The following is a 93396-nucleotide window of genomic DNA, read 5'->3' as shown; positions in this document are numbered from 1 at the left end:
CTATCTGTCGAACTACCTGGGATGGCGCTGGATACTCGACGCCAGGCGCATTCGCTCCCCTGAAACGTTATTGAAGGCAACGCTGGGCACCTTCCCACATCTAATGGTGACATAGCCTTATTTTTCCTGTGCGGCAAGCTGCCCCAACGCATTCCCCCGCACCTGAAACGCCACCTTCGCCACCGTCTTGCCCGCATCATCGACCAGCGCCAGCGCATGCTTGCCCGGCACGGGGCGCCAGCTGATGCTGTCAAGCGCCGCACCCAGGTCCTTGCCGTCGAGCACCCAGCGCAAGGCGTGGCTGCCCTGGGCCTGGAAGAACACGCGCTGCAAGGCTGGCGGGATATCGGGGTCGATGGCGAGGATGCTGTCTTCGGCCGGATACACGATGGCGGGCGGCTTTACGGTGTCGCCCAAGACGGCGATGACGGGGCTTTCCGTGCCGGCGATAAACCATTCACGGCGCGGCGCTTCGAGCGCGGGCTGGTACGCCACCATCTGCTGCAATACGCCGGGCGGCGCTTTTGGGGCATGGCTGGGCACGTTCTTGTGCAGGTAATCCATGACGTCGCGCCACACGGGCGCGGCACCCGTTACGCCCGACACGTCCCACATGGGCTTGCCGTCGAAGTTACCCACCCATACACCCACCGTGTAGCGCGCCGAGTAACCCATGCACCAGTTGTCACGCATGTCCTTGCTCGTGCCCGTCTTGACGGCGCTCCAGAAATTCGTCCCCAGCTCGTTGCGCAAGCCAAACGTCATACTGCGCGCGGCGCGGTCGGCCAGGATGTCGCCGACGATGAAGGCGGCGCCCGGCTCCATCACACGGCGCCGGTCCTTGCCAGCTTGCCCCGGCTGCAGGCTGGCCGTGCTGTACAAGCCGCCATTGGCCAGCGCGCGGTAGGCGTTGGCCAGTTCCAGCAAGGTCACTTCGGACGAGCCCAGCGCCAGTGACGGGCCGTAGTATTCGGCCGGTTCCGTCAGGCTGGACAGGCCCACTTCCTTGAGGCGGTTATAGAAGCCGTCCTGCCCCGTCAGCAGCACCGTGCGCACGGCGGGAATGTTCAGGGAACTGGCCAGGCTGGTGCGGGCGCTGACGTACCCCTTGAAATTGCGGTCGTAGTTTTGCGGCGCATACATGCCCGACGCCGTGGCGACGTCGAGCGGCGAGTCGTCCATGACGGACGCGGCCGTCATCAGCCGGCGCTCGATGGCCAGTTCATATAAAAACGGTTTTAATGTGGAACCGGCCTGGCGCCGGGCCGCCACGCCATCGACATGGCTGCCGCCCGCATTGCCGACATAGGCGAGGATCTCGCCGCTGCGGTTGTCGAGCACGATGATGGCGCCGTCGTTGACATTGCGCTCGCGCAAGGACGCCAGCTGCTGGCGCAGGTTTTCCTGCGCGAAGCGCTGCAAAGGACCATCGAGCGTGCTGGCGACCTGCGCACCGGGCTGTTTCAGTAACTGCTGCGCCACTTGCGGCGCCGGCGCCAGCTCCACGGCCAGCGCGTTGCGCTGCAGGGCCGTCTGCACGCGCTGGCCGATCAGCTGGCAGCTGCTGTCCATGCGCCACTCTTTCGCCAGCGCGCAGGCACGCCGCGTAACGGCGGCCGGCGGCGCGTTCGGTGCGCGCACGAGGCTGGCCAGGATGATGGCGTCCGTCTGGTTCAGGCCGGACGGCGCCTTGCCGAACAGGCTGTATGAGGCGGACGCGATGCCCTGCAATTCGCCGCGGAACGACACGAGGTTCAAATAGGCTTCAAAAATCTGCGCCTTGCTCCAGCTATCCTCGATGGCTTGCGCTGCGCGCATCTGGTCCCACTTCTGGCGCAGGCTACGCCCGCCCGAGGACGCCTGCAAGTCCGCATCGAGCTGGCCCGCCAGCTGCATGGTGATGGTCGAGGCGCCCCGAGGTTTCTTGGAAAACAGATTATCCCAGGCAGCCGTGGCCAGCGCGGACACATCCACGCCGCCATGCTGCATGAAACGCTGGTCTTCCGCCAGCAGCACGGCCTGCTGCACGGCGGGCGAGATGTCGGCCAGCGGCACCCACGGCAGCCGCCGCACCTTCATGTCCACGCGCAACGATTGCAGCGGCGCGCCGCTACGGTCTAGCAACTGCGCTTCCGAACTGCGGTAGGCGGCCTGCACCTGGGCCGGCGTCAGCATTGCCTCGGCGAAGACCGGGCCGGCCAGCAGGCAGCCCATCAGTAAAACCTTGCCTTTCACTGCCCCACCTTCACATTCGCATTCGGCGACTCGCCAAACATCTCGGGCGAATACATGGCCTCGATGCGCGTGGCCGGCAGACTGAAATCCCCGGCATTGTTCAGACGCACCGTGTATTCCACGCTCCAGTTACCCTTCGGCACGAAAGCGTAATAGGCGCGGAAGGCGTCGAACGCGCGTTCCTCGAACGTGGGCCAGACCCAGCCCGTGGATTTTTCGCCGGCCGTCATCAGCTGCGAATCACGGCCCAGGCCATTGCCCAGCACGGTGGCGCTGGCGGGGATCGGGTCGTCGACCACCACCCAGCTCATGTCCGCCTGCGCCGACAACTCCAGGCGCACGCGGTAGACGTCGCCGCGCGACCATGCACCCGCCGTCTTCTGTTCCACCGGCGTAACGGTTTTCTTGATCGTGTAACCGCTGGACACGGGCGCCTTGAGCGGGATCGCCGCCAAGCTTTGCACGGTGGCCCACGGTTTGCCCGTGCCGCTGTGCGCCAGGCCCAGGGTATCCGTGCCCTTTGGCCACGCCTGCAGCACGGGGCCCACTTTCGCCGCGCCGTTCCACACGAGCGCTTGCGTATCGCCGCCCAGCTTGACGGCACTGGCACCCGTCACGGGGGTGGATTCGAACTTGGCCGAGAACTTGTTAATGGCCAGGGTGCCCCAGGCGTTGGCTACCGTCGTGTCCCAGCGGCCCTTCTTCTGGCGGCCCATGCTGCCGCGCACGAGGCGGCCGATGTCATCCTTCCACGCCGGGTTGTCCATCACGGCCAGCAGCAGACGATTGGCGTTGACATCGCCCGAAACCATCAGCCACCACCAGTTATCCTTGCGCTCGGTGGAAAAGCCCATGGTCGTGCCCTGGAAATTCAGGCGCGAACGCAGGATCTGCTGCGCCTCGGCCAGCAGCGCGTCGCGGCGCGCCAGGCCTGGCGTGCGTTGCAACAACAGGTTCCAGTCGATGACGGCGGAAGTCGGCCACAGGTTCGGGTTGATGCTGATGCTTTCCAGCGCATCAGGCGGCACCTTGTTCGAACGCGACAGCGCTTCCAGTGCGGCGAGCTTGCGCACGGCCAGGTCCGTCGTGTCCAGCGCGGAACGGCGCACGATGCGGCCCTGCACGAAGGCCGTCAAGGCTGCTTCCATGCGGTTTTTCGTCTGTTCGGGAATCGCATAGCCCGCTTCCCGGGTTGCCGACAACACATACGCCGTCAAGCTGTCGCTGCCTTGTTCCATGATGGGGAAGTATTTCAGCATGCCGTCACTGTCCAGGTAGGCGGGCAGGCTGGCGGCCAGCTTGTTCCACGCCTCCTGGTCTTGCAGGGCAATGGCCTTCGACGTGTTTTGCTCGAAGCACGTGTACGGATATGCGGCCATGTACTCGCGCACGCCAGGCAGTTCGCCGCCGAGCTTGGCGACAAAGCTGGTCTGGATGCCGCCCCGGCCCGGCAAGGCGCCGGCCGGCATTTGCACGGACATATTGATGGGCTTGTCGACTTGCTGCAAGGTGGCCTGGTACGTGCGTACGGGCGTGGCCTGGCCCACCTTTTGCGTGATTTTCAGTTTATCCGAGGTGTTGCCAAGCCCGTTGCCCGCTTTCGCAGCCACCTCCCACACGACCGTTTGCGCGCCGAGCGGCACCTGGTAATCCCAGCCCGTTTCGCGCGCTTCGCCTGCCGCCAACGTCAAGCTCTGGCGCGGCAAGGCCTTGCCGGCCGCGCTGGCGTTCAATTCCACATTCAGCGAGGCGGCCGAGGTGTTGCGTACGGTGAAGCCTGCGCGCAACTGATCGCCTTCGCGCACGAGGGTCGGCAAGCCCGACATCAGGATCAAGTCTTGCGAGCTGCGGATGTCCGTGCTGCCCGTGCCGAACAGTTCCTTGCCGGCGCTGGCGATGGCGACGATGCGGAACGCCGTCAATGAATCGTTGAGCGGCACTTCCACGGTCGCTTCGCCCTTGGCGTCGAGCTTGACGGTGCCCTTCCAGAACAGCAGGGTGTCGAACAGTTCGCGGCTGGCGCCCTTGCCGCCGCCACCGCCGGCCGGGAAGGCCTTGCGGCCGAAGTGGCGCTTGCCGATCACCTGCATCTGCGCCGTCGCCGTTTCCACCTGCAGGCTGCGCTGCGCCATCATGGTGTCGAGCAATTTCCAGCTATCGTTGGGCATCAGTTCCAGCAGCCCCGTATCGACGGCCGCCAGCGCCACTTCGGCGCCGGCCGGCAACGGTTTACCGTCGGCGCGACGTACGCGCACGGACACCTCCGCCTTGTCACGCGTCTTGTACACCTCCTTGTCGGACACGACCATGACGTTCAGTTCATGCGCCTGCCACCCCACGTTCAGCGGTGCGATGCCCATCTTGTAGGCCGGCTTGCCCAAGTCCACCAAGGCCGTCGGCTGCACGCCATCGACCCTGCCCCGCACGACAAACACGGACACATACACATTTGGTGCATAGTTCGGTTTGACCGGGATATTTACCACCGGTTCCCGGCCATTGAGCTGGCGCACATAGGTGTCGAGGATGCCTTCGCGCTCGACCGTGATCAGCGCAGTGCCCGAACGGAACGGCATGCGTACTTGCAAGCTCGCTTCCTGGCCCGGTTCATAGCGTTTCTTTTCAGGCAGCACGTCGATGCGGTCATTGTCGCTGGCGTTGAACCACCAGTCGCCGCTGCCGGCCACCCAGGTTTCGCGGTTGGCGACAGCCGCGTTGCCGGCACTGTCCTGCGTGCTGGCGCGCAGAATCAGATTGCCGCTGGCGGGCGCCTTCACGTCGCACATCAACAGGCCCTTGCCATCCGTCTTACCCGCGCATGCCGGGCCCAGCTTGACCACTTCGCTGCTGTTTTCATACGCATAGAAGCCGCCGATCAGCCGCCGGCGGTGCGAATAGCTGTTGCGCTGGAAGAAATCGACGGCGACCGGGGCATTTGCCACGGGCTTGCCATTGGTGCCTAGCACGGCCACGGTGAACTTGAAGGCATCCTTGCTCAAGGCCCAGGCGTCGGGCTTGATGCCGATCAGATAGTTTGATGGCCACAGCGGGACGCGCGTGGCAACGGACGCCGTCTCGCCATTTGCATCCTGGAAGGCCATTTCCGCCACCAGGTCGCGCGGCGTGGACAGCTGCGGCAACTGGTCGATGACGATGCGCGCGCCGCCCGCCTTGTCCAGGGTCAAACTTTGCGTGCGCGCGGCAGCCGCACCGGCGCCGGCACCGGCACGCCCGCCATTGCCTTCGTCCTGCCACCCGCCCTCATCGTCGTCGTAGCCGGTGCCCTGTTTCACAAGACCTTCCTTCACGTCGCCATTGCTGAAGCTGTACTCGGGATAATCGGCAAACGTCACGCTCTTGTCTTGCAGCACCGTGCGCAGCTTGACGGGCGCGTTAGTGGCCGCGCCGCCGGCCAGATACGTGATTTGCGCATCGAGGGCCAGTTGCCTGGCCTGCACGGCGGGCGCTTTCGGGCCCTGCAGCACGGCTTTCATGGTCGGCACGCGGAACGCTTCCACGCGGAAACTGCCCGAGGGACGGCCCGCCATCGTCACGCTGTATTCGCCCTGCTTGGCGTCGGCGGGAATGACCCAGTCGCTTTCCGCCGTGCCGCTGGCCGACCAGCGCAGCGGCAATTGATAGTTCTGGTCGCTGCCCTGGTGCGTGATGACGACAGAGGTGGCGCTGCCGGGACCGTTGTTCTTGTCGACCAGGCTCATGCCCTCGCCCGTGTGCTTGCGTATGAAATGCTTCATGTGCACGGTTTCGCCGGCGCGCAGCAAGGTGCGGTCAAAAACCGTCGCCAGCAGGGTGTTGTCGGCGCGCGTGTCGTCCGTGGGCAAATTGAAACGCCACGCTTCGATGCCGCCCACCCAGTCCGACAGGGTGAACGTCATGTCGCCGCCGCTGCGCGCACTGATAAAGTAGCGGCCATTGTTCTTGCAGCTGGAATTGGCCAGCTCGCCGGGGATGGGCGCCACGCCGTCCGCGTCCGTGGCGCCTTGCCACAGCAGCTTGCCGGCGCAGTCGCGCACGGCCACTTGCGCTTTCGCAACAGGCGCGCCCTTGTCGAGCGACGTCACCCACACGAGCGACGATTGCGCGCCATGCTTGAAGTGGGCCGCCAGATTCGTCACCAGCGCGGCCGTGCGGATATAGGCCGTCGTCGGTTTGCCCAGCAGCACTTTGCCGAGGATGGGGCTGGCCAGTTCGACCACATAAAAGCCCGGCTTTTGCAGCGGAATGCCGATCACTTCAAAGGTTTTCCTGCCATCGGGCCGCGGCAGGCTGATGGGACGCGTGCCGGCCGCGCCCGCCAGCACGGATTTGCTCATGTTGCCCGCATATTGCGCGTACGGCTGCCAGTATTCGCCGCCGTCGCCGTTGCTGGCCAGGCGCTGCATCCACTCGATGATGAACTTGTCGTCATTGTCGGGCACGCGCAAGGTGGCGCCCGTGGCGGCTGCGGATGGCTGGGCGATTTCCTTGCCCGTCAGCACGGGTTCGATATTGCGCACCGTCACGGGCAGCAAACCGTCGCCCTTGGCTTCGATGATGCCGAACGGGGCCGGGAATTTGAGCAGCGGCGGCTGTTCGCCCGTGCGCACCGTCATGGGGAAACGCGCGCGATTGAGCAAGGCGCGGCCCGCGTCATCCGTCAGCTTCGGCGGCAGGCTCAGCACGAAACTCGCTTGCACGGGGAATGGGCCGTTGAAGGCGGCGCTGTACAGGAATTCCGCCTTTTCTTCCTCTTTTGAAATCGTCGGCACATACGTCTTGCCGGCGCCCTTCAGGGTCATGGCGCGCACCAGCGATGCTTTCACGGGCGCGGAAAACTGCACGCGCATGGGCAGGAAGGGTATGCATTGCTCTTTCGGGTTGCTGCGCTCGCAGCTGAACTTGGCCGTGAAATCGGGCCGCGTCTTGAACTGCAAGGTTTGCGCCTTCTCCGTGGCGATGCCGCTGGCGCTGGCGATGCCCTCGCCCCACACGAGCGACACCTTGGCGTTGGCGGGGAAGCTGCGCTTGCATTGCAGCACGGTGACGGGCAACGGCGGCGCGCCCTTGCTGGCGACGGGCATGCCCGCTTTCCACACGACGCCCCGCTGTTTGAAGTACACGGTCAGATAGCGGTCGAGAAAACTCTTGCGCAGGGTCAATACCTGCTCCAGCTCCTTGCCTTTGAACACGCGCACGGGAATCTTTTCATTGATGCCATCGGCGCGGCAATACGCATTGGCGGCCACGCTGGCCTCGTTCGGCGTGGCGTCCAGGCCCAGCACGAAGATCTGGTTTTCATCGATGTAGGGTTGGCCGTCATACGGTACGGCCTCGACGATGGCCGGGCCGCCCGTGGTGAAACGGTAGGACGTCGTCCCCTGCAAAGCCTGGCCCGCCAGGTCTTTCAGCCCCGGCTTCAAGGTGAAGCTGCAGGCCACGCCGGCCGGCAAGTCACGCTCGAAATCGAAGTTCCAGTTGCGCTCGTCGGCCCAGCGCCCCGCGCCCGCCACGACGGCAGGCTCGGCCTTGCCGCAATCGACGGCGAACGGTGCGGGCAAGCCCATGTCGCCGAACGGCACCATCGGCGTGGCGAACTGGGCCCGTATCTGGCGCACGGCCTTGACCGTGCCGCTCGGTGAAAACACGGACACGCCGCTATCGGCCCAGGCCGGCGCCGCCAGGCCCAGCGACAGCAGCAGGCACAAGGAGCCCAGTTTGCCAGGCAGCGGGGAAGAAAAAACACGGGGCAGGTCAGGCACGAGTGACTCCTTGATGAAAAGTGGCGGAGCTGGCTGCGGCGCGCAAAAGTTGCCTGGCGGAAGCCCGGAAAAGCAACAGAACGCGGCAGGAATACAACATCAATGTAATATTAGTTATCAAGCTCATCATTGTTGCTAATATACAGTGGCATGCAGGTGACAAGCCGTACGATTGCCTCTTGCCGCGGCGCCAGGAAGTGGCCGTGCTTGTAAAAGTTTCACTTAGCAAATTAGTTTTTTTCAACACCAAAGCCCTTGTCGTGAATCCGCAACACCATTGATATACCGCAATGCTTTGTGCGCCAGCGCACCGACCACGCGAACCTGCAATCGTATTCTCTAGTCTAACAGCAGTGCATTTATCGCAAGAAAGCGCACCTGGAAATGTGGTCTATCTCTAGCAATAGCACGTGTAGCAAGATGTCGTTTTGATGCCGTAGAGAAAATCTCTTATCAACGTTGGGAGTTACTTGTGAATAATCTAAAAAAAATCGCCGTTGCCGCCGCAGTCCTGTGCTCTGCCCTCGGCGCACAGGCCCAGGAAATCAATCCCTCCTGGTATATTCAACCTAGCATCAACGCACTCAAGCCAGATTCCGACTTCGCCACGGATAAAACCGGCTATGGCGCAGGCTTGCGCTTCGGTAAGCCTGTTTCCCAGGATTGGGATATCCAGTTGGGCACCACGTATGCCCGTTCCAAGGATGGCGGCCAGCGCTACCAGCAAAATACGCTGGGCGTAGACGGCCTGTACATGTTCTCGCGCAAAGCCTTCCGTCCCTTCCTGCTGGTCGGTGCCGGTATGCAACGCGATAAAGACACCAGCTTCGCCTTCGGTGAACGCAGCAAGAGCTCGCCATACGCCAGCGTGGGCCTGGGTTTCCAGTCCACGATCAACGATCAATTGTCGTTCCAGGCTGACGTGCGCAATGTGCACGGCTTCCTGCGCGGCAATACCTTCGACCCGAGCAGCAAGTCCAACAACTACTACGTCACCGTGGGTCTGAACTTCGCGTTCGACAAACCGCCTGCACCGCCGCCACCGCCGCCACCACCGCCAGTGCGTGAAGAAGTCGTCGTCGTGCCGCCACCTCCGCCGCCACCGCCGCCAGCACGCTTTGAAAAAGTGACGATGTCGGCAACAGAACTGTTCGCGTTCGACAGCGCCAAGCTGGGTCCGACACAGACCAAGCTCGACGAAATCGCCCGCGTGCTGACCGCAGCGCCGGATGTCAATAACGTCGTCATCAGTGGTTATGCCGACCGCATCGGTTCGCCCAAGTACAACCTGAAACTGTCGCAGCAGCGCGCTGATGCAGTCAAGGAATACCTGGTCGCCCATGGTGTTGCCGCCAACCGCCTGACGGCCGAAGGCAAGGGCTCCACGAATCCTGTCGTCACCTGCGACAACAAGAAACGTGCCGACCTGATCAAGTGCCTGGAACCAAACCGCCGCGTTGAAGTGGAGCAAATCACCATCGAACGCCGCGTGCAATAAGCTGAACAGTGGTACGCCACTTGTGAATTAAAAAAAAGGGGCTCGCGCCCCTTTTTGCATTGAAAGCCACCATGAATTTCTCTACCCGCTATCCCAAACTGGCCGGTCTGGCGCCGTTCAGCAAGCAGATGCGCAGTGTCCTCGTCTGTTCCGTCACCGAATGGCTGGAACACCGCGCCTCGAGCAAGGGCGCCGCCCTCGCCTATTACACCCTGTTTTCCATCGCCCCCATCCTCGTGCTGGTGATCGCCATCGCCGGCTTTTTCTATGGCCCGGCCGCCGCGCGCGGCGAGCTGATGGGGCAACTGCAGGGCTTGCTGGGCACGCAGGGCGCGGAAGCCATTCAGCTCGTGCTGGCCGGCGCGAAAAACCATGAACAGGGCCGCATCGCCACCCTCATCGCCAGCGCCCTGCTGCTGTTTGGCGCCACCAGCGTGTTTGCCGAACTGAAAGCGAGTCTCGATGAAATCTGGCAAGTGCCGCCGCTGAAGGAAGCGGGCGCCTGGGACATGCTGCGCACGCGCCTGCTGTCGTTCGGCCTGGTACTGGTGCTGGCCTTCCTGCTGATGGTGTCGCTGGTGGTCAACGCCGCCATGGCCATCCTCGCCAACTTCTGGGAAGGCGTGTGGAAAGACACGGCCGTGCTGTTTACCATCCTGTCGAACCTGATCGGCTTTGCCGTCATCGCCAGCCTGTTTGCCGTCATCTATAAAATGCTGCCGCGCGTACGCCTGTCCTGGCGCGACGTGCTGATCGGCGCCATCGGCACGGCTTTCATGTTTTCACTGGGGAAATATGCGATTGGCGTGTATATCGGCAACAGCGGCGTGGCCAGCAGCTATGGCGCGGCCGGTTCGCTGGTGGCGCTGCTGCTGTGGGTGTATTACTCGGCGCAAATATTCTTCCTGGGCGCCGAATTCACGCGCCAGTTCACCCTGCAGCTGGGCAGCATGAAGGATATGCCGAAGACGGAAGACGGCGACCTGCAAGTGAAGATATTGAAACGCCACCAGTCGTAAGCAGTCTGCACGCAACAACGGCGCCCGCAGGCGCCGTTTTCCATTCTGGAGCCACTACTCGCCCAGCAATTCCGCCACCACTTCCATGCCCTGCACGCGCTCGGCCACGACCTTCACGATGACGATGATGGGCACGCCCAGCAGCAAGCCCCAGACGCCCCACAGCCAGCCCCAGAACAACAGGCTGATGAACACGGCCGTGGGGTTCATGCGGGCGATGCGCCCCGTCATCCAGGTGGTGACAAAAGTGCCGACCAGGGTGGCGATGGCCATCGACGTGCCCGTCACCAGCAAGACCATTTCCAGCGATTCGAACTGCAGGAAGGCGACGAGGCCCGTGGCAATGGTGATGAGCAAGGGGCCGAAATACGGCATGATGTGCAGCAAGCCGGCCACGATGGCCCAGGCGCCCGCGTTTTCCAGGCCGATCACGCGCAGGGCGATCCACATCAGGACGGCCAGCAAGCCATTCGTGACGAGCAGCATGAACATATAGTTCTGGATCGAGGTATTGATGTCTTCCAGGATGTGCACGGTGACCTTCTTGCGGCTCAGCGACGGCCCCGTCAGCTTGACGAGCTTGCGCTTGAAGGTGTCGCCCGACAGCAGCAGGAAAAACACGAGGAAGATGACCATGGTGGCCTGGCTGACAAAGCCCACCAGACCCAGCGAGCCGGCCCAGACCCAGTCCATGATCTTGAAATTGGGACCTTCGGACGCTGCCGCGGCGCGGCGGTTGTTGCGGCGCGCTTCGGCGCCGGCGGCCACTTGCTCGATCTCATTGGCCACGGCCTGCATCTTCTGGAAGGTGCTGTTCTTACCACCCGTATTGGCGGCGATCAGGCGCGACAGTTTATGCGTGGCGGCTGGCAACTCTTCAACGATGGATTCGAATTCGCCCTGCACGCGCTCGACCACGACGATGGAGCCGAACAGGATCAGGGCCGTGACGACCGTGGTGCCGATGGCGCGCGGCAGGCGCAGCTTTTCCAGCCAGGCGACGACGGGATTGAGGGTGTAGGCAATGAAAATGCCGAAGATGACGGGAATGAGGAATTTCTGTGCCCACTGCAGCGCATAAATGAAGCTGACGGTGGCGATGATGCCCAGCGCCATGCCACGCGCATTGACATGCAGCGGCAAACGCAAGGATGCGTCCAGGTGCTCCACGGGCGTGCCGGGAGGTGGCCCGGCAGGCTCGGTGGAGGCAGCCGCCACCGGCTCGGGCGGGGTATCTGAAGGCTGGATATGCATGCGATTCCCGCGACGGTCGGTGGTGGGCCGCAGCACCAGCCGTGGGGCTGGCCGCTGCGGCAGGTCAGGCCATTACTTGACGCGGATGTCGTTTTTCACCGACTTCACGCCCTTGACGCCACGGGCAACTTCACCCGCTTTGGCGGCATCGCCAGGCTGGGCAACGAAGCCGCTCAGCTGAACCACGCCCTTGAAGGTTTCCACGTTGATTTCCGTCGATTTCAGGGTAGGCTCGTTGAAGATGCTGGCTTTCACTTTGGTGGTGATGGCCGCGTCGTCGATGTACTCGCCCGTGCCTTCCTTGGTTGGGGTCGAAGCGCAGCCTGCAACGGCGAACAGGGAAGCGACGAAAAGGCCAGTAGCGATAGATTTAGTGAATTTCATGGTTTTTTCCTTAGGAGTGGTCAATCAACGTGCTCACAATGAGCTTCTTATACCAGTGTGGTGACTGCGCGCCGGATGGAGCTCAGTAGCCAAACTGGGTTTTTGCAGCCTTGATACAGTCATCCTTGGCTGCGCCGGCTAATGCATCGCATTTTTCTGTCGCGACCTTGTACTCGGCTTTTCTTTTTGCTTCACGCGCATCGCTGCGCGCTTCGATGACTTTCTTGTCCGCCTTGGCGTCGGCCAGAGCCGCCACCTTGGTGGACTTGGCCAGCTTGACGCAGACATCCTTGTCGTTGCCCGTCACCGCATTGCAGCGCGCCAGGTCGACGTCGTAATTGGCATCGGCAATCTTGATGCGCGCCTTGGTGTAGGCGCGCAGGGTATTTGTGTATTGCGCCTGGGCCACGGCTTCATCGTAGGTACGCACGGCCTTCGCTTCGGCGATGCAGACATCCTTCGGATTGCCCGTGATTTTTTCGCACTCGGCATGCGCCAGCTTGTAGTTCAGGGCCGCCTGTTCATTGGCCGCCTTGTAGGCTGCTTTTGCTTCCGGCGTGGCGGCCATTGCCTGGCCGCCCCAGGCGGCGCATGCCAGGCTGACGACGATGGCGGTGAAAAGCTTATTCTTGTTCATATTGTATTTCTCCCTGGTGGTGCCAAACATGTCTGCTTGGCATGACTACCGTTTTACGTGGATTGCCGCCACTCTTCTGTACGCTGCCGTACACAAGTAATTTATTTTGAAAGCAAAAGGGAGACAGGGAGAAATAACAACGTTTTGGTGAATCGCCACGGTAAAAAATACCATTTTTGGCAGCAAATATGTACGTGCGGCAGCGTACAGACCCGGGACGGGGGCATGACTAAGATGGCACTACACCTTCACCTCGTCAGGAGACTAAAATGAAAACCAACGCCACCTTGGCCGCACTGATGCTCGCCGCCACCGCCGTACTCAGCGGTTGCGCCACCGGCCCGTCCCAATCACAACAATATTACCCGGCCAACCAGCCTGAGTCCGCCATGTACGGCACCGTCGACTCCATCCAGATCGTGCAGGGTGGCGGCCAAACCAGCGGCGCCGGCGCCGTGGTCGGCGGCATCGCCGGCGCCCTGCTGGGCAATACCATCGGTTCGGGCAGCGGACGCACGGCCGCCACCGTGGCGGGCGCCGTCGCCGGCGGCGTCGTGGGCAACCAGGTCGAAGGCCGCAAGCAGCAGGCCCAGGCTTACCAGATCAGCGTGCGTCTCGACAACGGCGAATACCGTACCGTGGTGCAGGACAACGCCAATGATTTGCGCCCGGGCAACCGCGTGCGCATCGTTGACGGCCGCGTCTACCGCTATTAATCCGCTGGCCAGGCTTGCCAGCAAGCCTGCGCCGGACCATGCACCAACAAGGAGATACCATGGGCACCATCATTCTGATCATCTTGATCCTGGCCCTGGTCGGCGTCCTGCCCACCTGGCCGCATAGCCGCAACTGGGGTTACGGCCCCAGCGGCATCGCCGGCCTGGTCGTAGTGATACTGATCCTGCTATTACTGACAGGCAGGTTGTAAAAAAAGGCGCTACGGCGCCTTTTTTATTTCAAGGAGGAAATATCATGACTATCCACAACACACTATTGGCCACCCTGTTCGCCTGCAGCCTGGCGCCGCTGGCACTGGCCCAGACAGCCACGCCGCAGCCAGGCGACCCGCAACGCTGGTACCAGGAAGACAGTACGGCGCAAGCCCAGCTGCGCACCCTGCGCAAGGAAATCGCCGCCGCCCTGGCCGAGGCAAAAAAAGCCTGCCGTTTGGACCCGTCCGCCGCGCGCGCCACCTGCCTGAAGGATGCACAAGACACGTACCGGCAAGACATGGCGAACGCGGAAAAACTGCGCGAGGCGGCGCATCCGCAGTGATGCAGCAATGCGCCGTACTCTTGCTCTGTACTCTTGCAACGCCTGGCAAAACCGTCGCGAGCGGAAGGGAGAGGTGGCCAGGAAGCGCAACCGTACTTCTAGTATGGTGAGCATCGCAGGCCGCCTGTACCGACGCGCAGCAGGTTTTGACAGGCGTCACTAAGCAGCGTCGCGTTCATAGGGTGGCAGTTCGTGCACCACGAGCGGCGTGTCTTCCGTGACAAAAGCCAGCCAGCCGGCCGCCTTGATCGCGCGCAAGCCATCCTGGTAGCCCTGCTCCCAGCGCCACTCGATCGAGCCCTTGGAAAAATTGATATCCTTGGCCGCCATATGCCAGTCACGCCCCGCATACGGCAGGCGCACAATGTGCATGGTGCTGTCGCAACCGAGCGCCACCAGTTCTTCCGTCTGCTGGCGGTTGTGCTTGGTGTCGGGCAGGCCGGCATACAATTCGCGCAATTTGCGCTGCAAGGTGTGCGTGTTGACATAATCGGCGATATGCCGCTTCGAGCGCGACGCGAAGGTGACGTCCTTTTGCCGCGTCTGCACTTCATCGAGGGTGGTCGGCTCCGGCCCTTCCGAGCTCCACAGGTCCACCATGAAGACCAGGGTGTCGACGTGGGGCGTGTCGTCGAGCACGGTTTCCAGCGGCGTGTTCGAGTACAGGCCGCCATCCCAGTATAAATCGCCATCGACGCGCACGCCGGCAAAGCCGGGCGGCAAGGCGCCGCTGGCGCGGATATGGTCGGCCGTCAGAGCCTGCTGCTGGCTGTCGAAACTGGTGAGGCTGCCGCATTTGACGCGCAGGGCATTGACCGTCAGGCGCATGCCGCCGGGCTCGTTCAGGTAATCGAAGTCGACCAGTTCCTCGAGGGTGCTGGCCAGCTCGCTGGTGTCATAAAAACTGGCCTCTTCCGGCTTGACGGCGACTCCCGCGGGAAACAGGCTGAAGGTGCGCGGCTTGAAAAAGCCGGGCACGCCGCGCAGCACCGTATCGAGCGTGGCCAGCCAGATGTTCGAGCGGCGCTGCTGGTCGGAGACCAAATTCATGTCGATGCTGTCGCGGTGCGCCACGCGCTGCCAGAACTGTTTCAGACGTACGAGCCGGTCTTCGTGCTTGTTGCCGGCCAGAATGGCGGCATTGATGGCGCCGATCGAGGTGCCCACCACCCAGTCGGGCGCCAGGCCATGTTCGTGCAGCGCGTGATAGACGCCGGCCTGGTAGGCGCCCAGTGCGCCGCCGCCCTGCAGCACCAGCACGATGCGCAGGCGCGAGGGATTTAACTGATTGATCGGTGTCTTCGAATGCGTCATCAAGATGGCCCCTCTGTCCGCCGCGCGAAATACGGCGTGAATCATTGTAAGGGATTGCGTGTATGCGCGCCGGACCTTGGGTGCAGGCGAAAAAAAACGCCGTCAATGACGGCGTTCCTGTGCAACACGGCTGGCGTTCAGCGCTTGCGGCGCAGCCAACTGGCGGCAACGGCGGCCACGGCCACGAGGACCAGGGCCGGTTTGACCAGCTTCTTGCGTCCGATAAACGATAACGCCGTCAGCACGTAGGGCATGGCGCCTTGCAAACGCATGCCGCCCGGCGCCAGCAGCGCCTCGACGCGATGGCCGGCAAAGCCGACCGCCGTCTCGACCACGCCCTGCAGCATCGACTCGGGACGCAATGCATAGCCCACGTTGGCGCGCGCATGCACGATGCCCACGCGGTACATTTCGCCCTGGGCGATCAGCAGGCGCTTGCGGGCGGCTTGCGCCGCCAGTTTGTCGGTTTCCGACATGAATTCTCCTCGTGAGGCAGCTTACATCAGCATGTCGCGGTCGGCCTTCAATTCCGCCATGGTGGCCGGCATCGACAGCTTTCCTTGACGCAGCATGGCGCGCGCATACATGACCAGCGCGATGGCCAGCAGTACGAACACGACCGTCATGATCGCCAGGATCTTCCAGCCCAGGCTATCCCAGGCGAGGAAAACGATCAGCACGCTGCCGTAAGCGATGGCAAACAAGCCCGCCACCGTCGCCAGCGCGAAAATGACAACCAGCTGCAGCATGTGATTGCGCACTTCCGACAGTTCGATGGTGGCCAGTTCCAGCCGCGACAACATCAGTCCGACGGCGTTCTTGGCCAGGCCGGCGACCGAGCCGATCAATCCCGGCCCCTGGTGAGACGAAGCAGACTTGTCCATATCGCTCCTGACAGTGGATTACTTGCGGCCCAGGATGAAGCCGACCAGCACGCCGACGCCAGCGGCAACGGCCACCGTACGCCATGGGTTTTCCTTGACATAGCCGTCTGCCTGGGCAGCCATCTGCTTGGTGGCAACGATGGCCGACGCTTGCGCTTCATGCGCCTTGGCCAGGGCGGCGTCCAGGGTTTTCATGCCCTTGATGCGCACTTCATCGGCTTTTTCGCCGGTCAGGGCAGCAGCGGCGCTGAACAGGGCTTGCGCATCCTTGACGAGGGTTTTGACATCGTTATTAACGGTGGTGATATTGTTTTCCAACATGGTTTAGCTCCTTAGCTGTGGATGAATGTAGTTACTATACCTACTTTACTCAAAAACACTATTCCATTAGATCGCGCATATCATCGGCGTGCTCTTCTTCAACAGCCATGATTTTGATCAACAAATGGCGTGTGGTCGGGTCTTTGTCGCCGATTTTCACAATCATCTGGCGATACGACTCGATCGCTACCCGTTCCGCGATCAGATTGGCACGCACCATGCTCTGCACGTCTTCGGAGTCATCATACTCGGCATGGCTACGCGCAAGCAATGTTGCAGGATTAAAATCTGGCTTGCCATTCAATTGCACGATGCGTTCGGCCAGCCAATCGGCGTGCTCCTGCTCCTGCTGCGCATGTTCGAGAAACTCGGCCTTGATGCTGCCATTGTCGCGTCCGCTCACGGTGTAGTAATGGCGCTTGTAGCGCGCGATACACACCAGTTCGGTGGCCAGCGCCCCATTCAACAGAGTGATCAACTCCTCGCGGTCGGCCTGGTAGCCGGCCGTCACGGCGCCGTCGTCCAGGTTTTTCGCGGCAGCGCGGATGGCCGCCGTATCGATGCCAGCTGGAATCTCAACAGATGTTGGTGTCATGATGCTTCCTTTCAATACTTGCGTGGGTATCCACCGGCCAAGTTGCGGCCGGTGCTGCCTTTGGCTTACAACGCCCCAAGGCGTTTAACGGCGGGCGGGAATCGCCGTGTTGTCCTCGGACAAGACGATTTCCACCCGGCGATTCAGTTGGCGGTTTGCCGCCGTATCGTTGCCGGCGGCCGGATAGGCGGCGCCATAGCCTTTCGTGGCGATGCGGTCGCGGCTGATGCCTTGTTCCAGCAGCGCATTGCGCACGGATTCGGCGCGGCGTTGCGACAATTCCAGGTTGTGCGCGGAGCCGCCCGTGCTATCCGTAAAGCCTTCGATCAGCACGGTGCGTTGCGGGTTGTTTTTCAGCACGTCAGCCAGCTTGCGCGCCGTATTCGCGCCATCGGCCGTCAGGTTCGCCTTGTCCGTGCCAAACAGCACATCGCCCAGGGTGATCACCATGCCGCGCTCGGTTTTCTTGGCGGCCAGGTCGGCCAGCTGCGCCTCGAGTCCGGCGGCGCGGGCTTGCGCATCGCGGGCCGACGCTTCGGCCGCTTGCGCCTGGGCCTTGGCCGCTTCCGCATCCGCCTGCGCCGACTGGGCGCGCGCCGTGGCCTGGTCAGCCTGCTGCGTGCGCGCATCGAGGCGCAATTGATCGCGCTGCTTGCCGGCGTTGGCGATATCGGCTTCCGCAGCTTTCTGCTTGGCGACTTCTTGTGCCGTGGCTATCTTTTGCTTGGCCAGGTAGGCCAGCTTGTCGACTTTTTCGCTATCTTCCTGGCGCGTGGCGGCCGCGTTTGCCGCTTCCAGGGCAGCGCTCGCTTCGCGGAATTCGCGTGGCGCATAGGTCGACACGATCGGGTTCGATTGCGCCGCCATGTAGTCGCCGCGGGTCTGGTCGAGCAGGCTGGTGGTGGTCGGCGCGGAGCTGCAAGCGGCAACGAGAGCGGCCATGGCCAGCAGGCCGGGAATGGTGGTGTAGGTAGCTTTTTTCATGATGGGGTCCTAGTTATTGTTATTAGTTATTGTTTTGGGGCTTGTTGATTGGCGCGGTCGAGCTCTTCGCGCATGACGCGGATATTCTCGTTGATCTCGTCGGCGGCGCTGGTGGCCTTGGCCGAGTTGGCCTTGCTTTGCGCCAGTTTGGCATCGGCTTGCGCCTGGTCGGCCAGGTCGCGCGCCGTCTTGTAGTCGCGGTCTTTCAGGGCCTGGTTGGCCATGCGCATTTTTTCGCGGGCCGAACGCATTTCATCGGGCGCCAGGTCGGCGGCGCCGGCGCTGGCCGCGTTATCGACGGCGGCGCGCGACACGGCAACGTCGGCCGTGGCTGGCGTTTTCAGACTGGAACAGCCCGTCATCAGGACAACGGCGGTGGCGCAAGCGGCCAAGGCGGTCAACGGGGACATCTTGAAATCTCGGTTTGTCATTTTTCTTCTCCTGGAGAATGTAAGCAGTAAGGTTCATACGTCGGTGCATCTGGAATCAGGAACGGCGTTTGATGTAGACGTTATAGGCTCCGGCTCCCCGCATATCCGTTCGGTGCCGCACATAGGGTAGGAAATCGACAATACTTGCATGGGCAACGTGCGCTAGCGCACGTGCCCGCCAGTAAAACCTGAAACAGCCCCGGCTTCAGGACGATTCCTGTAGCATCATGACTACTTGTACAGAAAGAATCCGCTCATGCCGCTCTCCCGCCGTCAGAAAATCGCCCTCGCCAGCACCGCCGTACTCATCGCCGTGCCCGTCACGGCTTCCATCGTCCTGCTGAACATGGACTGGAACCGCGCCAAGCCCTGGCTCAACGCGCGCGCCAGCGAAGCGCTGGGACGGCCATTTGCCATCGAGGGCGACCTGGCGCTGACGTGGCAGCAACCGACGGCTGGAGGGAAACAAAGCTGGCGCGACTATTTGCCGTGGCCGCACCTGCAGGCCAAGGATGTGCGTCTGGGCAACCCGAGCGCCATGGCAGGGACGGACGACGAGGCGCAGCTGGCCACCGTCAGCCAGCTGGCGTTCTCGCTCAATCCCCTGGCCCTGCTGGACAAGAAAATCATCATCCCGCAATTGCGCTTCGACACGCCGCAGGTGCGCTTGCTGCGCAACAAGGACGGCAAGAACAACTGGACCTTCGACAAGCAGGAACAGCCGTCGCCGTGGCAGCTGGAATTGCAAAGCGTGGTCTTCAGCAAGGGCACCGTGACCCTGGACGATGGCGTCAGCAAAACGGCGATGCGCGCCGATGTCGACACCATCGCGGGCGACGCGCGCTACGGCATCGCCTGGACGCTGTCGGGCAAATACCGCGGCGAAGCCATCAAGGGCGGCGGCAAGGCGGGCGGCGTGCTGTCGCTGCAGCAGCAAGGCACGCCCTTCCCCATCCAGGCCGACATGCGCGCGGGCGGCAACAGCATGGCCATCGAAGGGACTCTGACGCGTCCGACGAATCTGGCCGCGCTCGACGTGCGCCTGAAGCTGTCCGGACCCAGCATGGCGCGCCTGTATCCATTGACGGGCGTGCTGCTGCCGGAAACGCCGCACTTCAGCACGGAAGGCCATTTGACGGGCACCCTGGCGCCGCGCGGCGGCGAGTGGGTATACGACAAGTTCAGCGGCAAGGTAGGGTCGAGCGACATCAGTGGCAAGCTGGCTTTTTCCGCCAGCACGCCGCGCAAGCGCCTGACGGGCGAAGTTCACTCGCGCCTGCTGCAATTTTCCGACCTGGGTCCGCTGGTAGGTGCCGATTCCAGCGCCAGCAAGAAGGAACGGGGCGTGCCGTCGACGCAGCCGGCCGGCCGCGTGCTGCCGGTGGAGACGTTCAAGACGGAGCGCTGGACCAGCCTGGACGCCGACGTGCGCTACACGGCCGACAAGATCACGCGCGACGCCGAGCTGCCGATCAGCAAGCTCGACACGCATCTGGTATTGACGGATGGCGTGCTGTCCTTGACGCCGCTCAACTTCAACGTGGCGGGCGGCACCCTGACGTCGCAAATCAAGCTCGACGGCAGCGGCAAGGTCATCGCCAACGGCATCGCGGCCGAACTCAAGGCCAGCGCGCGCCATCTGCACATCCAGCAACTGTTCCCCCGCCTGCCTGCCCTGCAGGCCAGCGTGGGGGAAATCAATGGCGACGCTTCGCTGTCGGCCACGGGCAATTCCGTCGCCACCCTGCTGGGCAGCTCGAACGGCGAAGTGCGCGCGCTGATCAACCGGGGCAGCATCAGCAAGCTGCTGCTGGAAGAAATGGGCTTGAATATCGGCAGCGTCGTGCTGGCCAAACTGGCTGGCGACAAGCAGGTCAAGCTGAACTGCATGGCCGCCGATTTCGCCGTCACCAAGGGGCTGATGCGCACGCGCCAGTTCATCGTCGACACGGATGACGCCGTCCTCAATATCGATGGCACGGTGAACCTGGCCGATGAACGGCTGGACCTGACCCTGCGGCCGGACAGCAAGGGCTTGCGCGTCTTTTCGCTGCGCTCGCCCCTGTATGTGCATGGCACTTTCAGCAAGCCCGACGTGAGCGTCGACAAGGGCGTGCTGGCCCTGCGCGCCGGTGGCGCACTGGCGCTGGCCGTGGTGGCGCCCGTGGCGGCGCTGCTGCCGCTGGTCAATGCCGGCCCCGTCGAGGATAGCGAATGCGCGGCACTGCTGGCCCAGGCGCGCGTCAAGCCGGTGGCGCCCAAGCCTGGGAAAGCCGTACGCAAGGTGCGCTGAACGCGGGGTGGGCGCCTTTACAATTGTTACACGCCTATGTGCGTTGCCGAACAGACCCTGCCTTGCCACAATTCTATTCTGTGATCGTGCCTGAAACACACGGCGTCACGAAGTCATCCGGCCCATACCATGCCGGCGCCACGAGGTCCGAATTCATAGGAGAACTATCATGCAAATCATTAAAAAAATCGCCGCTACCACTTCCGTTGCCGCCCTGCTGCTGAGCTTAACGGCTTGTGCCAACATGTCCGGCCAGGATAAAAATACGGCCATCGGCGCCGGTGTCGGCGCCGTTGCCGGCTCCGTGCTGACAGGCGGCAGCGCCATCGGCGCAGTCGGCGGCGCCGCTGTCGGCGGCGTGATCGGCAATCAGGTCAAGCCGAAGTAATCGTGATCTAAAAAGCGGGGTGGGTGCGCAGGCGCCCGCCCCGCTTTTTTGCGTCTGCGGCACCTGGGATGAAGGCCAACCTGAGAGGGCAAGCGAGAAAAATCAGACGAAGACGTTGGCCATGCCGATGGAGCCGCTGTCCTTGACCAGCTCGTAGCAGCGGCAGGAAACGGCTTCCAGGCCAGCCGAATCGAGGATCTCGATATTGCCGCGGCTGTAAGTGATGAGTTTTTGCTGTTGCAGCGCGCTGGCCGCCTTGGTCACGCCGACCCGCCGCACACCGAGGGTATGGGCGAGGAATTCATGCGTGAGGTGGAATTTTTCGGACTGCAGGCGGTCGCGCGTGATCAGCAGCGAACGGGCCAGGCGCGCTTCGAGCACGTGGAAGCGGCTGCACACGGCAATCTGGATGGCTTGCGCCAGCAGGGTGTCCGTGTAGCGGTACAGCAAACGCTGCAGGGACTCGAGCTGGGCGAACTCGGCGCAGAAATCGGCCCGCGCGATGCGGCTGGCCGTGCCGGAACGTTGCACGACTGCACGTACTTGCGCCAGTTCATGACCGAGCGCGACGGAAGCGCCCAGGACGCCTTCGCGGCCGACGGAGCCCACTTCCAGGGTCATGCGCCCTTCCGCCACGGCCAGCAGCGAGATCAGGCAGTCGCCGGGAAAATAGATGTGGCCGATAGGCTGGCCAGGTTCGTACAGCACCTCGCCCACCTCGACCGTGACGGTATCGAACAGCGCCGTCAGGTGCCGCAAGTCGTGCTCGGGCAGGCTGGCCAGCAAGCGGTTGCCGGTGTCCTGCGCGCCCACGGGCGACCCCAGGCCGGTTCGGCGTGTATCGCGGGACAGGGTCGTGCTGGCGTTCGTTAGTGGCATTGCTTTTCCTTGGTGTCGTTACAACTCGACATAATTTTTACCTAGCCTACGGTGCTGTACCGTCCCTGTATGTACGGTGACGCACGGAAGCGGGGCAAGCGGTACAGCACACTGGCCGCATGCACGGATAACACGCACTACCCATTTCATTATTTTAAAAACAAGGAGCCTTCCATGACCACCACCACCAAATCCCTCCATCCGCTGGTGCTTGCCGCCGCCGTCGCCGTCCTGCTGTTTTGCGGCGTCGGCACGGCGGCCCTGATGGGCTGGCTGCCTTCGTCCCAAGGCGATAGCCAGCCGCTGGCAGCCAGCACCTCGGCCGAGCAGATGGCCAGCCTGCAGGCGAACCAGCCGCCAGCGAACCTGCAGCCTGCCGGCGCGCAGCCGCTTGCCGCCCTGCCGCCACAGCAGCAGCAGCAACAGCAGCAGCAACCCGTGCGCCAGCCGCAGCCACAACCACAGCAACAATACGCGGCAGCCCCGGCGCCGCAAGTGTGCAGCAATTGCGGCGTGATCGAAGCCATCCATGAAGTCAATACGCGCGCCGAAGGCAGCGGCGTGGGCGCGGCCGGCGGCGCCGTCGTCGGCGGCTTGCTGGGCAACCAGGTAGGCGGCGGTCATGGCAAGCAACTGGCTACCGTGCTGGGTGCCGTTGGCGGCGCCGTGGCCGGTAACCAGATCGAAGGCAGCGTGCGCGCCACGCGCAGCTACAACATCGTCGTGCGCCTCGATAACGGCAAGACGCGCACCGTGCACCAGAGCGCCGCGCCGAACTGGCGCCAGGGCGACCGCGTGCGCATCGTCAACGGCGGCTTGCGCGCCATGGGCTAAGCGAACCGCGGCGGCGCCGCTGCCGCGATTAGTTGCAAATTCGACACACGCCCGGCCCGTCCGGGCGTTTTCTTTTTGATAATGTTCGTTGGCGTACAGATGAGCTTGCCGTCCCGCGAGATGATGCATTCAAGAAAGTTCAACGAATGTCTTCAAGGAGATGCGATGGAAAACGACAAGACAGGCAGGCGCCGGATATGGCTCGGCTTTATCGGCGGCGGCGCATTGGCCACCGCGCTGGGCTTCTGCGCGCTGGACCTGGCGCCCGTGCAAGCGAGCGCGCCCGTGTTTGGCGTGATGCTGTTGCTGACGGGCGGCATGGTCAGCTGCCTGGCCGGCGCCATCGGCCTGGCCGGCATGCTGGCCTGGATACCGGGCATGGATGGCGAACAGGAACGGCCGCCGCTGCGCGAGCGGAATTTGGCCAAATAAGCTGGCTAAAATAAGGAATAAGTTGGGTAAATCGGGCTTGTGTACGGCACCGTACAGAAAATTTCAGAAACAAAGTAGACAATAAGTCATGGCATCAGCGTTCAGCGACCCAGTCGCCGCGCAATGACAAAAACCGATGACAGCGCAAGGCCAAGGCAGACGCCGTCATCCACACATTACTCTCGGAGGACACATCATGCTGTATACAATCGCCGTCGTACTCATTATTCTTTGGCTGCTCGGCCTGGTAACTTCCTATACCATTGGCGGCTTCATTCACATTCTGCTGGTGGTCGCCGTGATCATGGTGCTGCTGCGTTTGATCAGCGGGCGCGGTTTATAGAGGCTGGCGCACTGGCTGGACAGGGCGGCGCGCGTGCAAACGGGCGCCGCCTTTTTGTCGCCTTTGCATACAGTGTGTGCGCACTGGCACGCCGCGGCATTTTGCAGTAACGTGTGCAGGTAATTCCTGGGTATGTCCCAATAACAAAACAAGGAGAAAATCCATGAAAGAAACATTCAAAAAAGGCCCTGGCGCCAAATCCCTGATCGGCATGCTGGTGATCGCATTGGCCGCCAGCGGCTGCGCGGACATGTCCGCAACGCAACGTGGCACGGCCACGGGCGCCGGCGTCGGCGCAGGCCTGGGCGCCTTGATCGGCGGTACGACCGGTGGCGGCAGCAGCGGCCGCACGGCTGGCGGCGCCCTGATCGGCGCGGCAGCGGGCGCCGTCATCGGCAATATCTGGTCGAACCGCATGGAAAACCAGAAGCGCGCGATGGAACAAGCGACACAGGGTACTGGTGTGCAAGTCTCGCAAACGGCCGATAACCGCCTGAAAATGGAAATCCCGAGCGACATTTCCTTCGACACCAACCGCGCCGACATCAAGGGCAACTTCCGCCCCATCCTCGACCGCTTCGCCGCCACCCTGAATGAAAACCCGAACACGACGGTCAGCATCATCGGCCACACGGACAGCACGGGCAGCGATTCCATCAACGAACCGCTGTCGGTGGAACGCGCAGCGCACACGCGCGACTACCTGTCCATGCGCGGCGTCTCGCCGACCCGCGTCGTGACGGAAGGCCGCGGCGCCCGCGAGCCGATCGCCTCGAATGCCGATGCATCGGGACGCGCTCGCAATCGCCGCGTGGAAATTTACGTCGCGGAGTTAGCTCCGCGCTAAGTTGACATGCTTCAATAAAAAACCCGCCGGCAAGGTCACTTGCCGGCGGGTTTTTTTAATTGAAACAGCTTATTTCGACGTCGTTGCCTTGGCGCCGCTTTCCCCCTCTTTCGCCACCTTGGCAAAGTCGCCTGCCGTCACGACCGAAACAGCCGATGGCTTCAGGTATTCGCGCAGGCCCTGGTTCACTTGCGCCAGGGTCAATGCTGCCACCTTCGTTTCCAGGTCCTTGTCGTAGGCCATGGTGCGGTCTTCGGCAAGGTAGCCGGCCAGTTCGCGCGCTAGGCCGCTGTCCTGCGTGCGGCCCACTTCCTGCGATTGCAGCCAGCCTTTCTTCGCTTCGGCCAATTCCTCTTGCGTGAAGCCGTCGGCCAGTACCTTGGCGATTTCCTCGCGCAGGGCCGCTTCCACCTTGACCGTGTTTTGCGGCGCGCTGATGGCATACGCCATCCAGTAACCGGCCGGTTCGCGCGACGGGATGCTCACTTGCGAACCGACGCCGTACGACAGGCCTTCCTTCTGGCGGATGCGGTCGGCCAGGCGGCTGCGCAAGGCGCCGCCACCGAGCATGTGATTGGCCATCAGCAAGGCCGGATAGCTGGCGGCGTCATCCTTGAGGGGAATCGGCTGGATGGCGAACAGCACGCTGTTGGCCTTGTCCGGCGTTTCCAGCGTGACTTTTTCACCGCTGACAGGCTTGACGGCATCAAGAATGCGCACATATGGCTGCTGCGCCTTCCAGCTGCCGTACAGGCTGGCCACTTGCGCCTTCAGCGCGGCCGGATCGAAGTCGCCCACGGCGGCAAAGGTGGCGTTCGACGCGCCATAGTAGGCGCCATGGAAGGCTTTTACATCGGCAACCTTGATGGCTTTCCATTGCGCCAGTTCCGCTGGCAAGGTCGCCACGTGACGCACATGGCCCTCCGGCGTGGCGTCGAGCAGGCGGCGGAAGGCATTCACGGCCAGCGGCTGCGGTTCAGGCAGTTCCTGCTCCGCGCGGCCGACGCGCTCGCGCTGCAATTCCAGGAATTCCGTTTCGCTCAAGGCCGGCTTTTGCAACACTTGCGCCAGCAAGTCCATGGCGGCAGGCAAGTTCTCGCGCTTGCCCATCAGCATGGCGGTCACGCCCTCGGCGCCGCCCGAAATCGCCACTTGCGTGCCCAGCTGGTCGAACTTGTCCTTCACTTCCTGGCGCGACAGTTTATCCGTGCCGCGCGACAACAGATTGGCCGTGTAGACACCCACTTGCGCCTTGCCGCGCAAGTTCTCTTCGCTGCCGATCTGTAATTTCAACACGACGCTGACGGTGCTGCCCTTGGTTTTCTTCGGCAGCAAGGCGCCCTTCAAGCCGTTCGGCAAGGTGAAGCGCGTGGTGCGCGCTTCGATGTTGTCGGGACTCGGGTCGAATGCTTCGCCTTGCGCCACGACAGCGCGGCCCGTGTAGCCAGCCAGTTGCGGCGCCACGTCGGCGTAGGCCGGCACGACCGTGCGGTCCGGCGCATCGGTGGGGATGAAGCGGCCCAGGGTGCGGTTCGAGCTCTTCAGGTATTTCTCGGCCGCCGCCTGCACCTGCGCCGTCGTCAGCTTGTCGAGCTGGTCGCGCTGCAGGAAAAACAAGCGCCAGTCGCCGGCCGCCAGGGATTCCGTCAGGGCAATCGTCATGCGCGCCGTGTTCGACGTGATCAGCTCGACCTGCTTGTTCAACTGCTGTTTCACGCGTGCCACTTCCGCATCCGTGACCGGCTGCGATTTCAAGTCTTCCAGCACTTTCAGCATGGCCGCTTGCGCCGCGTCGAGGTTGCCATCGACGGGCACCAGCGCGCCGAACAGGTTGTAGCCCGGCTCCAGGTTGCTCACGGAGTTGTATTCGATCTTGCTGGCCAGCTTGGTTTCCACCAGCGCCTTGTGCAGGCGGCCAGCGGGCGCATCCGTCAGCACGTGACCGAGCACCTCGATGGCGACGGCGTCCGGGTTGCCGGACGGCGCCACGTGGTAGCCGGCGCCGACGAATTGCGTGCCGCCGCTGCGGCGCACCGTCACGGCGCGCTCGCCATCCTGCACGGGCTCGGCCGTGTAGGTCGGTTCGATCACGCGCGTCGGTTTCGGGATCTTGCCGAACAGCTCATTGATCTGCTTCAAGACCTTCGCTTCATCGAAGCGACCCGCCACCATCAGTACGGCGTTATCGGGCTGATAATATTTATGATAAAACGCGCGCAGGCGGGGGATGTTCACCTGCTCGATGTCGGAACGGGCACCGATGGTCGACTTGCCGTAGTTGTGCCAGTCGTAGGCGATGGCCTGGATGCGCTCGCTCGTCACGCCGATCGGGTCGCTCTCGCCCATCTCGAACTCGTTGCGCACGACGGTCATTTCGCCCTTCTGCGTCGTCGGATTCCACAGGTCGTTCTGGTCGATGGCCGCGTTGACCATGCGGTCCGCTTCCATGGCCAGCATCTGGCGCAGGTTGTCGTCGTTGGCGGGGAAAGTGGCGTAGTAATTGGTACGGTCGTACCAGGTGGTGCCGTTGAAATCGGCCCCCGTCGAGTTCAGGATCTCGACCGGGGTTTTGGTGCCCTTCTTGATGCCGAAGTTGGCGCTGGGCTTGAACAGCAGGTGCTCGAGCAAGTGGGCCATGCCCGTTTCGCCATAGTTTTCATGACGCGAACCGACCAGGTAGACGATGTTGGTGGTCAGGGTCGGCTTGCTGGCATCGGGGAACAGCAGCACGCGCAAGCCATTGGCCAGCCGGTATTCGGTAATGCCTTCGACGGACGTGACTTTGACGGCGGCGGCGCGGTTCGGTGCAGCCTTGCCGGTTTTCTGGACCGGTGCCGCCTCAACAGGGGTGGCGGCCAGGATAAACGACGGCGACAGGATGCCGGCGGCAAGCAGGAGGGCGGTAATGGGTTTCAAGGCAGAGTCCTGGTAACACTACGTTATTAGACAAGCGCAAAAACGGGCGCAATGGAATACGAACGCAAGAATTGCCATGGACCCGCGCTGCGTCTTCGCTGCCCAGGGAAATCATTGCTCTCGCAATTTACGTCATGCTTGTCAGTTACGCAAGTGCCTGTCATCGAGCTGTTATGCGCGCGTGTTATACTCCACGGTTCCAGAACTATCTGCCTGTATATGAGACGAGCTCTCGTCCTGCTCTGCCTTTTTGTCTTCATCGCTTTGCCCCAGGCGTTCGCCAGCATGGCCTACGCCAGCCCTTCCCCATTCCAGCACCTTGATGTCGCCGGCGTTATCGCCACGCCTGCCGCCGATTGCCTCGAGCCCAGCACCCATGCCGGCCAGCCCGGCGACAGCTGCGATACTGAAGAATGCGACAACGACCCCATCACGCTGTACCCGAGCTCGCGCCAGGCCGTGCCGTTTTACGCCATCATTTGGCAAGCGGGACCGGGCGCACTTGCCGAAGCGGACGTGCGGCTGGCCACCCGGCCGCCGCGCGTCCGCCACTGAGACGAACACGGCAGCACCCATCACGCCCGGGGCACCAGCCGCCAGGCAAGCTTGATACTTACTGACTTTACAAGGTTACACACATGGAATGGTTATTTGACCCGACAATCTGGGTCGGCCTGCTGACGCTGGTCGTACTGGAAATCGTACTGGGTATCGACAACCTGATTTTCATCGCCATCCTGGCCGAGAAACTGCCGCCGCACCAGCGCGACAAGGCCAGAGTGCTGGGCCTGACCCTGGCCCTCGTCATGCGCCTGGGCCTGCTCTCGCTGATTTCCTGGCTGGTCACTCTGACGACGCCATTGTTTTCCATATTGACATTCTCGTTCTCGGGACGCGACCTGATCCTGCTCCTCGGCGGCCTGTTCCTGCTGTTCAAGGCCACCAGCGAGCTGCACGAGCGCCTCGAAGGCGTCACGCACGCCCAGACGGGCCCGAAAGTCTATGCCGGCTTCGGCCTTGTGGTGGCGCAGATCGTCGTGCTCGACGCCGTCTTTTCGCTCGACGCCGTCATCACGGCCGTCGGCATGGTGGAAAACCTGTACGTGATGATGGCGGCCGTCGTCATTTCCATCGTCGTCATGATGCTGGCCTCGAAGGTGCTGACGCGCTTCGTCAACGCCCACCCCACCGTCGTCGTGCTGTGCCTGAGCTTCCTGCTGATGATCGGTCTGTCGCTGGTGGCCGAAGGCCTGGGCTTCCACATTCCGAAAGGCTATCTGTACGCCGCCATCGGTTTCTCGATCGTCATCGAGTTCTTCAACCAGCTGGCGCGCCGCAACTTCCTCAAGCTGCAATCGAACGCTCCTCTGCGCGACCGCACGGCGCAAGCCGTGTTGAGCCTGCTGGGCGGGCGCAAGGGCCGCGAAACCGTCGAAGAGCACGAAGTCAAGGAATTGCCCGACGTCTCCGCCTTCGGCGTGGAAGAGCGCAACATGGTCAGCGGCGTGCTGACCCTGGCCGAGCGCTCGATCCGCTCCGTCATGACGCCGCGCGGCGACGTGTCGTGGGTCAACCTGAACGACAGCAGCGACAAGATGCTGCAACTGCTGCGCGACACGCCGCACAGCATGATTCCTGTCTGCAATGATGACCTCGACAATGTGATCGGTATCGCGCGCAGCAAGGACTTGATCGAAGATTTGGTGTCGCACGGCAAGATCGACCCGGTCAGCATGCGCGAAGCCGTCGTCGTGCCGGAAGCGGCCGGCGTGCTGAAAGCCATGGAAACCCTGAAGCGCTCGCGCGGCCAGCTGGTGCTGGTGGTTGACGAGTTCGGCACCGTGCAAGGCGTGCTCACGCCGATCGACATCCTGGAAGCCATCGCCGGCGAATTCCCCGACGAGGACGAGCAGCCCGACGTGGAAGTACTGGGCCCCGGCCACTGGCGCATCGACGGCGCGACGGACCTGCATTACCTGGAGCAAGTGTTCGAGACGGAAACCCTGGTCAGCGAAGACGGCGAGTACAACTCGCTGGCAGGCTTCCTGCTGGCGCATTTCGAGAACATGCCGGCCGTGGGCGAAGTACTGGAACTCGATGGCCTGCGTTATGAAATCGTCGAAGCGGACGAGCGCCGCATCGCCTGCGTGGACGTGCGCCGCATCGAACCCGATCACAGTTTGTAACACAATGGCAAGCGTGCCCCGCTTGCCATGCCGTATGCTGGGGTCTGCCTTTTTTGGAGACGCCAACATGAAACATTCTTTGCTACGCTTGAGTCTGCTGGCTTGCGCCGCCCTGGGCGCCCAGGCCAGCGCCCTGGCCGCCTCGCCATCCACCACCATCAAGCCGGGCCTGTGGCAAGTCGACAGCAAGATGGCGTCGCCGGACGCCGCCACCGACAACGCCATGTCCATGGTGCTGCAGCAACTGGGCAACCTTCCTCCCGATCAACGCAAGCAGCTGGAAAGCATGGCTGCCAGCCGCGGCATGGCCATGCCCACCGTGGGCACCGACGGCGCCGTGCGCGTGACGGCGTGCGTGACGCCGGAAATGGCCGCGCGCAAGCAGATTCCCACGGGCCAGCCCGGCGATTGCACTTCGAAGAACAAAGACATCGCGGGCGGCATGCAGGTGTCGTTTACGTGCGCGAATCCGAAATCGAGCGGCGAAGGCAAGGTGCTATTCAGCGGCGAGCAGGCGTTCAACATGCAGCTGGCGGTGACGACCAGCGCGCGCGGTACGCCGGAACAGGTGAATGTAACGAGCAACGGCAAGTGGCTGGGAGCAACGTGCCCTGCGCCATCAAGCGCTGCTGGTCAGAAACCGTGACGGAAGCCCATGTTGAAGGCGGCATCGCCGCGGCCCGCATCGCTGGCATTGCCCACCGTGTAGCGGGCGCCATTTTTGTTGTGGATCTTCGCGTAGGACGCGTAGAAATCGCTGCGTTTTGACAGCGAATACGTGAGGCCGACGGCCACCTGTTTGGCATCGCGGTTGGCCAGGTCGCGGTCATCCTTGCTCACGTACGAGGCCAGCAGCTTGAAGCCGCCCACGGGCACGGACACGCCCAGCAAGGTGTCGCGGCTGTCCGACGACGACATCGACAGGGCCAGCGAGCTGTAGGCATTGTTCGGGTCCCACGGCGAACTGCCATAGCCCTTGTTCACGCCCACGGCGGCAAAGGCGGTCGCCACTTTCAGGTCGATATTGGCCGCGATCAGGGTGTTGCGGGCTGACATGTCGATGGCGGGCAAGGTGCCCGAGGCGAGGATGAAGTTGCTCTTGCGCTGGTGCGACACGCTGACATTCACGGCGCCGGACGAATAGCCGAGGGTGGCGCCATACGCGCGGTTGTTGGCGCTGCTGTACGGCGACTCGCCGAAACTGTAGATGGCGCTGGCGGTCACGCCGCGCAAGGCGGGAGTGACGTATTTGACGGTATTGTCGTAGCGTTTCACGCTGTAACCGGCCAGATTGCTGGCGCTGCCGGCCATGCCGCCCTTGAACGGGTCGGCCACGTCGGTCAGGGTCAGGTATTGCAGATTGTACTGGCGCCCCAGGGTCAGCGCGCCCAGGCGGCTGTCGAGGCCCACATAGGCCTGGCGGCCGAACAGACGGCCCTCTTCCGAGTGGCCCGTGTCGTTGTGGATGCCCGCTTCCAGGGTGAACACGGCCGTGACGTCATTGCCCAGCGCTTCGCGGCCCTGCACGCCCAGACGCGAGCCGGACGCGACGCCGCCGGACACCTTGGCGCCGGCGCAATTGGCGGCGCAGCCGCGTTCGGCCACGATGCCCGCGTCGAGCACGCCGTACACGGCAACGTTACTGGATGCGGCACTGCCTGCGCCATCGGCAGCCTGGGCCGTAGCGCCCAGCGCGAAAGGCCCCATCCCTATCACAGCAAGCGCAAAATACGAGGTCTTCATGATAAATATCTCGGTAACGTAAATTGAAACTTCCCGGTATTGATCAGGACATGCGCTGTGTGTCTGATCTCAGTGTTACCTTATCCCCGCTTTTTGTCCAGCCATCCGTGCGTTGTACAACAGAAACTTCAGCTTAGCCCCAGGAAATGCGTCGTACACTGACAACACGCAAGATTGACCATGATTGTGGTAATTTGCGGCAAAATAGCGTGAATTGCAGGCCCTGCCGTAAAGCAATGTTCGGTGGCGAACGTTGCGCGATCTGACGCAGGCGGTACACTACTGGTTTTACCGACAGCGGCTCGCCCGTTTTTTCTGCATGCTAGCTATCCTCGAACGCATTGACCCCAACTCCAGCAATATCGACTTGCTGGTGGAATTATTCAACTCACTGCGTCCCAAGCGCTCCCACGACAGCGCTACCGCGATTGCCAACGTGCGCACCCTGCGCCAGCTACTCAAAGGTAACCCCGCGCAAGCGCGCGCCCTGCACGAATACGTGCTGCGCGTGCTGGCCGCGCGCCGCCACGCCAGCCTGTACACCGATATCGGCGTGCTGTCGAACAGCGGTTTTTTCACGGAATTGAAACGCCGCATCGCCTACCGCATGCTGCCGCCCGCCCTGGGCGACGAATACCTGAACGACGCGCTCGACCAGGTGCTGTACCTGAAGACCGATTATTTGTGGATCAGCAACGTGCCGGCCACGGACTGGCTGGAACTGTTCGACGTACTGACCAGCGACGACATCGAACTGGCCGTCGGCGATGGCAACATCATGCTGCCCGGCATGCTCGACGCCATCCGCACCCTGTCCTACCGCGTCTGCGCCATGGGGCTGGAACCGGAACTGACGCGTTTCCACAATGAAATCGAAGTGTTCCAGTCGCCGTTCATGGTGCAGAACACGGAAGTGAACGCCTACCTGGACGCCTACACGAGCCTGCTGCAAGGCGACATCGAGCACATCGAGGACGCGCGCCATTTGCTGGTGATGCTGGACCAGTGCGACGCCGTCATCGCCAAGATCCGCAAGAAGGCGCTGTACCAGGGCACCAGCATTCCCCTCACGTATTTATTGGTGGCCTTGGCGCAAAGCATCGAGCGCCTGCGCAAGCTGCTGTTTCTCGTCGACACGAGCGGCGAACTGCCCGCATCGAACAACGTGGACATCGCCGCCATCACGGTCGATGCCACGCAAGACTTGCTGCACCCGCAGCCCGTCAGCCGCCGCCGCGCGGGCGCCGTGGGACTGGCGTTGGAACTGATACGCGCGCATAACCACAAGTACAAGGTCAGCGACCTGTTTTCCGACAATATCAACTTGTTGGCGCGCAATGTGACGGAAAACGCCAGCCGCACGGGCGAGCACTACATCGCGGAAAACCGGCGCGAAATGGGCGCCATGTTCCTCTCGTCCGCAGGCGCCGGCATCATCATCGGCTTCATGGCCCTGTTCAAGATACTGATGTCGTATCTGCGCTCGGCGCCGCTGGTCGAAGCCTTCATGTTCAGCATGAATTACTCGATCGGCTTCATGTTCATCCACTTGCTGCACTTCACGGTCGCCACCAAGCAGCCGGCCATGACGGCCTCGCGCATCGCCGCAGGCCTGCACAGCAAGGATGGCCGGAATATCGACCTCGACAGCATGGCCGAACTGATCAACAAGGTCTTCCGCACGCAAAACATGGCCGTGCTGGGCAACCTGGCCACCGCCATTCCCACGGCCTGGCTGATCGCGCTCGGCTACAAGGCGATCACGGGGCACAACCTGGTCACGCCCGAGAAGGCCATGCACTTGCTGCACGATATCGACCCCATCGGCAGCCCCGCCATCTTCTACGCGATGATCGCCGGCGTGTGCCTGTTCGTGGCGGGCCTGATTTCCGGCTACTATGACAACCAGGCCCTGTACACGCGCTGGGCGCAGCGCATCGCGCAATTGCGCGGCCTGGGACGGGTGATCGGCCAGGAACGCTTGCAACGGCTGGGCCTGTACCTGGAAAACAACCTGGGCGGGCTGATGGGTAATTTCTATTTCGGTATCTTGCTGGGCTCCATCGGCACCCTGGGCTTTTTGATCGGCTTGCCCATCGATATCCGCCACATCACCTTCTCGGCCGCCAACTTCGCCACGGCCCTGGTGGGCCTCGACCACAACATGAGCTGGCAACTGGCCGTCAAGTCGCTGTCGGGCATCTTCGCCATCGGCACGGCCAACCTGCTCGTCAGCTTCGGACTGGCCCTGTGGGTGGCCCTGCGTTCGCGCCAGGTGCGCTTCAAGCACGGCATGCAATTGTTGAAGATTCTGGGCAAGCGCTTCCTGCGCTCGCCCATCGTTTTCTTCTTCGGCTCGAAAAACCCGCCACCTCTGGCACTGGCCGATGATTCGGCAAACCTGTCACCCACAACCAAGGCTCTAAAATGACCGCTAGGCGCATGCAACCCTGCCTCACCGCCCTACTGCTGTGCTGGACCCTGGCTGCATGCGCCTCGCTGCCCGATGTCAAGAACCTCAACACCACCTTGGAACCGGTGGCCAAGCCCAAGGTGATCACGGGCAAGGGGGCCGTGCTGAACGTCAACAGCCGCGCCGCCCTGCTCAACAAGCGCTGGGCCAAGTCCGGCATGGACTTGAAGACCCAGGCCGCGCTGGAAGAAGCGGCCACGGGCGTGCCTTTGATCAAGGGCAACAAGGTGACCTTGCTGTTTGACGGCCCGCAAACCATGGCCGCCATGTTCCAGGCCATCAGCGACGCGAAGACCAGCATCAACCTGGAAACGTATATCTTCGACCAGGATCCGCTGGGCCTCAAATTTGCCGACATGCTGATCGAAAAGCAGAAAGCGGGCGTGACGGTCAACATCATCTACGACAGCGTGGGCACCATCGGCGTGCCGCAAGCGTTCTTTGACCGCATGCGCGCAGCCGGCATCCACCTGGTGGCCTTCAACCCCGTCAACCCCGCCAAGCTCAAGGGCGACGACTGGAAGATCAACAACCGCGACCACCGCAAGGTGCTGATCGTCGACGGCAAGATGGCGTTTACGGGCGGCATCAATATCAGCGATACCTATGCGAAAAGCTCGCTGTTCCGCTCGAAATCGAAACCAACGGACAAGAAGGACGTGGGCTGGCGCGATACCCATGTGAAAGTGGAAGGCCCGGCCGTGGCCGCCTTCCAGTGGCTGTTCATCCGCACCTGGGCACAGCAAGACCAGGCCGACCTGCCTGACGCCAACTACTTCCCGACTTTATCGGAAGTGGGCGACAAGCTGGTGCGCGTCGTGGCCAGCGAGCCCGAGGGCGGCTTTGAAATCTACAAGGCGTATATCCTGGCCATCCAGGAAGCCAAGAAATCCATCCACATCACGTCCGCCTATTTCGTGCCCGACCAGCAAACGGTCGATGCCCTGATCGCGGCGGCCAAACGGGGCGTGGACGTGACCGTGGTGCTGCCCGGCGTTTCCGACAGCGGCCTCGTGTTCCATGCGGGACACTCGCTGTACGACGAGCTGCTGGCTGGCGGCATCCGCATCTTTCATTTGAAACTGGCCGTGCTGCACGCCAAGACGGCCGTCATCGACGGCGCCTGGTCGACCGTGGGCTCGACGAATATCGACATGCGCAGCTTCCTGCACAACAGCGAACTGAACGTGATCGTGCTCGGCGACAGTTTCGGCCGAGAGATGGAAAACGCCTTCCAGGAAGACTTGCGCGACTCGGAAGAGATCACCAAGGCGAAATGGGAAACACGGCCGCTCTCGGATCGCATGAAGGAGTGGGCAGCGCGGTTCATGAACTACTGGCTGTAAGCACCGATGGGGCAACTGGATATTTGCATGGATATGCACTATATTGCACCAATAGTATGACAATCGTCGTGCTGCTCATCTCTGGAGTTGACTACCATGGCTACCGTGCGCAAGACCATTACCTTGACGGACCAGCAAGACGACTGGATCAAGGCGCAGATTGATGCGGGGCGCTATACCAACGACAGCGAATACATCCGCGACCTGATCCGGCGCGAACAGGAACGCAGCGCCGAACTCGATGCGATCCGCGCGGCGCTGATGGAAGGAGAGGCAAGCGGCGAACCCCAGCCTTTCGACGCCAAGGCGTTCAAGCAGAGAATGCTGGCGGCGCATGGCTGAATACCGGCTGACGCCTGCCGCCGAGCATGACCTTGAGGCGATCTGGGCTTATACGGTACAGCGCTGGGGCGTACAGCAGGCCAGTCATTATCTTGACAGCATGACGGCGGCCTTTGATGACTTGGCCGGCGCGCCAGAGACCGCGCCGGCATGCGAGCAGATTCGGCCCGGCTACCGGCGCCGCAAAGTCGGACGGCACATGATTTATTTTCGCATCACGAACTATGGCATCGCCATCGTGCGTATTCTGCATGACCGCATGGATGCGGCACGCCATCTTTAACGAAATCACCATCCGACGCGACGCGACACCTCACAACGGCCGCAAACTGGCCCACACCCCGCCCTGGCGCTCGAACGCTTCCGTGCTGACTTTTTCAAAGTCGGCGCTGCCGTCATTCCAGCTGTAGCGCTCGACGCGAATACAACTGTTTTCCACGCGCAGCACATTGAAAGAGTTCGACTCGCCCCTGCCCCGCGTGGACGTGGCCGTGCCCGCCTGCACCATCAGGGCCGCGTAGCCGGCGATCTTGTAACGCTCGGCCGTGTTGCCCGCCACGCTGGCATGCAAGTGTCCCGCCAGCAATAAGTCCACGCCGCATTCGGAAAACATTTGCAAGGCTTGCGGCGCGCGGTCGACCAGGTCGTCTTCATCGAAGTGCTCCGGCAAGTCGAATGGATGGTGCGTGACGATGATGCGCGTCAGGCCAGGCGGCAAACTGCCCAGGCGTTCACGCAGGAAATCGATCTGCTCGTGGCTGATGCGGCCATCCTTGAACGTCAGGGAGCGGGCCGTGTTGATGCCCAGCACGGCGATTTCCTCGTCCACATATTCGGGCGACAAATCGTCCGTCACATGGCGCCGGTATTTCACCAACGGCGTGAGGAAGCGGGAAACGACGTTGTACAGCGGCACATCATGGTTGCCCGGCACCACGATCTGCGGCCCCGGCAAGCTGTCGAGAAATTGCCGCGCCTGCTGGAACTGGGCGCTGCGGGCGCGCTGAGTGAGGTCGCCCGAGACCACGACCACGTCCGGTTCCAGGCGTTCGATCAGCGCACGCAAGGGCGCCAGCAGGTCCGCATCGACCCTGCCAAAATGCAAGTCGGACAAATGCACGATGGTACGCATGGCCTTACTCCCCAGAAAGTGCCGGCGCAGGCACGAGGACCGTCAGCGCGGCCTTGCAGATGCGGTACTGCAGCGGCGTATTCATGATCGTCACTTCGCCATCGGTGGCCACGCGCAGGCGGCGGTGGTGCGTGGCCACCTCCAGGTCGGTGGCCGTCAGCACATCAAAATCCTTGGCCTGCGACAACTTGCCGAACAGCGCGTCCAAGGCCAGCTTCAGCAAGCCCAGGCGGCCCGGACGCTGCGCCACATACAGGCTCAGTTGGCCGCCATCGAGCCGTTCGCGCTCACCGATATTCAAGCCTTCCATCATGTATTCATTATTACCGATGAAGACAAATGGCGTGCGCCGCGCATGCACGGCGTCGTTGAGTGTCAGTTGCACGCTGAGGAAGGGATAGCGGCGCAAGGCCGCCACCAGGGCCCAGCTGAAGGCCAGCCACTTGCCCCGTCCCAGCCGGCGCTGCTGCTTTTCGCGGTCGCGCACGATATCGGGATACAGGCCCAGGCTGGAATTGTTCAGGAAGATACGGCCATTGACTTCGCCCACGTCGACCTGGTGCTGCACGCCCTGCGCCACGTTGGCAATCGCCGCATCGAGCTCGAGCGGAATATTCAAATCCTTGGCAAAATGGTTCAAGGTACCCAGCGGCAAGACGCCGAACGGCGTACCGCTGCCGACAACGACAGAGGCCACGGCGTTGATGGTGCCGTCGCCGCCGCCTGCCACGACGATGGGCGCGCCATCGCGCAGGGCCCGTTCGGCCGTGGCGATCATCTCGGCGCCGCTTTGCGCCAGGGTGATGTCGGCGTCAAGCCCCACGGCGGCGAATTTCGCTTCGAGCTGCTGCGCCCAGTCGGGCGCATAGCCGCAGCCGGCGCCCCCGTTGATGATGACTGCAATTTTGCTCAGGACAGTTTCCCCTTATTTGGTTTGCCGGATATGCCGGCGCCGGCGCAGGGTCGACACGCCGGCGATGCAGATGGCCAGCCAGCCATAGCTTTCCGCCATGGCTGCCAGCACATCGCTCAGGTAATGCGCGCCCAGGTAGATGCGGCTGAAGCCCACCAGCGCCGCCATCAGGAAAGCGCCCAGCGCGATGGCGATGCGCTTGCCCCAGGCGCCCGGCGCCGTCTGGCAAATCAGGTAGGCGGCCAGCAAGCCGTACAGGGCTGTCGAGGTGGCAGTATGGCCACTCGGAAAGCTGTAGGTGCTCAGGGCCGTCTGCAAGAGCGGCTCATCAAAGCTGGGCCGCGCGCGGACAAAAATGTACTTTAGCAGCAGGTTCAAAAACATGACGCCCGGCATGGTGATGACGAGGGTAAACAGCCAGTAATCGGCGCCCTTGCGGTGCAGATACCAGCCCAGCAAGGTGGCCAGGATGATGGCGCCGATCACGCCATGCATGTGCGTAATGACCAGCAGGCAAGTGGTGATCCACGGCACGGCATGCTGGTTGAACCACTGCGCCACCTGCAAGTCGATCACGGTAATTTGCTCCATGCCCATCACGGCTTCGGCGATCTCGTGGAAGACGACGATGGCCACCAGCATCAGGACCACGCCCACCGTCATGTGCAGGCCCAGCTCGCCCTCGGGCGACAGGCGCGCCTCGACGAAGCGGCGCAGTTTCGTGGTCCAGCCCGTGGTCATGCCCATGTCATTTTTCTCTTGCAAACTCATCTCTCTTTCCTGTTCCCGGTGATGATCAAAAAAACCACATCAGTAAAAAAATACTGTTTATTCATACAGTAGCTGTGTATTCATACAGTAGTTATGCTATTCTGATGACTCGTTCAACACATCTCCCTCAAAGGAATTGTCATGGCAACATTGAATAGCGGTTTTGGCTCACGGTTCGGCCTGGAATACGCCCCAAGCTCTTTCCTCGTCCGTATGGGCAAGCGCGAAATCCTCGTCTGCCGTGACTTCCGCAAGCGCTACTACACCGTCAATCCCCTGATCGAGTGCGGTACGGGCATCGAGCCGGGCTATGTTGAAGTGCTGCTGATGCGCCGTTGGTTGCTCATTTTATCCAAGGCGCATTAAATACACCGTAAAAATCTACTGCGCGGCGCGATTTGCGGCCTGCGATGCTCGCTGTACTAAAGTACAGCTGCGCTTCTTAGCCACAACTCGTTGCCGCTCGCTACGATTTTTGTCGGCGTATTCCGGGGCTTTCGACGACCTTGCTTGAAAGCTCCGTCCGGCCACGCCGGAAGCGCGCCAGTACTGGCCAGCGGCAACGCTGGCCAACCCCTCATTACTGTGTGCGTTCCGGCGCGGCCGGGCTGGCAGGTGTTTGCACTGGCAGCGCCTTGTCAAACACGTTCGCTTCGTACCAAAGCGTGACGAACAGCACCATCACGACGGGGCCGATGAACAGGCCCACGAGGCCCAGGGTTTCCACGCCACCCAGAATGCCGAACAGCACGGCCAGGAAGGGCAAGCGGGTGGCATTGCCGATCATGCCGGGGCGCACGAAGTGGTCGGCCACGAACAGCACCACGGTGCCCCAGGCGGCCACGCCGATGGCGGCGCCCACACTGCCCTGGAAGAGCAGCAAGGCGGCCGCGCACAGGTAAGCGAGCGGCGCGCCGAACGGGATGATGGCCAGGATACCCGTGGCGAACGCCCACAGGGCCGGCGACGGCAAGCCGGCGATGGCGTAGGCGATGCCGATCAGCACGCCTTCGGCCAGGCCCACCAGCACCAGGCCGTTGACGGTCGCGCGGATGGCGGTGGGGATTTTTTGCGCATAGCGGCCCCACCGTTCGGGGCGCAGGAAATGGCTGCCGACGGCCGTAATCTGGCGCGTCAGCGCTTCGCCATCCTTGTAGAAGAAAAACAGGCACAAGAAGGCCAGGCCAAAATCGACCAGGCGGTGGAACACGTCCGCGCCCAGCACCTTGAGCATGTCGCGCGCGGAATGGAAGCCGCCCACGGCGCTGCCCGCAAAGAAGTGGCCGAGGCCGTGGGGCTGGCTCAAGGTCGCTTGCCACCAGTCGCCGATGGCGCTGCCGGCCAGGGGAATATGCGTCACCCAGTCCGGCACGGGCAAGCCGTCGGTATTCGCGTGGACGACGAAATTGGCCAGCACGGGCACTTCGCGCGCCGCCTGCGCCACGCCGAACAGCACGGGTATGATGAAGATGCAGGCGAACGCCAGGGTCAGCACGCCCGCCGCCACGATGGGGCGCTGGCCCAGGGCCGTGCGCACGCGCAGGTACAGGGGCCAGGTCGCCACGCACAGGATGCCGGCCCACACGAGCGGCAAAAAGAAACGCTGCATGACGAAGGCCGTCACGGCGATCAAGGCCAGGGAAAAGCCTGCGCTGACAATATCGCGCTGGGTATCGCTCATGCTACTCCATTCGTGCCCCGCACACTGTAAAGGTGTGCAGGCTTATAGCGCCTAACAAAACCGTAGCGAGCGGAAGGAAGGCTCGGCGCCCACGTTGGCCTGAGAAGCGCAACTGTACGAAGTACGGGGCCGCCGAGGCAGTGAGCATCGCAGGCCGCAAATTACGACGCGCAGTAGGTTTTGATAGGTGCTAGGCTACGCGCCAGTTGCGCAGGCATAGCGTAACACGGCGGCATTCCGCTTTAGACGAGGCCCAGTTCCGCAGGCTTGACGCCGGCAAACACGTGGTCGAGCTGCGCCGGGGTCAAGCCGAAGGTGCGGCGCAGCAAGCCGCCCAGCACGGCCCGGTACTCATTGAGCACGGGCATGTCGCGGTTCTGAAACAGCGTCGCCTGCGAAATCGCCACCTGTTCGCCCACCACCTGCTTGCCTTTGATGCCGCCGCCCAGCACCCAGAACACGCTGCCGTGGCCATGGTCCGTGCCGCGGTTGCCGTTTTCGCGGAAGGTGCGGCCAAATTCGCTGACCACGACGACGACGGTATTGCGCCACTCGCTGCCCATTTCCTGCGAGAACGCGGCCAGGCCACGCCCCAGCTCATCGAAACGCCCCGCCAGGTAGCCGTTCGCGCCCCCCTGCCCCACGTGCGTATCCCAGCCGCCCACATCGACGAAACCCAGGTTGTATTTGTCCTTCATCAGGCGGGCGATGCGCTGCGCCTCCAGTTCAAAGCCCTTGGTGCTGATGGCGTTGCGGTTGGCCGCCTGCATCTCGCCCGTCAATTCCTTCGTCACATCGTCGCGCACGGCAAAGCCCGCGCTGACCGGTTGCTGCAGGGGCGTGCCCCGGTACATGGCGGCGATGACCTGGCTTTGACGCGCATCAATGCCCGACTTGCCCACGGAGCGCAGCGCCATGTTCGGCACTTGCACGCCGCCCTGGAAGATCAGCGGCAGCTGGTCCGTGAAAGAAATGGTGTGGTTGCCTTGCTTGGCATTGAGGCTTTGCGCCAGCCGGTTCAAAAAGCCCGAGCGGAAATCGCGGCGCCCGCCCAGTTCCTGTCCCAGTTCGATGCTATCCTGCGTCTCGAAATGGCTGCGCGTCAGATCCGCCGTGCCCGCAAACGGAATGAAGGCCGCCTCGCCCCCCATAAACATGGGATAGATGGTTTCGCGCAAGGCCGGATGCAGGGCCCAGTCGGCATTCAAGGCCAGCGCGCCGTTTTCCTCGCCCGGTTTCGCGATGGCGATATTCGGCCGCGAGGCATAGTAAAAATCGCTGCCGACCGGCACCAGCAAGTTGTTCGCGTCATAGCCGCCGCGCAAAAAGACGAACAATAGCTTCGCATTCATGGCCGGTGCGGCCAGCAAGCTGCCCGCGTGCGACAACAGCGGCGCGGCGGCCAGGACTTTCAACAAGTCACGACGGTTCATGACAATTCCTTTCAGCGGTGCATCATTTCGGGCGACGAGAGCAGGAAGGTATTCCACTCCTGCGGCGAGGCGGCCTGCTCCAGGGCCTGGCGCGTGGCCGGGCTCAAGGTCGGCTGCAGCGACTGGTAATACAAGGCGCTGGCCAACTGGGGAAACGCCACCTTTTCCTGCGGCTGCGGGCCATCCGTCTTGAACAGGCCGGCACTGCCCGAGCCGATCGTGCGGGCGATATCGAAACGCGTCGTCATCTGGCCTGGGCTGGCCCAGGAGGCATCCGTCAGAGGATAACCGTCCGGCGTCTGGCGGCCGTACAGAGGCTGGCCCATGCGCGAGAGCCAGCTCAGCATGGGACCCGCATTCAGGATGGGCTTGTCGTCATAGCTGAGGCGCACGGCCGACACCACGTAATGCATGGGGTCCTTGAATTTCTTGCCCAGCGACTGCTTGAACTCCGGACTGTTGAACATGGTTTGCAGCACGTCGGCGATCATGCCGTCGCTCTGCTGGAAGGTGGCCGCCATGCGCGCCACCAGGGGCGCGGGCGGATTGTCGCCGACGAAATACTGGGCCAGCTTGCCGCTGATGAAATGCGCGGTGGCGGGACTGCGGCTCAAACGATCCAGCGCTTCATCGAGCTCGGCCAGACCCCGGCCCTTCACCGTTTGCCCGAGGAATTGCTTGTCGCCGTAATCGTGGCGATTCGGGTTGAACTCGAACAAGCCGCGGCGCACGTATTGCGACTGCAGCGCCGGTTTCACCTTTGGCGTATCCGGTCCCAGGTTCACGCCCACGCCTGTCAGGATGCGCGCCAGTTCCTGCACGTCCGACTGGCTGTAGCCGCCGTTCACGCCCAGGGTGTGCAGTTCCATCAGCTCGCGCGCATAGTTTTCATTGATGCGCTTGGCGGCATTGGCTTCATTGTCCAGGTAGCGCAGCATGGCCGGATGGTGGACGGTCGCGCCCAGCAAGTCGCGGAATTTCCCCAGCGCGTGCGGCGCGATGGCGTTCGCCTCATAATCGCCGACCATGGCACGCAAGTTGTGCTTGCCCTGGTGCACGCTGAAATGGTTGAGCCAGAACCAGCTCAGCTGCTGCTGCAGCTGATTCGGCGAATACACGTCCAGCAATAGCGAACGCGTGGCCGCTTCGCGCGCCAGGCGGTTGAGTTCTTGCTGGTAATCCTTTTGCGCCTGCTGCTTGGCCATGTCGTCCATGACGGCAGCCGACTCCTTGCGTTTTTGCTCCACGGACATGACGAGTTGATCGAGCGGCACCTGGCTGATCGTCATCGCGTCGATCTGCGCCTGCACGGCGGGCGGCAGGCTGGCTTTGCCTGGATGCAATTGCGCCTGCAGATAACGCTGCCAGCCTTGCGCCTGCAACTGGCGCGCGCTGCCTGCGTTTACGCCCCAGCTCACCCTTTCCAGCAAGGCAATGTCTTGCGCGGAACTGGTCTGTGCACGATGGTCGGCTTGGACGGCAGGTCCGGTCGCGGCGCAGCCGGCCAGCAACAGCAGGGAAATCAAGGTTGTCGGCAACAGTCGGTTGGGGGTCATGGCGGTCCTTCAAGCGGTTTCAACCAGAATGCCTGAGGGTACGCCCAGGTTGACCTGCGCATGATTGCCATTTGCAACGAGTTGTAATCAATAATGCTATTTCTGCAATTTCGCGCACTTGTCGCGCAGGAAATCGCGCAGCTGCAGCACCAGCGGCGTCACCTGCCCCCGGTGCATGCACAGCAGTTGCAGGGGCGCGGCCTCGCCCGCCACCTCGGGCAGCAGCACGTGCAGACGGCCGGCGGCCACGTCGCCGGAGACGTCGAGCCGCGATTTGTAGGCGATGCCCAGGCCCGCCACGGCCCAGCGGCGCACCAGGTCGGCATCGTCGGCGCTACGGTTGCCGCTCACGGCTATCGTCACCTGCTCGCGCTGCGGCAGGCGGTAAAAGGTCCAGCGGTCATGCAAGCCGTCTTCCAACGCGAAGCGCAGGCAATTGCGCTGCGACAAGTCTTCCAGCGCCAGCAGGGGACCGTATTCGCGCAGGTAGGCGGGCGACGCCACCAGCACCCGGTCGTTGGCGGGCGCGACCGGCATGGCGACCATGCTCGAATCGTCCTGCTGGCCATAGCGGATGGCCACGTCGACTTGCTGGCGCACCATGTCGGCCACCCGGTCGCTGACGCTGAGCTGGTAGTGCAGTTTCGGATGGCGCGACTGGAATTCGTCGAGCCAGCCCAGCATCAGATTGCGGCCCAGGTCGGAAGGCATGGCAATTTTCAAGGTTCCGCCGAAACTGTCCTTGCCGGCCAGCAGCGCATCGTGGCCTGCGCGCAGCAGGCGCAAGGCTTCGCGCGCATGTTCCAGGTATTGCGTGCCTTCCGCCGTCAGGCTCAGCGAACGGGTCGTGCGGGCCAACAGGCGCAAGCCCAGCTCCCCTTCCAGGCGCTTGACGGCGGCGCTGGCCAGCGCGGGCGAAATGCCGATCTCGCGCGCGGCCGCCGACAAACTGCCGCGGTCGGCCGTGCGCACAAATACCTGCAAGTCATCGAGTCGCAGCAATTTTCAGCATTCCTTTGAAAGTGTTTCGGTACGCGCCCTCTGTTTCCAGGGCGAGAAAATGGCCATGATACGTCAAGCCCGTATGGCCACGCCAACAATGGTGTCGGATTACGGTCCTTAGGACCTGATCCGACCTACGCCTACTCCATCACTGTTTACCGAAGGAACACCCATGAAAGCCATCGCCTACCGCCACAGCCTGCCCATCACCGATGCCGACGCCCTGCTCGACATCGAACTGCCCGTGCCCGCCGCCACGGGGCGCGACCTGCTCGTCGCCGTCAAGGCCATTTCCGTCAATCCCGTCGATACCAAGGTGCGCAAGAACCGCGCGCCGAAAGACGACCAGCCGGAAGTGCTGGGCTGGGATGCGGCCGGCGTCGTCACGGCCGTCGGCCCCGACGTCACCCTGTTCCAGGTCGGAGATAAAGTCTGGTACGCAGGCGCCATCAACCGCCCCGGCAGCAACAGCGAATTCCAGCTGGTCGACGAGCGCATCGTCGGCCACATGCCGGCCAGCCTGGACTTTGCTCCGGCCGCCGCCCTGCCTTTAACCGCCATTACGGCCTGGGAACTGCTGTTCGACCGCCTGCAGATCAGCCGCGACAAGAGTCTCACCGGCAAGTCCCTGCTCGTAATCGGCGCGGCCGGCGGCGTCGGTTCCGTGCTCGTGCAACTGGCGCGGCAACTGACGGGTGTCACCATCATCGGCACGGCCTCGCGCGCGGAAACGGCGGACTGGGTCAAGGAACTGGGCGCCCACCACGTGATCGATCACAGCCTGCCGCTGGCGCAGGAAATCACGCGCCTGGGCTTGCCGCCCATCGATTACGTGATCAGCCTGAACCAGACCGACAAGCATTTCGAGCACATCGTCGAACTGATCGCGCCGCAAGGCAAGTTCGCCCTGATCGACGATCCCGAGCACATCGACGTGCGCAAGTTCAAGGGCAAGAGCGTGTCGCTGCACTGGGAACTGATGTTTACCCGCTCGCTGTTCCAGACGCCAGATATGGTCAAACAACATGAATTGCTCGAGGAACTGGCGCAGCTGGTCGACGCGGGCATCATCAAGACCACCCTGGCCGAACGCTTCGGCACGATCAATGCCGCGAATTTGAAGCGCGCGCATGCACTGCTGGAAAGCAATACGGCAAAAGGGAAAATCGTCCTGGAAAGTTTTAATTAATCAGGTAATCAAAATGGCCCGGAAATCATTGACGTTGGTTAATGTCGGGCCCGTGATCACGGCATCTCCCAGCGCCTGGAAGAAGCCGTGGCCATCGTTGTTGTCCAGGCTGTCGCGGGGCTTGATGTCTTGCGCCCAGGCCCGTTGCAGGGTGTCGGGCGCCAGGACCGCGCCGGCGATGTCTTCCTGACCGTCGACGCCATCCGTGTCGCCGGCCAGTGCGTAAATGCCCCCGTGTCCATCCAGCGCGATGCCCAGCGCCAGCAGGAATTCCACGTTGCGCCCACCGCGCCCGTTGCCGCGCACGGTGACCGTCGTTTCGCCGCCCGACAGCAGCACGCATGGGGCAGGAAACGGCTGGCCCCGCACGGCCGTTTGCAGCGCGATGCCGGCCATCACCTTGCCCACGTCGCGCGCCTCGCCTTCCAGGCTGTCGCCCAGGATATACGGCGTGATGCCGGCCGCGCGCGCCACGTCGGCTGCCGCTTCCAGGGCCATCTGCGGCGTGGCGATCAAGGTCGTGCGCGTGCGCGCCAGGCGTGGGTCATCGGGTTTCACGGATTCGCCGCGCCCGCTGTCCAAGGTCTTTCGTATGCTGTCCGGCAAGTCCATGCCATAGCGGCGCACGATGGCCAGCGCGTCATCGCACGTCGTGGCGTCGCCCACCGTGGGGCCGGACGCGATGTCGCCCAGCTTGTCCCCAGGCACGTCGGAAATCGCCAGGGTCACCACTTGGGCCGGATGGCAGGCAGCCGCCAGGCGCCCGCCCTTGATGGCGGACAAATGGCGGCGCACGCAATTCATTTCGCCGATGGTGGCACCCGACGCCAGCAACGCGCGGTTCAGCGCCTGCTTGTCTTCCAGGCTGATGCCGTCAAGTGGCAAGGCCAGCAGCGACGAGCCGCCGCCCGAAATCAGACACAGCACCGTATCGTCAGCGTGCAAATTGCCGACCAGCTCGAGCATGCGCCGCGCCGCATCCATGCCGGCCGCATCGGGCACGGGGTGCGACGCTTCGACGATCTCGATACGTTCGCACGGCACGGCATAGCCATAGCGCGTGACGACGAGCCCCGACAGCGGCCCCGGCCAGTGCCGCTCCACGGCTTGCGCCATGGCGGCCGACGCCTTGCCGGCACCGATGACGATCAGCCGGCCCTTGGGCGCGGGCGGCAGATGGGGCGGTATGCAGTGCGATGGCTGGGCCGCGGCGATGGCGGCCTGGAACATGGCTTGCAGCAAGGTGCGCGGCGGCGGGGTCGTCGTCATGGTCTATTCCTCCGGTTCGATGGCATCAGCGGTTCACTTAGCGATTAACGATGCGCGCGGGAACGCGCAGCACCAGTATGGCGCCCAGCAGCATGACTGCGGAAAGAATATACAGGGCCACGTCCGTGCCGCCCGTCGCATCCTTGATCCAGCCGACGAGGAAGGGACTGACGAAACCGGCCACCTGGCCCAGCGAATTGATCAGCGCCAGGCCGCCGGCCGCCGCCGCGCTGCCGAGAAATGCCGTCGGCAAAGGCCAGAACATGGGCAGGCCGGACAACGCGCCCATGGTCGCCAGCGACAGGCCGATGAGGGCGACAAGCACATTGCCGTGCGCCTGTGTCGCCAGCAGCAAGCCGCACAGCGCCATCAGCAAAGGGCCGCTCAAATGCCAGCGGCGTTCCTTGTGCTTGTCGGCCGAACGGCCTACCCAGATCATGAAGATGCTGGCGCACAGGTAGGGAATGGCGCTGACCCAGCCCACGGCCACGGGGCTGGCGAAACCGAGCGACTTGACGATGGTGGGCAGCCAGAAGTTGATCGCGTACACGCCCATCTGGATGCAGAAATACACGAGGCCCAGCATCCACACATGCTTGTTGCGCAGCACGCTGGCGAAGGTGTCGGCCGTATTCGCGCTGTTGCGGCGCAGGCGTTCGTCCTCGTCGAGATCGGCGCGCAGCAGCTGCTTTTCTTCGGTATTGAGCCACTTCGCCTGGGCGATGCCATCGTTCAGCAGCACGTACACGAGAAAGCCCAGCAGCACGGTGGGAATACCTTGCAGCAGGAACATCCATTGCCAGCCGGCCAGGCCGCCGTGGCCCGCGAACGACTGCATCATCCAGCCCGACAGGGGGCTGCCCAGCAAGCCGGAAATGGGAATGGCCGACATGAACAAGCCCATGATGCGGCCCCGGCGCGAAGCGGGATACCAGTTCGTAAAGTACAGCACGATGCCGGGGAAGAAGCCCGCCTCGAACACGCCCGTGATGAAGCGCAGCGAATAGAACGCGGCCGGCGTGGTGACGAACATCAGGCAGGCCGAGGCAATGCCCCAGGCGATCATCAGGGTGCCGATGACCTTGCGCGCGCCCAGGCGGTGCAGCAGCAGATTGCTGGGCACGCCACTGGCCACGTAGCCGATGAAGAAAATGCCGGCGCCCAGGCCGTACACGCTTTCGCTCCATTGCAGCGCATCGAGCATTTGCAGCTTGGCAAAGCCGACATTCACGCGGTCCAGGTAATTGAACAGGTAGCAGATGAAGATGAAGGGGATCAGATGCCAGGTGACCTTGCGGTAGGCGTCTTCGCGCACGCGGTCCTGCGCGGACGCGCCGGCGGACAGGCTGGCGCTTGGATGGGTGGTCATGGGTGTCTCCTGACTATTTTTTATGGGATACGGCCAGCCCATCGTACAATCGCCGACAGAAACAGTCATCGTGCGGATGCATGAAGAAATATAGTGCTTTATACGATGATTCCATGCAGATGCACAAGACGGACCACCCCATGCCGAATATTGACCTTCCCCTGGCGCAGGACATCGTCCGGCGCACCATGCACATCATTCCCTTCAGCGTGAACGTCATCGATGCGCGCGGCGTGATCCTGGCCAGCGGCGACCCGCAGCGCGTGGGCGACCTGCATCCGGGTGCGCAACTGGCGCTGGCCCGGCGCGCCAGCGTGGAAATCGGCGCGGCCGACATGGCCAGACTGCCCGGCACGCGGGCCGGCATCAACCTGCCCCTGACGGTGCGCGGCGAGATTTGCGGCGTGCTGGGCCTGACGGGCGCGCCCGATGCCGTGCGCCAGTTCGGCGAACTGGTGCGGGCCATGGCGGAAATGATGCTGGAGCAGGCGCGGCTGGTCAGCGAGTTGCAGCATGAAAAGCGCTACCGCGAAGAATTCGTGTTCCAGCTCGTCTACCGCACGGGCATTTCGGACGCCAGCATGCAAGCATGGGCGGCGCGCCTGGCGGTCGATTTGCGCGTGCCGCGCGCCATGTTCGTGCTGGAAATACCGGATGCGGGCGAAGGCCCGGGCGAGCGGCTCGACCAGGTGCTGACGCAGCTGCAGCAAGTGCAGTCCGACCTGTCGGCCCGCTGGCCTTCCCTGCTGATGGCCGTCGTCTCGCCGGGCGAACTGGTGCTGCTCGACACCTTTCCCGCCAGCGGCCCGCAGCAGGCGCGCGCGGCGCAAGCCAGGCAGCGCCTGCTCGAGCTGCACCAGGTGGCGCAGCAGGCGCTCACGCCACCGGCCACCTTGGCCATGGGCGTGGCCTTGCCGGGCCTCGATGGCGCCACGGCCTCATATGAATCGGCGAAGCAGACGGCGCGCGTGGGGCGCGCCCGCGATGGCGGGCAAGCTACTTTTTCCTATCTGGAACTGAGCCTGCCCGTGCTGCTGTCCGGCCTGCAAGCGGGTTGGCAGGCCGAGCAATTGCGCCAGACCCTGGCGCGCCTGCTGGCGCACGACCGCAAGTCGGGCACCCTGATGCGCACCCTGGCTGCCTGGTTCCGCCACCACAGCCACCCGATGGCCACGGCCAGGGCCCTGCACATCCACCGCAACACACTCGATTACCGGCTGCAAAAGATCGCCGAACTGACGGGGCTGGACCTGGACGACACGGATGACCGCCTGCTGCTGTATGTCGCCCTGCAACTGAATTGACAGATGCCCGTCTACAATGTCGGCTGACCGCACAACAGGAATAGCATGAACGACGCCATCGCATGGACCAGTCTTGCCCGTACTTTCGGGCTGTTTACCGTCACTGCCGTGGCCGAACTGCTGGGCTGCTACCTGCCCATGCTATGGCTGAGCAACAAGGGCAGCGCCTGGCTGCTGGTGCCGGCCGCCCTCAGCCTGCTGGTCTTCGTGTGGCTGCTGACCTTGCATCCGGCCGCCAGCGGCCGCGTGTATGCCACGTATGGCGCCATCTATATTGCCACGGCGCTGGGCTGGCTGTGGCTGGTGGATGGCGTCACGCCGGCCTGGACCGACGTCGCCGGCGTGGGCCTGGCCCTGGCCGGCGCCGCCGTCATTGCCGTGGGACACAAGGCGCAGTAATTACGCCGCATGCCGGCGGAAGTTCGTTTCCGCCGACCACGCCGCGCTGGCGCGGGCCAGCAAGACGGCTTCGCCATCGGCCAGCCAGTCGTCCGCATCGGCGATCTTCCACATGGCTTGCAGCAGCTGGCGGCGCAAGTCCGGCTCGGTGATTTCATCGAGCAGGCTGTCGATCACGCCATTGGCCAGCTGCACGGCGCCATGCACGGTCGACGTCAGCATGTCGTCGCACAGGTCTTGCAGCAATTGCTGGAAGGCGGCCGGCTCCAGGTCGATATGCTCGAGGATCTTGCTGCGGTGCATCGCTTGCAGCTCGGCACTGGCCAGGTTGCCATCGACCACCATCATCAGGGCCAGGATACGTCCCGCTGCCTGGGGGCTGTTCATTGCATAGGTACGCATAGTTCACTTTCCATTGTCAGTTTATAAAGCGCGCCCCGCCATTGCAGGGCGCGCGGTACGGCATTTACTTCTTGTCGCTGCGGGTGATGAACACGCTGGCCACGCAGCTCGACACGATCAGCACTGCCACCACCAGCAACGATGCTTCCACCGGCACGTGGTACCACGGCATGATCAGCATCTTGGCGCCGATGAACACCAGCACCATCGCCAGGCCATACTTGAGCATGTGGAAGCGGTCAGCCACGTCCACCAGCAGGAAATACAGGGCACGCAATCCCATGATGGCGAACAGGTTCGACGTGAAGACGATGAACGGGTCCGTCGTGATGGCGAAAATCGCCGGAATCGAATCGACCGCAAATACCAGGTCCGTCACCTCGATCAGGATCAGCACGAGGAACAGCGGCGTGACATAGCGCAAGCCACCCTTTGCCACGAAGAAACGCTCGCCATGGTCGCCGTCGGCCACCCGCAAGTGGCGGCGGGCAAAGCGCAGCACGGGGTTGTTCGCCACGTCCGGCTCCGCATCGGCAGCCACCAGCATGCGCATGCCGGTCACCAGCAGGAAGGCGCCAAACAGGTACAGCACCCAGCTGAACTCGCTCACCACCCACGCACCGGCCATGATCATCACGGCGCGCATGACGATCGCGCCCAGCACGCCATAGATCAACACACGGCGCTGGTACTGGATCGGCACCTGGAAGGCGCTGAAGATCAGCAGGAAGACGAACACGTTATCGACCGACAGCGCTTTCTCGATCAGATAGCCGGAGAAAAATTCCAGCGCCTTCTGGTTGGCGATCTCGGGACCGGCCGTGCCGTTCAGGTACCACCACAGCCCGCCGTTGAACAGCATGGCCAGGCTGACCCACACGAGCGACCATGTCGCCGCTTCCTTGACGCCCACCTTGTGCGCCTTGTTGCCGCCAAAGACGAACAAGTCCAGCGCCAGCATCACCAGAACAAAGGCGATGAAGCCGGCCCACATGGGTGCCGTCGCAATACTTTCCAGGCCGTTCATCGGCGGCCTCCGCAACTATCTGTTTGTATCCTGAGGTCCATGACACTCTCCTTGCATGAATTGAGCTGCCATCATAGTCCGAATATAAACATCGAACAAATCGAATATAATTTAATAATATGTCGAAAAAATCGATGTATTAATCTGCCGGGAAAAACCATGTCGACACTCAACTTCAAGCACTTACGCTATTTCTGGATGGTGGCCAAGACGGGCAGCATCGCCCGCGCGGCCGAGCAGCTGCACCTGACGCCGCAATCGATCTCCGGCCAGCTCAGCGAGTTTGCCGATACCCTCGGCGTGGAACTGTTCCGCCGCAGCGGGCGCCAGCTGGAATTGACGGACACGGGCCGGCGCATCCTCAGCCATGCCGAAAGCATTTTCAGCACGGGCGATGAATTGCTGGAAATCGTGCGCGACCAGTCGCGTACGACAACGACGACCTTCCGCGTAGGCTGCGCCGATTCCGTGTCGAAACTGATCGCCTGCCGCCTCGTGGAGCCGGCGCTGGGCCTGGCCGAACCGCTGCGCATCATTTGCCGCGAAGGACGGCTGGCCAGCCTGCTGGCGGACCTGGCCGTGCACCGGCTCGACCTGATCATGGCGGACCGCCCCATGCCGGCCCACTTGAGCGTGCGCGGCTTTAACCATTTGCTCGGTGAAAGCGGCATGACCCTGTTCGGCACGCCAGCCCTGGCCGCCACGCTGAACGGCGGCTTCCCGCAATGCCTGGACGGCGCGCCGCTGCTGCTGCCAGGCGAAGACTTCGCCATTTACGGGCGCTTGCTGCAATGGCTCGGCGACAACAACCTGCACCCGCGCATCGTCGGCGAGTTCGACGACAGCGCCATGATGAAGGCGTTCGGCCAGTCCGGCGCCGGCCTGTTCTTCGCCCCCACCGTCATCGCGCCCCAGGTGTGCGAGCAATACGCCGTGGTGGCGCTGGGCCGGGTCGACAGCCTCGTCGAGCAAGTGTATGCGATCACCACGGAACGGCGCTTGCGCCACCCGGCCACCGTCGCCATCAGCCAGAGCGCGCGGCGCGAGCTGTTCGTGTAAATCCGTTCAGCCGCTGACGACGATCTTGCCCGGCTGCCCGCCCCGCTCCAGCAGCGCATGCGCGCGCCGCAAGGTGGCCGCGTTCATCGGCGACAAGCGCTGCCGTAGCGTATGGCGCAGCACGCCCTCGTCCAGCAGCCGCGCCACGCGGTTCAGGATGCGGTGCTGCTCGATCATGTCTTCGGTGGCAAACAAAGGCCGCGTAAACACCATTTCCCAGTGCAAGGAGATGCTCTTGCCCTTCAGCGGCGCCGCATCGAAAACATCGTGGTCGTCGATGACGGCCAGCTTGCCGTGCGGCGCGATGAGCTCCAGCAATTCCATGAAATGCAGCGCCGTGTGCGACAGCGCCGCGATGTGGCGCACGGGCGCTACGTTCAATGCCGCCACCTGCGCCGGCAGGGGTTGTGTATGGTCGATCACGTGCTGCGCGCCCATGGCCCGGCACCATTCCATGCTGTCGCCACGCGAGGCCGTGGCGATCACCGTCAAACCCGTCAACTGGCGCGCCAGCTGGATCAGCAGCGAGCCGACGCCGCCCGCGCCGCCCAGCACCAGCAGGCCGCCCCGTTCCTGCCTGTCGCCAGGCACGATGGCAAAGCGCTCAAACAGCAGCTGCCACGCCGTCAGCGCCGCCAGCGGCACGCTGGCGGCCTGCGCAAAATCCAGGGTCGCCGGCATGCGCCCCGCGATGCGCTCATCGACCAGGTGATATGCGGCATTTGCGCCCGCGCGGTCGAACGAACCCGCGTAATACACGGCTTGCCCCGGCGCAAACAGGGTCACTTCGCTGCCCACCGCATGCACGATGCCGGCCGCATCCCAGCCCAGAGTCGTGACGCCATCGGGTACCGTCACCAGCCCCGCGCGCACCTTGGTATCGAGCGGGTTGATACCGACGGCGCGCACCTGCACCAGCACGTCGCGCGGGCCGGGCACGGGCATCGGGCCTTCCATGTCGAACAGGCCGCCTTGTTCGTCCACACTGCTTCCTTTCTTGAAACCGATCATCTTCATTGCATGCTCCAGGTAAATCCGCATGGTAAGCAGCCACGCGAGAAAGAAAAATATGCTTCAATGCGTTTCACACCTGACCAAACCGTCATGAATCATGCAAGACATCGATAATCTCTCCGGCGTGGCTCTGTTCGTGCAACTGGCGCAGGCGGGCAGCTTTGTCGCCGCCGCGCGCCAGGCCGGCATTTCGCCCTCGGCCGTCAGCAAGAGCCTGGCCCGGCTCGAGCAGCGACTGGGCACGCGCCTGTTCCAGCGCAGCACGCGCCAGCTGAGCCTGACGGCGGAAGGCAAGCTGTTCCTCGCGCGCAGCGAACGCATCCTGGCGGAAATGCAGGCAGCGCAGGAGGAACTGGCGGGCACGCTGGCGCCGCGCGGCCGCCTGCGCCTGGGCTTGCCGGAACTGGGCAGCGTATTCCTGCCCGCGCTGGCTGATTTTTCCCAACGACACCCAGCCATCGCCCTCGACCTGGACTTTTCCGACGCGCTGGCCGATGTCGTCGGCGACGGTTTCGACGCCGTCATCCGCATCGGCGCACCGCGCGATTCGCGCCTGGCCGCCCGCAAGCTGGGCCAGTTCCGCTCCTGCCTCGTGGCCTCGTCCGCCTATCTGGCGCGCCACGGCACGCCCAGCCATCCCCTTGAACTGCAACAACATGCTTGCCTGCACTACCGCTTTCGCCACAGCGGCAAGGTCGAACAGTGGCAACTGCGCCAGCAAGCCGAGGCGCCGGCGCCGGATTTGCCACTGTCCATGGTCTGCAACAACGTCGAAGCGCGGCTGCACTTCGCCCGGCAAGGCCTGGGTATCGCCTGGCTGCCCGACTTTTATGTGCGCTCCGCCATCGCTGACGGCAGCCTCATCGAAGTGCTGAGGGACTACGCGATCACCGCCCAGCCGGCCCACAGCTGCTGGCTGCTGTGGCCATCCGGACCGCACCTGGCGCCGAAAGTGCGGGCCCTCGTCGATTTCCTTGCCGAAACAGACATACTGTTGCCAGTCGCCCACGGATGAGGCGAACGAAATACATTTGAGCAAATATATCTATATAATGGCAAGTCTCCCCGACGCCCTGCGCGCCCCTCCTGGACTTGCCGCAATGAAGCACTTGCACGATATTCCCTCTGCCTTCAAGCATGAATTTGCCAACCCGCGCCTGTGGTGGTCGCGCGCCGTCGTCGTCGGCATGGCCGCCATCGCGGGGCTCGTCGTCGTGGGCTTTACGTGGCTGGCGGAGGAAGCGCTGGACTTGTTTCTTTTTTTTAACGGCAAGGTCTGGTGGTTCGCCCTGCTGTGGACGCCGGCCTGCGCCGCCCTGCTGGTCTGGCTGACGCGCCGCTACGCGATGGGCGCGGCCGGCTCCGGCATCCCGCAAGTGATGGCCACCCTGGATCCGGCCGTGGCGCCCGAGCAGCGCTCACTGTTCGTGTCCCTGAAACTCAGCGCCGCGAAAATCGTCCTGACGGCGGGAGGCTTGCTGGGCGGATTGTCGCTGGGGCGCGAAGGGCCATCCGTGCAGATCGCCGCCGGCGTGATGCTGGCCACGCGTCGCTGGCTGCCCCGTCACTCGCAGGTGAGCGCCCATTCCCTGCTGGTGGCAGGCGGCGCGGCCGGCATCGCGGCCGCCTTCAACACGCCGCTGGCCGGCGTCATGTTTGTCATCGAGGAACTGTCGCGCTCGCCGGAGCAGCGCAACAGCGGCCTCATCGTCGCCGGCATCGTGCTGGCCGGCATGATGGCCGTGTCCATCCACGGCAACGCCACCCACTTCGGCATCATCCATCCGGGTCCCATCGGCCTGGCGCTGGCCTTGCCGGGCTTGCTCGTCACCCTGGTGGCGGGCGTGGCGGGCGGCCTGTTTGCGCGGCTGCTGCTGGCGTCCGCCCGGGGCAATCCACTGGGCAAATTGTCTGCGTGGAGAAAAGGTCGGCCCGTGCTGTTCGCCGCCGTCTGCGGTGTGCTGGTGGCGGCCATCGGCATCGCCAGCCATGGCGCCACGTTCGGCAGCGGCACCGTGGCCACGCGCGCCATGCTGGAAGGCTCGTCCGACGTGGCGCCCGCCTTTGTCGCCTTCAAATACGTAGCGACATGGCTGACCGTGTGGTCGGGCGTGCCGGCAGGCATTTTCGCCCCCTCCTTGGCCATCGGCGCCGGCATCGGCCACGATATCGCCGTGCTGCTGCACTACCCACATGCGCCCGCCCTGATCGCGCTGGGCATGGTGGGTTTCCTGGCCGCCGCCACGCAGGCGCCGCTGACGGCGTTTATCATCGTCATGGAAATGGTCGACGGCCACGGCATGGTGCTGAGCCTGATGGCCTGCGCCGTCGTGGCCAGCACGGTCTCGCGCGTGCTGAGCGAACCGCTGTACGGGGCGCTGGCGCAGCTGCAATTGCAACGGCTGCCACTGTCGCAAGCAGGCAGGGACACTACATCGTAAACGGAAACGGCTGCATGCCCGCCTGCCTGTCATCGGGGGCGACGACGGCCAACAAGGCACTCAAACCCTGGTTCAGGTGGGCCAGGCTGGCAGCGTCCAGCTGGGCCAGTGCGCTGGGCAGCAAGCCGCGTGCCGGCTGCGGCGCGCCGGCGATCACGGCCTGCCCTTCCGCCGTCAGGGTCAGGGTGACCACGCGCTGGTCGGGCTGGTCGCGCGCCTTGCGCACATAGGATTTTTTCACCAGCGCCTCGACCAGGTTGCTGGCCGTCGTCTGGTGGATCGACATCTTGCCGGCCAGCTCGCCCATGCGCAGGCCCGGCCGCTCCAGCAATTCCTGCATCACCCACAATTGCGCGCCCGACACACCGCATTGCTTCTCGATCTGCGCCGAATGCCGCTGCGCCGTGCGCATGACGACGCGCATGTTTTGCAAGGCCATGCCCTGCGCCCTGGCTATCGCCGATACTTCCGCTTCCGCCACCATTGCCTCCAGTTATCCCGCCGGCTTCGCGCCTGCTGGCGGGCCGGAATGCATACATGATACCTGCAATGGCGGCGCGGAACTAACTGCCTGTCACAGGCTGGCCATCCTGCCACGCCTGTTCCAGCACCAGCTTGCCGGCCTTGTCCCAGCGGCGCTCGATGCCGTGCTTCTTGCCGTGTTCGTACGGCACGATCTGCTGCAGGCTGCCATCGCTGTACCAGGTCTGCAACAAGCCATGGCGCTGGCCGTGGACAAACGGGGTCACGCTGGCGCGCACGCCGTTGGCATGCCAATCCGTCGTATCGCCGTGGTCGCGCCCCCGTGCGTCTTTCTGCCACGCAAAGATGGGCCGGCCGTTCGGACCCCACGTTTGCAAGCTGAGCACGGCACCTTTCCGGTACAGCGTCTTGTTCGACATGACGCCATTGCCATGGCTTTCAAACGACCAGCCATCGGGCTGGCCGTGCACCCACACGGTTTTGGCCAGCACGCTGCCGTCCTGGGCAAGCATGACAAACTCGCCCTCGCGCTGGCCATTGACATACTGTCCCCGCCGGTGCAGCTTGCCATCGGCATAAAACGATTCCTCCACGCCATCCATCTGGCCATTGCGGCGATATGAGCGGCTGCTGACGGCGCCATTCGCGCCATACGACACGTGCTCGCCATCGGCCATCTCGTCGCCGTGATACAAGGTGCGGTTCATCAGCTGGCCATTCTCGTGATACGTTTCCGAGATGCTGTCGCGCCCGTTCGGCAGCGCCGTCACCTTTTGCTTGACCTGGCCATTCTCGAAATACACGCAGCCGCCCAGCAGCTCCTGGCCCTGGGCATTGAAGTAGGTTTCGCGCAGCAGCTGGCCATTCTCGTAGTAGTACTTGCGAAAACGCACGAACTTGACCTGGCTCAAGTCCAGGTCGGTGGCATAGGTTTCAAAGGCCAGCACGCCCGGCGTGTCGGGAAATTCGAGCCGCACGTGCCAGGCGCTCAGCGCCTCGTCGCGCACGGGTGGCATACGCAGCGCATAGGCGGCGCGGCGCTGGTTGCTCGGCATGAAATTTTCATCCAGATACATGGTCTGGTCTTCCTCCTGTAGCGTTGGTGCCGGGGTTTGCGTTGGCGTTGGCGTCTGCGCCGCCGGCTGTTCCTGTGCCGCCAGCGGCAGGGCCAGGGCCATGCCCAGCAAGGCCGCCAGTGCAGCCTGTGCCGCGCGCGTCGTCTGTTGTGTGTGCATTGTGTTCCGTTGCAATGTTATTGTGCGGGCGCCATCATAATGGAAAGCAACGTTTTCCCCTGTCACGAAAGAAATCCGTGCACTTGCCCGCCGCCCCCAGCGACACCCAGATACTGGACACCATCGACGCCTGGATCGCCGACCTGGCGCGCGGCGATTACGCGTGCGCCCATGCGCGCACGGCGCACGACGCCTACTATGGCTGGACGCCGGCGCTGCTGCGCGCCGTGATCGAAGGGTATGGTTTGCCAGAGCCGTATGCGGATGGCACGGTGTATCGCGTCACGCCGGCAGCGCAAGCCAGCGGTGCGCCGCACGCGCGCTGTGTCGAGCGCCCGGCAGGCGAAGTTGGTGGCGCGGCAATTGCAGAAGCGTGCCATTCCCTGCCCCTGAACGGCGCCTGGTCGGATCTCACCGCCACGTTTCGCGTGGATGGAACGGCGCTGGGCGGCACGCTGGTATTACAGGAAATTCACGTTTTCTAAGCCGCGCTATCCTTGACGGGCGACAACTGGCTCGCATGCAGGCGCGCATACGCGCCACCCTGTTGCAGCAAGTCCGTGTGGCTGCCCGATTCCACCAGCCGTCCGCCCTGCATGACGACGATGCGGTCGGCGCTTTCGATGGTGGACAAACGGTGGGCGATGACGATGGTGGTGCGGTTGCGCATCAGCACTTCCAGCGCCGCCTGCACGGAACGCTCCGACTCCGTGTCCAGCGCGCTGGTCGCTTCATCGAGCAAGAGAATCGGCGCGTCCTTGTACAGGGCGCGCGCGATGGCCAGGCGCTGGCGTTGTCCGCCCGACAGGCGCGAACCGTTCTGGCCCGCCTGCGTGGCATAGCCTTGCGGCAGTTGCATGATGAAGTCGTGCGCATAGGCGGCGCGCGCCGACGCTTCGATGCGGGCCTGGTCCGGGGCCGGGTCGCCGTACGCGATATTGGCCGCCATCGTATCGTTGAACAAAATCACGTCCTGGCTGACGAGAGCGAACTGGCGCCGCAGGGCCAGCAAGGCGTAGTCGCGCACCTCCATGCCGTCGAGCAGTATCCGGCCGCCGCTGACGTCATAGAAGCGCGGCAGCAAGCCCAGCAAGGTCGTCTTGCCGCCGCCGGAACCGCCCACCAGGGCCACCGTCTCGCCGGCGCGGATGTCGAGCGTGATATCGCTCAAGGCAGTGGGCGCATCGGGATCGTCGCTGTTGTAGCGGAACTGCACATTCTGCAAGGACAAATTTCCCTGCACGGCCGCCGGGGCCACTGTGCCCGGGTCCGGTTCCAGCGGCGTGTCGATCAGGCCGAAAACGGACTCGGCAGCCGCCAGGCCACGCTGCAGCGGTTCATTGATCTTCGTCAAATTCTTGATCGGCGACTGCATGGCCATCAAGGCGCCCATGAACGCAACAAAAGCGCCTGGCGTGATGGCGCCGCTTTGCGCCCGCAGCATGGCAAAATAGATCACGGACGACAAGGTAATACCGACGAGCATCATGATGAAGCCGGAATTCATGGCCGAGGTAGCCGCATGCTTGACGGCCAACTGGCGGTTGCGCTTGACCACGTCGACGAAACGCGCCTGTTCATAGTCTTGCCCGCCGAAGATTTTCACTACGCGCTGACCGGCGATGCTTTCGTCCAGCACGGACGTCAGCTCGCCCACGGCTTGCTGCGAACTCTTGCTCAGGTGGCGCATGCGGCGTCCCGCCAGGGTCACGACGATGGCCACGATGGGCATCGACGCCATGCAGAACAGGGCCAGTTTCACGTCGATGCTGAACAGCAGGATCAAATAGCCGACGGTGGCGACGGAATCGCGCACCATCACGTTGAGCACGTTCAAGCCAGCCTGCGACACCTGGCTCGCGTCGAAGGCCACGCGCGACTGCGTCAGACTGGTGGTGGTGGTATCGAAAAAGCGGCTGGGCAGGCGCATGATGGTGGCGAACATTTTTTCGCGCAAATCGGCCTGCACGCGGCTCGATAGCCACACGGAGCCATAATCGCCGGCAAAGCTCGACACCATGCGCAGCACGGCCAGGCCCAGGATGGTGGCGGGAATCACCCACAAGTCCACCTGCCCCGCCTGTGCCGGCAAGAAACGGTCGACCCAGCCCTGCAACATGCCCATCACGCCCGATGCGGGCGCGACCTGCGTGCTGGCCGTCGTACGCATGGCGTCGACGACGTTTTGCAACTGGCGGATTAACAACACATCGGTGGCGGACGCCACGCCCACGGCCAGCAAGGTGGCGGCAACGATGGCGCCATAGCGGCGAAACTGCCCGGCCAGGCGGAAAAACAGGAGGCGACTTTGCTGCATGCAGGTGAGAAAAGTGAGGGTAAAGCGTGATTCTAACCGCTGCCTGACTTACCTAGAGGAAAGTCGCACCTTGCCGGTGCAGAACCGGCAAGGGAACAACACGGACGATCAGCTCTTCGCCACTTTCCAGGCGGCCGTGCCGGCCTTGCAGACCTTCAGCTTGAGCGTCTGTTCCTGGCCCTTGGCGCTCAAGGCTACCTGCACCTTGCGGCAGGTTTGCGCATCCGTTTTTTCCGTATCGCTGGCCGTGATTTCCGCGGCGATGCGCACGGAATTGCGCAAGCCTTCATTGCTCCATTGTACGGTTTCGCCATCCTTCTTGTCATTGAGCACGTCGGTGACGGCCTTGACGAAGACGGGTTTGTCGTTCTTGTTCAGGTAAGCCATCGGCGTATCGGCCAGGAAACCCAGGCCGACGGCGGAAGCGGAAGCGCTGCAGGCTGCCAATGCCAAGGCGGCGACGATTTTCCGATAGTGTGTACGCATCATGTCCTGCCCTTTAAAGTGATTTCGATAGTAGCTACAGTATGACCCGAAATGACTCCGCATCATACTTTTAATGCAGGCATTCTATATTTGTTTACTAAAAGCAAGTGTACGCTTGAGCTGGTACCGCCTTGCCTCGCGCCACAAGCTGGCTGCGGCCAACAGCGTTGGCAAGCCCGCACGGCTGCCGCATAATGCGGGCATGTTCAAACTGACTTTTCTCGGCACGTCTTCCGGCGTGCCCACGCGCTACCGCAACGTCACGTCGCTGGCCCTGCAAACCACGCACAACCGCGACTGGTGGATGATCGATTGCGGCGAAGCGACGCAGCACCGGTTGCAGCGCATCCCCCTGTCCGTGCACGACCTGGTCGGCATCTGCATCACCCACGTGCATGGCGACCACAGCTATGGTCTGCCGGGCTTGCTGGCCAGCGCCTCGATGACGGGGCGCAAGAAGCCCCTGCTGCTGATCGCCCCGAACGCCATCAAGGCGTGGATCGACGCGACCTTGCTGCACACGGAGCTGTTTTTGACGTACCCGCTGATCCACATCGACGTGGACAGCGCGTCAGTCGTGCATGAAGCAGCGGGCTTGACCATCGAGCGCCACGCGCTGTCGCACCGCGCACCGAGCGTGGGCTATCGTTTTGCGCTGGAAACGAGCAGATGGAAGCTGGACAAGACGGCCCTGCTGGCGGCCGGCGTGCCGCCCGGCCCCGCCTGGGGACTCTTGCAGGCGGGCCAGGATGCGATCCTGGACGATGGCACGGTACTAGCGGCCGGCGCTTTCCGCCAGACGGAAACGCAGCGCGCCACGGTGGTGATCGGCGGCGACAACGACACGCCGTCGTTGCTGGCGGATGCCTGTGCCGGTGCGCAATTGCTCGTGCATGAAGCCACTTACACGGAAGCGATGCTGCAGAAAGTGGGCCCCGGCCCCACGCACAGTTCCGTGCAGCGCGTGGCGCAGTTCGCCGAAGCGGTGCACCTGCCGAACCTGATCCTCACCCACTTCAGCGCCCGCTATCACCATGCGGACGGCATGGCCGAGCTGGAAGCGGAAGCGCGGCTGCATTACTCAGGCAAGCTGTTCCTGGCGCGCGATTTCGACAGCTATGAGCTCGATGCGGCCGGCGAACTCAGCAAGCTGCCGGTAAAGAAATCTAGTGGGGATTGACACCGTACTGCGCCGCATACTCGGCCGCCAGCGCGCGCGCCGCTTGCTGCTGTGAGGGCGTGAGGATTTCCAGCAACTGGTCGCGGTTCTTGATCGATTGCGTACTGCCCGCCTCGGCCGGCATGGCGATCCACGCATACGCCTGCACGTAATCGAGCTCCACGCCCTGCCCTTGCGCGTACAGCAAGCCGTATTCATTCTGCGCCGACAGGGAGCCGGCCTCGGCCGCCTGCTTGTACCAGAACGCCGCCTCGGCATAGTCTTGCGGTACGCCATCGCCCTTGCGGTAAGCCTGCGCCAGGTTGAATTGCGACTGACCATCGCCCGCCTCGGCCGCCTGGCGTCCGTAAGCCAGCGATTGCGCCATGTCTTGCGCGACGCCATCACCGCTCGCATACATCAGGGCCAGGTTGGCCAGCGACGGCGGAAAGCCCGCCTGCGCGGCGGCCGTGAACAGCTCCACCGCTTTCGGCAAGTCTTGCGTCACGCCATGGCCCTGGTAATACAGGCTGGCCAATAAATGCTGGCCGGCCGGATCGCCGGTGCGCGCCGCCGCGTCGAATTGCCTGAACGCCTCGGCGTGATGACCGTCGTTATAAGCGAGGATGCCCGCTTCATTCAAAGATTCGGGAGAGGATGTCATCAGAATTCCTTGTTCGGGGATTTTTTTCATTGTACACAGCACTGTGCCGCGCCGAATGCACGATAGGAAACGGTGTAGCGCATTGCCCAAATCATGCGTTATGATCGTTCTCCGCCTGATGCAATCAGGGCATTGCGCCCCAATACCCGCCCAAGAATATCGCCATGAAACTGATTGCTCTGCTTTTATCCCTGTTTTCCACCTCGGCTTATTGCGGCACCTTGCACCTGGACAAAGCCGCGACAGGCAAAGTATGGCAAGCGGCCAATATCCGCTATGCGAATCACGATGAAAAACAGACCTACCAGCTGAACATCGGCAAGCAGTGGATCAATGGCAGTTGCAGCGGCAGCGGCACGGGCAATTTGCACGCGCTGCTGGTCGACATGAATTTCGACGGCCATGCCGACCTGTGGGTGACCGGTTACACGGATAGCCAGGGGCGCATCCGCTGTTCCGATGTGTGGCTGTGGGATGCGCCGGCGAAGCAATACCGTTTCAACAAGCTATTATCTGCCATTCCGAATCTGAATATCAGCATGGCCGATCAAGGAATCCAAGGCGGCATTCCCAATTGCGGCTGCGCGGCGCAATGTTTTTATGAGGACAGCTATAAATGGCAGGCGAACAAGTTAATCACCATTGCCCGGCGCGAACAGGATTGCGAGCGCTATCGGGAATATCGCGCGAATGAAAAAAACGACTTGATCATCGTCAAAGATGAAATCATCAATAGTGGCAATCCTGACCAGCAAGCCATCGAAAATACAAATGTAGTTGACTGGCAGCGCCATGCGCAAACCATGCGCAAATCCTGGGAATGATATTTATCCCACCACGCAATTGACACGACACCTCGAGTAAATACATGACGACACATCCAGCATCGATTACTTTCCATGCCGCCAAGGCGGAAGACACGCCAGCCTTCATCGAATTGCGCGGCAAGACGCGGCAAAACGCGATACCCAGGGAACGCCTGGCGGCAGTCGGCATCACGGCCGAGTCCTGGGCGGAAATGATGCGCTCGGGCAGCCTGCCTGGCCAGGTCTGCCATCACGACGGCCAGCTGGCCGGCTACTGCTTTGGCGAGCGCGACACGGGCGAAATCATCGTCCTGGCCCTGCTGCCGGAATTCGAAGGCTTAGGCATCGGCAAGACCTTGCTGGAACTGGTGATGACGGAACTGCGGGCCCAAGGCCATCAACGGCTGTTCCTCGGCTGCTCCAGCGATCCCGCCTCGCGCTCCTACGGCTTTTACCGTTACCTGGGCTGGACGGCGACGGGCGACACGGACAAATATGGCGACGATGTGCTGGAGTTTCGCTTTACGGCCTAAGCGGTCAAGCGGTTGGCATCCCACACGCGCATCACCTGCGTAATGGCAGCGTCAAACACGGCGTAGCCAACGCCATCGCGGGTCTGGATCGCCACGCCCGATAAAAAGCTGTCGAAGACGGATGCCAGCGCCGCTGCGTCCGTATCTGCGGGCAATTCGCCGCTGGCCATACCCCGCTCCACGCAGCGCACAAAGCCGGCGCGCGTGCGGGCGCGTGAAGCCGTCAGCGGTGCAGCCACGGCCGCATGCTCGATCGTCGGCGCGCTCATGCAGCCGAGCGCCACCATGCAGCCGGGCGGATGTCCCGCATCGGACTGCATGCGGGACGACTGGCGCAAGGCCTGCTCAATGGCCGCGCGCGGCGCCAAGTCATCGTCCCACAAGCATTCCGTCACGCGGGCGAACGTATCCAGATAACATTGCGCCGCTTCGCGGAACAGCGCTTCCTTCGAACCGAATGCCGCATAAAAGCTGGGCGCGGAAATGCCGCCGCCCAGGCTCGCCTTGAGCTGACTCAAGGACGTCGACTCATATCCCTGCTGCCAGAATAAATACATGGCCTGTTCGACCGCTGCCTGCCGGTCGAACGTGCGCGGCCGTCCCATTTGCGCCATCGATCGCTCCCTTTCATCTACTTACATACTACTCGATACAGAAGTCATTGACAACGCGGCGCGCCATCGCCTATATTTATACCGATCGATACATATGTACCGCTATAACGGTCGGGGAATTCCTGCGCCCGATTACTTTACAAGGATGTTTGCCGTGAATCACGCTACGCTCATCACCGGAACCAGCCCTGCGCTGGCCGACCGCCTCCCCGTTGCCGGCCTCCTGGCCCTGGCCATGACGGGTTTTATCTGCATCGTCACGGAAACCTTGCCCGCCGGCTTGTTGCCGCAAATCAGCGCGGGCCTCAACATCAGTGCCGCGCTGGCCGGGCAAATGGTCACGGCCTATGCGCTCGGCTCCCTGCTGGCGGCCATTCCGCTCACTATCGCCACGCGCGGCTGGCGCCGCCGCAACGTGCTGTTGCTGACCATCATCGGCTTTCTCGTGTTCAACACCATCACGGCCCTGTCGTCCCACTACTGGCTGACCCTGGCGGCCCGTTTCTTTGCCGGCATGGCGGCCGGGCTGGCGTGGAGCTTGCTCGCCGGCTACGCGCGCCGGATGGTGGCGCCGCATCAGCAAGGCCGCGCACTGGCGCTGGCCATGGTGGGCGCGCCCGTCGCCCTATCCCTGGGCGTACCGCTGGGCACCTTGCTCGGCTCGCTCGTCGGCTGGCGCGCCGCGTTCTGGATCATTTCCGCGCTGACATTGATCCTGATCGCCTGGGTGCTGGTGAAGGTGCCCGACTACCCGGGCCAGTCCATCCATGAGCGCCTGCCCCTGCGCCGCGTCTTCACGACGCCGGGCGTGCGCCCCGTGCTGGTCGTCGTGATCGCCTGGATGCTGGCCCACAACATTCTCTACACCTACATCGCCCCGTTTGTGGCCCCGGCAGGACTGACAGAGCGAGTCGACTTGGTGCTGCTCGTCTTCGGCGCCGCCGCCATGGCCGGCATCTGGATCACAGGCAAACTGGTCGAGCGCCACCTGCGCGCCACCGTGCTGGCCAGTCTGGCCGTGTTCGCCGCGACGGCCTTCGTGCTGGGCCTTGCGTCGCACATCCCCTTTGTGATCTACCTGGGCATGGCCATCTGGGGACTGAGCTTTGGCGGCGCGGCAACGCTTTTACAAACAGCGCTGGCGGACACGGCCGGCAGCGGCGCCGACGTGGCCTTGTCGATGAATGTGGTGGCGTGGAATGGGGCGATTGCGGCAGCGGGCGCGGTGGGCGGCGCCCTGCTGGAAACCTGGGGCGCGAACGCTTTCCCGTGGGCGATGGTCAGCTTGCTGCTGTTGGCATTCGTGATCGCCTGGTCGGCCCGCGAACATGGCTTTCGGCCCGGACGGCGCAGCGGCGGCGCGCCCGTGACCGGCCATTAAAAAGACGCTCTAATCAGCCGCCGGTACGCTCAGAATGCGGGGCACGTGGCCTGTATGCACAAGGAAATCGACGAAGGCGGCATGCGACAGCGCCACCGTGGCCGTGTTGCGCAGCGGATGAGCTTGCACTGAATCCGCGTCCCACACAGCCTGGTCCAGCACCAGTTCCACCGCCTGGGCGCTGTCGTGTATCAGCGCAAACAGGCTGACGGACCCCGGCGTAATACCCAAGTGCTGCAGCAGGCGTTCGGGCGAAGCCATGCTCAGCTTGCTCGCCGGCAGCAAACGTCCCAGCGCCGCCAGGCCGACGCGCTTATCGAAAGGCACGATGACGAGAAAATGCCGGCGCCCCTTCTCGTCGCGCACGAACAGGTTTTTCACCATCAAGCCGGGCATGGCTGGCACGTGAATCAGTGCTTCATTGATGGTATGCACGGCCGGGTGCTCGACGACTGGGCAATCGGCGGCATTGCTTTCCAGCCAGCGGGACAGGGTTTCTTGCATGGTGATTCCTCAGCTCGGACGCGATGAGGAATTGTAGCGGGTCAATGCGTGGCGGGGATTGCCCTCAAGGCTTATTCTCCGGCTCCTTGTCAGCCTTGTCGGCCGCCGCCAGCCCCCAGTCATTCCAGCCTTCCCCAAACAGCTCGATCGGATGCTGCGTGCGCTCGGAACCATTGCCACAACGCATGGCGTCCGGCGGACAATACTTGTCGCAGCCCCAACAGATGCGCTCGGGGTTCTTGGGATTCAGGGGAAAGGGCTTGGCCATGGGAAGGACGCAGTCGGTTGAAGTCTCCTTATTGACTCTAGACCCGGCGCGGGACGTGGTCAAATGAATTCCAGTGAGGAATTTGTCCGAGGTCAATTCTATGCAGATGGCGGGTGTGGCGGCAAGACACAGTCCCCTTCCAGCACGATACGCGCCACATTGGCCTTGCCTTCCGCGGCTGGCCGCGCCTTGAGTTCATCCAGCGCATACACCATCGTCACCATGGCGCCAGGCACGAACAGCTTGATGTCGTGCTTGCTGTGCGTGTAGATGCTCTCGTCGAGTGTCGAGCCATCCTCCAGGCGCAAGGTAAAGCTGTTGACTTGATCCCCACGCCGGCTATCCTGGCCCGCGAAATACGTGCGTTCGATCCTGCCCGTCACCGTTCGGGTCGTGATCCGGCCGGCTTTGATGCTTTCCCATCACTCGTCGGAGGCGAACAGGCCGTGGCTGCCTTTCAAGCCCATGTACGGCCTAGTGATGTCGAGGGTGAGGAATTGCATTTTGACGATGCGGGCCGGGTCTTGTGCCAGGGCTTTGGCGAGGGTATAGACAGGTTTCATTGAGCTGCATTTTACCGAGGACGAGAATTAACATAGCTTATATAAGATTGAAAATCTCGGCTGGATGAACGGCGCTCAGGGAATGCCAGCACTTTATAATATTGCCAATCATAACAAGTACTCATATCAACCAACACTCTCATTGATCAAATAACTATGTTATCAAAAATATTGTCCGGCCTGCTCTTGCGCTCGAAAACCTTGCGCACACTAGTGCTGTTTTCCTTCACACTCGCTTGCACCGGAGTGTCCGCCGAAGGCTTTCAAGACATCACCGCCGGACAAACCTTGGGCAGCGTCAAGGCACAATTTCCCGCTGCAACCATTGAATCCGTCGAAGCCGCATGGGTAACGGAGTCGGACGGTTTCTATCGACTGTCAGGCCCGGGCTTTCCCGGCAAGTTATACTTGGTGTTTTCCGACATGCGGCCTTTTTACCGAAAAATGCTTGAAAAGACAAGTGAGAAAATAGAAGCTTCTCCCCTAGGCACGATCACGAGAAAGGATGTATTCACTTTCGAGTATTGGACTAAATCGGCAAATGAAACTACCGATAACAGTTTAAAGATAAACAATATGCGCTGGGTGCCGGACGCATCCATTCCGCTGCAACGCTATATTGCCAAATATGGGAAACCCGACGAATCGGGTTTCAGCGACGCTAACATGCGGCCCTATGCCGCGTGGACGAAACGCGGTATTTATCTCAATTTATCGGATGATCAGAAAGAGGTTAACTCCGTTGAATTTTCCTTCACAAAAGAAGAGGAACGCGTAGCGTGCCGCAAGAAGCATCAGAAAGCCGATTGGGCCAAGGAGTGTGCATAAGGCAGCACGCAAGCGGCGCCGGATGAAGGCAGGCTTGGGGTATGGACAGATGTATTGTCCGCTGTGAAAGCTTTCTTGATCTCCCTCACGACTTGACGCTGATGCTTGAACGTTTGTGCCGCGTGCAGCAAGTGCCCGTATGGACGGCAATCATCGAATGAAGTCGCCAGGAGCGCGCACCAAGGCTCCATGATGCCAGCGGCTGCCTCGCCGGCATGAACGTTCAGTTATTTGAGCACCTGCACTCTGTTAAAATAGCTAAAAATTTTAATGATCAGATCATGAGTAACCTGGATTTTTCAAACACAAGGAATGTGCTTAGCAAATGAAAGCCATTATATTCTGCACCAGCTTTATTAAAGATGCCCCGTCATGGGAAAGCCGGTATCAACGGTGGCTCGATTACTACCAAGATATTCCAATCAATGCAGTAAAGAATATAATGATCGATGATGGATCGCCATTTCTTCCACCTGCCGACATTATCAATACAGTTTCCGATAGCACCCCGCTGGCTTCGAATGGCGACAAAAACCTCATCATTCGCTTCGATAATAACCTGGGACGGCAAAGCGGGGCCGACTACCCTGGCTGGTGGCGCAGCTTTCTCCACTCAGTCAAGGTGGCAAATGAATTAGGCGCGGATAAAATCATCCATATCGAATCGGACGCCTATATCATGACGCCGCGCCTGGTCAATTTCATCAATGAAATCGAATCAGGCTGGAACGTCCTGTGGTCGCCGCGCTATCGTTTTCCAGAGACGGCCATTCAAGTTATCTGCAGAGATCAATTTGAAATTTTTGAGAAATTCAAGGATAAGCATCCCGATTATTCCTTCCCGGATATTGCAGAAAGGTTGCTTCCCTTCACCACTGTGCACAAGCAGTTCAAGGGCGACCGCTACAGCGATTTCACGAAAAACAGATGGATATTCCGCTCGAAAAAATTCAACAAAATACCCATTTTTAAACATGTGTTTTTCTGGGAAACAATACCGCCGGATGCGGATTTTGTTACGCAGGGCATTCGCCGTCAGGAGTTTGTGTATAGACGGGGTGAAGTGGCTTGATTTTGTGAGGGAGGGAAATGCCAGTTTGGGTTGTAAATATGTTGCTATCGTTACGATGGAATAAACGCGTGTGCGCCGCCCTTCTCGGCTTTCTTGTCGCCGGTGTCGGATCGGCACGCGCCACCACGCTTGACGAGGATCGGACACGCGGCGACATACATGGCTTGTTTGAGATCAGGGATGCTGCAGTAAAATTCATGGCCGCTGAGAATTCCAAAAATGGAACAAGCTGGCAGGTATTGCAGCCGAACCGGAAGATTCTGGTGGCGAAATGCGCGGTAGCTTTGCGAGTGAAATGGGTGCCGAAGAGCCATGGTCTGTCTGGAGCGAATGTTGCTGTGAATTGCGACAAGACCGTAAAGCCTACGATACAACATAAATGGGAAGTGTTTGTGCCGGTCGATAGGGGGCCACAACGCGCCGTAGCTACTCCAGTAAATTCCTGAGAGCCCCCCTTCATTTTGAGCAGTAGGTGCAAAGAAAATAACTAAAAAATAATTATTAACAAGAGCATCATCACTGAATAGTATCGATTTGCACTTTTGAAAAGTCATATAATTTATCACGACTTCTTTTCACGCTAGAACATTGACCGTAGTAATTTAAAATAATTTTATAATGCCATTAAAAAGTCGATTTTTGCAACGTTTTCCGTAGGTTTATTAGCTTTTTCAGCCTATGCTTACGCGGCAGCGGCATACTCCATTTCATACGCATGCTGTTCCGATGCCAGCTATAGCGAGCAAGTGGGCGAAGGACAATTCCACTGCAATGGTGGAACCACCATCCTCTGGGGGCAATCGACCTCTTACGAAGTGGAGCAAACGCGCGAATCTTGCCGTTCAGGCGATCCCTATGCCGATCCGTGGGGAAACTAAATTAAGTCCTCGCATAGGCAAGATATTTTCTCTGTCTAATTTATTGCACAACATCTGAACAGGAGCGCGGTATAAGCCAGACATCGATTTGCCATGCAGCGGATAAAAGAAGGACCAGTTTTACATAGAAGCTGGTCCTTCTCTACAGATCGGATAGTTTTCCTATTGCTTTAAACCAGCGCCTTGGCTGTATCTATCATCTTTCGTGAATGTATTGTATTGAGCTACCGTTAATTGCTGCACGCAACTCAACGACAGTTTACCGGCCCTCTTCATGCAGCCCTCTGCCGTTGCCTCGCACGATGGCCTGTCTTCCCCTTCTGCCGTAGCGACCTCTCGCCAATGTCGTTCGCTCAACCTCTTCCGAAACGGTCATTTAACGCACACAATCAACCCCACTCCCATCAGAGGAAAGCTCTGCCAGGGGTGAGACTACAATACATTGTTGGGCGGCACTACTCTGCCGTAGTCGGGTCAATGACTGACATGACTTCCGACACGCGGTTTGCAGGGAAGCCACCTTGCTGGGCATGCTCGCGAACGAGCTCTTCATTTGCCGCGATGTAAACACAGTAGATTTTATCGCCGGTAACATAACTTTGGACCCATTGAATTTGCGGTCCCATCTTGCTTAGTACACCGCATGACTTCTGCGAAATGGCTTGAAGTTCTTGCTCTGACAACTTTCCAGCCCCGGGAATATCACGCTCAATAACGTACTTTGGCATAGCGCTCTCCTTTGAGTTTTTCGGGCGAGCACAAGGCTCGCCAATCCCATGCGTCACACATGACGTGACATCTATTAGTTATATACCATGCTGGTGGGTTGATGTTATTTAAATCACCACAGAATACACTAGAGTCTGGTGTGTCGTTCGGACTCGGACTGAGGCGTTGTTGCTACAGGGCGTAAGGGTCCGCTATTCGTACACGAACTAATGCGTTGGATGCTGTGGAAGCTGGCTCCAGTCGAAAAGCTGATTAGAACCACGAACGCGCGCCTGCGGCGCACGGGGCTGCCGCGCAGCGGCAGCGGCTGGAGGATTCGGGGCGGGTGGTCCGGTAGGCCCACTCACGCGCAGGGCGCGCAGGCGTCCTGCTCGCTTCCACCAGGCAATAAAAAACCGCCCGAAGACGGTTTCTTTATTTCTTGGCGGAAGCGGTGTAATGAAATATCTAAGCTTTATGCAGATTTCAAGACACTATACTCCAACCGTACCTACCATTCTACCTACGCATAAAGATCGCTACAAAAAGTCTTTGTATACCTGCACCAACCATCATCACCGGGGCGACATGCTGCAGCTCAACTACGGCAGCGTGGCCGCCGGCTGCCAGGTCATCGTGCTGATCGATCAATCACAGCGGCTGGCTGACTGGGCATCATCAGGCACCCACTACTTCCGTGCCAAGGAGGATGAAGAACCGTCAGTAATAATCTCCCCAACCGCCGACTCGGAAAGAGACTGATATACATTAATCAGCATTTCGCAATCCAGCATGCAATAAACCGAAACGGCACGCCATTGCATACTTTCTTTCCAAACAGCAATTAGGTGCCTATGCAACAGTATTTCCAGTACAAAAAAATTATTCTTTTTTTGTGCAATATTGATAATATGTGTTTTTATTTTGGCAACTTCCTGAAATTTATGCCCGTATAGTAGCAAAGGGCTATCTAAGTGAAAGTAGCGATATAAAAATATAACATTGATAACTGTTAGTATTAGTGATAATTTGTCATCGCAGTATGGTTTTTTGAAACATTAATCGCTTTTCAGGGGAGATCAAGATGAAACTAAAGTCACTCATCGCAGTGGCAGTACTGAGCGCTGCTTCCATAGGTAGCGCTGGCGCTACCGCCTACACCGTCAACCTCGTTAACACCACCGGCAATCTGTGGACCAGCGGCTTCAGCGCCGTGCCCAGCCCACTCGGCGACTTCACCGATACCTTCACGTTCACACCGAACGCGACCTTCGGTTCCACCGCGCAAGCCTTCCTGGCCAACCTGTCCGTCACGGGTTCTGACAGTTCCTCCATCCACTTCACCAGCGCCGACCTGAACGGCATCGGACTAACCGGCTTTGGCGGCCCCACCGTCTTTGGCTATGCCCAGGGTGAGGTACTCGCACCAACGAGCATCCTGTTCAATGGCCCGCTGGTCTTGACAGTGATGGGCAATACCAAGGGCGGCAGCTACGGCGGCGTCTTCAACCTGAACCTGGCTCCTGTTCCTGAACCGGAAACCTATGGCATGCTCCTGGCTGGCTTGGGCATACTGGGCTTCCTGGCACGGCGCCGGAAGCAATCTTGAGTGCTCCTCCAAAAAGACGCTGCGGCGTCTTTTTTTCATATTTACCAAATTGCTTGCCAAGTTATTGGATTTACCGCTAGCACCAATACAGAAAATAAAAAAAGCCCCAAAGTTGGAGAAACTTTAGAGCTTTAACGTAATGTTACTTACGGGCTATTATTACTTTATAGGTCACACGATGGATGGTGTCAAGAAAATACATATTAGCCGCAATCATCAATCAAAATGGTTGCACAATACGCACTTGCAAGAATGGGAGAAACGTCCCTCGCAGCTTTGATCCGCCCTCCTTCAGGGCGGAGAACGGTCCGGGGTCAGATACCGGCTTTCAGACACGGACTGATGCGTTGGGTACTATGGAAGCTGGATCAGTTGAAAAGCTGATTAGAACCACGACTACCAATCTAGCTACACACGCACATCGTACATAAAAGTCTTTACATACCTGTGCCCTCAGCACAACGCGTACAAGGAATAACGTTCGCCTTTGCTATCCGATATCATCGGTGCGGTGAAGTAAATTCATTCGCTGGCGCTCCAAGATGACCCTCAACACAACTGTCAGCATGGCGCCGATGTGCGCAGGTGCATTTTCTCTTTGAAATTTACTACCAATCAAAAGTAATCGGCTTTGTACCTCAACCAAGTCAACACTTGCGACGTTGGCGGCTATCAGGTCGCCAAGCTCAAGGCCAAGCACATTGTAAAACTCACGCTCTTGGTCAAACTGTTCCGAATGTCCGTCAGAGACAAGGATATCTGAATTCATTCTTACCTCCTGGAAAACCCGGCAGAAAATATAAATTCAACAACAAAATGACGAGCCGATACTACAATATTAACGTAAATCGCCGATACACTCTGGTCGAGACATAGTCTTGTGGCATACAAAGTTATTGATCTGGATCAATACTATCGGGTATTTCTGACGTCTGGCAAGCTCGTCAGAACATACGGTGGCGGTCTTCTCAAGAAGGGAAATCTCATGCAATTCTCGCATAAGCATTGTATGGGGGTATGAGTACTATTTAACAACAGAGCTCTGTACGAATGACCTACATCGGGAAGTCATCGTGTTTATGAAAATTGGGGTGCCATGTGCTTTGCTGGATCAATCTGTGCCGTACAGCACACCCAGCGCTTTCAGATCGATGAGAGCTGCTGAAATTGAAGCATCCGCCTACGCGCATGAACTGGTCGCAAGTCAGGCGATTAAGGTTTTTTTCCACTCTAAGACCAGGCAACTGACACGTTTGCCGCTGTGACACCCGACTTCATGGAACTTCGCGCAGCCAGAGGGATCTAATTTGTTACAACTCTGTGAGCTTGCAAATGTATGAAGTCTACTTATCCGTTGCAGACAAGCACATTTATGAATGGGCCAAGACCAACACACGCGACGAAAGCGTCGCAAAGGCCGCGTTTCGAGAACTAGTCGGCTACGCATTTCTCAACCAGCAGCCTTATCAGGTCACAATGTTTTGTAACGGCGAGGTCATTGCCCAGCACCGTTTTGACAGTCCAGTCGGCAGTAGTTTTAACTGGGGAAGACGAGAGCTCCCTGTAGATATTGAATGCCCTGAGAAGGGTTGATCCAGAAAAGTTAAACCAGCTTTAATGATCGAAGTATCAATTCTATGTTACCAAGGCGATACGATTCCGACACTTAAGCACCGACACTCAACAGGCCGAGTATGTCGTCCAAGTCTGCCGGCTTGACCAAATGATGATCGAAACCCACGGCCTTAGTCAACATTCGAGTGACGTCATCACTCCAGGCAGTAAGGGCAACCATTTTGATGTGCTGGAAGCGAGTTCCCTGCCGGAGGGTGGATGCGACCTCCAAGCCGTTCACCCCAGGCATTCCTAGATCAAGGAAGACCACATCAGGGACAAAACTATCGGCCGTCCGTAGTGCCTCGGCCCCGCCATATACGGGGACAGCTTCATGGCCACACATCACAAGAAATTCCGCGACAAGATCGGCGGCATCACGATTGTCATCAACAATCATGATTCGCAAGGAGGAGATTTGATTTGCCATACAGCACCTGCCGTTCATGAAATGCATCCACATGTAGGGACACATATTGAGCCGGCAAGTTCAAGGCGGCTGAAATTTTGAACAGTCAGGGGTGAGGACTGAAGATAAGATTACTTGATGGAAATCATACATAACTTTCAGAAAACATGCATGAAATGAAATAATGCTACTAGTTTCCATTGAACTGAAAACGCACGCTCATTGTTGACTTTACCGTGCGTTGCAATTTTTTAAATTGTTTTAAAATATAGATCCCGGATAACTTCCTAACAAGCTTTCTCGACGGAGGCGTCAGTGGGAAATAACCAAAAAGTGCAACATGGTGACTACGAATACCAAATAGTCAGCTACAAGAAAGTAGACGGGAGGTATCAAGGCATGATTCTTCTTATTGCTCATGCCGGGATACCGTATTCCCCTATTGTGGAAATTCCAACACCAAGCTCATTTAAGTCGGAGTGTGCTGCACAAATCGAAGCCTCGGCGCTAGCATGCCAACTCATAGAAACCGGTGCGGTTGCTGCACTTGTTGCACAAGATGGCAAATCCGATTCTTGGCCGAAGGAACCTTAAAATACTCTCTAAAGTCAGCTCCTTGCGGTGCCAGCGTCTCCATATTTACAAGCAAGAGGTGAGAAAATGAATGATGTATTTTTATCACCAAATTTCGCTAACGAACGCAGAATTGACGCTCTATCCAGTCGATCGTCAATTCTGCTATCGACATGGAAGACGATTCGGATCTCTACATGCCATCCTCTACATGCGTCGCCATAACATTGACATGTCCGTGGCAGTAAGGGTTGTTTTAAGGCGCGCCGAAAGGAGACACAACATAGCTTGGTCAACCTGTGAACCTGGCGGCTTTGCTGATTTTGAGGCTGGATCGAATGTTGCATACTGCACAGCCAGAGTCGTAGTCCAGAGCGGTAATCAAGTTTGATACTTTGACACGGCCTCTGCTTTTATAGAACTGGCGTCGTAAAATTTGCACTGCGTTGAAACACAAAGCTTTTAAGCTTTTGTCCGATTGTCAGACCGGCCTCTCGCTCGCAAGCGCCCAGCGCATGTTCATTTTTTCACACGCGGCGAAATTGGATCAGCTACAGCCACCAGGCGTTCCGCTGGATACTGCTGAAACAAATCCTCTTCGGTCACAAGTGAACCATCAAGCCAGCCGTGATACTGATCCGGGTCGAGGATCATCACCATTCGCTTTTCATCATCCGGATTGTGGAAACGCTGCATGAGCGGGTGGCCATCGGCGTTTATCGTCAGCATCGAGAACGACAACAGCAAGTCTTGCGGCCGGAATCCCATATTCCGGGGATGGCGGCCGGCATTCCATCAGCACGCTCGATGCGCCAGCGGATCGGCTTTCCAGTCTCATAGCAAGGTTCGAAGAAATTATCCGCGGGGATAATGCCGAACTGTTTGCGCTTCCAGGCATTGCGGAAGGATGGTTTCTGCGCCCCGGTTTCGGTGCGGGCGTTATAGGTCTGGCGCGCCAGCTTCATATCGGCCCAATGTGGAACCATCCCAAAACATGCCGGCGCAACTTCTATTGCACCGGGCACGTCGTGCGAAGCGCGAATGATCGGCGCCATGTAGCCTGGCCAGGCTTCCGGCGGCAGGTGAAGACGCGAGGGTCAGGTACGGCTTTCATTCAGACACGGACTGATCAGTTGGGCGCTGCGAAAGCTCGCTCAGTCGAAAAGCGGATTAGAACCACGAACGCGCGCCCTCGGCGCGCGAAGCTGCCGCGCAGCGGCAGCAGGGGGAGGATTCGGGGCGGGCTGGGCCGCTAGGCCCAGCCCTTCGAATCTCACATGCAGGGCGCGCAAGCGCCCTGCTCGCTTCCGCCAGGCAATAAAAAACCGCCCGAAGGCGGTTTCTTTATTTCCTGGCGGAAGGGCGATCAGCGAAGCAAATTATTTGTCCAATGGGAAATCACAGTTCGCGCACTGGGAATTGGAACACTACGCAAACGCAAATGCATTCTCCCCGGCCCACCTGATCAAAAAATCAATAAAAATGCACCAATGGCAACTTTATATGTCATATTTTCTATAGTACATCTCTACAACGAGAACTTGAAAGAAGAAAATTACTCACCGAGATAAAATTTTCGCAAGGCTGTTTTACCCCCCTACGCCTCATCCCCTGCCCCGAAGCACTCCTGCAGACCTGTGATTCGATTGAAAAAGAGAACATTTAAATCAAGAAGCATCTATACTTAATAACGCCTCCTGACAAGAGTAAGATTGGAAATGAAAGGTTTCTTAAGAAACTAATGAACACCACAGCTATATATGAACATAGTCATTATCACTATCAAATAACTTCTCGAAAAATTTCATCTTGGCAATATCAAGGGGTGATCCTTGTACTAGCATTTGATGAAATTCTTTATGACCCCTCAGTGGAAATTACCACATCAGCAACATTTAAAAAACCCCATGCAGCAGAAATTGAGGCAACCGTACTTGTATACGAACTTATCGAAAGCGGGGTGATAAAAACACTACTTCCAGTAAATGTATCGTAGGATGTGACACAATTTATTGAAAGCCAAGCAACCTTTAATACAGTGGCATGGTTAATTCGAAACAAGTGTTATTACCAAGGCAACAGCACACTTTCTTCGATTTAAGTTCCTACTATATATCCTTGACACTCAGCTTTGCGGTGTGAGCGTGTCAATACTCGTAGCGCTAAAAGTATCGGAACATTATTTTTAGCCAAATACTCAGCAGCAGTAGCAGTGTCAAGCATTTCTTGGATGATGACTCCAACGTCAATTTTTTGTGCGGTGAATGTGTCTTGCCTAAAATTATTCAAACTGTCGTTAGCTGCAGCAGCCTCCCCTCTAACTAAAGAAATATAAGTTTCCATTTTTACCTCATCAATAAAGAGGAAAATAGCCCCTTTTTCTTTATACGCACGATAGACCAATTTGTGGCCGTTGAGAAAACATTTTCTCTAATCGAGTCTTTAAATTCGTAAACTTTTAACTATCAACCTGCATGTTACCGTACGGAAAATTATTGCAATAAGTACACTGATTTGATGTCGGACCTGTCCATGCACATTCCGCGCACCGGCTGTTCAATGCCGACCTGTTCAAATGGCATATCGTGAGTAGGAAATTGAACTGCGGCGGACACGGTTTCCGATTGCCGTACTGGTGGCCGTAGACTGAATAAGGACACGCCGTATGGCCGCGATACAGCCCAGCCAGTACCTGAAAACGTCTCTTCCACGGCGTTAGCACCAGGTCCGCTAAAAACCGCTCACAGTGCGTCAAAATGCGTCAAATCGCATCCCCCCTCTTCGCCCCGCCGCACCAGTCCTCATGCGCCTTCGGCCATGGCGCACATTTGAGTCAAAAGAGCCCTATAGCGGGCAGGTGTGGAGGGGGGACAACTGCGCGCGCCGGGCCGAAACGGGCATTTTTCTTGCTCTTGGCACAATATCATTCGTCGGGACGTGAAAAAGCCGCCTCATGGGCGGCTTGTGTGGTGGCTGGGGAGCTCCGACGCGGCTGGGCTGCGCGGCCCCGCCCTGCTGGCTATCACGGCGTGACGGTCATCCTGTGCGGCCGGCGCGCGCCTTTGCCGCTTGCTCCTTCTCGTAATCATCGCGGCAGTTCACATCGCAGAACAGCAGCTCCGGCGCCAGTGCCTAATCGCAGTAGTGGCAGCAGCCATGCGCCACCAGGCCCGGCCGGCGCCGCACGGCGGCCAGGCCGCGCGCCACCTCGGCAAAGATGATCTTGTCGGTGTTGTCGATATGGTCGCTCATTGCGCGCCCTCCCCGCCTGTGGCCAGGTCATACGGCGCGAAGCGCACCACTTCCACGCCCGCCCACTCATTGATCGCCATGAACTGCGCCTGCAGCGGCACCAGTTCATTGCGCGCGAAGACGCGCGCGGCCGGTTCCACGGCGCCGAAGCCGCCGGCATTGTTCGGCAGGATGCCAATGAGCTGCGGCGGCACCCGGTGCGCGGCAAGCTGGTCGTCGCGCGTGACACTCCTGATGTTGAACAACTCGTCCTTGGCGGCCACGTCGGACACGGGCAGAATCTGGATGCCGTCCTTCTTGCCGTTCGGTGCGTACATGAACAGATTGCGAAAGTTGCCCGGCCCCTTGCTGTCGCGCATGGCCTGGCGCAGGTTATCCACGTCCTGGGCGAGAGGGCCAGTTCTGCCATGCAGATACGGACTGATGCGCCGGACGTCGTAGAAGCTGGTTCAGTTGGAGACCCAATTAGGACGCGAGGGTCAGATTGAGTTAGTCCGGCTTTCAGACACGAACTGATGCATTGGGTGCTGTGGAAGCTGGCTCAGTCGAAAAGCTGATTAGAACCCCGAACGCGCACCCACGGCGCGCGGGGCTGCCGCGCAGCGGCAGCAGGTGGAGGATTCGGGGCGTGCTGGGCCGGTAGGCCCAGCCCTTCGAATCTCACACGCAGGGCATGAAGGCGCCCTGCGTGTGAGATTCGAACTCACGAACAGTTTAACCCGTCGCTAGTTTTCAAGTCTCTAAAATATTCATTCAATATCAGTAGCTTAGAGTAAATTTCCTTCCGCATCCAAGGTTTTCTATCGCCTCAATTCCCTCCTGTTTTCGCCGCTACGGACAGACGATGCGGAAACGATTTTGCTATGAAAGATGACCTATCCGAATGTAAGCAGTTACATCTTGTAACGTGCGGTAGCGTACGGATTTTCTTATGGAAATGTACAACACTGCGTAGGGGTCAGCTTTTCCCCAAGCCGAGCCTTACCTTCGGTTCCAAAGGCGAAAACCGGAGAAATAGATGATTTTAATAGTAGAAGATGATGTCGACTTGGCGGAAACCTGTTCGATGGCCCTGGAGTCCAGCGGATACGAAGTGCAAATAGCACACAGTGCCGAGGAGGCTATTACGAAGATACAGGATCGCAAACCGGATTTGCTCGTCTCCGACTGCGCCATGGCTGGCCAATCAGGCCTGGAGCTCAGTCAGCAATTGCGCACTCAATACAGCAGCAGCACTTTACCGATCTTACTGATGAGTGGCTCACCGCGTCGCCAGGTTGCTCCTGGCAATAGTTATGAGGCGTTTCTCAGCAAACCCTTCCTAGTAGAGTCCCTTTTACTTGAGGTAAAGAAGTTGCTAAATGAATATGCCACCACGCCGATTAAACCTACGCAGGGTAACGAATGAAATTATCGAAATTCATTGCCTCAAATCTAGAGATAATACTAATGGAATGGGAGGACTTCGCCGGATCGCTGGCTCCCCTTGAAGATGCAACCAAGATCGAGCTGCGCGACCATGCGGCGGCAGTACTCCGGGTCATTGCGAAAGACCTTGATACACCGCAAACAGAGCACGAGAGCATTGCAAAGTCCCATGGCAAAGCCGTCTCCTCAGAAAACAATACTGCGGCAGAATTGCATGCTGAGGAACGCGTAGCAGCAGGTTTTTCCGGCGAGCAAGTGATGGCCGAATACAGGGCACTACGTTCCAGCGTTTTGAGATTGTGGGCAAAGCGAAACGAACTTACCACCGGGGACGATATCCAAGACATCATACGTTTTAACGAGGCAATTGATCAGGCTCAAACCGAATCAATGGCCCGCTACACGCACATGCTGCGTGAGGCGCAAAACCTATTTCTCGCTATTCTTGGGCACGATGTGCGCACCCCACTCGGGGCCGTTAGCATGGGTGCTCAAATACTGCTGATGGATCAGACTTTGCCTTCCAAAGCATTGAAGGTAGGGCTACGCATTCTGAATAGTTCAAAACGCATGGATGCGATCATACGCGACCTCCTAGACTTCTCAACCACTCACCTTGGCTATGGAATACCCATTGATCCACGCACTATTGACCTTTTGGAAATATGCCAGCACACCCTCGATGAAGCAAAAACTTTCCATCCTGACCGCAAGTTTGAACTGGTAGCAGAAGGGAACTTGACCGGCACATGGGATGGACAGCGCATAGGACAGGCGTTTTCAAATCTAATATCAAATGCAATCCAGCATAGCTCCGCTCACAGCGCCATCAGGATTACAATCATTGGCTCAACACAAGAAATCACCTATACAGTCCATAATGAGGCAGAGGTCATTTCACCTAAAGTACTGCGTACGCTGTTTGATCCCATTAAGCGCTTCGCCATACGCCCCCCCAGCGAACGTGTGGGTCCGCGCATGCAGAATTTAGGCTTGGGTCTGTATGTGGTGAAAGAGATTGTCACCGCACACCTTGGAGACGTATCTGTCACCTCAAGTGCGGATGATGGGGTTACTTTTACAGTACGTCTGCCACGACAGGTCCCGCAGCGAAGGCGTAATGATTAAGAACGCCTGACGAACCCGCTACGCGTCGTGGGTCGCGGCCTACTTACGCATTCGCCCGACATGGTATATGCGCTTGTACAGCTTCTGATTCGCAGGTCATCGGGGTGCCTTATAGCACAACCCGCCCAGGACGGTTCTGTCAGACGTTGCAAGCGTCAGTACTGCAGCGCAGACTTCGGCAATCTTATCGAATAGCCTACTCAACTGGTGGGTGGATATAGCAGCGAAGCATTCGCGGTATCAGTAATACTATTCAATATTTCTTCTATGGATGCAGGCTTGACAAGATGCATATCGAAACCCGCCAGCCGCGCCTTATATCGAGTTTCATTGTCTCCCCACGCGGTCAGTGCTATCACCTTGGCAGATGTAAACAAGTCCGATTTTTTGAGTTCTCGCACCACATCAAAACCATCAACCCCAGGCATACCGATATCTAAAAAAATAACATTTGGCACGAACAATTTAGCCTGTAACAGAGCCTCTGCCCCCCCATAAACAGGAACAGCAACGTGACCAAACATAGTAAGGAGGTCTGCCAGCATGTCTGCAGCATCACGGTTGTCGTCTACCACTAGTATTCGTCGGGCCGGCGATTGATTTTTCATCATATAACAACAAATCAAAAAATAAAAAACTGGTCGCTATTTGACATCCTTCACGCAGCAGCGCCGATGAACTAAGGACTAACTTTTATTGAATCATGTCCTGTACAAAAAGCGATAGGACTCAGTCATGCGCTTCCTAAGACAAATTGCTATCTTTCCCGACAAGTCGTCTCATGTTACGACTTCCTTCCTTGGAAGAGATATAGTAAAAATACAACCAACATCCGGAATACTGTGTACACTAAGTTCTCCCCCATTCGCGGCTACACTTTGCTTCGCTATCGTAAGGCCTAGACCGGCACCACTTCTATTTTTACCACTTTGTGAAAATGGTAAAAAGATTGACTCTTCCGTTCCTCGCGGCAAGCCACCGCAATTGTCTTTCACATCAATTCTAATGTTTTGTGCTGACGCATAAGCGCTAAGTAGTACTTGGGTATTTGGCCGTGTAAACTTAAATGCATTCTGCAAAATATTTGCCAATGCAGCCAGCAATAGCGGTCTGTTACCGGAAATAGCCAAATCAGTATCCACTGGCATTACTTTAAAAGTACAGCTTGAATTTCCCGCTGATAACTCTGCGGAGGCCTGAGCCTCTTCAATAAATGACGATAAACTAAAGGTACTTAGGTTGATAGCTGAATGACCGACTCCCTTGATATCTTCTAGGGAGTCATCAATTAACTTACTTAAGCTAAAAATACTTCGCTCTAGTATTGAGCCTGTGGCGCCGGAAAGATTCAAATTGCCGATCTTTGCAGCAGAAAATGCCAAAGATGTCGTACCCAATAAGTTTCGAAGTTCATGAACGAAGTATCCTAGACGCGCGTTATTGTCTTTCACAAGTCTTTCTTCGGAGATGAAGTCACGTTGATAGCTGAATTCTGTTACCGCATCTGCAATCGCATTGTCCAAGCACCGGTTCAACGTTCGAAACTCGTCAATCTGAAAAGGGGCATCCCGCTCGATTGCCAAATCCGTAATCGCCTGACAGAGGTCGCCATAGTCATGAACAACCTGATCAACAGTGAACCCTAATGCTAACAACTCTCTTCCATGCGCTGCGGCTGAAACACCCATCTCAGATAGAGCTAAACCACCACCAGCAGGACCTGATATTTTTTGGCTATCCGTTGAACCAGACGTTTGCTCAACCGCCAATGTCCTGATCAACTGATCTAGAAACAATGGTACTCCATTCTGTAGCTGCACTTTGGATGCTTTTCGACCTGGACGAAGCGAAACCTTTTCCCGACATCGGGCAGCAAGGTTCTCTCGATTATTAATGAGAAATTCGTGCATCATTGTCTACTCCTATGGGCATCGTCTGACACCTACAGCTTGATGCCGGAAAAGCACCACAGCTCTAATCAATACTAGCACTCAATGCAAAAAAGGCACTTTAAATAGGCATTCAAGCCCTCGATTCGGTAGCTGCACCCGTCGATCGCCCCTCATAGACTTGCCGGCCATGCTGTATGCGCTCCAGTACCCGAAACCTCACCCTGCCAAGCCGTCCACCTGCTGCACAAAAAACCGCTCAAAGTGCGTCAAAATGCGTCAAATCGCATGCCCCCTCTTCGCCCCGCCGCGCCAGTCCTCATGCGCCTTCGGCCATGGCGCGCATTTGAGTCAAAAGACCCCTAACTAGCGGGCAGGTGTGGAGGGGGACAACTGCGTGCGCCGGGCCGAAACGGGCCTTTTTCTTACCTCCAGGGCAACATCATTCCTCGGGACGTGAAAAAGCCGCTTCGTGGGCGGCTTGTGCGGTGGCTGGGGCGCTCTGGCGCGGCGGGTCTGTCGCTGCTCCGCCCTGCCGGCTATCGCGGCGTGGCGCTCATCCTGCGCGGCTGGCGCGTGCTTTGGCCGCCTGCTCCTTGTCGTAGTCGTCGCGGCAGTCCACATTGCAGAACAGCAGCCCGGGCGCCAGCGGCTCGTCGCAGTAGTGGCAGCAGCCGTGGGCCTCCAGGCCCGGCCGGCGGTGCACGGCAGCCAGGCCGCGCACCACCTCGGCGAAGATGATCTTGTCCGTGTTGTCGACGTGGTCGCTCATGCCGCGCCCTCCCCTGCGGCCAGCTCATACGGCGCGAACTTCACCACTTCCACGCCCGCCCACTCGTTGATCGCCATGAACTGCGCCTGCAGGGGCACCAGCTCGTTGCGCGCGAAGACCCGCGCGGCAGGCTCGACGGCGCCGAAGCCGCCGGCATTGTTCGGCAGGATGCCCATGAGCTGGGGCGGCACGCGGTGCGCGGCCAGCTGGTCGTCGCGCGTGACGCTCTTGATGTTGAAAAACTCGTCCTTGGCGGCCACGTCCGACACGGGCAGTATCTGGATGCCGTCCTTCTTGCCGTTCGGCGCGTACATGAACAGGTTGCGGAAGTTGCCCGGCCCCTTGCTGTCGCGCATGGCCTGGCGCAGGTTGTCCACGTCTTGGGTGTTGGCCGCCGCGTCCGTCATGTAGAACACGAAACCAGCGTGCGAGCCGTTCTTGTAATACTTGCGGCGGAACAGGGTGGCCGCCTCGTTGAGCCAGGCCGATTGCAGGGTGCTCAGGTACTGCGGCACGCCGTACAGCTCCTGGTTCACGTCCGGTTCCATCAGGTGAAACACGCGGCTCTTGTCGAACTGGTGCACGGCCTGGTAGCCGTTCACGAAGAAATATGTGCCCAGGTCGACGCCGCGCCGCATGTACTTGGCCAGCGCATGCCGGTATCCGGGCAGTCTCCCGTGGAGAGTTCTCTAGAGCGCTGCCAAAGGAGAATCTGATATACCCTGTATGCTTGCAAAGGTATGGTCAAAAAAATCATATTTTTACCCTCTTTTCTTCCCGCAGACTATGAATATTTCGAACTTTATCACCGATAACATGGAGCAAATTCTTATCGAATGGGAAAGATTTGCGACGACCTTTGGTGCAGTTGCTGACAAGATGTCTCCTCTTGAGCTGCGAGATCACGCTAAGCAGATATTGCAATTCATTGCTGCAGATATACGAACGAGTGAGAGTGCGGAAGATGCAAAAGCAAAATCGCTTGGTTTGAACACCGTTCCGTCAAAACGGGAAAGTGCATCAGAAATACATGGCAAGTTACGTTATTCGAGTGGTTTTACTCTCCGGCAACTTATTGCAGAGTACAGAGCGTTACGAGCAAGCGTCTTGGAACTCTGGGGTAAAGTCTTCGTCGAAGTATCAGTAAGCAGTACGAAGGACATTATGCGTTTCAATGCAGCAATAGACCAGTCTCTTGCCGAAGCTGCAGTAGCCTACTCAAACAAAGTGAATCAAACCAGGGATATCTTCCTTGCAATCTTAGGACACGATCTGCGAGGACCGTTAGCAATTACTTCTGTCGCAGGTGCCTTTCTCTCACGAGAGGGGATATTTGATGAAGAAGTTCGACGCATGGGGCAGCGAGTGGGGCGTAGTGCCGCAACAATGAATGTAATGGTTAACGATCTACTAACCTTTGCACGCATGCAATTAGGTGATGGCATACCGATAGAGCGAAGCTTATGTGATGTTCGTGAAATCATTCAAAGTGCTATCGAGGAAGCCAACGCCGCCCACCCGTGTTCTGTGTTCGAACTTCATGTCCATGGAAGTTTGACCGGCTCTTTCGATAAGCCGCGACTTCAACAATTACTCGCTAATTTAGCTAATAATGCAGCTCAGTATGGCACTCCAGGCAAATCGATCATTGTCAAAATTTCAGGGGAGAAAGATAGCATCTTCCTAGAAGTGCGTAATGAAGGCCCGACAATTCCAGAGGTTATGTTGCCAACGTTGTTCGATGCATTAGTGCAATTACCTGAACAATTGGGAAATGAGAGACCGCGCTCAAGCCTAGGCTTAGGCTTGTTCATCGCTAAACAAATCGCGATTGCACATGGCGGTGATATCAAGGTCACTTCAGACGAAAAGACTGGCACTGTTTTTTTAGTCAACATACCTCGAGATTAGAGCGAATCTAAGCTTCAAGCCTTTTTTCAGCCCTAGGCGATTCCATCGATCACAAGGCCCATCCATCCTTTAAAACCACAGTGATTCTGGTGCCCCCACGCAATCAGCAAGGCACTACTGCCCGCGATTCTCATCACGCAACGGCCACCGCTACCACAGCTCCTAAAGCGACGCCTGTCGTGTGTTTAAACAGTGTGAAAATTTGCGGCGTCGGTAACTCTTGGCACCACTATCGTTCAAACAGTACTGTCCGCCACGTGGCCCGGTGCAGTGGTTTCCAATGCGGCATGAGCAGCCGGAAGTATCGGCCACAGGTGTCTTTGCTGGCTGGCCAATTGCGGAACATATCTTTTTCGATGCACTGATCGAACCGTCATTGCATACGAAAGTCGCACCGTCACAATGAGAAACACCACCCTTGCGGCCAGAGCAAGGCGTGTTCGCGGCCAGCGGCCAGCGAACCTGCTCAAGATGCGCGACGGCGATTTAAGGATGGGGCGTTGCAGGTGCGCCAGGGCAAGAGCAACAAGCTGCTGCGCATCGTGCTCGAGCACGACGGCATCAAGTCCGAACTGGCGAAGGTCATCGAGCGCATCCACGCGCGCCCGCACCGGCCGCGCACCACCTTCATCGTCGCGCTGCCGAATGGTTGCCAGGTCAAGAAGTGGCATTTGCGCCTGCGCTTCGATAGCGCCCGGAAAGCTGCAGCGGAACTGGCGCTAAAGGCTGGCGACGAAGAGCTGGCCAGCCGCATCAAGGCTTTCCAGTTCCGCGATATCCGGGCGCGCTCCGCCAGCGACATTGCCGACCTGGGGGCCGCCAGCTCCCTGCAGGGGCATAGTGAAAAAGTCATCACGGAAAAGGTCTACAGGCGCATTGGCCAGGCTGTCCGCCCTGCCCGCTAGCAGTGAGTTGCGGAAACCATTTCCGCAAATTAGCGCTAAGTTGAAAATGACGCTTTACATCAGGGATTTTTCAGGCGACGGCACAAAAAAAATAAGCCCTTGATAATCAAGGGCTTATTTTCATATTTCTGGCGGAAGCGGTGAGATTCGAACTCACGAACAGTGTAACCCATCGCTAGTTTTCAAGACTAGTGCCTTCAACCACTCGGCCACGCTTCCAGATGGCAGCATTATACATAAAGGTCCGTGGCTTACCAATGGCTAGCACCGTTTGCCTGACAGGAAAGAGCGGACACGCCAGCCTTACACGCCCCAATTTTCCCGCAGCGCCCGTTCGAACTCCCCCGCCGGCAAGGGGCGCGAGAACAGATAGCCCTGCACTTCGTCGCAGCCTGAGCTCTTCAGGAAGGCCAGCTGCTCGGCCGTTTCCACGCCTTCGGCGATCACTTTATGGTGCAGCTGCTGGGCGATGCTGATGATGGTGCTGGCGATGGCGCAGTCGCTGGCATCGGTGGGGATACCGGTGGTAAAAGACCTGTCGATTTTCAGGGTATCGATGGGGAAGCGTTTCAAATAGGACAGGCTGGAGTAACCGGTGCCGAAGTCGTCCAGCGACAGGGCCACACCCAAGGCCGTGATACGGTCCATGATGCCGATGACTCTCTCGATGTTGTGCATCAAGGTGCTTTCCGTGATTTCCAGTTCCAGCCAGGCCGCTTCCAGGCCGTAGCGGGCCAAAGTCGCCGCCACCCTGGCGGGCAGGGCTGCCGTGAATTCGCGGGCGGAGACGTTGACGGCCAGGCGGATCGGCGGCAGGCCGGCCAGTTTCCACGCTTGCGCCTGGGCGCAGGCCGCCTCCAGCACCCATTCGCCCACTTGCACCACCAGGCCAGTCGATTCGGCCAAAGGAATAAACTCGGCGGGCGGGATCATGCCGTGCTGCGGGTGGTGCCAGCGCACCAGCGCTTCGGCGCCGATGATGCGGCCGCTGCCCAGGGCGTATTTCGGCTGGTAGTGCAGCAGCAGCTGCTGTTCCGACAGTGCCTGGCGCAAGCCTGTTTCCAGGCGCATGCGCGCCTGCATGCCCAGGTTCATGTCCTGGCTGTAGAAAGCCACGCTTTCCGCTTCGCCGCCGCCGTCCTGCTTGGCGCGGTACATGGCGATGTCGGCCAGGCGCAGCAGGGTTTCCGCGTCCTGCGCGTCTTGCGGATAGACGCTGATGCCGATGCTGGCGCCCACGCGCAAGTCGTGGCCTTCGATCAGGAACGGCTCCATCAGCGAGGCCAGCAGCTTTTGCGCCACCATGCTCGCTTCGAAATGCTGGCCGATGTCGAACAGGCCGACGGCGAACTCGTCGCCGCCCAGGCGCGCCACCAGGTCCTGGTCGCGCAATACCTGGCGGAAACGCAGGGAGACCTGGCGCAGCAGTTCGTCACCGATGCGCCGGCCCAGGGTGTCGTTGATCAGTTTAAAGCGGTTCAGGTCGATGAACAGCACGCAGCCGAGCATCTTGCTGCGCTGCGCCACACTCAGGGCCTGGTCGACCAGCTTGGCCAGCAAGGTGCGGTTGGGCAAGCTGGTCAGCGGGTCGTAATACGCCAGGTGGTGCAGCCGCTCTTCGGCCAGCTTGCGTTCCGTGATGTCCGTCAGGTAGGCGATGAGTCCGATGCGCTTGTCGTCCAGGTCTTGCAGCGGCGACAGGGACAAGCTGGCCCAGAAAACCTCGCCCGACTTCTTTCGGCGGCGCACCTCCATCAGGCGCCCTCCCTGCTCCAGGAAGGCATCGTGGAAACCCGTGTCTTCGTCGTCGTACAGGAACAGGATGTTGCGTCCCACGGCTTCCACCGAAGTGTAGCCGAACAGGCGCTCGGCGCCCTTGTTCCAGCTGGTGATGTAACCGGTCAAGTCCATCGTCAGCACGGATTCGTGCAACTGGTCGAGGATTTGCGTCTGCTGCGCCAGCAAGGCTTCGACTTGCGCGTAGGCATGAGTCGAGCGTTGCGCCAGCAAATGCACTTGCAGGACGCCGGCCGTCAACGATGCCAGGCTGGCCAGGTGGCGGCGGTCGGCGTCGTTATACAGCGGGCGGCCGGCCACGCTGTAATGGCCAAAACAGTGGCCATCGAACCTGACTTCCTGCAGCAAGGCGGGCGTATCGCGGGGAAACGGCACGGCCGGCGCAGCGGCGTCCGTACTGGCCGCAGGCAGGAACTGGCCATGCGGGCTGGCCGTCACCGTGCTGGCGATACGGCCCAACTCAGCGACCAGCGCGGGGCCGCGCAAACGCACGACGGCGTCGCACAGGGCGGCGCTGTCACCGAGGAAATCCGACACCGGAAACAGGGCCATGCTAGAGGTTCCGGCTGACCTGGATGGCCCATTGGTAGGCCTGCAGCAGGCTGCGCCAATAGGTTTCTCCATCGATGCCGGCGCGGCGCAAGCCGTCTGGCGGCGGCGTGGCGCTTTCGACCAGCGCCAGCAAGGTGCCCAGCTCGCCATTGCGTTCCAGCAAGGCGGCGCTGACTTCGGGCGCCAGGTTCAGGGTGGCGATGATCTCTTGCATCGGCATGCCCAGCAGGACGTCGAGCAGCGAAAACACGCCCGCCATGAAGGCCAGGTCTTGCGCGTTGCGGTCGCCGCCGCGCAGCTGGCACAGCGCTTCCATCTGCGCCGCGCGCACGGCCGCCAGCGGCAGCAGTGCGTGGATCTTGCCATCGTCCTGTTGCCGCGCATACAGCAGCAGTTGCAGCCAGCGCTGCAGCTGGCGCCGGCCCAGCAGGGTGATGGCCTGGCTGAAGCTGGTAATCGGCGCCGTGAAACCGAAGGCGGCTGAATTGACCAGTTTCAATAAATGATAACTGAGGGCCGGGTCTTGCTTGAGCGGCACTTCCAGCTCGTGCGCGTCGGCATCGCGGGCCAGCAGGCCCAGCAGCGACATCAGCCGGCGCCGCGACGTGGCGTCTTCCGGCTCGCCTTGCTGGCGCGCATGTTGCAAAGCGTAATCGCCGGCAAACCAGCTGACGCCGAGTTCTTGCAATGCGGCAATCTGCTCCGCATCGGCGATGTTGTAGGCCAGGTGCGGCCCCGGCAAGGGCAGCAGCTGGTGCAGGGCCGGGTGCGCGCCGGCAGCGTCAAAGCTCAGCGCGCGCGCCTCGAATTGCGCCGCCGCCACAGGGCCGGCATCGGCGCCATCGAGAAGGATGCGGTAGCCGGCGTCGCGCCATTGCCGGCATTTTTTCTGGAGTTGCTTGTCGCCGGCAAGCTGGGCCGGCAAACGGAAGATGGTGCGTTGCGGCGCCAGTTGCGCCAGCACGGCCTCGTCCACGCCATGCGGGTCGGCCAGGGGAATGATGCAATCGAGCGGCGCCAGGAAGGCATACGCATCGGCAGCGGCCAGCGCCGCCAGCAGCGGCGCCGTCGAGGCCTGCGGACCATGCAAGGTGACAGCGACCCACTCGTTATGAGCATTGGCCACTGCTTGTAATCCCACCAACGGAAACAGGTTTGATTCAGACGCTGACATCGGTATCTCAGTGTGGGTAGGGCGCCATAGTAAATAAACTGACCAGCATTGGCAACCCTGGCCCGACAGGGAATGCCCTCGACAGCGAGAATCATTCTATCCGAATCTCACCCACGAAACAGTTTAATTTTGGCAATAAATATTCAAAAAGAACATTCCCCCGCGAGACCCGCCTGTCATGCGGGTGCGACAAAAACCCGGCACCGCGCACGCTTGCTCAGGCGCTGCCGCCATGCGCGTGCTCGACCGCGTATTTGATCAATTCGGCCTGCCCTTCGATGCCGAGCTTGCGCTTGATGTTCAGCCGGTGCGTCTCCACCGTACGCACGCTCAGGTCCAGCGCGCGGGCGATCTGCTTGTTCGACTGGCCTCCCGCAATGTGCTGCAGCACTTGCTGCTCACGCGTGGTGAGGAAGGAATCGTGGACTTGCGGGCGAGACAGTTGCCGCGCCAGGGCGGCGCTGTAATAAATGCCGCCGGACATCACGGTCTCGATGGCAAACACAATATCTTTCCCAGGAGCATCTTTAAGCACATAACCGCGCGCCCCGGCGGCGATGGCTTGCGACACGTATTCGAGCTTGTCGTGCATGGACAGGATCAGCACGGCGATCTGCGGAAACGCCTGCTTGAACAGCGCCGTTGCTTCAATCCCGTTCGTGCCGCGCATATTGATATCCATCAGCACGAGGTCCACCTGGTGCGCGCGCGCCTGACTCAATGCTTCGTCGGCGCCGCCCGCCTCGGCCACGACGTCGAAATGCGCCACCGCTTCCAGGCGCGCGCGCAAGCCGTCGCGCACGAGGGGGTGGTCGTCCACCAGCAGGATGTTGATCTTCTCGGTCATGGTTCTCTATTTTAATGTGGAGGAAAGCTCGAGCCGCGCCAGCACCACGGTGCCGGCCGGAGACGAGGTGATGTGCAGGCTGCCGCCGATGGCTTCCATGCGTTCCGTCATGTTGCGCAGGCCAATGCCGCGCTGAGGATGCAGGGCGATGCCGTCGAAATCGAAGCCGCCGCCATTATCCTGGATACGCAATTCCACGGCCTTGCCTGCCTCGTGCAGGCTCACCTCCACGCCGCGGGCGTGGGCATGGCGCTCGCAATTGGTCAGCGCTTCCTGGGCAATGCGGAACAGCACAGTATTCACCATATCGGGCAAGCCCTCGCCCGCCGCCGCGGGGCTGGCCGTGAAACTGGCTTGCGCGCTGCTGCTGTCGTTGAATTCATGCACGAGGTGGTCGAGCGCGGCGGCCAGGCCCAGGTCATCCAAAATGGCCGGGCGCAGATTGTGCGAAATGCGCCGCACCTCGCCCAGCACCTTGTTCAGCTGTTCGGCGGCCCGCTCGAACGTGGCGGGCGCCTTGTCTTTCTGTTCCGCATTGCCGCCCAGGCGCGCGATGCCCGCCTCGATCTGCAGCTTGATCGACACGAGCCACTGGCTGATGCCGTCATGCAAGTCGCGCGACAGCCGCGCCCGCTCTTCTTCCTGCGATTCCACCACCCTCTGCGCCAGCACTTTCAGCTTGGCGTCGGCCACGCGCAGTTCGCGCAAGTTCAGCACGAGGCCGCAGGCGGCCACCAGCAGGGAACCGAGGATGGCGATGGCGGCGATCAGCTCCATGGTCGAGCGGATATTGCGCGACTGCTGGGCGTCGACCTTGGCCAGCGCCTGGTCCACGTCATCCATATAAATGCCGGTACCCATCATCCAGCCCCATTCCGGCATCAGGATCACATAGCCGAGCTTGGGCGCGGACTTGTTCGTCGACGGCTTGATCCAGTTGTAGCGTTCGAAACCGCCGCCGCTCTTGGCCCGCTGCATCAGCCGCTGGATGGTCAGATTGCCTTCGGCGTCGCGCAATTGCCACAGGTTCTGCCCCACCAGTTCGGGCTGGCGCGGATGCATCAGCGACTTGCCCTGCAAATCATAGATGAAGAAATAGCCGTCGTCGCCATAGCTGAGGGCGGACAGGATGCGCTTGGCCTCCTCCTGCGTGGCGGCATCCTTGCGCCCCGACTGGTAGAGGGAGGCGATGGAATGGCTGGCCAGGGTCACGTAATGCTTGAGCTCGGCTTCCTTGCTGGCCAGATACGCTTGCTGGATGGTGGCGCGCTGCTGCTCGGCCAGGGTAATCGCCTGGTGCCGCACGGCGAACGCGATGGCGCACAGGGCGAGGATGAGCGGCGTGATGGCCAGGAAGATGACTTTCTGTCTGAGTTTCATGGCCTTGCGCGCTCCGGCGGCGTCGATGCTGGTGGGAATGCGTGATTTTACGTCGCGGCGCGGCGATCGGTCTGCGTAGTAATACTGAGCGTTACTGCGTAGTGCTGCGCTTGCGGCAATTATACGATTCCTGAATACTCGCCATAAGCTGCAGATACCACCAATTCACACCCAAACTGGCGACGACCAGGCTCGGCAGCACACATCATCGCACGGCACAGCGCCCGTCACATCTCTGGAGGAAGCATGAACCGCATTTTCAAACAGCTCGGCTGGGCAGCGCTTGCGCTGGCAGGCGCCGGATCCTTGGGCGTCGTCGCCCTGCAACGCGGCGAATCGATCAGCGCGATCTGGATCGTCATCGCCGCCGTCTGCGTCTATCTGATCGCCTACCGTTTCTACAGCCTGTTCATCGCCGACAAGGTGCTGGGCCTGGACTCGCGTCGCATGACGCCGGCCTTCAAACACAACGATGGCCTCGACCACGTGCCAACCAACAAATATGTGCTGTTCGGCCACCATTTCGCGGCGATTGCCGGCGCCGGTCCCCTCGTCGGCCCTGTGCTGGCCGCGCAGATGGGCTATCTGCCCGGCATGCTGTGGATTCTTGCTGGCGTCGTGTTTGCCGGCGCCGTGCAGGATTTCATCGTGCTGTTCATTTCCATGCGCCGCGACGGCCGCTCGCTGGGCGACCTGATCAAGGCTGAACTGGGCGAAATTCCCGGCATGATCGCGCTCTTGGGCTGCTTCATGATCATGGTCATCATCCTGGCCGTGCTGGCATTGATCGTCGTCAAGGCGCTGACTGGCTCCCCATGGGGCAGCTTCACCGTGATGGCGACGATCCCCATCGCCCTGTTCATGGGCGTGTACTCGCGCTTCATCCGCGTCGGCCGCATCGGCGAAATTTCCATCATCGGCTTCGTCTTGCTGATGCTGGCCATCATCGGCGGCCAGCACGTGCAGGAACACGCGGTATTGGGCCCGATGTTCACGTTTACCGGCACGGAACTGACGTGGATGCTGATCGGCTATGGCTTCATCGCCTCGGTCCTGCCCGTGTGGCTGCTGCTGGCGCCGCGCGACTACCTGTCGACCTTCCTCAAAATCGGCACCATCCTGGGCCTGGCCATCGGCATCATCGTCGTCGCGCCTTACCTGAAAATGCCGGCCATGACCAAGTTCATCGACGGCTCCGGCCCTGTCTGGTCGGGCAATCTGTTCCCCTTCCTGTTCATCACGATTGCCTGCGGCGCCGTCTCCGGCTTCCACGCCCTGATTTCCTCGGGCACCACGCCGAAGATGATTGAAAACGAAAGCCATGCCCGCTTCATCGGCTATGGCGCCATGCTGATGGAATCGTTCGTCGCCATCATGGCCCTGGTGGCCGCCTCGACCATCGAACCGGGCATCTATTTCGCCATGAACAGCCCGGCCGCCCTGATCGGCACCACGGCCGAGTCCGCCGCACAGGCGATCTCGCAGTGGGGCTTCTATGTGACGCCGGAAATGCTGACGCAAACGGCCAAGGACGTTGGCGAGCACAGCATCATCTCGCGCGCCGGCGGCGCACCGACCCTGGCCGTCGGCATGGCGCAGATTCTCTCGGGCGCCATCGGCGGCAAGGCCATGATGGCCTTCTGGTACCACTTCGCCATCCTGTTCGAAGCGCTGTTCATCCTGACGGCCGTCGATGCGGGCACGCGTGCCGGCCGCTTCATGCTGCAAGACTTGCTGGGCAGCTTCGTGCCAGCGCTGAAACAGACGGAAAACGTCATCGCCAACCTGCTGGCCACGGGCCTGTGCGTGGCGGCCTGGGGCTACTTCCTGTACCAGGGCGTCGTCGATCCATTGGGCGGCATCAACACCCTGTGGCCGCTGTTCGGCATCGCCAACCAGATGCTGGCGGCCATCGCGCTGATCCTCGGCACCTGCGTGCTGTTCAAGATGAAGCGTGGCCAATATGCGTGGGTCACCATCACGCCGACCATCTGGCTGCTGCTGTGCACCTTGACGGCGGGCTGGCAAAAGATTTTCGACGCCAACCCGCGCGTCGGCTTCCTGGCGCATGCCAAGAAATACTC

The 93396-nt window shown here is 60.5% G+C and carries 92 protein-coding genes, 1 tRNA gene and 4 pseudogenes (1 of these 97 running past the window's edge); 43 read left to right on the top strand and 54 right to left on the bottom strand.

Features of this window, described 5'->3' with window-relative positions; translation table 11 throughout:
• Positions 1 to 115, top strand: a pseudogene (locus ACQ4WO_RS27070) (IS1595-like element ISJsp4 family transposase); the annotation flags it as partial.
• A gap of 2 nt (positions 116 to 117) precedes the next feature.
• Here the strand turns inward: ACQ4WO_RS27070 and pbpC are convergent.
• Both pbpC and ACQ4WO_RS27060 read right to left on the bottom strand, forming a co-directional pair.
• Positions 118 to 2214: a penicillin-binding protein 1C gene (gene pbpC / locus ACQ4WO_RS27065; RefSeq protein WP_436483994.1), complete on the bottom strand. Its 2097-nt coding sequence runs from the start codon at positions 2212 to 2214 to the stop codon at positions 118 to 120.
• A 17-nt stretch (positions 2215 to 2231) separates the two neighbouring features.
• Complete coding sequence (locus ACQ4WO_RS27060) at positions 2232 to 7994, bottom strand: alpha-2-macroglobulin family protein (protein WP_436483985.1); 5763 nt, start codon at positions 7992 to 7994, stop codon at positions 2232 to 2234.
• Between the two features lie 472 nt (positions 7995 to 8466).
• Here ACQ4WO_RS27060 and ACQ4WO_RS27055 point away from each other — a divergent pair, with 472 nt between their 5' ends.
• Positions 8467 to 9492 (top strand): OmpA family protein, encoded by a 1026-nt coding sequence (locus ACQ4WO_RS27055; RefSeq protein WP_128140015.1) that lies wholly within the window; start codon positions 8467 to 8469, stop codon positions 9490 to 9492.
• Between the two features lie 71 nt (positions 9493 to 9563).
• Positions 9564 to 10511, top strand: a complete 948-nt coding sequence (locus ACQ4WO_RS27050) for a YihY/virulence factor BrkB family protein (RefSeq protein WP_436483984.1) — start codon at positions 9564 to 9566, stop codon at positions 10509 to 10511.
• 54 nt (positions 10512 to 10565) lie between these two features.
• On the opposite strand, the gene ACQ4WO_RS27045 is transcribed toward ACQ4WO_RS27050, so the two are convergent.
• The 3 genes from ACQ4WO_RS27045 to ACQ4WO_RS27035 form a co-directional block, all read right to left on the bottom strand.
• Positions 10566 to 11765, bottom strand: a complete 1200-nt coding sequence (locus ACQ4WO_RS27045) for an AI-2E family transporter (protein ID WP_425324033.1) — start codon at positions 11763 to 11765, stop codon at positions 10566 to 10568.
• A gap of 72 nt (positions 11766 to 11837) precedes the next feature.
• Positions 11838 to 12149 carry a BON domain-containing protein gene (locus tag ACQ4WO_RS27040; protein ID WP_128140016.1) on the bottom strand — a complete coding sequence of 104 codons (312 nt, stop codon included), beginning with the start codon at positions 12147 to 12149 and terminating at the stop codon, positions 11838 to 11840.
• 82 nt (positions 12150 to 12231) lie between these two features.
• Positions 12232 to 12786 (bottom strand): hypothetical protein, encoded by a 555-nt coding sequence (locus tag ACQ4WO_RS27035; protein ID WP_230517648.1) that lies wholly within the window; start codon positions 12784 to 12786, stop codon positions 12232 to 12234.
• Positions 12787 to 13055: 269 nt separating this feature from the next.
• Here ACQ4WO_RS27035 and ACQ4WO_RS27030 point away from each other — a divergent pair, with 269 nt between their 5' ends.
• Genes ACQ4WO_RS27030 through ACQ4WO_RS27020 form a run of 3 tightly spaced genes read left to right on the top strand, consistent with a single transcriptional unit; the run spans position 13056 to position 14061 of the window.
• Positions 13056 to 13502: an outer membrane lipoprotein gene (locus ACQ4WO_RS27030; protein ID WP_128140018.1), complete on the top strand. Its 447-nt coding sequence runs from the start codon at positions 13056 to 13058 to the stop codon at positions 13500 to 13502.
• Between the two features lie 59 nt (positions 13503 to 13561).
• Complete coding sequence (locus ACQ4WO_RS27025) at positions 13562 to 13714, top strand: DUF3309 family protein (protein WP_010396415.1); 153 nt, start codon at positions 13562 to 13564, stop codon at positions 13712 to 13714.
• 44 nt (positions 13715 to 13758) lie between these two features.
• Positions 13759 to 14061 carry a hypothetical protein gene (locus ACQ4WO_RS27020; RefSeq protein ID WP_436483983.1) on the top strand — a complete coding sequence of 101 codons (303 nt, stop codon included), beginning with the start codon at positions 13759 to 13761 and terminating at the stop codon, positions 14059 to 14061.
• 159 nt (positions 14062 to 14220) lie between these two features.
• On the opposite strand, the gene ACQ4WO_RS27015 is transcribed toward ACQ4WO_RS27020, so the two are convergent.
• From ACQ4WO_RS27015 to ACQ4WO_RS26985, 7 genes are all read right to left on the bottom strand, one after another.
• Positions 14221 to 15375, bottom strand: a complete 1155-nt coding sequence (locus tag ACQ4WO_RS27015) for a patatin-like phospholipase family protein (RefSeq protein ID WP_436483993.1) — start codon at positions 15373 to 15375, stop codon at positions 14221 to 14223.
• A 137-nt stretch (positions 15376 to 15512) separates the two neighbouring features.
• Positions 15513 to 15851, bottom strand: a complete 339-nt coding sequence (locus ACQ4WO_RS27010) for a hypothetical protein (protein ID WP_436483982.1) — start codon at positions 15849 to 15851, stop codon at positions 15513 to 15515.
• A 21-nt stretch (positions 15852 to 15872) separates the two neighbouring features.
• Positions 15873 to 16259: a phage holin family protein gene (locus ACQ4WO_RS27005; RefSeq protein WP_070224915.1), complete on the bottom strand. Its 387-nt coding sequence runs from the start codon at positions 16257 to 16259 to the stop codon at positions 15873 to 15875.
• Positions 16260 to 16277: 18 nt separating this feature from the next.
• Complete coding sequence (locus ACQ4WO_RS27000; protein ID WP_034758939.1) at positions 16278 to 16580, bottom strand: ElaB/YgaM/YqjD family protein; 303 nt, start codon at positions 16578 to 16580, stop codon at positions 16278 to 16280.
• Between the two features lie 58 nt (positions 16581 to 16638).
• Positions 16639 to 17175, bottom strand: coding sequence for a ferritin-like domain-containing protein (locus ACQ4WO_RS26995; protein WP_070304102.1), 537 nt, complete (start codon positions 17173 to 17175; stop codon positions 16639 to 16641).
• Positions 17176 to 17259: 84 nt separating this feature from the next.
• Entirely contained in the window at positions 17260 to 18159 is a 900-nt protein-coding gene (locus ACQ4WO_RS26990) for an OmpA family protein (protein WP_099664889.1), read from the bottom strand.
• A 26-nt stretch (positions 18160 to 18185) separates the two neighbouring features.
• Complete coding sequence (locus tag ACQ4WO_RS26985; RefSeq protein ID WP_436483981.1) at positions 18186 to 18590, bottom strand: DUF4398 domain-containing protein; 405 nt, start codon at positions 18588 to 18590, stop codon at positions 18186 to 18188.
• A 256-nt stretch (positions 18591 to 18846) separates the two neighbouring features.
• Between ACQ4WO_RS26985 and ACQ4WO_RS26980 the strand changes: the two genes are divergently transcribed.
• Positions 18847 to 20883, top strand: a complete 2037-nt coding sequence (locus tag ACQ4WO_RS26980) for an AsmA family protein (RefSeq protein WP_436483980.1) — start codon at positions 18847 to 18849, stop codon at positions 20881 to 20883.
• A gap of 169 nt (positions 20884 to 21052) precedes the next feature.
• The gene (locus ACQ4WO_RS26975; protein ID WP_077401543.1) at positions 21053 to 21271 is read left to right on the top strand and encodes a YMGG-like glycine zipper-containing protein; all 219 of its coding nucleotides are present in this window, start codon (positions 21053 to 21055) and stop codon (positions 21269 to 21271) included.
• 102 nt (positions 21272 to 21373) lie between these two features.
• Here ACQ4WO_RS26975 and ACQ4WO_RS26970 read toward each other — a convergent pair whose 3' ends face one another.
• On the bottom strand, positions 21374 to 22150 hold the full coding sequence (locus tag ACQ4WO_RS26970; protein ID WP_436483979.1) for a Crp/Fnr family transcriptional regulator: 777 nt from the start codon (positions 22148 to 22150) through the stop codon (positions 21374 to 21376).
• 174 nt (positions 22151 to 22324) lie between these two features.
• Here ACQ4WO_RS26970 and ACQ4WO_RS26965 point away from each other — a divergent pair, with 174 nt between their 5' ends.
• The 4 genes from ACQ4WO_RS26965 (at position 22325) to ACQ4WO_RS26950 (ending at position 24606) form a co-directional block, all read left to right on the top strand.
• A complete protein-coding gene (locus ACQ4WO_RS26965) occupies positions 22325 to 22984 on the top strand; it encodes an outer membrane lipoprotein (RefSeq protein WP_436483978.1) in 660 nt (219 codons plus the stop codon).
• Between the two features lie 165 nt (positions 22985 to 23149).
• The gene (locus tag ACQ4WO_RS26960; RefSeq protein WP_436483977.1) at positions 23150 to 23416 is read left to right on the top strand and encodes a hypothetical protein; all 267 of its coding nucleotides are present in this window, start codon (positions 23150 to 23152) and stop codon (positions 23414 to 23416) included.
• Between the two features lie 196 nt (positions 23417 to 23612).
• A complete protein-coding gene (locus tag ACQ4WO_RS26955; RefSeq protein WP_010396376.1) occupies positions 23613 to 23759 on the top strand; it encodes a lmo0937 family membrane protein in 147 nt (48 codons plus the stop codon).
• Between the two features lie 211 nt (positions 23760 to 23970).
• The gene (locus ACQ4WO_RS26950) at positions 23971 to 24606 is read left to right on the top strand and encodes a YiaD family glycine zipper/OmpA-like lipoprotein (RefSeq protein ID WP_436483992.1); all 636 of its coding nucleotides are present in this window, start codon (positions 23971 to 23973) and stop codon (positions 24604 to 24606) included.
• 69 nt (positions 24607 to 24675) lie between these two features.
• Here ACQ4WO_RS26950 and ACQ4WO_RS26945 read toward each other — a convergent pair whose 3' ends face one another.
• The gene (locus ACQ4WO_RS26945) at positions 24676 to 27522 is read right to left on the bottom strand and encodes a M16 family metallopeptidase (protein ID WP_436483976.1); all 2847 of its coding nucleotides are present in this window, start codon (positions 27520 to 27522) and stop codon (positions 24676 to 24678) included.
• Positions 27523 to 27807: 285 nt separating this feature from the next.
• On the opposite strand from ACQ4WO_RS26945, the gene ACQ4WO_RS26940 reads away from it, so the two are divergent.
• The 3 genes from ACQ4WO_RS26940 to ACQ4WO_RS26930 all read left to right on the top strand — a co-directional run bounded on the left by ACQ4WO_RS26940 (position 27808) and on the right by ACQ4WO_RS26930 (position 30354).
• Positions 27808 to 28077: a hypothetical protein gene (locus ACQ4WO_RS26940; protein WP_436483975.1), complete on the top strand. Its 270-nt coding sequence runs from the start codon at positions 27808 to 27810 to the stop codon at positions 28075 to 28077.
• 83 nt (positions 28078 to 28160) lie between these two features.
• Complete coding sequence (locus ACQ4WO_RS26935) at positions 28161 to 29708, top strand: TerC family protein (RefSeq protein ID WP_436483974.1); 1548 nt, start codon at positions 28161 to 28163, stop codon at positions 29706 to 29708.
• A 67-nt stretch (positions 29709 to 29775) separates the two neighbouring features.
• The gene (locus tag ACQ4WO_RS26930) at positions 29776 to 30354 is read left to right on the top strand and encodes a DUF3617 domain-containing protein (protein ID WP_436483973.1); all 579 of its coding nucleotides are present in this window, start codon (positions 29776 to 29778) and stop codon (positions 30352 to 30354) included.
• Here the strand turns inward: ACQ4WO_RS26930 and ACQ4WO_RS26925 are convergent.
• Positions 30342 to 31451: a porin gene (locus tag ACQ4WO_RS26925; protein ID WP_436483972.1), complete on the bottom strand. Its 1110-nt coding sequence runs from the start codon at positions 31449 to 31451 to the stop codon at positions 30342 to 30344. The two genes, ACQ4WO_RS26930 and ACQ4WO_RS26925, sit on opposite strands and share 13 nt — an antisense overlap.
• A gap of 319 nt (positions 31452 to 31770) precedes the next feature.
• Between ACQ4WO_RS26925 and ACQ4WO_RS26920 the strand changes: the two genes are divergently transcribed.
• The 4 genes from ACQ4WO_RS26920 to ACQ4WO_RS26905 all read left to right on the top strand — a co-directional run bounded on the left by ACQ4WO_RS26920 (position 31771) and on the right by ACQ4WO_RS26905 (position 35895).
• On the top strand, positions 31771 to 33882 hold the full coding sequence (locus ACQ4WO_RS26920) for a site-specific recombinase (RefSeq protein WP_436483971.1): 2112 nt from the start codon (positions 31771 to 31773) through the stop codon (positions 33880 to 33882).
• Positions 33883 to 33893: 11 nt separating this feature from the next.
• Positions 33894 to 35270, top strand: coding sequence for a cardiolipin synthase (gene cls / locus ACQ4WO_RS26915; protein ID WP_436483970.1), 1377 nt, complete (start codon positions 33894 to 33896; stop codon positions 35268 to 35270).
• A gap of 96 nt (positions 35271 to 35366) precedes the next feature.
• Complete coding sequence (locus ACQ4WO_RS26910; RefSeq protein ID WP_034758982.1) at positions 35367 to 35612, top strand: type II toxin-antitoxin system ParD family antitoxin; 246 nt, start codon at positions 35367 to 35369, stop codon at positions 35610 to 35612.
• Positions 35605 to 35895, top strand: a complete 291-nt coding sequence (locus tag ACQ4WO_RS26905; protein ID WP_034758985.1) for a type II toxin-antitoxin system RelE/ParE family toxin — start codon at positions 35605 to 35607, stop codon at positions 35893 to 35895. The genes ACQ4WO_RS26910 and ACQ4WO_RS26905 overlap by 8 nt, the downstream gene beginning before the upstream one ends.
• Positions 35896 to 35925: 30 nt before the next feature.
• On the opposite strand, the gene ACQ4WO_RS26900 is transcribed toward ACQ4WO_RS26905, so the two are convergent.
• The 3 genes from ACQ4WO_RS26900 to ACQ4WO_RS26890 are packed head-to-tail and all read right to left on the bottom strand — an operon-like array spanning position 35926 to position 38428.
• Entirely contained in the window at positions 35926 to 36744 is an 819-nt protein-coding gene (locus tag ACQ4WO_RS26900; RefSeq protein WP_436483969.1) for a metallophosphoesterase family protein, read from the bottom strand.
• Between the two features lie 4 nt (positions 36745 to 36748).
• Positions 36749 to 37657, bottom strand: a complete 909-nt coding sequence (locus ACQ4WO_RS26895; RefSeq protein ID WP_436483991.1) for a diacylglycerol/lipid kinase family protein — start codon at positions 37655 to 37657, stop codon at positions 36749 to 36751.
• A gap of 12 nt (positions 37658 to 37669) precedes the next feature.
• A complete protein-coding gene (locus ACQ4WO_RS26890) occupies positions 37670 to 38428 on the bottom strand; it encodes a phosphatase PAP2 family protein (RefSeq protein WP_436483968.1) in 759 nt (252 codons plus the stop codon).
• Between the two features lie 141 nt (positions 38429 to 38569).
• Between ACQ4WO_RS26890 and ACQ4WO_RS26885 the strand changes: the two genes are divergently transcribed.
• On the top strand, positions 38570 to 38794 hold the full coding sequence (locus tag ACQ4WO_RS26885; protein WP_010396348.1) for a hypothetical protein: 225 nt from the start codon (positions 38570 to 38572) through the stop codon (positions 38792 to 38794).
• Positions 38795 to 39008: 214 nt separating this feature from the next.
• Here the strand turns inward: ACQ4WO_RS26885 and ACQ4WO_RS26880 are convergent, their stop codons facing one another.
• The 4 genes from ACQ4WO_RS26880 to ACQ4WO_RS26865 form a co-directional block, all read right to left on the bottom strand.
• Positions 39009 to 40109 (bottom strand): AI-2E family transporter, encoded by a 1101-nt coding sequence (locus ACQ4WO_RS26880; protein ID WP_436483967.1) that lies wholly within the window; start codon positions 40107 to 40109, stop codon positions 39009 to 39011.
• Positions 40110 to 40351: 242 nt separating this feature from the next.
• Positions 40352 to 41542 carry a DUF1501 domain-containing protein gene (locus ACQ4WO_RS26875; RefSeq protein ID WP_436483966.1) on the bottom strand — a complete coding sequence of 397 codons (1191 nt, stop codon included), beginning with the start codon at positions 41540 to 41542 and terminating at the stop codon, positions 40352 to 40354.
• 11 nt (positions 41543 to 41553) lie between these two features.
• Positions 41554 to 43098: a DUF1800 domain-containing protein gene (locus ACQ4WO_RS26870; protein WP_436483965.1), complete on the bottom strand. Its 1545-nt coding sequence runs from the start codon at positions 43096 to 43098 to the stop codon at positions 41554 to 41556.
• 96 nt (positions 43099 to 43194) lie between these two features.
• Entirely contained in the window at positions 43195 to 44100 is a 906-nt protein-coding gene (locus tag ACQ4WO_RS26865) for a LysR family transcriptional regulator (protein WP_436483964.1), read from the bottom strand.
• Between the two features lie 172 nt (positions 44101 to 44272).
• Here ACQ4WO_RS26865 and ACQ4WO_RS26860 point away from each other — a divergent pair, with 172 nt between their 5' ends.
• Complete coding sequence (locus ACQ4WO_RS26860; RefSeq protein WP_436483963.1) at positions 44273 to 45289, top strand: zinc-binding alcohol dehydrogenase family protein; 1017 nt, start codon at positions 44273 to 44275, stop codon at positions 45287 to 45289.
• On the opposite strand, the gene ACQ4WO_RS26855 is transcribed toward ACQ4WO_RS26860, so the two are convergent.
• Together ACQ4WO_RS26855 and ACQ4WO_RS26850 are read right to left on the bottom strand one after the other, a co-directional pair.
• Positions 45290 to 46558 (bottom strand): glycerate kinase type-2 family protein, encoded by a 1269-nt coding sequence (locus tag ACQ4WO_RS26855; protein WP_436483962.1) that lies wholly within the window; start codon positions 46556 to 46558, stop codon positions 45290 to 45292.
• A gap of 37 nt (positions 46559 to 46595) precedes the next feature.
• On the bottom strand, positions 46596 to 47927 hold the full coding sequence (locus tag ACQ4WO_RS26850) for an MFS transporter (RefSeq protein ID WP_436483961.1): 1332 nt from the start codon (positions 47925 to 47927) through the stop codon (positions 46596 to 46598).
• 113 nt (positions 47928 to 48040) lie between these two features.
• Here ACQ4WO_RS26850 and ACQ4WO_RS26845 point away from each other — a divergent pair, with 113 nt between their 5' ends.
• Together ACQ4WO_RS26845 and ACQ4WO_RS26840 are read left to right on the top strand one after the other, a co-directional pair.
• Positions 48041 to 49231 carry a sugar diacid recognition domain-containing protein gene (locus ACQ4WO_RS26845; protein ID WP_436483960.1) on the top strand — a complete coding sequence of 397 codons (1191 nt, stop codon included), beginning with the start codon at positions 48041 to 48043 and terminating at the stop codon, positions 49229 to 49231.
• 45 nt (positions 49232 to 49276) lie between these two features.
• Positions 49277 to 49630, top strand: coding sequence for a YnfA family protein (locus ACQ4WO_RS26840; protein ID WP_436483959.1), 354 nt, complete (start codon positions 49277 to 49279; stop codon positions 49628 to 49630).
• Here ACQ4WO_RS26840 and ACQ4WO_RS26835 read toward each other — a convergent pair whose 3' ends face one another.
• Both ACQ4WO_RS26835 and ACQ4WO_RS26830 read right to left on the bottom strand, forming a co-directional pair.
• Positions 49631 to 50032, bottom strand: coding sequence for a tellurite resistance TerB family protein (locus ACQ4WO_RS26835; protein ID WP_034759008.1), 402 nt, complete (start codon positions 50030 to 50032; stop codon positions 49631 to 49633).
• 64 nt (positions 50033 to 50096) lie between these two features.
• On the bottom strand, positions 50097 to 51059 hold the full coding sequence (locus tag ACQ4WO_RS26830) for a TerC family protein (RefSeq protein WP_436483958.1): 963 nt from the start codon (positions 51057 to 51059) through the stop codon (positions 50097 to 50099).
• A 159-nt stretch (positions 51060 to 51218) separates the two neighbouring features.
• Between ACQ4WO_RS26830 and nhaR the strand changes: the two genes are divergently transcribed.
• Positions 51219 to 52118: a transcriptional activator NhaR gene (gene nhaR / locus ACQ4WO_RS26825; protein ID WP_436483957.1), complete on the top strand. Its 900-nt coding sequence runs from the start codon at positions 51219 to 51221 to the stop codon at positions 52116 to 52118.
• A 6-nt stretch (positions 52119 to 52124) separates the two neighbouring features.
• On the opposite strand, the gene ACQ4WO_RS26820 is transcribed toward nhaR, so the two are convergent.
• Entirely contained in the window at positions 52125 to 53135 is a 1011-nt protein-coding gene (locus tag ACQ4WO_RS26820; protein WP_436483956.1) for a zinc-binding alcohol dehydrogenase family protein, read from the bottom strand.
• A 94-nt stretch (positions 53136 to 53229) separates the two neighbouring features.
• Here ACQ4WO_RS26820 and ACQ4WO_RS26815 point away from each other — a divergent pair, with 94 nt between their 5' ends.
• Complete coding sequence (locus ACQ4WO_RS26815; protein ID WP_436483955.1) at positions 53230 to 54147, top strand: LysR family transcriptional regulator; 918 nt, start codon at positions 53230 to 53232, stop codon at positions 54145 to 54147.
• An 85-nt stretch (positions 54148 to 54232) separates the two neighbouring features.
• Complete coding sequence (locus ACQ4WO_RS26810; RefSeq protein ID WP_436483954.1) at positions 54233 to 55573, top strand: chloride channel protein; 1341 nt, start codon at positions 54233 to 54235, stop codon at positions 55571 to 55573.
• On the opposite strand, the gene ACQ4WO_RS26805 is transcribed toward ACQ4WO_RS26810, so the two are convergent.
• A complete protein-coding gene (locus ACQ4WO_RS26805; protein WP_436483953.1) occupies positions 55563 to 56012 on the bottom strand; it encodes a MarR family winged helix-turn-helix transcriptional regulator in 450 nt (149 codons plus the stop codon). The genes ACQ4WO_RS26810 and ACQ4WO_RS26805 overlap by 11 nt on opposite strands.
• A 124-nt stretch (positions 56013 to 56136) precedes the next feature.
• Positions 56137 to 57291, bottom strand: a complete 1155-nt coding sequence (locus ACQ4WO_RS26800) for a toxin-antitoxin system YwqK family antitoxin (protein ID WP_436483952.1) — start codon at positions 57289 to 57291, stop codon at positions 56137 to 56139.
• A 77-nt stretch (positions 57292 to 57368) separates the two neighbouring features.
• Between ACQ4WO_RS26800 and ACQ4WO_RS26795 the strand changes: the two genes are divergently transcribed.
• Positions 57369 to 57776, top strand: a complete 408-nt coding sequence (locus tag ACQ4WO_RS26795) for a hypothetical protein (RefSeq protein ID WP_436483951.1) — start codon at positions 57369 to 57371, stop codon at positions 57774 to 57776.
• Here the strand turns inward: ACQ4WO_RS26795 and msbA are convergent.
• Together msbA and ACQ4WO_RS26785 are read right to left on the bottom strand one after the other, a co-directional pair.
• The gene (msbA, locus tag ACQ4WO_RS26790) at positions 57773 to 59608 is read right to left on the bottom strand and encodes a lipid A export permease/ATP-binding protein MsbA (RefSeq protein WP_436483950.1); all 1836 of its coding nucleotides are present in this window, start codon (positions 59606 to 59608) and stop codon (positions 57773 to 57775) included. The genes ACQ4WO_RS26795 and msbA overlap by 4 nt on opposite strands.
• Positions 59609 to 59716: 108 nt before the next feature.
• The gene (locus tag ACQ4WO_RS26785; RefSeq protein ID WP_436483949.1) at positions 59717 to 60097 is read right to left on the bottom strand and encodes a hypothetical protein; all 381 of its coding nucleotides are present in this window, start codon (positions 60095 to 60097) and stop codon (positions 59717 to 59719) included.
• 112 nt (positions 60098 to 60209) lie between these two features.
• Between ACQ4WO_RS26785 and ACQ4WO_RS26780 the strand changes: the two genes are divergently transcribed.
• Positions 60210 to 61274, top strand: a complete 1065-nt coding sequence (locus tag ACQ4WO_RS26780; RefSeq protein WP_436483948.1) for a ribonuclease Z — start codon at positions 60210 to 60212, stop codon at positions 61272 to 61274.
• On the opposite strand, the gene ACQ4WO_RS26775 is transcribed toward ACQ4WO_RS26780, so the two are convergent.
• Positions 61261 to 61917, bottom strand: coding sequence for a tetratricopeptide repeat protein (locus ACQ4WO_RS26775; RefSeq protein ID WP_436483947.1), 657 nt, complete (start codon positions 61915 to 61917; stop codon positions 61261 to 61263). The genes ACQ4WO_RS26780 and ACQ4WO_RS26775 overlap by 14 nt on opposite strands.
• Before the next feature lie 164 nt (positions 61918 to 62081).
• Here ACQ4WO_RS26775 and ACQ4WO_RS26770 point away from each other — a divergent pair, with 164 nt between their 5' ends.
• Positions 62082 to 62741: an XAC2610-related protein gene (locus tag ACQ4WO_RS26770; protein WP_436483946.1), complete on the top strand. Its 660-nt coding sequence runs from the start codon at positions 62082 to 62084 to the stop codon at positions 62739 to 62741.
• A 44-nt stretch (positions 62742 to 62785) separates the two neighbouring features.
• Positions 62786 to 63256, top strand: a complete 471-nt coding sequence (locus ACQ4WO_RS26765; protein WP_436483945.1) for a GNAT family N-acetyltransferase — start codon at positions 62786 to 62788, stop codon at positions 63254 to 63256.
• Here ACQ4WO_RS26765 and ACQ4WO_RS26760 read toward each other — a convergent pair.
• On the bottom strand, positions 63253 to 63870 hold the full coding sequence (locus ACQ4WO_RS26760; protein WP_436483944.1) for a TetR/AcrR family transcriptional regulator: 618 nt from the start codon (positions 63868 to 63870) through the stop codon (positions 63253 to 63255). The two genes, ACQ4WO_RS26765 and ACQ4WO_RS26760, sit on opposite strands and share 4 nt — an antisense overlap.
• Before the next feature lie 145 nt (positions 63871 to 64015).
• On the opposite strand from ACQ4WO_RS26760, the gene ACQ4WO_RS26755 reads away from it, so the two are divergent.
• Complete coding sequence (locus ACQ4WO_RS26755; RefSeq protein ID WP_436483990.1) at positions 64016 to 65251, top strand: MFS transporter; 1236 nt, start codon at positions 64016 to 64018, stop codon at positions 65249 to 65251.
• Positions 65252 to 65260: 9 nt separating this feature from the next.
• Here the strand turns inward: ACQ4WO_RS26755 and ACQ4WO_RS26750 are convergent, their stop codons facing one another.
• From ACQ4WO_RS26750 to ACQ4WO_RS28120, 3 genes and pseudogenes are all read right to left on the bottom strand, one after another.
• On the bottom strand, positions 65261 to 65755 hold the full coding sequence (locus tag ACQ4WO_RS26750) for a prolyl-tRNA synthetase associated domain-containing protein (protein ID WP_436483943.1): 495 nt from the start codon (positions 65753 to 65755) through the stop codon (positions 65261 to 65263).
• Positions 65756 to 65819: 64 nt separating this feature from the next.
• Entirely contained in the window at positions 65820 to 66023 is a 204-nt protein-coding gene (locus ACQ4WO_RS26745; protein ID WP_436483942.1) for a DUF3079 domain-containing protein, read from the bottom strand.
• A gap of 98 nt (positions 66024 to 66121) precedes the next feature.
• Positions 66122 to 66586: pseudogene (locus ACQ4WO_RS28120) on the bottom strand (immunity protein RhsI2 family protein).
• A gap of 171 nt (positions 66587 to 66757) precedes the next feature.
• Here ACQ4WO_RS28120 and ACQ4WO_RS26730 point away from each other — a divergent pair.
• On the top strand, positions 66758 to 67414 hold the full coding sequence (locus ACQ4WO_RS26730; protein ID WP_436483939.1) for a hypothetical protein: 657 nt from the start codon (positions 66758 to 66760) through the stop codon (positions 67412 to 67414).
• A gap of 325 nt (positions 67415 to 67739) precedes the next feature.
• On the top strand, positions 67740 to 68486 hold the full coding sequence (locus tag ACQ4WO_RS26725; protein ID WP_436483938.1) for a hypothetical protein: 747 nt from the start codon (positions 67740 to 67742) through the stop codon (positions 68484 to 68486).
• A gap of 50 nt (positions 68487 to 68536) precedes the next feature.
• Here ACQ4WO_RS26725 and ACQ4WO_RS26720 read toward each other — a convergent pair whose 3' ends face one another.
• Both ACQ4WO_RS26720 and ACQ4WO_RS26715 read right to left on the bottom strand, forming a co-directional pair.
• Complete coding sequence (locus ACQ4WO_RS26720; protein ID WP_436483937.1) at positions 68537 to 69040, bottom strand: hypothetical protein; 504 nt, start codon at positions 69038 to 69040, stop codon at positions 68537 to 68539.
• Positions 69041 to 69819: 779 nt separating this feature from the next.
• Positions 69820 to 70092 carry a DUF4242 domain-containing protein gene (locus ACQ4WO_RS26715; protein ID WP_436483936.1) on the bottom strand — a complete coding sequence of 91 codons (273 nt, stop codon included), beginning with the start codon at positions 70090 to 70092 and terminating at the stop codon, positions 69820 to 69822.
• Between the two features lie 439 nt (positions 70093 to 70531).
• Here ACQ4WO_RS26715 and ACQ4WO_RS26710 point away from each other — a divergent pair, with 439 nt between their 5' ends.
• Together ACQ4WO_RS26710 and ACQ4WO_RS26705 are read left to right on the top strand one after the other, a co-directional pair.
• Positions 70532 to 70834 carry a hypothetical protein gene (locus ACQ4WO_RS26710; RefSeq protein WP_436483935.1) on the top strand — a complete coding sequence of 101 codons (303 nt, stop codon included), beginning with the start codon at positions 70532 to 70534 and terminating at the stop codon, positions 70832 to 70834.
• A gap of 322 nt (positions 70835 to 71156) precedes the next feature.
• Positions 71157 to 71681 carry an FxDxF family PEP-CTERM protein gene (locus ACQ4WO_RS26705; RefSeq protein WP_436483934.1) on the top strand — a complete coding sequence of 175 codons (525 nt, stop codon included), beginning with the start codon at positions 71157 to 71159 and terminating at the stop codon, positions 71679 to 71681.
• Between the two features lie 490 nt (positions 71682 to 72171).
• Here ACQ4WO_RS26705 and ACQ4WO_RS26700 read toward each other — a convergent pair whose 3' ends face one another.
• A complete protein-coding gene (locus ACQ4WO_RS26700) occupies positions 72172 to 72450 on the bottom strand; it encodes a hypothetical protein (RefSeq protein WP_436483933.1) in 279 nt (92 codons plus the stop codon).
• Between the two features lie 897 nt (positions 72451 to 73347).
• On the bottom strand, positions 73348 to 73725 hold the full coding sequence (locus ACQ4WO_RS26695) for a response regulator (protein WP_436483932.1): 378 nt from the start codon (positions 73723 to 73725) through the stop codon (positions 73348 to 73350).
• Positions 73726 to 74019: 294 nt separating this feature from the next.
• Here ACQ4WO_RS26695 and ACQ4WO_RS26690 point away from each other — a divergent pair, with 294 nt between their 5' ends.
• Positions 74020 to 74298 (top strand): hypothetical protein, encoded by a 279-nt coding sequence (locus ACQ4WO_RS26690; protein WP_436483931.1) that lies wholly within the window; start codon positions 74020 to 74022, stop codon positions 74296 to 74298.
• A 498-nt stretch (positions 74299 to 74796) separates the two neighbouring features.
• Here ACQ4WO_RS26690 and ACQ4WO_RS26685 read toward each other — a convergent pair whose 3' ends face one another.
• Both ACQ4WO_RS26685 and ACQ4WO_RS26680 read right to left on the bottom strand, forming a co-directional pair.
• On the bottom strand, positions 74797 to 75006 hold the full coding sequence (locus ACQ4WO_RS26685) for an SOS response-associated peptidase family protein (protein ID WP_436483930.1): 210 nt from the start codon (positions 75004 to 75006) through the stop codon (positions 74797 to 74799).
• Positions 75000 to 75332, bottom strand: coding sequence for an SOS response-associated peptidase family protein (locus ACQ4WO_RS26680; RefSeq protein ID WP_436483929.1), 333 nt, complete (start codon positions 75330 to 75332; stop codon positions 75000 to 75002). Before ACQ4WO_RS26680 ends, ACQ4WO_RS26685 begins: the two co-directional genes overlap by 7 nt.
• A 222-nt stretch (positions 75333 to 75554) precedes the next feature.
• Between ACQ4WO_RS26680 and ACQ4WO_RS26675 the strand changes: the two genes are divergently transcribed.
• Together ACQ4WO_RS26675 and ACQ4WO_RS26670 are read left to right on the top strand one after the other, a co-directional pair.
• Entirely contained in the window at positions 75555 to 75848 is a 294-nt protein-coding gene (locus ACQ4WO_RS26675) for a hypothetical protein (protein ID WP_436483928.1), read from the top strand.
• Positions 75849 to 76018: 170 nt separating this feature from the next.
• Entirely contained in the window at positions 76019 to 76273 is a 255-nt protein-coding gene (locus tag ACQ4WO_RS26670) for a hypothetical protein (RefSeq protein ID WP_436483927.1), read from the top strand.
• A 101-nt stretch (positions 76274 to 76374) separates the two neighbouring features.
• Here the strand turns inward: ACQ4WO_RS26670 and ACQ4WO_RS26665 are convergent, their stop codons facing one another.
• Both ACQ4WO_RS26665 and ACQ4WO_RS26660 read right to left on the bottom strand, forming a co-directional pair.
• Positions 76375 to 76620, bottom strand: coding sequence for a hypothetical protein (locus ACQ4WO_RS26665; protein WP_436483926.1), 246 nt, complete (start codon positions 76618 to 76620; stop codon positions 76375 to 76377).
• A 905-nt stretch (positions 76621 to 77525) separates the two neighbouring features.
• Positions 77526 to 77915: pseudogene (locus ACQ4WO_RS26660) on the bottom strand (phage portal protein); the annotation flags it as partial.
• Positions 77916 to 78547: 632 nt separating this feature from the next.
• Between ACQ4WO_RS26660 and ACQ4WO_RS26655 the strand changes: the two are divergent.
• On the top strand, positions 78548 to 78937 hold the full coding sequence (locus tag ACQ4WO_RS26655; protein ID WP_436483925.1) for a response regulator: 390 nt from the start codon (positions 78548 to 78550) through the stop codon (positions 78935 to 78937).
• The gene (locus ACQ4WO_RS26650) at positions 78934 to 80085 is read left to right on the top strand and encodes an ATP-binding protein (protein WP_436483924.1); all 1152 of its coding nucleotides are present in this window, start codon (positions 78934 to 78936) and stop codon (positions 80083 to 80085) included. Before ACQ4WO_RS26655 ends, ACQ4WO_RS26650 begins: the two co-directional genes overlap by 4 nt.
• A 200-nt stretch (positions 80086 to 80285) precedes the next feature.
• Here ACQ4WO_RS26650 and ACQ4WO_RS26645 read toward each other — a convergent pair whose 3' ends face one another.
• The 4 genes and pseudogenes from ACQ4WO_RS26645 to ACQ4WO_RS26630 form a co-directional block, all read right to left on the bottom strand.
• Positions 80286 to 80660: a response regulator gene (locus ACQ4WO_RS26645; RefSeq protein WP_436483923.1), complete on the bottom strand. Its 375-nt coding sequence runs from the start codon at positions 80658 to 80660 to the stop codon at positions 80286 to 80288.
• 204 nt (positions 80661 to 80864) lie between these two features.
• Positions 80865 to 81998 carry a sensor histidine kinase gene (locus ACQ4WO_RS26640; protein ID WP_436483922.1) on the bottom strand — a complete coding sequence of 378 codons (1134 nt, stop codon included), beginning with the start codon at positions 81996 to 81998 and terminating at the stop codon, positions 80865 to 80867.
• 532 nt (positions 81999 to 82530) lie between these two features.
• Positions 82531 to 82746, bottom strand: coding sequence for a hypothetical protein (locus ACQ4WO_RS26635; RefSeq protein ID WP_436483921.1), 216 nt, complete (start codon positions 82744 to 82746; stop codon positions 82531 to 82533).
• Positions 82743 to 83402, bottom strand: a pseudogene (locus tag ACQ4WO_RS26630) (phage portal protein); the annotation flags it as partial. The pseudogene ACQ4WO_RS26630 and the gene ACQ4WO_RS26635, both read right to left, overlap by 4 nt.
• 130 nt (positions 83403 to 83532) lie before the next feature.
• Between ACQ4WO_RS26630 and ACQ4WO_RS26625 the strand changes: the two are divergent.
• A complete protein-coding gene (locus ACQ4WO_RS26625) occupies positions 83533 to 84657 on the top strand; it encodes an ATP-binding protein (protein ID WP_436483920.1) in 1125 nt (374 codons plus the stop codon).
• A gap of 162 nt (positions 84658 to 84819) precedes the next feature.
• Here ACQ4WO_RS26625 and ACQ4WO_RS28115 read toward each other — a convergent pair whose 3' ends face one another.
• Positions 84820 to 85107 (bottom strand): YdcA family protein, encoded by a 288-nt coding sequence (locus tag ACQ4WO_RS28115; protein WP_495542773.1) that lies wholly within the window; start codon positions 85105 to 85107, stop codon positions 84820 to 84822.
• A gap of 50 nt (positions 85108 to 85157) precedes the next feature.
• Between ACQ4WO_RS28115 and ACQ4WO_RS26620 the strand changes: the two genes are divergently transcribed.
• Positions 85158 to 85562, top strand: a complete 405-nt coding sequence (locus ACQ4WO_RS26620; RefSeq protein ID WP_436483919.1) for a site-specific integrase — start codon at positions 85158 to 85160, stop codon at positions 85560 to 85562.
• 129 nt (positions 85563 to 85691) lie between these two features.
• Here ACQ4WO_RS26620 and ACQ4WO_RS26615 read toward each other — a convergent pair.
• From ACQ4WO_RS26615 to ACQ4WO_RS26595, 5 genes are all read right to left on the bottom strand, one after another.
• Positions 85692 to 85781 (bottom strand) — tRNA-Ser (locus ACQ4WO_RS26615).
• Between the two features lie 84 nt (positions 85782 to 85865).
• Positions 85866 to 87911 (bottom strand): putative bifunctional diguanylate cyclase/phosphodiesterase, encoded by a 2046-nt coding sequence (locus ACQ4WO_RS26610; RefSeq protein WP_436483918.1) that lies wholly within the window; start codon positions 87909 to 87911, stop codon positions 85866 to 85868.
• A gap of 1 nt (position 87912) precedes the next feature.
• The gene (locus tag ACQ4WO_RS26605; RefSeq protein ID WP_436483917.1) at positions 87913 to 89037 is read right to left on the bottom strand and encodes an EAL and HDOD domain-containing protein; all 1125 of its coding nucleotides are present in this window, start codon (positions 89035 to 89037) and stop codon (positions 87913 to 87915) included.
• A 265-nt stretch (positions 89038 to 89302) separates the two neighbouring features.
• Positions 89303 to 89932 (bottom strand): response regulator transcription factor, encoded by a 630-nt coding sequence (locus ACQ4WO_RS26600; protein WP_139090879.1) that lies wholly within the window; start codon positions 89930 to 89932, stop codon positions 89303 to 89305.
• A gap of 6 nt (positions 89933 to 89938) precedes the next feature.
• The gene (locus tag ACQ4WO_RS26595; RefSeq protein WP_436483916.1) at positions 89939 to 91312 is read right to left on the bottom strand and encodes a cache domain-containing protein; all 1374 of its coding nucleotides are present in this window, start codon (positions 91310 to 91312) and stop codon (positions 89939 to 89941) included.
• Between the two features lie 246 nt (positions 91313 to 91558).
• Here ACQ4WO_RS26595 and ACQ4WO_RS26590 point away from each other — a divergent pair, with 246 nt between their 5' ends.
• Positions 91559 to 93396: the 5' portion of a carbon starvation CstA family protein gene (locus ACQ4WO_RS26590; protein ID WP_436483915.1), read on the top strand. The gene runs 223 nt beyond the window's last position; 1838 of the gene's 2061 nt are visible here — the first part of the coding sequence; it begins with the start codon at positions 91559 to 91561; its stop codon lies off the right edge, out of view.

This window comes from Janthinobacterium aestuarii, assembly GCF_051380835.1.
Taxonomy (GTDB): Bacteria; Pseudomonadota; Gammaproteobacteria; order Burkholderiales; family Burkholderiaceae_D; genus Janthinobacterium; species Janthinobacterium aestuarii.
Note: the sequence above shows the minus strand (reverse complement) of the source record. Positions and strands in the feature narration are given on the sequence as shown.

Bases quoted from the DNA above. Each gene is read 5' to 3' on its own strand.
- pbpC (WP_436483994.1), bottom strand. From the start codon at position 2,214: ATGGGCTGCCTGCTGGCCGGCCCGGTCTTCGCCGAGGCAATGCTGACG.
- ACQ4WO_RS27050 (WP_436483984.1), top strand. From the start codon at position 9,564: ATGAATTTCTCTACCCGCTATCCCAAACTGGCCGGTCTGGCGCCGTTC.
- ACQ4WO_RS27045 (WP_425324033.1), bottom strand. From the start codon at position 11,765: ATGCATATCCAGCCTTCAGATACCCCGCCCGAGCCGGTGGCGGCTGCC.
- ACQ4WO_RS27040 (WP_128140016.1), bottom strand. From the start codon at position 12,149: ATGAAATTCACTAAATCTATCGCTACTGGCCTTTTCGTCGCTTCCCTG.
- ACQ4WO_RS27035 (WP_230517648.1), bottom strand. From the start codon at position 12,786: ATGAACAAGAATAAGCTTTTCACCGCCATCGTCGTCAGCCTGGCATGC.
- ACQ4WO_RS27030 (WP_128140018.1), top strand. From the start codon at position 13,056: ATGAAAACCAACGCCACCTTGGCCGCACTGATGCTCGCCGCCACCGCC.
- ACQ4WO_RS27025 (WP_010396415.1), top strand. From the start codon at position 13,562: ATGGGCACCATCATTCTGATCATCTTGATCCTGGCCCTGGTCGGCGTC.
- ACQ4WO_RS27020 (WP_436483983.1), top strand. From the start codon at position 13,759: ATGACTATCCACAACACACTATTGGCCACCCTGTTCGCCTGCAGCCTG.
- ACQ4WO_RS27015 (WP_436483993.1), bottom strand. From the start codon at position 15,375: ATGACGCATTCGAAGACACCGATCAATCAGTTAAATCCCTCGCGCCTG.
- ACQ4WO_RS27010 (WP_436483982.1), bottom strand. From the start codon at position 15,851: ATGTCGGAAACCGACAAACTGGCGGCGCAAGCCGCCCGCAAGCGCCTG.
- ACQ4WO_RS27005 (WP_070224915.1), bottom strand. From the start codon at position 16,259: ATGGACAAGTCTGCTTCGTCTCACCAGGGGCCGGGATTGATCGGCTCG.
- ACQ4WO_RS27000 (WP_034758939.1), bottom strand. From the start codon at position 16,580: ATGTTGGAAAACAATATCACCACCGTTAATAACGATGTCAAAACCCTC.
- ACQ4WO_RS26995 (WP_070304102.1), bottom strand. From the start codon at position 17,175: ATGACACCAACATCTGTTGAGATTCCAGCTGGCATCGATACGGCGGCC.
- ACQ4WO_RS26990 (WP_099664889.1), bottom strand. From the start codon at position 18,159: ATGAAAAAAGCTACCTACACCACCATTCCCGGCCTGCTGGCCATGGCC.
- ACQ4WO_RS26985 (WP_436483981.1), bottom strand. From the start codon at position 18,590: ATGACAAACCGAGATTTCAAGATGTCCCCGTTGACCGCCTTGGCCGCT.
- ACQ4WO_RS26980 (WP_436483980.1), top strand. From the start codon at position 18,847: ATGCCGCTCTCCCGCCGTCAGAAAATCGCCCTCGCCAGCACCGCCGTA.
- ACQ4WO_RS26975 (WP_077401543.1), top strand. From the start codon at position 21,053: ATGCAAATCATTAAAAAAATCGCCGCTACCACTTCCGTTGCCGCCCTG.
- ACQ4WO_RS26970 (WP_436483979.1), bottom strand. From the start codon at position 22,150: ATGCCACTAACGAACGCCAGCACGACCCTGTCCCGCGATACACGCCGA.
- ACQ4WO_RS26965 (WP_436483978.1), top strand. From the start codon at position 22,325: ATGACCACCACCACCAAATCCCTCCATCCGCTGGTGCTTGCCGCCGCC.
- ACQ4WO_RS26960 (WP_436483977.1), top strand. From the start codon at position 23,150: ATGGAAAACGACAAGACAGGCAGGCGCCGGATATGGCTCGGCTTTATC.
- ACQ4WO_RS26955 (WP_010396376.1), top strand. From the start codon at position 23,613: ATGCTGTATACAATCGCCGTCGTACTCATTATTCTTTGGCTGCTCGGC.
- ACQ4WO_RS26950 (WP_436483992.1), top strand. From the start codon at position 23,971: ATGCTGGTGATCGCATTGGCCGCCAGCGGCTGCGCGGACATGTCCGCA.
- ACQ4WO_RS26940 (WP_436483975.1), top strand. From the start codon at position 27,808: ATGGCCTACGCCAGCCCTTCCCCATTCCAGCACCTTGATGTCGCCGGC.
- ACQ4WO_RS26935 (WP_436483974.1), top strand. From the start codon at position 28,161: ATGGAATGGTTATTTGACCCGACAATCTGGGTCGGCCTGCTGACGCTG.
- ACQ4WO_RS26930 (WP_436483973.1), top strand. From the start codon at position 29,776: ATGAAACATTCTTTGCTACGCTTGAGTCTGCTGGCTTGCGCCGCCCTG.
- ACQ4WO_RS26925 (WP_436483972.1), bottom strand. From the start codon at position 31,451: ATGAAGACCTCGTATTTTGCGCTTGCTGTGATAGGGATGGGGCCTTTC.
- ACQ4WO_RS26920 (WP_436483971.1), top strand. From the start codon at position 31,771: ATGCTAGCTATCCTCGAACGCATTGACCCCAACTCCAGCAATATCGAC.
- cls (WP_436483970.1), top strand. From the start codon at position 33,894: ATGCAACCCTGCCTCACCGCCCTACTGCTGTGCTGGACCCTGGCTGCA.
- ACQ4WO_RS26910 (WP_034758982.1), top strand. From the start codon at position 35,367: ATGGCTACCGTGCGCAAGACCATTACCTTGACGGACCAGCAAGACGAC.
- ACQ4WO_RS26905 (WP_034758985.1), top strand. From the start codon at position 35,605: ATGGCTGAATACCGGCTGACGCCTGCCGCCGAGCATGACCTTGAGGCG.
- ACQ4WO_RS26900 (WP_436483969.1), bottom strand. From the start codon at position 36,744: ATGCGTACCATCGTGCATTTGTCCGACTTGCATTTTGGCAGGGTCGAT.
- ACQ4WO_RS26890 (WP_436483968.1), bottom strand. From the start codon at position 38,428: ATGAGTTTGCAAGAGAAAAATGACATGGGCATGACCACGGGCTGGACC.
- ACQ4WO_RS26885 (WP_010396348.1), top strand. From the start codon at position 38,570: ATGGCAACATTGAATAGCGGTTTTGGCTCACGGTTCGGCCTGGAATAC.
- ACQ4WO_RS26880 (WP_436483967.1), bottom strand. From the start codon at position 40,109: ATGAGCGATACCCAGCGCGATATTGTCAGCGCAGGCTTTTCCCTGGCC.
- ACQ4WO_RS26875 (WP_436483966.1), bottom strand. From the start codon at position 41,542: ATGAACCGTCGTGACTTGTTGAAAGTCCTGGCCGCCGCGCCGCTGTTG.
- ACQ4WO_RS26870 (WP_436483965.1), bottom strand. From the start codon at position 43,098: ATGACCCCCAACCGACTGTTGCCGACAACCTTGATTTCCCTGCTGTTG.
- ACQ4WO_RS26860 (WP_436483963.1), top strand. From the start codon at position 44,273: ATGAAAGCCATCGCCTACCGCCACAGCCTGCCCATCACCGATGCCGAC.
- ACQ4WO_RS26855 (WP_436483962.1), bottom strand. From the start codon at position 46,558: ATGACGACGACCCCGCCGCCGCGCACCTTGCTGCAAGCCATGTTCCAG.
- ACQ4WO_RS26850 (WP_436483961.1), bottom strand. From the start codon at position 47,927: ATGACCACCCATCCAAGCGCCAGCCTGTCCGCCGGCGCGTCCGCGCAG.
- ACQ4WO_RS26845 (WP_436483960.1), top strand. From the start codon at position 48,041: ATGCAGATGCACAAGACGGACCACCCCATGCCGAATATTGACCTTCCC.
- ACQ4WO_RS26840 (WP_436483959.1), top strand. From the start codon at position 49,277: ATGAACGACGCCATCGCATGGACCAGTCTTGCCCGTACTTTCGGGCTG.
- ACQ4WO_RS26835 (WP_034759008.1), bottom strand. From the start codon at position 50,032: ATGCGTACCTATGCAATGAACAGCCCCCAGGCAGCGGGACGTATCCTG.
- ACQ4WO_RS26830 (WP_436483958.1), bottom strand. From the start codon at position 51,059: ATGAACGGCCTGGAAAGTATTGCGACGGCACCCATGTGGGCCGGCTTC.
- nhaR (WP_436483957.1), top strand. From the start codon at position 51,219: ATGTCGACACTCAACTTCAAGCACTTACGCTATTTCTGGATGGTGGCC.
- ACQ4WO_RS26820 (WP_436483956.1), bottom strand. From the start codon at position 53,135: ATGAAGATGATCGGTTTCAAGAAAGGAAGCAGTGTGGACGAACAAGGC.
- ACQ4WO_RS26815 (WP_436483955.1), top strand. From the start codon at position 53,230: ATGCAAGACATCGATAATCTCTCCGGCGTGGCTCTGTTCGTGCAACTG.
- ACQ4WO_RS26810 (WP_436483954.1), top strand. From the start codon at position 54,233: ATGAAGCACTTGCACGATATTCCCTCTGCCTTCAAGCATGAATTTGCC.
- ACQ4WO_RS26805 (WP_436483953.1), bottom strand. From the start codon at position 56,012: ATGGCCTTGCAAAACATGCGCGTCGTCATGCGCACGGCGCAGCGGCAT.
- ACQ4WO_RS26800 (WP_436483952.1), bottom strand. From the start codon at position 57,291: ATGCACACACAACAGACGACGCGCGCGGCACAGGCTGCACTGGCGGCC.
- msbA (WP_436483950.1), bottom strand. From the start codon at position 59,608: ATGCAGCAAAGTCGCCTCCTGTTTTTCCGCCTGGCCGGGCAGTTTCGC.
- ACQ4WO_RS26785 (WP_436483949.1), bottom strand. From the start codon at position 60,097: ATGATGCGTACACACTATCGGAAAATCGTCGCCGCCTTGGCATTGGCA.
- ACQ4WO_RS26775 (WP_436483947.1), bottom strand. From the start codon at position 61,917: ATGACATCCTCTCCCGAATCTTTGAATGAAGCGGGCATCCTCGCTTAT.
- ACQ4WO_RS26770 (WP_436483946.1), top strand. From the start codon at position 62,082: ATGAAACTGATTGCTCTGCTTTTATCCCTGTTTTCCACCTCGGCTTAT.
- ACQ4WO_RS26765 (WP_436483945.1), top strand. From the start codon at position 62,786: ATGACGACACATCCAGCATCGATTACTTTCCATGCCGCCAAGGCGGAA.
- ACQ4WO_RS26760 (WP_436483944.1), bottom strand. From the start codon at position 63,870: ATGGCGCAAATGGGACGGCCGCGCACGTTCGACCGGCAGGCAGCGGTC.
- ACQ4WO_RS26755 (WP_436483990.1), top strand. From the start codon at position 64,016: ATGTTTGCCGTGAATCACGCTACGCTCATCACCGGAACCAGCCCTGCG.
- ACQ4WO_RS26750 (WP_436483943.1), bottom strand. From the start codon at position 65,755: ATGCAAGAAACCCTGTCCCGCTGGCTGGAAAGCAATGCCGCCGATTGC.
- ACQ4WO_RS26745 (WP_436483942.1), bottom strand. From the start codon at position 66,023: ATGGCCAAGCCCTTTCCCCTGAATCCCAAGAACCCCGAGCGCATCTGT.
- ACQ4WO_RS26725 (WP_436483938.1), top strand. From the start codon at position 67,740: ATGAAAGCCATTATATTCTGCACCAGCTTTATTAAAGATGCCCCGTCA.
- ACQ4WO_RS26720 (WP_436483937.1), bottom strand. From the start codon at position 69,040: ATGACTTTTCAAAAGTGCAAATCGATACTATTCAGTGATGATGCTCTT.
- ACQ4WO_RS26715 (WP_436483936.1), bottom strand. From the start codon at position 70,092: ATGCCAAAGTACGTTATTGAGCGTGATATTCCCGGGGCTGGAAAGTTG.
- ACQ4WO_RS26710 (WP_436483935.1), top strand. From the start codon at position 70,532: ATGAAATATCTAAGCTTTATGCAGATTTCAAGACACTATACTCCAACC.
- ACQ4WO_RS26705 (WP_436483934.1), top strand. From the start codon at position 71,157: ATGAAACTAAAGTCACTCATCGCAGTGGCAGTACTGAGCGCTGCTTCC.
- ACQ4WO_RS26700 (WP_436483933.1), bottom strand. From the start codon at position 72,450: ATGAATTCAGATATCCTTGTCTCTGACGGACATTCGGAACAGTTTGAC.
- ACQ4WO_RS26695 (WP_436483932.1), bottom strand. From the start codon at position 73,725: ATGGCAAATCAAATCTCCTCCTTGCGAATCATGATTGTTGATGACAAT.
- ACQ4WO_RS26685 (WP_436483930.1), bottom strand. From the start codon at position 75,006: ATGCTGACGATAAACGCCGATGGCCACCCGCTCATGCAGCGTTTCCAC.
- ACQ4WO_RS26680 (WP_436483929.1), bottom strand. From the start codon at position 75,332: ATGGCGCCGATCATTCGCGCTTCGCACGACGTGCCCGGTGCAATAGAA.
- ACQ4WO_RS26675 (WP_436483928.1), top strand. From the start codon at position 75,555: ATGCAGGGCGCGCAAGCGCCCTGCTCGCTTCCGCCAGGCAATAAAAAA.
- ACQ4WO_RS26670 (WP_436483927.1), top strand. From the start codon at position 76,019: ATGAACACCACAGCTATATATGAACATAGTCATTATCACTATCAAATA.
- ACQ4WO_RS26665 (WP_436483926.1), bottom strand. From the start codon at position 76,620: ATGGAAACTTATATTTCTTTAGTTAGAGGGGAGGCTGCTGCAGCTAAC.
- ACQ4WO_RS26655 (WP_436483925.1), top strand. From the start codon at position 78,548: ATGATTTTAATAGTAGAAGATGATGTCGACTTGGCGGAAACCTGTTCG.
- ACQ4WO_RS26650 (WP_436483924.1), top strand. From the start codon at position 78,934: ATGAAATTATCGAAATTCATTGCCTCAAATCTAGAGATAATACTAATG.
- ACQ4WO_RS26640 (WP_436483922.1), bottom strand. From the start codon at position 81,998: ATGATGCACGAATTTCTCATTAATAATCGAGAGAACCTTGCTGCCCGA.
- ACQ4WO_RS26635 (WP_436483921.1), bottom strand. From the start codon at position 82,746: ATGAGCGACCACGTCGACAACACGGACAAGATCATCTTCGCCGAGGTG.
- ACQ4WO_RS26625 (WP_436483920.1), top strand. From the start codon at position 83,533: ATGAATATTTCGAACTTTATCACCGATAACATGGAGCAAATTCTTATC.
- ACQ4WO_RS26610 (WP_436483918.1), bottom strand. From the start codon at position 87,911: ATGGCCCTGTTTCCGGTGTCGGATTTCCTCGGTGACAGCGCCGCCCTG.
- ACQ4WO_RS26600 (WP_139090879.1), bottom strand. From the start codon at position 89,932: ATGACCGAGAAGATCAACATCCTGCTGGTGGACGACCACCCCCTCGTG.
- ACQ4WO_RS26595 (WP_436483916.1), bottom strand. From the start codon at position 91,312: ATGAAACTCAGACAGAAAGTCATCTTCCTGGCCATCACGCCGCTCATC.